At 60.2% G+C, this 115,343-nt stretch carries 92 protein-coding genes, 3 tRNA genes, 1 other RNA gene and 1 pseudogene (1 of these 97 running past the window's edge); 34 read left to right on the top strand and 63 right to left on the bottom strand.

The window, feature by feature from the left end:
- The 3 genes in view from KW840_RS07900 to KW840_RS07890 are tightly spaced (at most 10 nt apart) and all read left to right on the top strand, a layout consistent with a single transcriptional unit that may run on beyond the window.
- Positions 1–223, top strand: the 3' end of a protein-coding gene (locus KW840_RS07900) for an ABC transporter permease subunit (RefSeq protein WP_057716449.1). 689 nt of this gene lie to the left of the window's left edge; the window shows 223 of its 912 coding nt (coding positions 690–912); its start codon lies off the left edge, out of view; its stop codon occupies positions 221–223.
- A 10-nt stretch (positions 224–233) separates the two neighbouring features.
- Positions 234–1,202, top strand: coding sequence for an ABC transporter ATP-binding protein (locus KW840_RS07895; RefSeq protein WP_057716450.1), 969 nt, complete (start codon positions 234–236; stop codon positions 1,200–1,202).
- Positions 1,202–2,182 (top strand): peptide ABC transporter ATP-binding protein, encoded by a 981-nt coding sequence (locus KW840_RS07890; protein WP_218494903.1) that lies wholly within the window; start codon positions 1,202–1,204, stop codon positions 2,180–2,182. Before KW840_RS07895 ends, KW840_RS07890 begins: the two co-directional genes overlap by 1 nt.
- A 197-nt stretch (positions 2,183–2,379) precedes the next feature.
- On the opposite strand, the gene KW840_RS07885 is transcribed toward KW840_RS07890, so the two are convergent.
- Together KW840_RS07885 and KW840_RS07880 are read right to left on the bottom strand one after the other, a co-directional pair.
- A complete protein-coding gene (locus KW840_RS07885) occupies positions 2,380–2,634 on the bottom strand; it encodes a hypothetical protein (protein ID WP_057716452.1) in 255 nt (84 codons plus the stop codon).
- Between the two features lie 338 nt (positions 2,635–2,972).
- Positions 2,973–4,556: a peptide chain release factor 3 gene (locus KW840_RS07880; protein WP_057716453.1), complete on the bottom strand. Its 1,584-nt coding sequence runs from the start codon at positions 4,554–4,556 to the stop codon at positions 2,973–2,975.
- 438 nt (positions 4,557–4,994) lie between these two features.
- On the opposite strand from KW840_RS07880, the gene KW840_RS07875 reads away from it, so the two are divergent.
- From KW840_RS07875 to KW840_RS07855, 5 genes are all read left to right on the top strand, one after another.
- Positions 4,995–5,711 carry an ABC transporter permease gene (locus KW840_RS07875; protein ID WP_057716454.1) on the top strand — a complete coding sequence of 239 codons (717 nt, stop codon included), beginning with the start codon at positions 4,995–4,997 and terminating at the stop codon, positions 5,709–5,711.
- A 20-nt stretch (positions 5,712–5,731) separates the two neighbouring features.
- Complete coding sequence (locus tag KW840_RS07870; RefSeq protein WP_218494902.1) at positions 5,732–6,625, top strand: glycine betaine ABC transporter substrate-binding protein; 894 nt, start codon at positions 5,732–5,734, stop codon at positions 6,623–6,625.
- 12 nt (positions 6,626–6,637) lie between these two features.
- Positions 6,638–7,291, top strand: a complete 654-nt coding sequence (locus KW840_RS07865) for an ABC transporter permease (protein ID WP_057716456.1) — start codon at positions 6,638–6,640, stop codon at positions 7,289–7,291.
- Complete coding sequence (locus KW840_RS07860) at positions 7,288–8,445, top strand: betaine/proline/choline family ABC transporter ATP-binding protein (protein WP_057716457.1); 1,158 nt, start codon at positions 7,288–7,290, stop codon at positions 8,443–8,445. Before KW840_RS07865 ends, KW840_RS07860 begins: the two co-directional genes overlap by 4 nt.
- 660 nt (positions 8,446–9,105) lie before the next feature.
- Positions 9,106–10,269, top strand: coding sequence for a type III PLP-dependent enzyme (locus tag KW840_RS07855; RefSeq protein WP_056728269.1), 1,164 nt, complete (start codon positions 9,106–9,108; stop codon positions 10,267–10,269).
- A 157-nt stretch (positions 10,270–10,426) separates the two neighbouring features.
- Here KW840_RS07855 and KW840_RS07850 read toward each other — a convergent pair whose 3' ends face one another.
- Positions 10,427–11,185 carry a tetratricopeptide repeat protein gene (locus KW840_RS07850; protein ID WP_218494901.1) on the bottom strand — a complete coding sequence of 253 codons (759 nt, stop codon included), beginning with the start codon at positions 11,183–11,185 and terminating at the stop codon, positions 10,427–10,429.
- Positions 11,182–11,862 (bottom strand): Fe2+-dependent dioxygenase, encoded by a 681-nt coding sequence (locus KW840_RS07845; protein ID WP_057716459.1) that lies wholly within the window; start codon positions 11,860–11,862, stop codon positions 11,182–11,184. The genes KW840_RS07850 and KW840_RS07845 overlap by 4 nt, the downstream gene beginning before the upstream one ends.
- Positions 11,863–12,069: 207 nt before the next feature.
- Between KW840_RS07845 and KW840_RS07840 the strand changes: the two genes are divergently transcribed.
- Positions 12,070–14,394, top strand: coding sequence for a TonB-dependent siderophore receptor (locus KW840_RS07840; protein WP_057716460.1), 2,325 nt, complete (start codon positions 12,070–12,072; stop codon positions 14,392–14,394).
- A gap of 255 nt (positions 14,395–14,649) precedes the next feature.
- The gene (locus tag KW840_RS07835) at positions 14,650–17,178 is read left to right on the top strand and encodes a sulfite reductase flavoprotein subunit alpha (RefSeq protein ID WP_218494899.1); all 2,529 of its coding nucleotides are present in this window, start codon (positions 14,650–14,652) and stop codon (positions 17,176–17,178) included.
- 128 nt (positions 17,179–17,306) lie between these two features.
- Here KW840_RS07835 and KW840_RS07830 read toward each other — a convergent pair whose 3' ends face one another.
- The 4 genes from KW840_RS07830 to ptsP form a co-directional block, all read right to left on the bottom strand.
- The gene (locus KW840_RS07830; protein ID WP_218494897.1) at positions 17,307–18,848 is read right to left on the bottom strand and encodes an alkaline phosphatase; all 1,542 of its coding nucleotides are present in this window, start codon (positions 18,846–18,848) and stop codon (positions 17,307–17,309) included.
- A 183-nt stretch (positions 18,849–19,031) separates the two neighbouring features.
- Positions 19,032–20,771 carry a PTS fructose-like transporter subunit IIB gene (locus tag KW840_RS07825; RefSeq protein WP_218494896.1) on the bottom strand — a complete coding sequence of 580 codons (1,740 nt, stop codon included), beginning with the start codon at positions 20,769–20,771 and terminating at the stop codon, positions 19,032–19,034.
- Positions 20,772–20,782: 11 nt separating this feature from the next.
- A complete protein-coding gene (gene pfkB, locus KW840_RS07820) occupies positions 20,783–21,724 on the bottom strand; it encodes a 1-phosphofructokinase (RefSeq protein ID WP_218494895.1) in 942 nt (313 codons plus the stop codon).
- A complete protein-coding gene (ptsP, locus tag KW840_RS07815; RefSeq protein ID WP_218494894.1) occupies positions 21,724–24,585 on the bottom strand; it encodes a phosphoenolpyruvate--protein phosphotransferase in 2,862 nt (953 codons plus the stop codon). The genes pfkB and ptsP overlap by 1 nt, the downstream gene beginning before the upstream one ends.
- A gap of 290 nt (positions 24,586–24,875) precedes the next feature.
- Between ptsP and cra the strand changes: the two genes are divergently transcribed.
- A complete protein-coding gene (cra, locus tag KW840_RS07810; protein WP_218494893.1) occupies positions 24,876–25,871 on the top strand; it encodes a catabolite repressor/activator in 996 nt (331 codons plus the stop codon).
- 3 nt (positions 25,872–25,874) lie between these two features.
- The gene (locus KW840_RS07805) at positions 25,875–26,651 is read left to right on the top strand and encodes a TatD family hydrolase (RefSeq protein ID WP_218494892.1); all 777 of its coding nucleotides are present in this window, start codon (positions 25,875–25,877) and stop codon (positions 26,649–26,651) included.
- A 27-nt stretch (positions 26,652–26,678) separates the two neighbouring features.
- On the opposite strand, the gene KW840_RS28945 is transcribed toward KW840_RS07805, so the two are convergent.
- The 3 genes from KW840_RS28945 to ampD all read right to left on the bottom strand — a co-directional run bounded on the left by KW840_RS28945 (position 26,679) and on the right by ampD (position 30,311).
- Entirely contained in the window at positions 26,679–27,383 is a 705-nt protein-coding gene (locus KW840_RS28945; protein WP_371318452.1) for a methyl-accepting chemotaxis protein, read from the bottom strand.
- Positions 27,384–28,917: 1,534 nt separating this feature from the next.
- Complete coding sequence (gene ampE, locus KW840_RS07795; RefSeq protein WP_218494889.1) at positions 28,918–29,754, bottom strand: regulatory signaling modulator protein AmpE; 837 nt, start codon at positions 29,752–29,754, stop codon at positions 28,918–28,920.
- The gene (gene ampD, locus KW840_RS07790) at positions 29,751–30,311 is read right to left on the bottom strand and encodes a 1,6-anhydro-N-acetylmuramyl-L-alanine amidase AmpD (protein ID WP_218495116.1); all 561 of its coding nucleotides are present in this window, start codon (positions 30,309–30,311) and stop codon (positions 29,751–29,753) included. Before ampD ends, ampE begins: the two co-directional genes overlap by 4 nt.
- 243 nt (positions 30,312–30,554) lie before the next feature.
- On the opposite strand from ampD, the gene nadC reads away from it, so the two are divergent.
- Positions 30,555–31,403 (top strand): carboxylating nicotinate-nucleotide diphosphorylase, encoded by an 849-nt coding sequence (gene nadC / locus KW840_RS07785; protein WP_057716471.1) that lies wholly within the window; start codon positions 30,555–30,557, stop codon positions 31,401–31,403.
- A 131-nt stretch (positions 31,404–31,534) separates the two neighbouring features.
- On the opposite strand, the gene KW840_RS07780 is transcribed toward nadC, so the two are convergent.
- From KW840_RS07780 to rlmE, 17 genes are all read right to left on the bottom strand, one after another.
- Complete coding sequence (locus tag KW840_RS07780; protein WP_090453044.1) at positions 31,535–31,840, bottom strand: DUF6388 family protein; 306 nt, start codon at positions 31,838–31,840, stop codon at positions 31,535–31,537.
- 310 nt (positions 31,841–32,150) lie between these two features.
- Positions 32,151–32,226, bottom strand: a tRNA-Thr gene (locus KW840_RS07775).
- Between the two features lie 139 nt (positions 32,227–32,365).
- Positions 32,366–34,471: a polyribonucleotide nucleotidyltransferase gene (gene pnp, locus KW840_RS07770; RefSeq protein WP_007915263.1), complete on the bottom strand. Its 2,106-nt coding sequence runs from the start codon at positions 34,469–34,471 to the stop codon at positions 32,366–32,368.
- Between the two features lie 206 nt (positions 34,472–34,677).
- Positions 34,678–34,947, bottom strand: a complete 270-nt coding sequence (rpsO, locus tag KW840_RS07765; protein ID WP_015093441.1) for a 30S ribosomal protein S15 — start codon at positions 34,945–34,947, stop codon at positions 34,678–34,680.
- Between the two features lie 117 nt (positions 34,948–35,064).
- Complete coding sequence (gene truB / locus KW840_RS07760; protein ID WP_057716473.1) at positions 35,065–35,982, bottom strand: tRNA pseudouridine(55) synthase TruB; 918 nt, start codon at positions 35,980–35,982, stop codon at positions 35,065–35,067.
- A gap of 3 nt (positions 35,983–35,985) precedes the next feature.
- A complete protein-coding gene (gene rbfA, locus KW840_RS07755; protein ID WP_007973108.1) occupies positions 35,986–36,387 on the bottom strand; it encodes a 30S ribosome-binding factor RbfA in 402 nt (133 codons plus the stop codon).
- A 159-nt stretch (positions 36,388–36,546) separates the two neighbouring features.
- The gene (infB, locus tag KW840_RS07750) at positions 36,547–39,072 is read right to left on the bottom strand and encodes a translation initiation factor IF-2 (RefSeq protein ID WP_057716474.1); all 2,526 of its coding nucleotides are present in this window, start codon (positions 39,070–39,072) and stop codon (positions 36,547–36,549) included.
- A gap of 27 nt (positions 39,073–39,099) precedes the next feature.
- Positions 39,100–40,581, bottom strand: a complete 1,482-nt coding sequence (gene nusA, locus KW840_RS07745; RefSeq protein WP_007988680.1) for a transcription termination factor NusA — start codon at positions 40,579–40,581, stop codon at positions 39,100–39,102.
- A 59-nt stretch (positions 40,582–40,640) separates the two neighbouring features.
- Positions 40,641–41,099 (bottom strand): ribosome maturation factor RimP, encoded by a 459-nt coding sequence (rimP, locus tag KW840_RS07740; protein ID WP_007915250.1) that lies wholly within the window; start codon positions 41,097–41,099, stop codon positions 40,641–40,643.
- A gap of 138 nt (positions 41,100–41,237) precedes the next feature.
- A tRNA-Met gene (locus tag KW840_RS07735) sits at positions 41,238–41,314 on the bottom strand.
- Between the two features lie 97 nt (positions 41,315–41,411).
- Positions 41,412–41,497 (bottom strand) — tRNA-Leu (locus KW840_RS07730).
- Positions 41,498–41,519: 22 nt separating this feature from the next.
- Positions 41,520–41,903, bottom strand: a complete 384-nt coding sequence (secG, locus tag KW840_RS07725; RefSeq protein ID WP_017336473.1) for a preprotein translocase subunit SecG — start codon at positions 41,901–41,903, stop codon at positions 41,520–41,522.
- Between the two features lie 4 nt (positions 41,904–41,907).
- Positions 41,908–42,663: a triose-phosphate isomerase gene (tpiA, locus tag KW840_RS07720; RefSeq protein ID WP_218494887.1), complete on the bottom strand. Its 756-nt coding sequence runs from the start codon at positions 42,661–42,663 to the stop codon at positions 41,908–41,910.
- 66 nt (positions 42,664–42,729) lie between these two features.
- Positions 42,730–44,067 carry a phosphoglucosamine mutase gene (glmM, locus tag KW840_RS07715; protein WP_057716476.1) on the bottom strand — a complete coding sequence of 446 codons (1,338 nt, stop codon included), beginning with the start codon at positions 44,065–44,067 and terminating at the stop codon, positions 42,730–42,732.
- Positions 44,068–44,083: 16 nt separating this feature from the next.
- Positions 44,084–44,935 carry a dihydropteroate synthase gene (gene folP, locus KW840_RS07710; RefSeq protein ID WP_218494886.1) on the bottom strand — a complete coding sequence of 284 codons (852 nt, stop codon included), beginning with the start codon at positions 44,933–44,935 and terminating at the stop codon, positions 44,084–44,086.
- Positions 44,936–44,943: 8 nt separating this feature from the next.
- The gene (gene ftsH, locus KW840_RS07705) at positions 44,944–46,854 is read right to left on the bottom strand and encodes an ATP-dependent zinc metalloprotease FtsH (RefSeq protein ID WP_057716478.1); all 1,911 of its coding nucleotides are present in this window, start codon (positions 46,852–46,854) and stop codon (positions 44,944–44,946) included.
- Positions 46,855–47,053: 199 nt separating this feature from the next.
- Complete coding sequence (gene rlmE / locus KW840_RS07700) at positions 47,054–47,686, bottom strand: 23S rRNA (uridine(2552)-2'-O)-methyltransferase RlmE (RefSeq protein ID WP_057716479.1); 633 nt, start codon at positions 47,684–47,686, stop codon at positions 47,054–47,056.
- A gap of 105 nt (positions 47,687–47,791) precedes the next feature.
- Here rlmE and KW840_RS07695 point away from each other — a divergent pair, with 105 nt between their 5' ends.
- Positions 47,792–48,100, top strand: coding sequence for a YhbY family RNA-binding protein (locus KW840_RS07695; protein WP_007942889.1), 309 nt, complete (start codon positions 47,792–47,794; stop codon positions 48,098–48,100).
- 9 nt (positions 48,101–48,109) lie between these two features.
- Here the strand turns inward: KW840_RS07695 and KW840_RS07690 are convergent, their stop codons facing one another.
- The 8 genes from KW840_RS07690 to grpE form a co-directional block, all read right to left on the bottom strand.
- Entirely contained in the window at positions 48,110–48,514 is a 405-nt protein-coding gene (locus KW840_RS07690; protein WP_090457736.1) for an MFS transporter, read from the bottom strand.
- 28 nt (positions 48,515–48,542) lie between these two features.
- Positions 48,543–49,019: a transcription elongation factor GreA gene (greA, locus tag KW840_RS07685; protein ID WP_057716674.1), complete on the bottom strand. Its 477-nt coding sequence runs from the start codon at positions 49,017–49,019 to the stop codon at positions 48,543–48,545.
- 2 nt (positions 49,020–49,021) lie between these two features.
- On the bottom strand, positions 49,022–52,243 hold the full coding sequence (gene carB / locus KW840_RS07680; protein ID WP_007988688.1) for a carbamoyl-phosphate synthase large subunit: 3,222 nt from the start codon (positions 52,241–52,243) through the stop codon (positions 49,022–49,024).
- A gap of 116 nt (positions 52,244–52,359) precedes the next feature.
- A complete protein-coding gene (gene carA, locus KW840_RS07675) occupies positions 52,360–53,496 on the bottom strand; it encodes a glutamine-hydrolyzing carbamoyl-phosphate synthase small subunit (RefSeq protein ID WP_218494885.1) in 1,137 nt (378 codons plus the stop codon).
- Positions 53,497–53,755: 259 nt separating this feature from the next.
- Entirely contained in the window at positions 53,756–54,559 is an 804-nt protein-coding gene (gene dapB, locus KW840_RS07670; RefSeq protein ID WP_057716481.1) for a 4-hydroxy-tetrahydrodipicolinate reductase, read from the bottom strand.
- 10 nt (positions 54,560–54,569) lie between these two features.
- On the bottom strand, positions 54,570–55,694 hold the full coding sequence (dnaJ, locus tag KW840_RS07665) for a molecular chaperone DnaJ (RefSeq protein WP_057716482.1): 1,125 nt from the start codon (positions 55,692–55,694) through the stop codon (positions 54,570–54,572).
- 295 nt (positions 55,695–55,989) lie between these two features.
- Positions 55,990–57,942, bottom strand: coding sequence for a molecular chaperone DnaK (dnaK, locus tag KW840_RS07660; RefSeq protein ID WP_224795452.1), 1,953 nt, complete (start codon positions 57,940–57,942; stop codon positions 55,990–55,992).
- A 65-nt stretch (positions 57,943–58,007) separates the two neighbouring features.
- The gene (gene grpE / locus KW840_RS07655) at positions 58,008–58,574 is read right to left on the bottom strand and encodes a nucleotide exchange factor GrpE (protein ID WP_015093431.1); all 567 of its coding nucleotides are present in this window, start codon (positions 58,572–58,574) and stop codon (positions 58,008–58,010) included.
- Between the two features lie 240 nt (positions 58,575–58,814).
- On the opposite strand from grpE, the gene recN reads away from it, so the two are divergent.
- Positions 58,815–60,488 carry a DNA repair protein RecN gene (recN, locus tag KW840_RS07650; protein WP_218494882.1) on the top strand — a complete coding sequence of 558 codons (1,674 nt, stop codon included), beginning with the start codon at positions 58,815–58,817 and terminating at the stop codon, positions 60,486–60,488.
- Positions 60,489–60,564: 76 nt separating this feature from the next.
- Here the strand turns inward: recN and fur are convergent, their stop codons facing one another.
- Entirely contained in the window at positions 60,565–60,969 is a 405-nt protein-coding gene (fur, locus tag KW840_RS07645; protein ID WP_003197684.1) for a ferric iron uptake transcriptional regulator, read from the bottom strand.
- A 97-nt stretch (positions 60,970–61,066) separates the two neighbouring features.
- On the opposite strand from fur, the gene KW840_RS07640 reads away from it, so the two are divergent.
- Complete coding sequence (locus tag KW840_RS07640) at positions 61,067–61,594, top strand: outer membrane protein assembly factor BamE (protein ID WP_218494881.1); 528 nt, start codon at positions 61,067–61,069, stop codon at positions 61,592–61,594.
- Between the two features lie 62 nt (positions 61,595–61,656).
- Here the strand turns inward: KW840_RS07640 and KW840_RS07635 are convergent, their stop codons facing one another.
- The 3 genes from KW840_RS07635 to KW840_RS07625 are packed head-to-tail and all read right to left on the bottom strand — an operon-like array spanning position 61,657 to position 63,809.
- Entirely contained in the window at positions 61,657–61,971 is a 315-nt protein-coding gene (locus KW840_RS07635; protein ID WP_057716486.1) for an RnfH family protein, read from the bottom strand.
- Positions 61,964–62,398, bottom strand: a complete 435-nt coding sequence (locus tag KW840_RS07630; RefSeq protein WP_057716487.1) for a type II toxin-antitoxin system RatA family toxin — start codon at positions 62,396–62,398, stop codon at positions 61,964–61,966. Before KW840_RS07630 ends, KW840_RS07635 begins: the two co-directional genes overlap by 8 nt.
- A 7-nt stretch (positions 62,399–62,405) precedes the next feature.
- Positions 62,406–63,809 carry a sodium-dependent transporter gene (locus tag KW840_RS07625; protein WP_218494880.1) on the bottom strand — a complete coding sequence of 468 codons (1,404 nt, stop codon included), beginning with the start codon at positions 63,807–63,809 and terminating at the stop codon, positions 62,406–62,408.
- A 118-nt stretch (positions 63,810–63,927) separates the two neighbouring features.
- Here KW840_RS07625 and smpB point away from each other — a divergent pair, with 118 nt between their 5' ends.
- Positions 63,928–64,410 (top strand): SsrA-binding protein SmpB, encoded by a 483-nt coding sequence (gene smpB, locus KW840_RS07620; protein ID WP_008057382.1) that lies wholly within the window; start codon positions 63,928–63,930, stop codon positions 64,408–64,410.
- A gap of 115 nt (positions 64,411–64,525) precedes the next feature.
- Here smpB and KW840_RS07615 read toward each other — a convergent pair whose 3' ends face one another.
- Complete coding sequence (locus tag KW840_RS07615; RefSeq protein WP_218494878.1) at positions 64,526–65,293, bottom strand: GntR family transcriptional regulator; 768 nt, start codon at positions 65,291–65,293, stop codon at positions 64,526–64,528.
- 261 nt (positions 65,294–65,554) lie between these two features.
- On the opposite strand from KW840_RS07615, the gene KW840_RS07610 reads away from it, so the two are divergent.
- From KW840_RS07610 to ssrA, 8 genes are all read left to right on the top strand, one after another.
- Positions 65,555–67,249 carry a lactate permease LctP family transporter gene (locus tag KW840_RS07610; RefSeq protein ID WP_057716490.1) on the top strand — a complete coding sequence of 565 codons (1,695 nt, stop codon included), beginning with the start codon at positions 65,555–65,557 and terminating at the stop codon, positions 67,247–67,249.
- Between the two features lie 150 nt (positions 67,250–67,399).
- Positions 67,400–68,224: a (Fe-S)-binding protein gene (locus KW840_RS07605; RefSeq protein ID WP_057716491.1), complete on the top strand. Its 825-nt coding sequence runs from the start codon at positions 67,400–67,402 to the stop codon at positions 68,222–68,224.
- The gene (locus KW840_RS07600) at positions 68,221–69,678 is read left to right on the top strand and encodes a LutB/LldF family L-lactate oxidation iron-sulfur protein (protein ID WP_090453019.1); all 1,458 of its coding nucleotides are present in this window, start codon (positions 68,221–68,223) and stop codon (positions 69,676–69,678) included. The genes KW840_RS07605 and KW840_RS07600 overlap by 4 nt, the downstream gene beginning before the upstream one ends.
- Positions 69,675–70,346 (top strand): lactate utilization protein, encoded by a 672-nt coding sequence (locus KW840_RS07595; RefSeq protein WP_102669031.1) that lies wholly within the window; start codon positions 69,675–69,677, stop codon positions 70,344–70,346. Before KW840_RS07600 ends, KW840_RS07595 begins: the two co-directional genes overlap by 4 nt.
- Positions 70,343–73,153 carry an FAD-binding and (Fe-S)-binding domain-containing protein gene (locus KW840_RS07590; protein ID WP_218494876.1) on the top strand — a complete coding sequence of 937 codons (2,811 nt, stop codon included), beginning with the start codon at positions 70,343–70,345 and terminating at the stop codon, positions 73,151–73,153. Before KW840_RS07595 ends, KW840_RS07590 begins: the two co-directional genes overlap by 4 nt.
- Before the next feature lie 192 nt (positions 73,154–73,345).
- Entirely contained in the window at positions 73,346–73,618 is a 273-nt protein-coding gene (locus tag KW840_RS07585; protein ID WP_218494874.1) for a hypothetical protein, read from the top strand.
- Between the two features lie 333 nt (positions 73,619–73,951).
- Complete coding sequence (locus tag KW840_RS07580; protein ID WP_218494871.1) at positions 73,952–74,230, top strand: hypothetical protein; 279 nt, start codon at positions 73,952–73,954, stop codon at positions 74,228–74,230.
- Positions 74,231–74,324: 94 nt separating this feature from the next.
- Positions 74,325–74,721, top strand: a transfer-messenger RNA (tmRNA) gene (ssrA, locus tag KW840_RS07575).
- 96 nt (positions 74,722–74,817) lie between these two features.
- Here ssrA and KW840_RS07570 read toward each other — a convergent pair.
- The 3 genes from KW840_RS07570 to KW840_RS07560 form a co-directional block, all read right to left on the bottom strand.
- Positions 74,818–75,081 (bottom strand): hypothetical protein, encoded by a 264-nt coding sequence (locus tag KW840_RS07570; protein ID WP_008047515.1) that lies wholly within the window; start codon positions 75,079–75,081, stop codon positions 74,818–74,820.
- A gap of 513 nt (positions 75,082–75,594) precedes the next feature.
- On the bottom strand, positions 75,595–76,422 hold the full coding sequence (locus KW840_RS07565) for a phosphatase PAP2 family protein (RefSeq protein WP_218494869.1): 828 nt from the start codon (positions 76,420–76,422) through the stop codon (positions 75,595–75,597).
- A 31-nt stretch (positions 76,423–76,453) separates the two neighbouring features.
- Complete coding sequence (locus KW840_RS07560) at positions 76,454–77,125, bottom strand: histidine phosphatase family protein (protein WP_218494867.1); 672 nt, start codon at positions 77,123–77,125, stop codon at positions 76,454–76,456.
- Positions 77,126–77,382: 257 nt separating this feature from the next.
- Here KW840_RS07560 and KW840_RS28940 point away from each other — a divergent pair.
- A pseudogene (locus KW840_RS28940) lies at positions 77,383–78,396 on the top strand (methyl-accepting chemotaxis protein); the annotation flags it as partial.
- Positions 78,397–78,438: 42 nt separating this feature from the next.
- A complete protein-coding gene (locus KW840_RS28935; RefSeq protein ID WP_371318451.1) occupies positions 78,439–79,302 on the top strand; it encodes a methyl-accepting chemotaxis protein in 864 nt (287 codons plus the stop codon).
- A 161-nt stretch (positions 79,303–79,463) separates the two neighbouring features.
- On the opposite strand, the gene KW840_RS07550 is transcribed toward KW840_RS28935, so the two are convergent.
- From KW840_RS07550 to KW840_RS07525, 6 genes are all read right to left on the bottom strand, one after another.
- The gene (locus KW840_RS07550) at positions 79,464–80,837 is read right to left on the bottom strand and encodes a DUF1329 domain-containing protein (RefSeq protein ID WP_218494863.1); all 1,374 of its coding nucleotides are present in this window, start codon (positions 80,835–80,837) and stop codon (positions 79,464–79,466) included.
- Between the two features lie 134 nt (positions 80,838–80,971).
- Positions 80,972–82,927, bottom strand: a complete 1,956-nt coding sequence (locus tag KW840_RS07545) for a DUF1302 domain-containing protein (RefSeq protein WP_218494862.1) — start codon at positions 82,925–82,927, stop codon at positions 80,972–80,974.
- Positions 82,928–82,987: 60 nt separating this feature from the next.
- Positions 82,988–84,277, bottom strand: coding sequence for a phospholipase (locus tag KW840_RS07540; RefSeq protein ID WP_218494860.1), 1,290 nt, complete (start codon positions 84,275–84,277; stop codon positions 82,988–82,990).
- Positions 84,278–84,516: 239 nt separating this feature from the next.
- On the bottom strand, positions 84,517–86,085 hold the full coding sequence (locus tag KW840_RS07535; protein WP_218494858.1) for an FGGY-family carbohydrate kinase: 1,569 nt from the start codon (positions 86,083–86,085) through the stop codon (positions 84,517–84,519).
- Between the two features lie 20 nt (positions 86,086–86,105).
- Positions 86,106–87,701, bottom strand: a complete 1,596-nt coding sequence (locus KW840_RS07530; protein WP_218494857.1) for a glycerol-3-phosphate dehydrogenase/oxidase — start codon at positions 87,699–87,701, stop codon at positions 86,106–86,108.
- Positions 87,702–87,706: 5 nt separating this feature from the next.
- Positions 87,707–89,302 carry an FAD-binding oxidoreductase gene (locus tag KW840_RS07525; protein ID WP_218494856.1) on the bottom strand — a complete coding sequence of 532 codons (1,596 nt, stop codon included), beginning with the start codon at positions 89,300–89,302 and terminating at the stop codon, positions 87,707–87,709.
- A 210-nt stretch (positions 89,303–89,512) separates the two neighbouring features.
- On the opposite strand from KW840_RS07525, the gene KW840_RS07520 reads away from it, so the two are divergent.
- Positions 89,513–90,541 (top strand): AraC family transcriptional regulator, encoded by a 1,029-nt coding sequence (locus KW840_RS07520; RefSeq protein WP_090452994.1) that lies wholly within the window; start codon positions 89,513–89,515, stop codon positions 90,539–90,541.
- 26 nt (positions 90,542–90,567) lie between these two features.
- Here the strand turns inward: KW840_RS07520 and KW840_RS07515 are convergent, their stop codons facing one another.
- The 7 genes from KW840_RS07515 to KW840_RS07485 form a co-directional block, all read right to left on the bottom strand.
- Positions 90,568–90,936 (bottom strand): glyoxalase superfamily protein, encoded by a 369-nt coding sequence (locus KW840_RS07515; RefSeq protein WP_154910464.1) that lies wholly within the window; start codon positions 90,934–90,936, stop codon positions 90,568–90,570.
- A 236-nt stretch (positions 90,937–91,172) separates the two neighbouring features.
- Positions 91,173–92,630: a D-aminoacylase gene (locus KW840_RS07510; protein ID WP_218494851.1), complete on the bottom strand. Its 1,458-nt coding sequence runs from the start codon at positions 92,628–92,630 to the stop codon at positions 91,173–91,175.
- A gap of 1 nt (position 92,631) precedes the next feature.
- The gene (locus tag KW840_RS07505) at positions 92,632–93,492 is read right to left on the bottom strand and encodes a MurR/RpiR family transcriptional regulator (protein ID WP_218494849.1); all 861 of its coding nucleotides are present in this window, start codon (positions 93,490–93,492) and stop codon (positions 92,632–92,634) included.
- Between the two features lie 14 nt (positions 93,493–93,506).
- Positions 93,507–94,856, bottom strand: coding sequence for a gluconate:H+ symporter (locus tag KW840_RS07500; protein WP_008047545.1), 1,350 nt, complete (start codon positions 94,854–94,856; stop codon positions 93,507–93,509).
- 185 nt (positions 94,857–95,041) lie between these two features.
- Positions 95,042–96,487 carry a SulP family inorganic anion transporter gene (locus tag KW840_RS07495; RefSeq protein WP_057716510.1) on the bottom strand — a complete coding sequence of 482 codons (1,446 nt, stop codon included), beginning with the start codon at positions 96,485–96,487 and terminating at the stop codon, positions 95,042–95,044.
- Between the two features lie 242 nt (positions 96,488–96,729).
- The gene (locus KW840_RS07490) at positions 96,730–97,641 is read right to left on the bottom strand and encodes a LysR family transcriptional regulator (RefSeq protein WP_218494847.1); all 912 of its coding nucleotides are present in this window, start codon (positions 97,639–97,641) and stop codon (positions 96,730–96,732) included.
- A 66-nt stretch (positions 97,642–97,707) separates the two neighbouring features.
- Positions 97,708–98,298, bottom strand: coding sequence for an NAD(P)H-dependent oxidoreductase (locus tag KW840_RS07485; RefSeq protein ID WP_102669005.1), 591 nt, complete (start codon positions 98,296–98,298; stop codon positions 97,708–97,710).
- Between the two features lie 162 nt (positions 98,299–98,460).
- Between KW840_RS07485 and KW840_RS07480 the strand changes: the two genes are divergently transcribed.
- A complete protein-coding gene (locus KW840_RS07480) occupies positions 98,461–98,775 on the top strand; it encodes a putative quinol monooxygenase (RefSeq protein WP_218494846.1) in 315 nt (104 codons plus the stop codon).
- On the opposite strand, the gene KW840_RS07475 is transcribed toward KW840_RS07480, so the two are convergent.
- A complete protein-coding gene (locus tag KW840_RS07475; RefSeq protein WP_218494843.1) occupies positions 98,765–99,529 on the bottom strand; it encodes a sulfite exporter TauE/SafE family protein in 765 nt (254 codons plus the stop codon). The two genes, KW840_RS07480 and KW840_RS07475, sit on opposite strands and share 11 nt — an antisense overlap.
- Before the next feature lie 217 nt (positions 99,530–99,746).
- Between KW840_RS07475 and KW840_RS07470 the strand changes: the two genes are divergently transcribed.
- The 4 genes from KW840_RS07470 (at position 99,747) to KW840_RS07455 (ending at position 102,124) form a co-directional block, all read left to right on the top strand.
- Positions 99,747–100,631, top strand: a complete 885-nt coding sequence (locus tag KW840_RS07470; RefSeq protein WP_218494842.1) for a LysR family transcriptional regulator — start codon at positions 99,747–99,749, stop codon at positions 100,629–100,631.
- Between the two features lie 42 nt (positions 100,632–100,673).
- Positions 100,674–101,252, top strand: a complete 579-nt coding sequence (locus KW840_RS07465) for an NAD(P)H-dependent oxidoreductase (RefSeq protein WP_218494841.1) — start codon at positions 100,674–100,676, stop codon at positions 101,250–101,252.
- Positions 101,253–101,301: 49 nt separating this feature from the next.
- Positions 101,302–101,673: a MerR family transcriptional regulator gene (locus KW840_RS07460; RefSeq protein ID WP_218494840.1), complete on the top strand. Its 372-nt coding sequence runs from the start codon at positions 101,302–101,304 to the stop codon at positions 101,671–101,673.
- Between the two features lie 106 nt (positions 101,674–101,779).
- Entirely contained in the window at positions 101,780–102,124 is a 345-nt protein-coding gene (locus KW840_RS07455; RefSeq protein WP_007988984.1) for a cupin domain-containing protein, read from the top strand.
- Between the two features lie 173 nt (positions 102,125–102,297).
- Here KW840_RS07455 and mmsB read toward each other — a convergent pair whose 3' ends face one another.
- Entirely contained in the window at positions 102,298–103,185 is an 888-nt protein-coding gene (gene mmsB, locus KW840_RS07450) for a 3-hydroxyisobutyrate dehydrogenase (RefSeq protein ID WP_008047570.1), read from the bottom strand.
- A 10-nt stretch (positions 103,186–103,195) separates the two neighbouring features.
- A complete protein-coding gene (locus KW840_RS07445; protein ID WP_057716519.1) occupies positions 103,196–104,722 on the bottom strand; it encodes a CoA-acylating methylmalonate-semialdehyde dehydrogenase in 1,527 nt (508 codons plus the stop codon).
- A gap of 150 nt (positions 104,723–104,872) precedes the next feature.
- Here KW840_RS07445 and KW840_RS07440 point away from each other — a divergent pair, with 150 nt between their 5' ends.
- Entirely contained in the window at positions 104,873–105,820 is a 948-nt protein-coding gene (locus KW840_RS07440) for a LysR family transcriptional regulator (RefSeq protein ID WP_218495115.1), read from the top strand.
- On the opposite strand, the gene recD is transcribed toward KW840_RS07440, so the two are convergent.
- The 3 genes from recD to recC are packed head-to-tail and all read right to left on the bottom strand — an operon-like array spanning position 105,817 to position 115,045.
- Complete coding sequence (gene recD, locus KW840_RS07435; RefSeq protein WP_218494835.1) at positions 105,817–107,910, bottom strand: exodeoxyribonuclease V subunit alpha; 2,094 nt, start codon at positions 107,908–107,910, stop codon at positions 105,817–105,819. The two genes, KW840_RS07440 and recD, sit on opposite strands and share 4 nt — an antisense overlap.
- Positions 107,907–111,596 (bottom strand): exodeoxyribonuclease V subunit beta, encoded by a 3,690-nt coding sequence (gene recB / locus KW840_RS07430; RefSeq protein ID WP_218494833.1) that lies wholly within the window; start codon positions 111,594–111,596, stop codon positions 107,907–107,909. The genes recD and recB overlap by 4 nt, the downstream gene beginning before the upstream one ends.
- Complete coding sequence (recC, locus tag KW840_RS07425) at positions 111,596–115,045, bottom strand: exodeoxyribonuclease V subunit gamma (protein WP_218494826.1); 3,450 nt, start codon at positions 115,043–115,045, stop codon at positions 111,596–111,598. The genes recB and recC overlap by 1 nt, the downstream gene beginning before the upstream one ends.
- Positions 115,046–115,343: the final 298 nt, after the last annotated feature.

Below are 115,343 nucleotides of genomic sequence, written 5' to 3'. Positions count from 1 at the left end.
GGCGATCCTCGATGCCGCCGCACTGGGCTTCCTCGGCCTTGGCGTACAACCGCCAACCCCTGAGTGGGGCACCATGCTGGCTTCGGCCCGCGACTACATCGAACGCGCCTGGTGGGTAGTGAGCCTGCCTGGTCTGACCATTTTGCTCAGCGTGCTGGCAATCAACCTGATGGGCGACGGCCTGCGCGATGCGCTGGACCCGAAACTCAAGAACGCCGCCTGAGGAGATTCCCATGTCACTGCTAGAAATCAAGAATCTCAACGTTCGCTTCGGCGACAAAAACGCCACGCCAGTCGTCGATGGTCTCGACCTGCAAGTGGACAAGGGCGAAGTGCTGGCCATCGTTGGCGAGTCCGGTTCCGGCAAGTCCGTGACCATGATGGCGCTGATGGGCCTGATCGAGCATCCGGGGATCGTCACCGCTGACGCCCTGAATTTCGACGGCAAGAACATGCTCAAGCTCAACAATCGCCAGCGTCGCCAGATCGTGGGTAAAGACCTGTCCATGGTCTTCCAGGATCCGATGACTGCCCTGAACCCGAGCTACACCGTCGGTTTCCAGATTGAAGAAGTGCTGCGCCTGCACCTGAAAATGTCCGGCAAGGCTGCGCGCAAGCGCGCCATCGAACTGCTGGAAAAAGTTGAAATCCCGGGTGCCGCCAGCCGTATGGACGCCTACCCGCATCAACTGTCCGGGGGCATGAGCCAGCGTGTCGCGATTGCCATGGCGATTGCCGGCGAACCGAAACTGCTGATCGCCGACGAACCGACCACGGCGCTGGACGTAACCATCCAGGCGCAAATCATGGACCTGCTGCTGGCGTTGCAGAAAGAGCAGAACATGGGCCTGGTGCTGATCACCCACGACCTCGCCGTCGTGGCCGAAACCGCCCAGCGCGTGTGCGTGATGTACGCCGGCCAGGCGGTCGAAGTCGGCCAGGTGCCGCAACTGTTCGACATTCCGGCACATCCGTACAGCGAAGCGTTGCTCAAGGCAATTCCGGAACACAGCCTGGGTGCCTCGCGCCTGTCGACCCTGCCGGGCATCGTTCCCGGTCGCTACGACCGCCCGCAAGGTTGCCTGCTGTCGCCACGCTGCCCGTACGTGAAAGACAACTGCCGTCAACAACGTCCGGCCCTTGACCAGAAAAGCAACAGCCTCGCTCGCTGCTTCTACCCGCTGAACCAGGAGGTGGCGTAATGGCCGTCGTTCTTACCGCCCGCGACCTGACCCGTCACTACGAGGTGTCCCGAGGCCTGTTCAAGGGTCACGCCACCGTGCGCGCCCTCAACGGCGTGTCGTTCGAACTGGAAGCCGGCAAGACCCTCGCTGTCGTAGGCGAGTCGGGTTGCGGCAAATCCACCCTGGCCCGTGCCCTGACCCTGATCGAAGAGCCGTCCTCCGGCTCCTTGAAAATTGCCGGGCAGGAAGTCGCCGGTGCCGACAAGGCCCAGCGCAAACAACTGCGCAAAGACGTGCAGATGGTGTTCCAGAGCCCGTACGCCTCGTTGAACCCTCGGCAGAAAGTCGGTGATCAGCTTGCAGAGCCGTTATTGATCAACACCAACCTGAGCGCCGCGGAGCGTCGCGAGAAAGTCCAGGCGATGATGAAGCAGGTGGGTTTGCGTCCCGAGCACTATCAACGTTATCCGCACATGTTTTCTGGTGGCCAGCGCCAGCGGATCGCCCTGGCCCGCGCGATGATGCTGCAACCGAAAGTGCTGGTGGCGGACGAACCGACCTCGGCACTGGACGTGTCGATTCAGGCACAGGTGCTCAACCTGTTCATGGATTTGCAGCAAGAGTTCAACACCGCCTATGTGTTCATCTCCCACAACCTGGCAGTGGTACGCCACGTTGCCGACCATGTGATGGTGATGTACCTCGGTCGTCCGGTGGAAATGGGCACGAAAGAGGACATTTACTCCCGACCTCTGCACCCCTACACCCAGGCACTGCTGTCGGCGACGCCGGCCATCCACCCGGATCCGGACAAGCCGAAAATCAAGATCGTAGGCGAATTGCCCAACCCGCTGAACCCGCCGTCCGGCTGCGCCTTCCACAAGCGCTGCCCGTACGCCACCGAGCGTTGCAGTACTGAAGAGCCGGCCCTGCGCCTGCTCGCCGGCCGCCAGGTGGCTTGCCACTACGCCGAGCAATTCCTCGACGGCGCGGCATAAAAAACTGTAGGAGCTAGCCTGCTGGCGATAGCGGTATACCAGTCAACATTTCTGCTCACTGGCACACCGCAATCGCTAGCAGGCTAGCTCCCACAGGGATTGAGTAGCTCAAGTAATTACGCGTTAACCAAACCCCTTCCGCCTCGAATGCGCATCACTCAGGCAGAAGGGGTTTTCTTTTGCCTGCAATAGAGCGACTACGTCTGGCTGTCGCCCTCTTCCTCATCGGAGTCCGGTTCGTCGGTGGTCGAGTCATCGTCGTTGTCCGCACCGCCCTGCCCCTGATCTCCCGGTTCCGATTCGGACTTGGCGATCATCAACCCCGCATAACCCGCCTGCCCGCTCGAAGCCTGCTCCCCGTGATCGATACACTCGGCCCACGCCGTCGAAGCTCCGAGCGAGAGCATCACCATCACCTTCAACAGCAGTAAAACGCGAAACAACCTGTTCATAGCCGATTCCTTCCTTTCGTTGAGTGCCTGTCTGGTGCTGAGTCAAATCTAGTTCCGATCAGCCGGGTTCTCCAGATTGGACGCTATCTGGCGGGGGAAAATGCAGCGGGTTTGGAGACTGGTTTGGAATAGGGGTTATTCACAACTCAACTAACACCGAAGCCCCCTGTTGGAGCGAGCCTGCTCGCGATGGAGGCTAACGATGACGCGCTCTGTCTGGATAAACGCAGCGCGGCTGGATTCATCGCGAACAGGCTCGCTCCTACAGGGAATTGCGCCAGGCAATAAAAAACCCCGCAGCTTTCGCAACGGGGTTTTGGGATTTTGCAGCTCAGCGCTTAATGATGCTCACGGGTCGCACGGAATTTCACGTCCGGCCAGCGCTCTTCCATCAGGGCCAGGTTGACCCGCGTCGGTGCGAGGTAGGTCAGGTGACCACCGCCGTCCAGCGCCAGGTTTTCCACAGCCTTGTTGGAGAATTCCTCAAGCTTCTTCTTGTCGCTGCATTCGATCCAGCGCGCAGAGTAAACAGTGATCGGCTCGTAGGAGCACTCGACCTTGTATTCCTCTTTCAAACGGCTGGCGACCACATCGAACTGCAGCACACCGACGGCGCCGAGGATGATGTCGTTGCTGCGTTCCGGGAAGAACACCTGGGTCGCGCCTTCTTCGGCCAGTTGCTGCAGGCCCTGGCGCAGTTGCTTGGATTTCAGCGGATCTTTCAGGCGTACGCGACGGAACAGTTCCGGGGCGAAGTGTGGAATGCCGGTGAAACCCAGGACTTCGCCTTCGCTGAAGGTGTCGCCGATCTGGATGGTGCCGTGGTTGTGCAGGCCGATGATGTCGCCGGCAAACGCCTCTTCCAGTTGCTCACGCTCGGAGGAGAAGAAGGTCAGCGCGTCGCCGATCCGCACGTCCTTACCGGTGCGCACGTGGCGCATCTTCATGCCTTTTTCGTACTTGCCCGAGCAGATACGCATGAAGGCGATGCGGTCGCGGTGCTTCGGGTCCATGTTCGCCTGGATCTTGAAGATGAAACCCGAGAACTTCTCTTCCACCGGCTCCACGGTGCGCTCGTTGGCCACGCGTGCCAGTGGGCGCGGCGCCCAATCAACGACGGCGTCGAGGACGTGGTCGACACCGAAGTTGCCCAGTGCCGTACCGAAGAACACCGGAGTCAGTTGACCGTCGAGGAACTCCTGCTGGTTGAACTCGTGGCAGGCGCCCTGCACCAGTTCCAGCTGCTCGATGAAACGCTCGTACTCGTCACCCAGGTGGGCGCGGGCTTCATCGGAGTCGAGCTTTTCGATGATCCTGGTTTCGGTGCGTTCGTGGCCGTGACCGGCGGTGTACACGATGATGTAGTCATCGGCGAGGTGATACACGCCTTTGAAGTCACGGTAGCAACCAATCGGCCAGGTGATCGGCGCAGCCTTGATCTTGAGGACGGCTTCGATTTCGTCGAGCAGTTCGATCGGGTCGCGGATGTCACGGTCGAGTTTGTTGATGAAGCTGACGATCGGCGTGTCACGCAGACGGCAGACGTCCATCAGGGCGATGGTCCGAGGCTCTACACCTTTACCGCCGTCGAGAACCATCAACGCCGAGTCCACCGCCGTCAGGGTGCGATAGGTATCTTCGGAGAAGTCTTCGTGGCCCGGGGTGTCGAGCAGGTTGATCATGTGTTCGCGATACGGGAACTGCATGACCGACGTGGTAATGGAGATACCCCGCTGCTTTTCCATTTCCATCCAGTCGGAGGTGGCATGGCGATCGGATTTACGAGATTTCACCGTACCGGCTACCGCAATCGCCTTGCCCATCAGCAGGAGCTTCTCGGTGATGGTGGTCTTACCGGCATCGGGGTGGGAAATAATGGCGAAAGTGCGGCGTTTCGCGACTTCGGCGGCCTGTTTGGTCATGGGAAATCGCCTGGCAGGTGATTCAAAAAAGGGCGCAGATTATAGCCCAAGTTGATCCAAGAACCGAACCGTTGAGCACATTTGGGGTGGCCAAATGCTTGCGCAGATGGGAACCTTTTAAAGCACGGAGACGTCCACTCCCCCGTTACGACCACTCGTCGGGGGCCTGAAACACCTGCAATTCGGCCTGACGAGGCTGTGCTCATGGCTCGATTGCCGTGCGTTTCCCCCTGTAGGAGCGAGCCTGCTCGCGATGGACGTCAACGATAATGCTGGGTACCTGAAGGTACGCATTGTCTTGAAGTTTTTCGCGAGCAAGCTCGCTCCTACAGTGAAACGCGCTCGGCATGAGCTGCTTATCGCGATCATTTTTTCGGCAGCCAGGAATGGCGTTGCCACACGAGAAAGTGTTCGCCGACTGAAAAAAGGAGTCCGCCTGTGGCTATCCACTATGGCAAAGGGCTGATAGGAGGCGCGCTGGTATTCGCCCTTCTGGCCCTGCTGATCCAATGGATCGGCATCAACACGATCGAACACTACCGCGACGATTTGTTGTTTTACCTGCAAGCTCATCTGGTTCTCGTCCTCGCTTCCATGCTGGCCGCCCTTGTCGTGGGCATTCCTGCCGGCATCCTCCTCAGCCGCCCGTCCATGATCGGCCGTGCCGAACGCTTCATGCAGTTCTTCAACATTGGCAACACCATTCCGCCCCTGGCCGTCCTGGCCATCGCCTTGGGCATCCTCGGCATCGGCAGCGGTCCTGCCATCTTCGCCCTGTTCCTCGCCTCTTTGCTGCCCATCGTGCGCAACACCTACGAAGGCCTGAAAAACGTTCAGGGTTCGCTCAAGGAAGCCGCCGTCGGCATCGGCATGACCCCGCGCCAGGTGCTGTGGAAAGTCGAATTGCCCAACGCGGTGCCGATCATCATCGGTGGTGTGCGTGTGGCATTGGCGATCAATGTCGGGACGGCGCCGCTGGCGTTCCTGATCGGCGCCAACAGTCTCGGCAGCCTGATCTTCCCCGGCATCGCCCTGAACAATCAGCCGCAATTGCTGCTCGGCGCGGCCTGCACCGCCCTGCTGGCCTTGTTGCTCGACGGCCTGGTGACACTCGCCAGCCGTCTCTGGCTCGAACGCGGCTTGCGCCCGTCTTAAGCCTCGGCAAAGGAATCGTCATGAAGACTTCAAGCTTTTTACTAGGCTGCGTCCTGCTGTTCGCAGGATTTGCCCAAGCCACGGAAAAACCGTTGATCCGCATCGGCGCCCGGGTGTTCACCGAACAGACCCTGCTGGCGGAAATCACCTCGCAGTACCTGCGCACCAAGGGTTACGAGGTGCAGGTGACCGGCGGCCTGGGCAGCAATCTGGCCCGCAGCGCCCATGAAAGTGGCCAACTGGACATGCTCTGGGAATACACCGGCGTTTCGCTGGTGGCCTACAACCATGTCACTGAAAAACTCGACAGCGAACAGTCCTACTTACGAGTAAAAGAACTCGACGCGAAAAAAGGCCTGGTCTGGCTGACACCGTCGAAATTCAGCAACACCTATGCCTTGGCACTGCCGAAAAACGTTGCCGACCAATACCCGCAGATCAATACCATCAGCGAGCTGAACTCGGTGCTGCGCAAGGAAGCCGAGACCAACAATCTGGTGGCGCTGGATACCGAGTTCGCCAACCGCTCGGACGGCCTTGATGGCATGGTCAAGCTCTACGACATGAACCTGAGCCGCAAGAACATCCGCCAGATGGATGCCGGTCTGGTTTATACCGCCCTGCGCAACGGCCAGGTGTTTGCCGGTCTGGTCTACACCACCGACGGTCGCCTCAACGCCTTCAAGCTGAAACTGCTGGAAGACGACAAGCATTACTTCCCCGACTACACCGCCGCACCGGTGGTGCGTCAGGCCTACCTCGATGCTCATCCGCAATTGGCCGAACAACTCAAGCCTCTGGCTGAGCTGTTCGACGACAACACCATGCGCGAGCTCAATGCGCGGGTCGATGTCGATCACCAAAGCCCTTCGTCCGTTGCCGCAGATTTCCTGCGCCAGCATCCAATCAAATAAGGAGGAAAAGCCATGGAATTTCTCAACGCCTTTTCCCACCTCGACTGGCAGCAGGTGATACAGCTGACCGGCCAACACATCACCCTGGTCGGCATCGCCGTGACCCTGGCGATTGTGGTTGGCGTGCCGCTGGGCATCCTGATGACACGCTTCCCGAGCCTCGCCGGGCCTTTGCAAGCCAGCGCCACGGTACTGCTGACCGTGCCATCGATTGCCCTGTTTGGCCTGCTGCTGCCGTTCTACTCCAAGTTCGGCCAGGGCCTGGGCCCGATGCCGGCAATCACCGCGGTGTTTCTGTATTCGCTGCTGCCGATCATGCGTAACACCTACCTGGCCCTGACCAACGTCGAACCGGGCATCCGTGAAGCCGCGCGCGGCATCGGCATGACCTTCGGCCAGCGCCTGCGCATGGTCGAATTACCCATCGCCGTGCCGGTGATCCTCGCTGGTGTGCGCACTGCCGTGGTCATGAACATCGGCGTCATGACCATCGCCGCGACCATCGGCGCCGGTGGCCTGGGCGTACTCATCCTCGCTGCCATCAGCCGCAGCGACATGTCGATGCTGATTGTCGGCGCTGTACTGGTCAGTGTTCTGGCGATCATCGCCGACCTGATCCTGCAAGTGCTGCAACGTTCGCTGACTCCAAAAGGACTCCTGAAATGATCGAACTTCAAAACCTCAGCAAGACCTTCCAAAGCAACGGCAAAGATGTGAAAGCCGTGGACTCGGTGAGCCTGACCGTCAATGAAGGCGAAATCTGCGTGTTCCTCGGGCCATCGGGTTGCGGCAAAAGCACCACGCTGAAAATGATCAACCGCCTGATCAAACCGACCTCGGGCAAGATCCTGATCAACGGTGAAGACACCACGGGCCTCGACGAAGTGACGCTGCGCCGCAACATCGGCTACGTCATCCAGCAAATCGGTTTGTTCCCGAACATGACCATCGAGGAGAACATCGTCGTGGTGCCGAAACTGCTCGGCTGGGACAAGCAGAAATGCCACGACCGCGCCCGCGAGTTGATGAGCATGATCAAGCTCGAACCCAAGCAATATCTGCATCGCTATCCACGAGAACTGTCCGGTGGCCAGCAACAGCGGATCGGCGTGATTCGCGCACTGGCCGCCGATGCACCACTGCTATTAATGGACGAGCCGTTCGGGGCAGTCGACCCGATCAACCGCGAGATGATCCAGAACGAGTTCTTCGAAATGCAGCGGGCGCTGAACAAGACCGTGATCATGGTCAGCCACGACATCGACGAGGCGATCAAGCTCGGCGACAAGATCGCGATTTTCCGCGCCGGCAAGCTGCTGCAGATCGATCACCCGGACACTTTGCTCGCGCATCCGGCGGATGAGTTTGTCAGCAACTTCGTCGGCCAGGACAGCACACTGAAACGCCTGCTGCTGGTGAAAGCCGAAGATGCGGCGGACAACGCGCCTTCCGTCAGCCCGCATACCCCGGTGGCCGAAGCGCTGGAGTTGATGGACGAGCATGACCGACGCTATGTGGTGGTCACTTGTGCCGAGAATAAAGCCCTGGGTTATGTACGACGTCGCGACTTGCACCGTCAGGCCGGCACCTGCGCGCAGTACCAACGCGAGTTCAACGCCACGGCGGCGTACGACGAACATTTGCGCATCCTGCTGTCGCGCATGTACGAGTTCAATCGGGCGTGGTTGCCGGTGATGGATGCCGAGCGGGTGTTTTTGGGCGAGGTGACGCAGGAGTCGATAGCGGCTTATTTGAGCTCCGGTCGCTCCCGTGGAATGAAGACCAATATCGTCTCGCCAGCCGAGGCGGTGGTCGCCTGACAGCTCACATAACCAGGTAAAAACACAAAACCTGTGGGAGCGAGCTTGCTCGCGATGGCGTCATTTCAGGCAACTACGATGCTGGCTGTGAAAATGTCATCGCGAGCAAGCTCGCTCCCACAGGTTCGATGCGATTTTCCAGTGATTCGCAGGCCGGAAAAAAATATCAACAGTAGCGTCTGTAAAAACCATCCGAAAACACGCTCCTGAATAGTAAAACCCCCTCTCAGCCCACCTTTTCGCAGCCAACTTCGCCGATGTTGACGCTATCGTAGTTACTAGCGACTTTGCACACAAAAGCGTCGAACGTGCAGGTATTTTTAACACTCCATAAATCCTCGGGAACATCCGACTGTCATCTGTGTCGGTTACAAAGAGTGATGCCTGCAACGCGCGTCAGAAGAGTGCAAAAACGCGACATTTTTTGTTGATCTCAAGCCCCTCACGCCCTAAAGTTCGCGCCGAACGTCCATGCTGGAAACGATCCATCCGGCTCAAGTACTGACGACGAGACAGCAAGGCCAAGGGAAAGCTGCACTTCCCATGGCCTTTTTGCTTTCGGCGACATGCCTTGGGAAGTAGGCGAACCAAAGTGGGGATACGGAGGACGTTCATTTGCACCCATTGATTAACAACGTTTGCCTTTAGGAGCTCCCAGGTATGTCGATCCAGGTCGAAGACTATTTCGCGCGTGAAACCTTTCAGAAAATGAAGGCGTTCGCCGACAAACAGGAAACCCCGTTCGTGGTGATCGACACCGCGATGATCAGCCAGGCCTATGACGACCTGCGCGCCGGTTTCGAATTCGCCAAGGTCTACTACGCGGTCAAGGCCAACCCGGCCGTCGAGATCATCGACCTGCTCAAAGAGAAAGGCTCGAGCTTCGACATCGCCTCGATCTACGAGCTGGACAAAGTGCTTGGTCGCGGCGTCAGCGCCGACCAGATCAGCTACGGCAACACCATCAAGAAATCCAAGGACATCCGCTACTTCTACGAGAAGGGCGTGCGCCTGTTCGCCACCGACTCCGAAGCCGACCTGCGCAACATCGCCAAGGCCGCACCGGGCTCGAAAGTCTACGTGCGTATCCTGACCGAAGGCTCGACCACCGCCGACTGGCCGTTGTCGCGCAAATTCGGCTGCCAGACCGACATGGCCATGGACCTGCTGATCCTCGCTCGCGACCTGGGCCTGGTGCCTTACGGCATCTCGTTCCACGTCGGCTCGCAGCAGCGCGACATCAGCGTCTGGGACGCGGCGATCGCCAAGGTCAAAGTGATCTTCGAACGCCTGAAGGAAGAAGACGGCATCCACCTGAAGCTGATCAACATGGGTGGCGGCTTCCCGGCCAACTACATCACCCGCACCAATAGCCTGGAAACCTACGCCGAGGAAATCATCCGCTTCCTGAAGGAAGACTTCGGTGATGACTTGCCGGAAATCATCCTGGAGCCAGGCCGCTCGCTGATCGCCAACGCCGGCATCCTGGTTAGCGAAGTGGTACTGGTTGCACGTAAATCCCGTACCGCGGTAGAGCGTTGGGTGTACACGGATGTGGGCAAGTTCTCCGGCCTGATCGAAACCATGGACGAAGCCATCAAGTTCCCGATCTGGACCGAGAAGAAAGGCGAAATGGAAGAAGTGGTCATCGCCGGTCCAACCTGCGACAGCGCCGACATCATGTACGAAAACTACAAGTACGGCCTGCCACTGAACCTGGCCATCGGTGATCGCCTGTACTGGCTGTCGACCGGTGCGTACACCACCAGTTACAGCGCCGTCGAGTTCAATGGCTTCCCGCCGCTGAAGTCGTTCTACGTGTAAATACTGCGTAGAAAACAAAAAGCCCATGACCTGTCATGGGCTTTTTCATTTACGCCCCCCTCTGTGGGAGCGAGCTTGCTCGCGATGGCGATAGCTCAATCAACATTGATGCTGAATGTCATGACGTCATCGCGAGCAAGCTCGCTCCCACAAAGGCTCAAGAGACTGGGGTTAATTCTTCGGCACGATGATGGAATTCGTGGGCCAGTGCCTGGATCCTCGGATCGTCCGCGCCCATCAGCGCCTGACTCGCCACTCGCAGAAAATTCAGGTTGCCACCGGCCAACGCCTTGCGCAGCCAGACCAACGCATCCTCGATATTCCCTTCGTCGGTCAAGACCGCAGCAAAGCTGAACTGCCCGCGAAAATCCCCGCCTTCGGCCGAACGTCGATACCAGTTACGAGCCGCTGCCGGATTCACAGGACAGAACCGCCCTTCTTCCAGATACCGCCCTAACAGATTCATCGATTTTGCATGGCCCAACTCAGCCGCACGGCGATAGAGACTCAGTGCCTGAAGCTGATCCTCAACCACCCCGCGACCGGTCGCCAGCAGATTGGCGTAGTTGTACATCGCCCAATCCAGCCCTGCAGTGGCCGCAAGTCGGTAATGCCTGGCCGCTAGCGATGCATTGGCAGCGCAGCCCCAACCATGCTCATGGCAACGACCGAGCATGTTGCGCGCCATGAGGTGCCCCTGGCGCGCTGCGATGCCGAACCAGCTCAGCGCCAGCGGTTGGTCCTGCGCGATCCCCTGGCCGTCGAGCAGAATCTGCCCGAGCAAGGCCTGGGCTTCGACCTCTCCTTCTCGTGCGGCAATCAGGATGGCCTGGGCCGCACGGGCCGGACTTTCGTCGAGCATGGCTTTGAGCCGGTCACCGTCGAGTACTTCTTCGCGGCGCAGTTGATAACTCATACCTCGACCCAGCGACGCAACAGGTTGTGATAGGTGCCGGTGAGGCGAATCAGCGAAGGGTGGTCGGGCATGTCCTGGGTCAGTTGCTGGATTGCCCCGTCCATCTCGAACAACAGGGCGCGCTGGCTGTCTTCACGCACCAGGCTTTGCGTCCAGAAAAACGAGGCGAGTCGCGCTCCGCGTGTCACCGCATTGACCTTGTGCAGACTGGTGCCGGGATACAGCACCATGTCGCCGGCAGGCAGCTTCACCCGTTGGGTGCCGAAGGTGTCCTGGATCTCCAGCTCGCCGCCGTCGTAATCCTCCGGCTCGCTGAAGAACAGCGTGGCGGACAAATCCGTACGCACCCGCTCGATGCTGCCTTTTGGCTGACGTACCGCGTTGTCGATATGGAAGTCGAAACTGCCACCGGCGGTGTAACAGTTCACTAACGGAGGGAAGACTTTGTGCGGTAACGCTGCTGACATGAACAGCGGATTTTTCCACAGCCGCTCCAGCATCGCCGCGCCGATCTCCTTGGCCAGCGGGTGACCTTCCGGCAACTGCAAATTGTGTTTGGCCTTCGCCGACTGGTAGCCGGCGGTGATCTTGCCATCGGCCCAATCGGCTTGCTCCAGAGCCTCGCGAATGCGCTGCACCTCGTCTTTTTCAAACAGGCCGGGAATGTGCAGCAGCATGACAAAGGCACCTGAAACCAAAGGGATGCCAATGGTATTGATTCTTATTGACTGTGTAAAACACATCTGACGAATGAGTCAGCAGAAACCGTAAGGGTAAATTGTAAAGAATGTAAATTCAGTGCGAATAGTAATGTTTCGCAATTGATACGAATACGTGTTTACCCTATATTCCGCGGCCTCAAATCCTTGGGGAGGGGAACTCAAATGTCGCGTCAACAACCACAAGTACCGGTCAGTTCACCACGTCTGCTCGCATCGGCCATCGGCATGGCGATTACTGCCGGCTCTGCGGGCCACATGGTTTTCGCGGCGGAAAAAGCCGACGAAAAAGCACCGGGCAATGTGATTTCGCTGGGCGCCACCGCCATCACCGGCGAAGCTCAGGACGAGACGACCTACAACGTAGAGAAAGCCTCCTCGCCCAAGTACACCGCGCCGCTGGTGGACACACCGCGCTCGATCACCGTCATTCCGCAACAAGTGTTGAAAGACACGGGCGCCATGAACATGCAGGACGCCCTGCGCACCATTCCAGGCATCACCTTCGGTGCCGGTGAAGGCGGCAACCCACAGGGCGACCGTCCGTTCATTCGCGGCTTTGACGCCCAGGGCGATACCTACCTGGACGGCGTTCGCGATACCGGTTCCCAGAGCCGCGAGATCTTCGCCGTGGAATCGATCGAAGTCAGCAAAGGCCCGAACTCTGCCATCGGCGGTCGTGGCGCTGCAGGCGGCAGCATCAACCTGGTCAGCAAGAAAGCTCACCTGGGCAATTCGTTCGATGGTGGTTTCACCTGGGGCTCCGACCAGACCCAGCGCTACACCATGGACGGCAACTATCAGTTCACCGACACTGCCGCTGGCCGTCTGAACCTGATGAGCCATGAGAGCAACGTCGCCGGACGTGACAGCGTCGACTACGACCGCTGGGGTGTCGCACCGTCCCTGGCTTTCGGCCTGGGTACAGACACTCGCGTCAACCTCGACTACTACCACCTCGAAAGCAACGACACGCCGGATTCGGGCATTCCGTACTCGATCCCGACCACTCTCGCGGCTGGACGCACCAAGTCCAACCCGGACAAGCCGAATGACGGCGGCGACAGCAGCAATTTCTATGGTCTGACCGACCGCGACTTCCGCAAGACCCGCACCGACACCGCGACCTTCGCCATCGAGCACGACCTGAGCGACTCGCTGACCATCAAGAACACCCTGCGTCACGGCACCAGCATGCAGGATTACATCCTGACCCAGCCGGACGACAGTAAAGGCAACGTCAACAACGGCAGCGTCTGGCGCCGGGCGAACACCCGCGTGAGCAACACCGAGACCACCACCAACCAGACCGACCTGTTTGGTGATATCTACATCGCCGGGTTCAAGAACAGCTTCTCCACCGGTGTCGAATACACCCACGAGGAAAGTGAAAAATCCTCGTACAACGTCAACACGGACACTACCCCGGGAACGGCAGCGGTAACCAACAACTGCTCGCCGGCACTGATCGGCGCGCCAAGCGGTTACAACTGCACCTCGCTGTCCAACCCGACGCCGAATGATCCGTGGAGCGGTGCCATCTCCCGCAACTACGCGGGCACCGATACCAAGGCCAACACCTACGCACTGTATGTATTCGACACCCTGACGTTGTCCGAGCAGTGGCTGGTGAACATGGGCCTGCGCTACGACCATTTCGACACCGACTACAAAACCTTCAACGGTTCCAGCGTGACCACGTCCAAGGGCGATGACACCAGCGAGTTCGTTACCGGTCAGTTCGGTGTGGTGTACAAACCAGCCGAAAACGGCAGCATCTATGCGTCCTACGCGACATCTGCCACTCCACCGGGCAACACCCTCGGCGATGGCGCGGAAGGCAACCCGCTGGGCGGCACGCCGGATCGCAACGGCAACCTGCTCAAAAGCGACATGGAGCCGGAAACCACCAAGAACTACGAAATCGGTACCAAGTGGGATCTGCTGAACGATCGTTTGTCCCTGACTGCCGACATCTTCCGCACCGAGAAAGAAAACGCTCGTGTGCAAACCAACACCACTACGTTTGAAAACGTCGGCAAAACCCGCGTTCAAGGTATCGAACTGTCGGCCACCGGCAAGCTCACCGACAAATGGCAGGTCTTCGCCGGTTACGCCTACATGGACAGCGAGCAAGTCGATGGCGGCGACCTGCCGGCAAACAAAGCCAACAACGGCAACGAACTGCCTAACACGCCGAAAAACAGCGCCAGCCTGTGGACGACCTATCAGGTCACGCCAAGGCTGACCATCGGTGGCGGTGCGTTCTATGTCGATGACGTGTTCGGCAGTGCCGCCAACACCACCATGGTCGATTCCTACGTTCGTTACGACGCAATGGCGGCGTACAAGCTGACCAAGAACGTCGACCTGCAACTGAACGTACAGAACCTGACCGACGAAACCTACTACGACAAGGCGTTCTCGACTCACTTCGCCAACCAGGCGGCCGGTCGTACCGCTTTGCTGAGCACCAACTTCCACTTCTGATTGCCACTCACACTGCAATCCCTGTGGGAGCGAGCTTGCTCGCGATGACGTCGCCACATTCAACATTTATGTTGGCCGACACACCGCTATCGCGAGCAAGCTCGCTCCCACAGGAGAGGGTGAATGCTGAAATCAGACCCGGCCCCGTTCATCCACATGAACGGGGCCTTTGTGCGTAAAAAAGAATGCTTCTCGACAACCCCACGGCATAATGCGCGCCGTGATGAATCAACTTGAACGAACAAGGCGAGCGACGTGTTGAAGAAAACCCTGTTCCAGTTGCACTGGTTTTTCGGCATCAGCGCCGGGCTGGTCCTGGCCCTGATGGGCATCACCGGGGCGGCGGTGTCGTTTCAGGATGAAATCCTGAGCACACTCAATCCTTCTGTGTTGCAGGTCGAGAAACAGGTCGCCGGTGTGCTGCCGCCCGTCGAACTGGTGGAGCGAATCGAAGCCGCATCGGGCAAAAAAGTCTCGATGCTCACGGTGGAAACCGACAGCGGCAGCGCCGCCAAAGTGTGGTTCACCCCGCCGCCGGGTGAACGCCGTGGCGAGATGCGCTACTTCGACCCGTACACCGCCGAGTTCCTCGGCGACGCCAACGGCCAGGGCTTTTTCGGCCTGATGCTGCAACTGCACCGTTTCCTCGCCATGGGCGACACGGGTCGGCAGATCACCGGCGCGTGCACGCTGATCCTGGTGTTCTTCTGCCTGTCCGGCCTGTACCTGCGCTGGCCTCGCCAGTGGAAAAGCTGGCGGACCTGGCTGACCCTGGACTGGAAGAAAAAGGGCCGCAGCTTCAACTGGGACCTGCACTCGGTGGCCGGCACCTGGTGCCTGGTGTTTTACCTCCTGGCGGCGCTGACCGGGTTGTCCTGGTCCTACGAGTGGTACAACAAAGGCCTGACCCGGTTGCTCTCCGACTCACCACAGAGCGAACGCGTGCGCGGCGGACGCGGCCCTGCGCCAAGCGGTCCGGCACCGACGGCCGATTACGCGGCGATGTGGAGCAGCATCTACAGTGCGGCCGGCCCGCAACTCAGCTCCTATAACGTGCGCATGCCGCCCGTGGCCGGCCAACCGGCGACCGTTTACTTCCTGCTGAAAACTTCGCCTCACGACCGCGCCCTGAACCAGATCACCCTCGACCCGGCCACCGGCGTGGTCAAACGGGTTGATCGCTACAGCGACAAGAGCCTCAAGGCGCAACTGCTGACCAGCATCTATGCGCTGCACGTCGGTAGTTACTTCGGCATCGTCGGGCGCATTATCCTGACCATCGCCTCGCTGACCATGCCGCTGTTCTTCATCACCGGCTGGATGCTGTACCTGGATCGTCGGCGCAAAAAACGCCAGATCAAGGATGCGCGCAAAGATCTCGTGCAAACCGCCAGCGACGCGCCGACGTGGCTGATCGGCTTCGCCAGCCAAAGTGGTTTTGCCGAACAGCTGGCATGGCAAACCGCCGGACAATTGCAGGCCGCAGGCTTGCCGGTCAAAGTGCAGCCATTGGCGGACGTCAGCGAGCAGGACTTGCATGAATCGAACAATGCCTTGTTCGTCGTCAGCACCTTCGGCGACGGCGAAGCACCGGACAGCGCCCGCAGTTTCGAGCGCAAGGTACTGGGCCGGACACCGAGCCTGGAACGCCTGAATTACGCCGTCCTGGGGTTGGGCGACCGGCAGTATCAACACTTCTGCGGTTTCGCCAAACGCCTGCACGCCTGGTTGGGCGAACATGGCGCAAAGACCCTGTTCGCCCCGGTGGAGGTCGACAGCGGTGACCCTTACGCCTTGCGCCACTGGCAACAGCAACTGGGCCTGTTGACCGGCCAGGCCCCCGTGGATACCTGGCAAGCGCCCAGCTACGACAACTGGACCCTGCTGCATCGTGAACTGCTCAATCCGGACAGCAGTGGCTCGCCGGTGTACTTGTTGGGCCTCAAGCCTCCTTCCACCAGCAGCTGGCTGGCGGGCGACCTGGTGGAAGTGATGCCGCGCAACTGCCCGTGGGCCATCGAGCACTTCCTCGATGGCATGGGGATTCACGGTGAAACCAAGGTGCAACTCAACGGCCTGGAAGAAACCCTCGAACAGGCCCTGGCCAGCCGCCAGTTGCCGGAGAACCGCGCCCACCTGGTCGGCCTGCACGCCCAAGCGTTGGCAGAGGCCCTCGTGCCGCTGGCGATGCGCGAGTATTCCATTGCGTCGATCCCGGCCGATGGCGTGCTGGAATTGATCGTGCGTCAGGAAGTGCATGCCGACGGCAACCTCGGTGTCGGTTCCGGCTGGCTGACCGAACACGCGCCGGTGGGCAGTTCCATCAGCCTGCGCGTGCGGCGCAACAGTGGTTTCCATCTGCCGGCCCAACCGGTGCCGATGATCCTGCTGGGCAATGGCACGGGCCTGGCCGGGTTGCGCAGCCTGCTCAAGGCCCGGATTGCCGATGGTCAGCAACGCCAGTGGCTGCTGTTTGGCGAGCGCCACCGCGAGCACGATTACCTGTGCCGAAAGGAGCTGGAGGAGTGGCTGATCAATGGTGATCTGGCGCGCCTCGACCTGGCATTTTCCCGCGACCAGGCCGAAAAGATTTACGTACAGGATCGCCTGCGTGAATCGGCGGCCGAGCTCAAGAAGTGGCTGGCGGACGATGCGGTGATCTACATCTGCGGCAGCCTTCAAGGCATGGCTTCGGGCGTGGATCAGGTGCTCAACGAAGTGTTGGGTAGCGCCGAAGTGGAGCGTCTGATCGAACAGGGCCGCTACCGCCGCGACGTGTACTGATTCACTGAGTTCCCTGTGGGAGCGAGCTTGCTCGCGATTACGGTCTATCAGTCAACCAATGTGTTGAATGTAATACCGCCATCGCGAGCAAGCTCGCTCCCACAAGGGTTCATGCATCCATCTCCATCTCAAACCGGCTGCAACTTGCGCTCGAATACAGACACCCCGTCCAGATCCCGCAACACCACGCTCAACTCCCCGCTCTGCCCATCAATGTTCACCTCGCCAAAAAACTGAAACCCGGCAAACGGCGAGACGTTCTGCGCGGGTGGCGCCTTCTCGAACACCACTTCAGGACCAAAGGTTTTATCCAGCGAGTTCGGTCCAAAGCTACCGGCATTCAGCGGTCCGGCGACGAACTCCCAGAACGGTTCGAAATCCTGAAACGCCGCCCGATCCGGATGGTAATGATGGGCCGCGCAGTAATGCACATCCGCGGTCAGGAACAGGAAATTGCGCACCTGTTGCGCCCGCAGAAAGCCGAGCAGTTCTGCGATCTCCAGTTCACGCCCCTGTGCCGGGCCGGGTTCACCGTTGGCCACGGCCTCCCAGCGCGCGACACCAGGGCTGACCTCGCCGTCGGGCACGCCGAGGCCAATGGGCATGTCGGCGGCGATCACTTTCCATTGCGCGCTCGAGGCCTGCATTTCGCGCTTGAGCCAGTCCAGTTGCTCACGCCCGAGGAAAGGTTTTTCAGCGCCCTGATTGTCATCGTTGGGCCCGCGATAACTGCGCATGTCCAGTACAAAAACATCGAGCAGCGGCCCGTAACCAAGCTTGCGATAGATCCGCCCGCCGCCATTGGCACTCTGCAAACGCATCGGCGCATATTCAAGCCAGGCCTGGCGTGCGCGGCCCACCAGACTGTGGATATCTTTGTCCTGGTAACGCGCATCCAGCTGTTTGCCCGGCGACCAGTTGTTCACCACTTCGTGGTCGTCCCACTGCCAGATCTGCGGGACCTCGGCATTGAAACGACGGATGTTTTCGTCCATCAGGTTATAGCGGTAATTGCCGCGGTACTCATCAAGGGTCTCGGCGACTTTGCTCTTGGCCTCGGTGGTGATGTTGCGCCACACACGGCCACCTTCTGTGATGAGCTGTTCCGGGATCGGACCATCGGCGTAAATGGTGTCGCCGCTGTGGATAAAAAAGTCTGGCAGACGCAGGCGCATTGCTTCGTAGATGCGCATGCCGCCAATGTCGGGGTTGATGCCGAAGCCCTGGCCGACGGTGTCGCCGCTCCAGACAAAACGGATGTCACGGCGGGCCTGCGGCGCGCTGCGCAAGTGACCGAACCAGGGCTCGCTGGCGATACCGCTCTGGGCGTCTTCAAACTGCACGCGATAGAAAATCGCCTGACCGGCGGGCAACCCGGTGAGTTCGACCCGGGCGGTGAAATCGGTGCGCGCATCGACCAGGGGCGAGACGAAACGCCGTGGGTTGGGAAACAGACTGCGGGTGTCCCACTCCACCACCATCCGCGCGGGGCGGTCGCAGCGGCTCCAGATGATCGCCCGGTCGCCCAGCAGGTCGCCGGACTGTACGCCGTCGGTGAGTTGCGGCCGATCCTTGACCGAAGCGATCACCGCCGGCGCCAGCCCCGGCAACAACAGCCCGGCGCCGACCGCTTGCATGACACGACGGCGCCCGAGGTTGAAATCGCTCATGGTGTTCTCCCTGGAAAAGGAAAAACTAAAGCATGACCCTATGACCCTGGCATGACACAAATCTTCCCAGCGCTGAAGATCCCTGTGGGAGCGAGCTTGCTCGCGATAGCGGACGTTCAGCCAACATACTTGTTGAGTGTGAATCCGTCATCGCGAGCAAGCTCGCTCCCACAGGGTCAGGTGTCAGGCGGTGACGGGTTCTACCGCCAACTCCACCACCTCCGGCCGTTTCACCAGCGCATACGCCACCGCCGTCAACAGACTCCCCGCCACAATCGCCAACAGGTAGAGCAGCGCATGGTTGATTGCATTCGGGATCGCCAGGACGAACAACCCACCATGGGGCGCCATCAATTTGCAGCCGAAATACATCGACAACGCACCCGTCAGCGCACCGCCGGCGATGCTCGCCGGAATCACCCGTAGCGGATCTTTCGCCGCAAAAGGAATCGCCCCTTCAGAGATAAAGCACAGCCCCAGCACCAGCGCTGCTTTACCGGCCTCGCGCTCGGTCTGGGCGAACTTGCGTCGGGCAATGAACGTGGCGATGCCCAGGCCGATCGGCGGCACCATGCCGGCCGCCATGGTCGCCGCCATCGGCGCGTAGCTCTGCGACGCCAGCAACCCCACCGAAAACGCATAGGCCGCCTTGTTGATCGGCCCGCCGAGGTCGACGCACATCATGCCGCCCAGCAACACACCGAGCAGAATCGCGTTGGTGGTGCCCATGCTGTCGAGAAAGTTCGTGAGCCCGGCAAGCATCCCGGCGACCGGTTTGCCGACCACGTAGATCATCACCAGACCGGTGAACAGACTCGCCAGCAGCGGGATGATCAGGATCGGCTTGAGCGCCTCAAGACTTTGCGGCAATCGCGCATAACGGTTGATCGCCCTGGCCGCATAACCGGCAAGAAAGCCGGCAATGATCCCGCCGATGAAACCGGCGCCCAAGGTGCTCGCCAGCAGTCCGCCGATCATCCCCGGCGCGAGGCCCGGACGGTCGGCGATGGAATAGGCGATATAGCCTGCCAGCAGCGGCACCATCAGCTTGAACGCGCTGTCGCCACCGATCTGCATCAACGCCGCCGCCAGCGTGCCCTCCTCCTTGAACGCGGTGATGCCGAACACGAACGACAAGGCGATCATCAAGCCGCCGGCCACCACCATCGGCAACATGAAGGACACGCCGGTCAGCAAGTGTTTATAGACGCCCGTCTTCTCCTGTTTGGCCGTTGTTTTGGCAGCGCTCGATGCGCTTTCCTGTTGACCTTCGGCCAAGGCCTTTTTCAACGTCGCTTCGGCTTGCTTGAGGGCTATGCCGGTGCCGCAGCGATAGATTTTCTTGCCGGCGAAACGCTCGGTGGCGACTTCGATATCGGCCGCCAGCAGCACCACATCGGCCTCGGCAATCGCTTGCGCACTCAATGGATTGCGCGCGCCGACCGAGCCCTGGGTTTCCACCTGCAGCTCATAGCCCAGGCGCTTGGCCGCTTGCTGCAAGGCTTCGGCGGCCATGAACGTGTGAGCGACACCCGTCGGGCACGCGGTAACGGCCACCAGTCGCGGCGCGTTCTGGACAACCGCCACAGGTTCGACGACGGCCTCTTCGGCGGCGTAAACCTGAGCGTCCTGCGCTCCACGGCGCAGCACGGCTTCCACGTCTTGCAGGGCCTGGGCCGGGGTGCTCTGGAACACCCGCTTGCCGACAAAGCGCGACATTTCCACCGGCGCGCTGGTCACCAGCAGCACCCACTCAGCCGCGTCGAGGGTGGCCGCCGACAGTTGCTTTTCAGGATGCGCGGCATCGGTGACTTCGACACTGGTGCTCCAGCCCTGGCGCTGGGCCGCGGCATCGAGCAGCCGGGCACACAGCACACTGGTGACCATGCCGTTCGGGCAGGCCGTAACGATGGCTAACTTCATGACAATCCCTCTTATTGTTCTGTCAGGGGACGCACGCGCACACCCTGTTCGAGCTGCGCCAGTTGCGCTGCATCGCCAATGCCGAATCCGATCTGGGTCACTGCCATCGCGGCAATCGCCGTGGCGGTGCGCAAGGTCTGCTCCGGCGTATCGGCACTGAGCAAACCGTGGAGCATCCCCGCCAGCAACGAATCACCCGCACCCACCGTGCTGGCGACGTTGACCCTGGGTGGTGTGGCATGCAGCGCCGAGCCGACGCTGAACCAGTTCACGCCATCGACGCCATGGGAAATCACCACATGCTCGATACCCTGGGCATGCAAACGCTCCGCCGCCAAGGCCTGGGCACTGACCGACACGACCTCGCAGCCCAGCACCTCGGCCAGCTCTTCAGTGTTGGGTTTGATCAGCCACGGCCCCGCTTTCAGCGCTGCGCGCAATGCCTCGCCGCTGGTGTCGAGGGCGACATTCAGCCCCAGGTTCTTCAAGCGCAAGATCAACGCCTGCAACCATTGCGCACTGACGCCCAACGGCAAGCTTCCGGCGACAACCACCGCATCGTGCCCCGGAGCAATCTGCTCCAGCCGATCCATCAAGGCCTGCTGCTCCGCCTCGCTGACCTGCGGCCCCGGCCCGTTGATGTCGGTGATGCGGCCGTCGCTTTCCGCCAGTTTGATATTGCTGCGGGTTTCGCCCGGAACGCGGATGAAGGCATCGACAAAACCGCGTTTGGCGAACAATGTTTCGAACGCTTGCGGGTTGTCTTCGCCAAGAAAGCCACTAACGGTCAGCTGATGCCCGAGGTCCGCCAGCACTTGCGCCACGTTCACGCCTTTGCCGGCGGCGTGGGTGTGCATCACATCGCTGCGGTTGACCTGGCCGGCTTCAAGGCGCGGCAACTGGACGGTCAGGTCCAGCGCCGGGTTAAGGGTTAGGGTAAGTATCCGGGCCATTACAGGGCCTCCACTAATGCGCGCACTTCATTGGCGCTGCCCACGGCCAGGGCCTGTCGGGCAAGGGTTTGAGTCTGAGTGAAGCCCAGTTCGCGAATCCGCGCCTTGACCTCGGCAATGCTGCGCGCCCCGACGCTGAGCTCATCCACTCCGAGGCCGACCAGCACCGGCACCGCCAGCGGGTCGGCCGCCAGCTCGCCGCACACACCGACCCATTTACCGTGAGCATGGGCCGCGCGCACGGTGATGTCGATCAGTTGCAGCACCGCCGGATGCAAGCCATCGGCCTGGGCCGACAGCGTCGGATGGCCACGGTCGATGGCCAGGGTGTACTGGGTCAGGTCGTTGGTGCCGACGCTGAAGAAATCGACTTCCTTGGCCAGGACCGGTGCCAGCAATGCCGCCGACGGCACTTCGATCATGATCCCCAGTTGCAGGTCGGCGACCGGGATTTCCTGGCGCAGGCGTTCGGTCATGTCACGGGCCTGGCGCCACTCGTCGACGCTGCCCACCATCGGGAACATGATCCGCAGCGGCCGGTTGTCGGCAGCCCGCAACAAGGCGCGCAGTTGCGCTTCCATGATCTGCGGACGCTGCAAGGTCAGGCGAATGCCGCGCACGCCGAGGAACGGGTTCTCTTCCTTCGCAATCGGCCAGTACGGCAGCGGTTTGTCGCCACCGACATCGAGGGTGCGCACCACCAGCGGCCGCCCGGCCAGACCGTCGAGAACGCGGCGGTACTCGATTTCCTGGGTCGCCTCGTCGGGCGCTTGCGGGTGGGCCATGAAAATCAGTTCGGTGCGCAACAGGCCAATGCCTTCGGCGCCCTGCTCCACCGCACTGGTGACGCCGGCGCTTTCACCAATGTTGGCGAACACTTCGACGGCGTGGCCATCGATGGTCAATGCCGGTTGATGACGCAGTTCAGCAGCCGCCTTCAAGCGTTGCTCGCGGGTATCGCGTTCGGCCGTGGCGCGCTGCAAGGTCGCCGCGTCAGCGTCCACATGCAGACGACCACGCTGGCCATCGAGCAGCAAAGCCGTACCCGGTGCCAGCAGCAACACGCCGGGACCGGCGCCGACCAAGGCCGGAATACCCAGCGCCCGGGCAACAATCGCACTGTGCGCCGTAGCACCACCCCGAGCGGTGAGAATCCCCGCCACGCGAGCCGGGTCGAGACGCGCGACGTCGGACGGGCCGACCTCGTCCATCACCAGAATGTACGGTTGATCCGGTTCGCTCGGGGTTTCGATGCCGCTGAGCTGCATCAACACCCGACGCCCGATGTCGCGCAAGTCGGCCGCACGCTCGGCGAGCAAGGCATCCTGCAACGCTTCCTGTTGCCGAGCCGCCGCTTCAATCACGGCCATCCACGCCGCCTCGGCGCTTTCGCCCTGTTTGAGGCGCGTATCGACCTCATCGGTCAGTTCCGGGTCGTCGAGCATCTCTTGGTGGGTAATGAAGATTTCGCGAATGGCTTTGCTCTTGCTGCGCTCGATCAGGCCCTGGATGTCACGGCGTACCTGCGCCAGGGCGTGCTGGAGGCGCTCGCGCTCGATGCCGGCGGACTCGCCGCGCAACGGGTAATCGATGGTTTGCAGCACCTGAATATGCGCCGGGCCGATGGCGATCCCCGGAGCGGCGGCAATCGCCTGAACCACACTGCCAGATAACGGGGCGAGGACCACTTCGGTCATATCGGCAACGACTTCACGCGTCTGACTTACCGGCGGCAGCGGTTCGACTTCCTCACCGAGGCCTTCTTCGATGGCGGCCAACAAGGCCGGCAACGCATCCGCCGCGATGCCCGGTTCGGCGATGATTTCCAGGACCTGCCCCCGACGGGCGCCGAGGCTGAGCAACTTGCTCAAGCTCTTTACCGACACCGCACTGTCATGGCCATCGACGATGCGTACGCGGATGTCACCTTCAAAACTCTTTGCCAGTTGCGCGAGGATTTTCGCCGGGCGCGCATGCAAGCCGTGGGCGTTGGCCAATGCAATTCGCGCGCTGGGCCAGTCGGCGGGCACTTCACCACCGAGCACTTCGAGGACCTTGCGGCTGCTGGTGGCGCGCCCCAACTCATGGCCACGCCCTTCGATCAACAACGCGCACAGGCGTTCGAGCAGGGCTTGATGGGCCTCACCGAGGCTGGCCAGGCAGAACAGTCCAGTGAGTGGCTGGCCGAGATAACGCAGCGGTCTGTCCGGGGTGACGAAGGCCAGGCCCGGACGCTTCACCGTCTGTTCGCTGTGCAGCCACCACAGGCCATCGCCCAAGGGCAGCGCTTCAACCTGCTGCAGCACGGCGGAGAAACCGTTGCTCACGCAGTCGGCCTGCCGCAGCAAACGTGCGCCGCGCCAGACCAGCTCTTCGAAATCTTCGGCCGCCACACCGAGACCGATCATCTGTGCATCCAGCGCCAGCTCCTGCGGCGCGCCTTGCAGCAACTTCAGCAAGGCTTCGGCGGAACCGGCGCGACGCAGGGCCTGGCCCAGGTCAGTCTCGCCGAGGGCGCGGGTGAGCAATTGCAACAGGCGCAGATGTTCATCGGATTTGGCGGCGATACCGATCGCCAGGTAAACGATATGACCATCGCCCCAGTCCACGCCATCGGGGAACTGCATCAGGCGCACACCGGTGGTGAACACCAGGTCGCGGGTTTCGGGCGTACCGTGGGGGATGGCAATACCTTGACCGAGAAAGGTCGAGCCCTGAGCCTCCCGCGCCTGCAAGCCGGCGAGATAACCCTCGGCAACCAGGCCGTCGGCGACCAGATGCCCGGCCAGCAATTGCAGGGCTGCGGACTTATCCACAGCCGACTGGCCCATCGAAATCTGCTCTACAGTGAGCTCGAGCATGCTTTCTCCTTTTTGGCGCCTTGGGGCACCAGGTATTGTTTTGAATGAGTCAGCTTAGGCGCTTGGTCATCGCTTTTGGCGGTTTCACGGCAGAACCGGCCAAAGGCGCCTAAAACGTAGAAAATACGCTTGCTGAAACGTTTAATCCATATCGATTGGCACGTTACTCGAAATTGGCCCATCCTTGAAGTCCAACTTGTCGGATGCGTTGCGACAATGGTCGCCTGCCTTAATCGGTTAGGATTGACGAAAATGTCGAGGCAATCTCGAAAAAACAAGGAAACAGCGGGTTGAAACTCAGTGATATCGCCCAGTTGGCCGGTGTGTCCGTCACCACCGCCAGCTATGTCATCAATGGCAAGGCCGAACAACAGCGCATCAGCAGCGCTACCGTCGAACGCGTGCGCGCGGTCGTCGAACAACATGGCTTCACGCCTAACCCACAGGCCGCCGGATTGCGCAGCCGACACACCCGCACATTGGGGTTCATTCTGCCGGATCTGGAAAACCCCAGTTACGCGCGAATCGCCAAATTGCTGGAACAAGGTGCGCGGGCCCGGGGTTATCAGTTGCTGATCGCCAGTTCCGACGATGCGCCGGACAGCGAACGGCAATTGCTGCAGTTGTTCCGCGCCCGGCGCTGCGACGCACTGATCGTTGCCAGCTGCCTGCCGCCCGGCGACGACAGCTATCGCCAATTGCAGGCCAAGGGCATTCCGATCATCGCCATCGACCGGGTCATGGAACCCGAGCATTTCTGCTCGGTGATCAGTGACGACCGCGAGGCCAGCCTGCAACTGACCCGCAGCCTGCTCGACCCCTTGCCCAAACAGATCGCGCTGATCGGCGCCCGCCCGGAGCTGAGCATCAGCCAGGAACGTTGCGCCGGCTTCAAAGAGGCGCTCGCCGGGTTCAACGGTGAGGTGCTGATTGAAGAAGGCGAATCCTTCAGCCGCGAGTGCGGCAAACAATTGATGGAAGAATTGCTGCAGCGCCTGGGCCATTTGCCCGATGCCCTGGTGACCACATCCTACGTGCTGCTTCAAGGCGTGTTCGATGCGCTGCACGACTTCCCGCTGAAAAACCGCCCGCTGCGCCTCGGCACGTTCGGCGACACTCAGTTGCTGGACTTCCTGCCGCTGCCGGTCAACGCCATGGCCCAGCAGCACCAGTTGATCGCCGACAAGGCCCTCGCGCTGGCCCTGGCAGCCATCGAGCAGTCGGATTACCGGCCCGGTGTGCAAGCCATTGCGCGCACGTTCAAGCAGCGTATTCGCCAGGACTGAACCGTGGAGCTGATCGACACCCACACTCATCTGGATTTTCCGGACTTCGACGCCGACCGTCAGGCGCTGCTGGCCGAAAGCCGCGCCCTCGGGGTGCGGCGGATCGTGGTGCTGGGGGTTTATCAGGCCAATTGGCAGCGGGTCTGGGAGCTGGTGCAAAACGATCCCGACCTGCATGCGGCGTTCGGATTGCATCCGGTGTATCTGGACGATCATCGCCCTGAAGACTTGAGCGAACTCGGCGATTGGCTGACCCGCCTGGCTGGCCATCGGCAACTGTGTGCCGTCGGCGAGATCGGCCTGGACTACTTCATCGAAACCCTGGACCGTGAGCGCCAGCAGGCATTGTTCGACGCACAACTGCAACTGGCGGCGGACTTCAATCTTCCAGCACTGATCCATGTGCGGCGTAGCCATGCGGCGGTGATTGCCACGCTCAAACGGTTTCGCCTGAAACGGGCCGGCATCATCCACGCCTTTGCCGGCAGCCAGGAAGAAGCCCGGGAATACATCAAGCTGGGTTTCAAACTCGGCCTGGGCGGCGCCGCGACCTGGCCTCAAGCACTGCGCATGCACCGAGTGCTCGCCGAGCTACCGCTGGATTCTGTGGTGCTGGAAACCGACTCCCCGGACATGGCGCCCGCCATGTTCCCCGGCCAACGCAACAGCCCCGCGCATCTGCCCGCGATCTGCGCGGCACTGGCCGACATCATGGCGATCAGCCCCGAGCAATTGGCTGCGGCCAGTACGGCCAATGCCTGCGAGTTGTTCAACTGGTGAATCAAATCCTGTGGTATCAGGCGACCGCTACACCCGAAATGCGCTGATCAACTGTTTCAACTCCACGACCTGGGCCGACAACGCCCGGCTGGCATCTTCGGTCTGATGCGCACCTTCAGCGGTGCGCTCACCAGCGCGATTGATCTCGACGATGTTCTGGTCGATGTCGTGAGCCACGGCGGTTTGTTGCTCCACTGCGGCGGCAATCTGCTGGTTCTGGTCGACGATCATGCCGACCGCTCCCAAGATGTTTTCCAGCGCCCGCTGGACCTTTTCCGACTGCCCGACCGTGCCATTGGCCATTTCATGGCTGGTGCCCATGGCCTTGACCGCCGCGCCGACACCGTCATGGAGCCTGGTGATCATCTGCTCGATTTCTTCGGTCGATTGCTGGGTTCGTTTGGCCAGGGTCCGGACTTCGTCGGCTACCACGGCGAAACCACGGCCCTGCTCACCGGCCCGTGCCGCCTCGATGGCAGCATTGAGCGCCAGCAGGTTGGTCTGCTCGGCGATACTCTTGATCACTTCGAGCACACGGCTGATGGACTGGCTGTCGCTGGCCAGTTGGTTGATCACCAGTACCGATTGATCGATCTCGCTGGCCAGCGCGGCAATGCTGCCTTGCTGTGACTCCACCAGGCCACGACCACTGATGGTCTCATCGTTGACACTGTGGGCACTGCTCACCGCCGCGGCGGCACTGCGCGCCACTTCCTGGGAAGTGGCCGACATCTGGTTCATCGCCGTGGCCACTTGTTCGATCTGCGTGCGCTGCCCGGCGACGGCCTGGTTGCTTTGCGCGGAAACGCTTTCCACCTGGCCGGCCTGACGCTCGACTTCGCTGACGGTCTGCCCCACCCGCTCGATCAGGTCATGGATCTTTTTCACCGTGCCGTTGAACACTTCGCCCAGCTCCCCCAGCTCATCGCGGCTGTGGGCGCTGAAGGTCACTGTCATGTCGCCGGCCGCCACCTTGTCCATCACCGCCCCCAGGCGCTTGAGCGTGGTGCGGGTCGAGGCATAGAAAGCGCCGTAGAGATAAAAGATCAACACAAAGACGACTGACAGCGCCACGGCCTGCAAGACCATGTGCGTGCGATTCTGCTCAAGTCGCTGCTGCAATTGCGGGCCGAGATACTTCAGGACCGCCTCGTTGAGTTGGTAAGTCTGGTCCATCAGGGCGCTGACCTGATCGTAAAAGCCCTGCCACGGCGCGTCGAGGGTATCCGCCATGACCACTTGTTCTTCGAACAGCTCGCTGGCTTTCTTCAGGGATGCCCGGCTGCTGTCGGCCTGAGCGGCCAGGGTATCGCGCGCAGCCTTGCTGGAACCCAAGGCATCCTGCAACTTCAGGCCATACTCGGCCTGGAGCTTTTCAATCTGCGCCAGCAATTCATCGAAACGGGTACTCGAAGCCGAGTTGATGAATCCCTGCCCCAACGAGTAAGACCCCATTGCCCGACCTTCGCCCAGTATCTGGGTGACCCGTGGCGTGACGAGGGTGACCAGCTCGCTCAACTGGCGCATGTCGCTCTGGTTGTCGCGACTGAGGCCGGACTGGCTGGTGATGAGCTGGCTGAAAATCTGCGCGCTGCCCACCAGCTTGCCGATCAAGGCACTTTTGCTTTGCAGGGAATTTTCCGTTTGCTGGGCCTTGAACGCGGCGATCATTTCATCGCGTTTGCCATCAAACACCGCAACCTGCTCCGGGTCGCTGGTCATCGCCGTCAGCCCTTGCAGGCGAGTCAGAATATTCTGCTCAAGGGCGCTGATTTTCGATTCGACATTGCCGGCCTTGCCGGATTGGCCGAGGCTGACATTGATCTGCACCAGGTTGTTCAGGGTTTCCAGATCGCGCCGCAACGTCAGGCTGCTGCCCAACAGGTCGAGACTTTGCAGCTCGATGCGCGTGCCCTGGAATTCGCGGTAGGAGTCACGCACCAGATAGAAGTTGGTCACCAGCATCGGCACCAGGAACAGTACGCTGATCAGGCTGAACTTCATACCGAAGCTCAGACGGTTCATCAGTGCGACAGCGGGATAGAGCAAGCTCTTCACTGGATGTCTCCCTTCAGTTTCTTATTTTTTTTATTGGCAGGCGCAGACAGAAAGCAGATAGCCACTATTCGACGCTATCTCTGTATAACTTAAATCGGCAGGAGGTTTTGTAACTTAAGGTTAACGACAGAAGTCCGCGAGCGATACGAAGCGAACTCAATGTGGCGAGGGGGCAAGCCCCCTCGCCACAATGGCTCAGACAGCCGGGCTAATGCAGGACCGTCCACAACGCAAAGCCGGCATACCAGAGCACCGCCGCACGCAGCAGCAGCGCCCAGATGCGGTCCAGATTGTTGATACCTTCCGCGCCGGTCACCGGCGCCGGAATTTCACCGGCCACCAGCCCGACTTTCACGATCAATTGCGCGGCGCTGATGTTCCAGTTCAGCAGCTCATGCAGCATCACCCGACTGACCGCGACAAAATTGCCGACCAACGCCAGGCTCGCGGCCAGCAGACGCACCGGCAACCAGTCGAAGGCGTGACGCAGTTGCCCGGCGCGCTCGACCACTGCAGGGGTTTTCCCGTGTTCTTCGGCCAGCGCCAGCAACCGATAACTCAGCGCCGCAACCGGACCCAACAGGAAGTACCAGAAAATCACCGCGAAAAAGCTCTGGTAGGCCTCCCACAGCAAATGCCCTTCGACCTGCTCCAGCAGCTGCTCGCCATTGTCTGCGCAGATATCCAGATCGCGCTGGGCGACATGGGCCGCCGCTTGCAGGTCCTCCCGACGCCAGGCATCGCGGAACGGCCCGAGATCGCCCAGTAGATCACCGCGCCCCAGGCTGTAGATGACTACCAGCATATGGATCGGCAACGCCAGCAAGCCATAGGCCACCGGCTCGATGACGACCAGCAGCAACCCCAGCAACGCCACCGGCAACAAGACCAGTATCGACAGCACCAGCCATGGTCGGTTTGAAAATCGCGGGCTGGCCTCAAGCTTGTTCAGCTCGTGTGTCCAGCCATTGTCACGCTGAACCCGATGGCGCAGGGCCGAGAACTTCTCGATCCACACCGCCAACAGCAACACCAGAAAACTCATCGTCCTTCCTCTTGTGCCAGGGCGGCACGATAGCGTGCCCAGTCGAACGCCGGCCCTGGATCGGTTTTGCGCCCCGGTGCAATGTCGCTGTGCCCGCAGATACGCTCTGTGGTGATTGCCGTGAACGCCTGTTGCAACTGGCGCGTCAGGGCTGTCAACGCGCGGTATTGCGCGTCGGTGAACGGCAGATCATCCGTGCCTTCGAGCTCGATGCCCACGGAAAAATCGTTACAGGTTTCCCGCCCCTCGAAGCTCGAGACGCCCGCATGCCACGCACGCTCAAGGCACGAAACAAACTGGGTAACGGTACCGTCACGTTCGATCAGAAAGTGCGCCGACACCCGCAAGTCCACAATCCCTTCAAAATAGGGATGTTCGGTGACATCCAGACGATTCTGGAAAAACTCCTGCACCTTGCCGGTGGCGAACTGCGCCGGCGGCAGGCTGATGTTGTGGATCACCAGCAGGGAAATTTCGCCTGTGGGGCGCGCATTGAAGTTGGGAGAGGGGCAGACATGCACACCCTGAATCCAACCGCTCGCGGGGTCCAACTGCATACCGATTCCTTCAACGTCGACTGTATTGGCACAGTATGCCGCGATAATCCCCCAGGACGCGATCACTTGCCGCGTTTGAGGTTGTCGATCTAAAACAGGCGTATGTTCGGAATCGACAACCAACGCCGGCAACGTCAGGGATTCGACCAAATACAGGTGCCAGCGCAAACGTAACGCTCTGATGCCTTGGGTTGGTCGGTGGCATGGCCCTATAATCGAGCCACTTTGTTTGTGGAGTCTGTTATGCCGAATCTACGTCTCGCCGATCTGACCGCCGAAATCGAAGCCAACGTGCGCCGTGCGCTGCATGAAGACATCGGCAGCGGCGATATCACCGCGCAGCTGATCCCGGCCGAACGCCTGGCCAAAGCCACCATCATTACCCGCGACGCGGCCGTCATCAGCGGCACCGCCTGGGTCGATAACGTGTTTCGGCAACTGGACCCGCGGGTGGCGGTGCACTGGCAGGTTGCCGACGGTGAACGGGTGACGCCCAATCAGGTGCTGTTCCACCTCGAAGGCCCTGCGCGCTCACTGCTGACCGGCGAACGCAGCGCCCTGAACTTCCTGCAACTGCTCTCCGGCGTGGCGACCCGCGCGCAATACCTGGCGGACTTCGTGGCCGAGACTCAGGTCAAGCTGCTCGACACCCGCAAAACACTGCCAGGGCTGCGCCTGGCGCAAAAGTACGCCGTGACCTGCGGCGGTTGCCATAACCACCGCATCGGCCTGTATGACGCCTTCCTGATCAAGGAAAACCACATCGCCGCCAGCGGCGGCATCGCGCAGGCCATTGCCGCCGCGCACAAGATCGCCCCGGGCAAACCGGTCGAGATTGAAGTGGAAAGCCTGGATGAACTCAAGGAAGCGCTGGCGGCCGGTGCCGACATCATCATGCTCGACGAACTGAGCCTGGACGACATGCGTGAAGCCGTGCGCCTGAATGCCGGCAAGGCCAAGCTGGAGGCCAGCGGCGGGATCAACGAAAGTACGTTGCTGCCAATTGCACAGACTGGGGTGGATTACATTTCGATCGGTGCGATGACCAAGGATGTGAAGGCGGTCGATCTGTCGATGCGCCTGAGTCTCTGATCACACGTATGTGAGTTGCCAAAACTGTAGGAGCGAGCTTGCTCGCGATGTACCTGAGAGCGCCACGTTTAACCAGTAAACACGCGTTATCGTTAACGAACATCGCGAGCAAGCTCGCTCCTACATGAGTGTCAGACCACCAGATTGTTCATCTCGCAGTACTCTTCCCACTCGACGCCCAACACCTCGGCAGCTTCCTTGTGCAGTTTCAGGCGTTCGGTCTCGTATTCTTCCGGGGTTGATGTGTACTTGAGCGTCAGTTCCCACGGTTGCAAGCCCTGGGCTTCGGCTTCATCCTCGAACGCCCACTGGATCTGGTCTTTCTGATCGTCGGCGGACAAGTCCTTGATCTCGTCCATCAACTCGGGGGCATCCAGCACATACTTCTTCAGCGCTTCTTCGTGTCGGGCTTCCTGGGTCATCTCTTTAACAGTCATGGCGTTCTCGCTGATCTGGGAATGGAAGATGGATCTGGATCTTCAAGGATCTCTCTGACACAAAAAACCGGATCAAGCCCGGTTTATCTGGCCTTCAGAACCATTCTGGATCATCTGAAAACTGCTGGGCGTTGCTCAGGCAGACTCCGAATATAGGACGTTTGGCTGAGGATTTACACGTCTCTTTACATCTCCCCACAAAAAGTTGTGCACACGATGTTTTGATGGCGGCGGGAACATAAATTCAAACAGCGATCAGGACGGCGAACTCGAGAACCTGAGCGGAAAGGTGAAACAAGCGAGGGAGATATGGTGCCCGAGACAGGAATCGAACCTGCGACCTTCGCGTTACGAGTGCGCTGCTCTACCGGCTGAGCTACACGGGCGGTGGGCTAAACCTAGCACCGAGTTTCAGCAACGGCAACGTCGTCAATCAACTCTGTGATCTACAGACAAAAAAATGCCCCACCGTTTTCACGGTGGGGCATTTTTTATAACGTTGAAGCGGTCAGGCGTGAGGCGTGATTAAACGCCCGAAGCCTTGGCTGCCGCCACGTCTTTGATGGACAGCTTGATACGGCCGCGGTTGTCCACGTCCAGTACCAGCACTTCCACTTCCTGGCCTTCTTTCAGGATGTCGGTCACTTTCTCAACGCGAGCATCGCTCAGCATGGAGATGTGAACCAGACCGTCCTTGCCCGGCAGGATGTTGACGAATGCGCCGAAGTCGACGATGCGCTCAACCTTGCCGACGTAGATCTTGCCGATCTCGGCTTCAGCGGTGATGCCCAGAACGCGCTGACGTGCTGCTTCAGCCGCTTCCTTGGTTTCGCCGAAGATCTTGATCGAACCGTCGTCTTCGATGTCGATCGAAGCCTTGGTTTCTTCACAGATCGCACGAATGGTCGCGCCGCCTTTACCGATGACATCACGGATTTTGTCGGTGTCGATCTTCATCGCAATCATGGTCGGAGCGTTGGCCGACAGTTCGGTACGCGACTGGCCAATGATCTGGTTCATCTGGCCGAGGATGTTCAGGCGCGCTTCCAGGGCTTGGCCCAGAGCGATTTCCATGATCTCTTCGGTGATGCCCTTGATCTTGATGTCCATCTGCAGCGCGGTGACGCCTTTGGCGGTACCGGCTACCTTGAAGTCCATGTCGCCCAGGTGGTCTTCGTCACCCAGGATGTCGGTCAGGACGGCGAATTTCTCGCCTTCTTTAACCAGACCCATGGCGATACCGGCAACCGGCGCCTTCATCGGCACACCAGCGTCCATCAGGGCCAGGGAAGCGCCGCAAACGGAAGCCATCGAGCTCGAACCGTTGGATTCGGTGATTTCCGATACAACACGGATGGTGTACGGGAACACGTCAGCGGCAGGCAGCATGGCCGAAACCGAACGACGGGCCAGACGGCCGTGACCGATTTCGCGACGACCAGCGCCACCCATGCGACCACACTCGCCTACCGAGAACGGAGGGAAGTTGTAGTGCAGCATGAACGGGTCTTTCTTCTCGCCTTCCAGGGTGTCCAGCAGCTGTGCATCACGGGCAGTACCCAGAGTTGCAACGACCAGAGCCTGGGTTTCGCCACGGGTGAACAGAGCCGAACCGTGGGTTTTTGGCAGAACGCCGACTTCGATGTTCAACGGACGTACGGTCTTGGTGTCGCGACCGTCGATACGTGGCTTGCCGTTAACGATGTTTTCGCGAACGGTGCGGTATTCGATTTCGCCGAAAGCTGCTTTGACTTCGCTGGAAGAAGGCTGGCCTTCTTCACCGGACAGCTTGGCAACGACCTGATCCTTCAACTCGCCCAGGCGAGCGTAACGGTCAGCCTTGACGGTGATGGTGTAGGCCTGGGAGATCGCTTCGCCGAACTCGGCACGGATAGCGCCCAGCAGTTCGGTGGCTTCTGGCGCAGGCGCCCAGGTCCAGGTTGGCTTGGCAGCTTCAGCGGCCAGTTCTTTGACGGCGTTGATCACAACCTGGAACTCGTCGTGAGCAAACAGTACCGCGCCCAGCATCTGGTCTTCGGTCAGCTCTTTGGCTTCCGATTCAACCATCAGCACAGCGTCCGAAGTACCGGCAACGACCATGTCCAGGCTCGAAGCAGCCTGTTGCTCGTAAGTCGGGTTCAGCAGGTAACCGGTGCTTTCGTGGAACGCAACGCGGGCAGCGCCGATCGGGCCATCGAAAGGAATGCCGGAGATCGCCAGCGCAGCCGAGGTACCGATCATCGCAGCGATGTCCGGATCGGTCTTCTTGCTGGTGGAAACGACGGTGCAGACAACCTGCACTTCGTTCATGAAGCCTTCCGGGAACAGCGGACGGATCGGACGGTCGATCAGTCGGGAAGTCAGGGTTTCTTTCTCGGAAGGACGGCCTTCGCGCTTGAAGAAACCGCCAGGGATCTTACCGGCAGCGTAAGTCTTTTCCTGGTAGTGAACAGACAGAGGGAAGAAGCCCTTGCCTGGATCGGCTTGTTTTGCACCGACTACGGTCACCAATACGCTGACGTCGTCGTCAACGGTGACCAATACTGCGCCGGAGGCCTGACGGGCGATACGGCCAGTCTCGAGGGTAACGGTCGACTGACCGAACTGGAATTTTTTGATTACCGGGTTCACGGTGTCCTACCTTCTTTGTGGCTCTTGGGGGAACTGGTTTCTTACGAAATTCTTGGGCAACGCCGGGAATCGGCCCGACTGGTTTGTCCAGGTGTTACTCAGGCAAAGCAGGTATCCAGATAAAACTTGAGGCTGGGAGCCTGCCATGCGCCGGCGGGAAACCCGCTGGTGCACGACAGACAACCAACCTCTAGCGCAATCGCTTATTAGCGACGCAGACCCAGGCGACCGATCAGAGTCTGATAACGACCCAGATCCTTGCCTTTCAGGTAGTCCAGCAGCTTACGACGCTGGTTAACCATGCGGATCAGACCACGACGGGAGTGGTGGTCTTTACCGTTGGCCTTGAAGTGACCTTGCAGTTTGTTGATGTTGGCGGTCAGCAGTGCAACTTGCACTTCTGGCGAACCGGTGTCACCAACAGCTTGCTGGTAGTCAGCTACGATTTGAGCTTTTTCTTGAACGTCGAGAGCCATGAGGCAATCCTTTTATCAGGAAACTGTTTCAGAAAAACAGTTTCAACAGGCCAGGGACAAATCCCTGTATCTAAAAATGAGTAGTGACCGTGCCTGTTGACAGCCACCCTCGTCCGGTCATTCTGACCGAATCAGTCGACGCGGCGCGATGCGCCCGTCTTCGCTCACTTCACCGATACCGATGAAGCGACCATTGTGATCCTGTACCCGCACCATGCCGAACTTCGGAGCATCCGGGGCACGTACCGGCTGGCCGTTGAGCCAGTAGAACGCACTCGCTTCCGAGAACTGCAACAGTGGCCAATCCAGCAAGCCGCTGTCCGATGGCATCAGGAAACGATCGACCGCTTCGTTGCCGCCTTCGGCATGTACCGCTTCCAGCTCTTCGAGGGTAACCGTCTGCGCCAGGGTGAATGGCCCGGCCTGGGTACGTCGCAGTTCTGCAACGTAAGCGCCACAACCGAGTTGCTCACCGATATCCTCCACCAGGGTACGGATATAGGTGCCTTTGCTGCAATCCACCGCCAGCCGCGCAGTATCTCCTTCGAAGGCCAGCAATTCCAAGCGCGTAATAGTAACAGAACGCGGTTCGCGCTCCACTACTTCACCTGCACGAGCCAGCTTGTACAGCGGCTGGCCGTCACGCTTGAGCGCCGAGTACATCGGCGGTATCTGACTGATTTGCCCACGAAATTTCGGCAGTACAGCCTCGATATCGGTGCGACCAACGGTCACCGGGCGCTCCTGCAAAACTTCACCTTCGGCATCCGCCGTGGTGGTGGTCTTGCCCAGTTGCGCCAGGGTTTCATAACCCTTGTCGGAATCGAGCAGGTATTGCGAGAACTTGGTCGCCTCGCCGAAGCACAGCGGCAACACGCCGGTGGCCAAGGGATCGAGACTGCCGGTATGACCTGCCTTTTCGGCGTTCAGCAACCAGCGAACCTTCTGCAAGGCCGCGTTGGAGGTAAACCCCAGCGGCTTGTCGAGAAGGATAATGCCGCTGACGTTACGACGGATACGTTTGACCTGAGCCACCGATTACTCCTTGGTGTCTTCGGCTTCTGCCGCAACCGGATGCTGATTGTCTTCAGCCACTGCGCGCTCGATCAATGCCGACAGATGCGCACCACGCACGACGCTTTCGTCGTAGTGGAAGTGCAGCTGTGGAACGCTGCGCAGTTTCATCTCGCGAGCCAACTGCATGCGCAGGAAACCGGCGGCGGAGTTGAGCACCTTGATGCTTTGTGCAATTTCTTCGGCGCTGTCCTGCCCCATCACGGTGATGAAGATCTTGGCGTGACCGACGTCACGGCTGACTTCCACTGCGGTAATGGTGACCAGGCCGACGCGCGGGTCTTTGACTTCACGACGGATCAGTTGTGCCAGCTCACGCTGCATCTGATCGCCGATGCGTTGGGTACGGCTATATTCTTTTGCCATGTCTTGTTACCTGTTACTGCCCCACGGTGAAACCCGTGAGGTCTGAAAGCGGCAAACGCCCGGCCTGACAAAAGCCAGACCGGGCGTTGCGTTTAGAGTCCTGGTGACGAATTGCGCATTTGCATGCGACGCCCCGTCACGGCTCCTGAAGTGCGCGAGTTAGAGGCTGCGAGCAACCTGCACCTTCTCGAAGACTTCGATCTTGTCACCGACTTTAACGTCGTTGTAGCTCTTCACGCCGATACCGCATTCCATGCCGGCACGTACTTCGGAAGCGTCATCCTTGAAGCGGCGCAGGGATTCCAGCTCGCCTTCGAAGATAACGATGTCTTCACGCAGTACACGGATTGGACGGTTACGGTGAACAACACCTTCGATAACCATGCAACCGGCGATCGCGCCAAACTTCGGCGAACGGAACACGTCACGCACTTCGGCGATACCCAGGATGTTCTCGCGAACATCGCTGCCGAGCATACCGGTCAGGGCTTTCTTGACGTCTTCGATGATGTCGTAGATCACGTTGTAGTAACGCATATCCAGACCTTCCTGCTCGACGATCTTGCGCGCGCCGGCATCGGCACGCACGTTGAAGCCGAACAGTACAGCGTTGGAGGCCAGTGCCAGGTTGGCATCGGATTCGGTGATACCACCGACGCCGCCACCGACCACGCGCACTTGCACTTCGTCGTTACCCAGGCCGTTCAAGGCACCGTTCAACGCTTCCAGCGAACCACGGACGTCGGATTTGAGGACGATGTTGAGCGTCTTCTTCTCTTCCTGACCCATGTTTTCGAAGATGTTTTCCAGCTTGCCGGCGTGAGCGCGAGCCAGTTTGACTTCGCGGAACTTGCCTTGACGGAACAAAGCCACTTCACGGGCTTTCTTCTCGTCGGCAACCACGCTCATTTCGTCGCCAGCGTCCGGGGTACCGTCCAGGCCGAGAATCTCGACAGGGATGGCCGGACCGGCTTCCTTGATTGGCTTGCCGTTCTCGTCGAGCATGGCACGTACACGGCCATAGTTCGAACCGACCAGGACCATGTCGCCTTGGCGCAGGGTACCGTCTTGAACCAGAACGGTAGCCACCGGGCCACGGCCCTTGTCCAGACGCGATTCAACCACGACGCCACGACCAGGAGCCGACGGAGTTGCAGTCAGTTCCAGGACTTCGGCTTGCAGCAATACGGCTTCGAGCAGTTCGTCGACGCCAGTACCCATCTTCGCCGAGACCGGTACGAACGGAGTGTCACCACCCCACTCTTCCGAAGTCACGCCGTGAACCGACAGTTCGCTACGGATGCGATCGAGGTCAGCACCTGGCTTGTCGATCTTGTTCACTGCAACAACCAGTGGCACACCAGCCGCTACCGCGTGCTGGACGGCTTCAATGGTCTGCGGCATCACGCCGTCGTCCGCTGCAACCACCAGGATCACGATGTCGGTCGCCTTGGCACCACGGGCACGCATTGCGGTAAACGCGGCGTGACCAGGGGTGTCGAGGAACGTCACCATGCCACGGTCGGTTTCAACGTGGTATGCGCCGATGTGCTGGGTGATACCACCGGCTTCGCCAGCAGCAACCTTGGCCCGACGGATGTAGTCGAGCAGGGAAGTCTTACCGTGGTCAACGTGGCCCATTACGGTCACGACTGGTGCGCGGGAAACTGCCTCGCCTTCAAACTTCAGGGACTCGGCCAGGGAATCTTCCAGGGCGGTGTCGCTGACCAGGGTCACTTTGTGGCCCAGCTCCTCGGCAACCAACTGGGCAGTTTCCTGATCCAGTACCTGGTTGATGGTCGCTGGAGTACCCAGTTTGAACATGAACTTGATGATTTCAGCAGCCTTCACCGACATCTGCTGGGCGAGATCGCCAACAGTGATGGTTTCGCCGATCTTCACTTCGCGCACGACAGGGCCGGTCGGGCTCTGGAAACCGTGGGCGTTGCGCTTCTTCAGCTTGGCCTTGCCGCGACCACCACGACGGAAGCCATCGCTTTCTTCGTCGGTAGTACGTGGGGCAACACGTGGAGCCGGAGCCTTTTCCTTGACCGAAGCACGATGCGGAGCGTTTTTGCGCTCGCCATCGCCGCTACCGCGACGATTGTTGTCGTCGGCACGTGGCTTGTCCGGACGGCGCTGTTCGTCGCGCTTGCGGGTATCGGCCGCAGGAGCTGGAGCAGCCGCCACAACCGGTGCGCTTTCGCGAACTGGCTCGGCCACCGCAGCAGGCGCTGCAACAGGTTCGGCTTGAGCGGTCGGCGCAGCAGCAGGCTGGCGACGCGCTTCTTCTTCGGCGCGACGCTTGGCTTCTTCTTCAGCCTTCTGACGAGCAGCATTTTCTACTGCGCGACGTTCATCCAGTTCACGCTTGCGCTCGGCTTCGATTTCTTCCGGGCTGCGCTGTACGAAGACTTTCTTCTTGCGTACTTCAACGCTGATGCTCTTGCTGCCAGCAACACGCAGGGTGCTGGTGGTTTTACGCTGCAGCGTAATCTTGCGTGGTTCTTCCACTTTCGCCTTGTGGCTGCTTTTCAAGTGAGTCAGCAACGATTGCTTCTCACTGTCAGTCACACTTTCTTCGGCGGCGGTGTGCGGCAGACCTGCCTCACGCATCTGCTGCAACAGGCGCTCTACCGGTGTTTTGACCTCATCGGCCAGTTGTTTCACCGTGACTTGCGTCATGCACTTCTCTCCTCAGGCCGCGCCTAATTACTCGAACCAGTGGGCTCGGGCGGCCATGATCAACTTGCCGGCACGATCATCGTCAATGCCGTCGATGTCGAGCAGGTCGTCAATAGACTGCTCGGCCAGGTCTTCGCGGGTAATTACGCCGCGCACCGCCAGTTCCATCGCCAAATCCTTGTCCATACCCTCAAGCGAGAGCAGGTCTTCGGCCGGATGGGCGTCTGCCAGCTTTTCCTCAGTAGCGATGGCTTTGGTCAACAAGCGATCCTTGGCACGAGCGCGAAGCTCGTTGACGATTTCCTCGTCAAAGCCGTCGATGTTGAGCATTTCTTCCAACGGTACGTAGGCAATCTCTTCCAGGCTGGTGAAGCCTTCATCAACCAGCACCTGAGCCAGTTCTTCGTCGACTTCCAGCTCGTCGATGAAGTTGCGCAGGATGTCGCCGGTTTCTGCTTGCTGTTTAGCCTGGATGTCCGATTCGGTCATCACGTTCAGGGTCCAGCCAGTCAACTGGCTGGCCAGACGCACGTTCTGACCACCGCGACCGATGGCCTGAGCCAGATTGTCTGCGCCAACGGCGATGTCCATTGCGTGGGCATCTTCGTCAACGATAATTGCCGCAACCTCGGCCGGGGACATGGCGTTGATCACGAACTGAGCCGGGTTGTCGTCCCACAGGACGATGTCAACACGCTCACCGCCCAACTCACCCGACACTGCCTGGACGCGCGAACCGCGCATACCGATGCAAGCGCCCTGCGGGTCGATGCGTTTGTCCTTGGAGCGAACGGCGATCTTGGCGCGCGAACCCGGATCACGGGACGCAGCCATCACTTCGATCAGGCCTTCGGCAATTTCCGGCACTTCGATGCGGAACAACTCGATCAGCATTTCCGGCGCGGTACGCGACAGGATCAACTGCGGGCCGCGGTTCTCGGTGCGGATTTCCTTGAGCAGCGCACGCAGACGCACGCCAACCCGGAAAGTTTCGCGAGAAATGATGTCTTCACGGGCCAGCAACGCTTCAGCGTTGTTGCCCAGATCAACGATCACGTTGTCGCGGGTAACTTTTTTCACGGTGCCGGAGATGATTTCACCCAGGCGCTCGCGGTAAGCGTCAACAACCTGAGCGCGCTCGGCTTCGCGAACTTTCTGCACAATGACTTGCTTGGCAGTCTGTGCGGCAATGCGGCCGAACTCGATGGACTCGATCTTCTCTTCTACGACGTCACCGACCTTGGCGCCAGGATGCGTTTCAGCAACCTTGCTCGGCCAGGTTTCGATGGCCGGATCGTCCAGGTCTGCTTCTTCGACGACCGTCCAGCGACGGAATGTCTCGTATGCACCCGTGTGGCGGTTGATTTCCACACGCAGATCAACTTCGTCTTCAAAACGCTTTTTGGTAGCAGTGGCCAAGGCCAGCTCCAGCGCTTCAAAAATCACGTTTGCCGGTACGCCCTTTTCATTGGATACCGACTCAACAACCAGCAGTACTTCTTTGCTCATCGTACGCCTCGCCTTTCGCAAGCCATTGGATCCGCGGGATCCGCAGTATCTGGCACGCCTCAGTCAAAACTGGGAATAATGTTGGCCTTGTCGATCATATCGATCGGCAACAGGAACTCATGGTCATCTACCTGCACCACGACATCCTGCTCTTCTACGCCGCGCAGAAGGCCCTGAAAGTTGCGTCGTCCTTCAAAAGGCGAGCGCAGCTTGATCTTCACTTGTTCACCGGCAAATTTTGCAAACTGCTCAAGAGTGAACAGAGGGCGTTCCATGCCAGGCGAGGAAACTTCAAGGGTGTACTCAACGGAGATTGGATCTTCAACATCCAGCACACCGCTGATCTGACGGCTGACGATGGCGCAATCGTCCACCAGCACGCCGCCTTCTTTATCGATATAAACGCGCAACATCGAGTGACGACCCTGAGCCGAAAACTCGATACCCCAGCATTCATAGCCTAGGGCCACGACCACCGGGGCCAGCAAGGCCTGCAACTCTTCTAGCTTGCTCGACACCTGAACCCCCTAGTGCATGTATGTGCATGCTATGCAAAATAAAAAAATGGGCGAAACGCCCATCCTTGAAACGCCGTCGAACAGCGGCGTTGAAAGTGTCCAGCTAACAAAAAGCCCCTTAAAAGGGGCTCCTTAAACTGGTTGCGGGGGCCGGATTTGAACCGACGACCTTCGGGTTATGAGCCCGACGAGCTACCAGACTGCTCCACCCCGCGACAAAGCTGGGGCGGAAGTATACGACCGATCCCCTACAGGGTCAATGTAACCTTCCACCTGCAAGAAAGCCCGCAACAGCGGGCTCTCCTGACTAATTGGTACCGAGAAGGGGACTCGAACCCCTACACCCTATGGGCACAACCACCTCAAGGTTGCGTGTCTACCAATTCCACCACCTCGGCAATACTACGTTTGAAACCCTTCTTACTTCTGCTCTTGAGCTGGAGGCACGTCAGTCGCTGGAGTAGCCGACTTTTGCTCTTGAAGCACCGGGACATCATCAGAAGCCGGTTGTTGCTTTGGAACTTCCAGTACCGCTGGGTTTGGGAGACCTACTTGAGTCAGCTGGTGAGCCTTCTCTTTAGCAAAGTAACCTAACCCCAAGCTGGTTATGAAAAAACCTGCGGCAAGTATAGCAGTAAACTTACTAAGAAAGGTAGAGGAACCTTGGCTTCCGAACACAGTATTTGAAGCACCTGCTCCGAAAGACGCGCCAGCATCCGCACCTTTACCCTGCTGCAGCAAAACCAGAGCTACTACGCCCAATGCACCCAGCAGATGAAAAACGACTACGACTGTTTCCAGCATTTTTTCAGTTTCCCGCGGCGCGACAGATCGCACCGAACTCATCTGCATTCAGGGAAGCCCCACCAATGAGACCCCCATCGATATCCGGCATGCCGAACAGTTCGACCGCATTGGCCGCCTTCACGCTGCCGCCGTATAGAAGCCGCACACCTTGTGCGACTTCAGAATTCTCTGCCGCCAACTGGGCGCGAATGGCTGCGTGCACATCCTGCGCCTGTTGCGGCGTTGCAGTCAGCCCCGTGCCAATGGCCCAGACCGGCTCGTAAGCGATCACTGCCTTGGCAAAGGCACCGACACCCAGCTCCTCAATGATACTGCCAAGCTGACGCGAGACAACCTCAAGAGTTTTTCCGGCTTCACGTTGCTCCAGGGTCTCCCCTATGCACAACACCGGAGTCAAGCCACATGCCTGTGCCGCTGCGAACTTGCGGATCAGCATTGCGTCCTGCTCCCCCAGAATCTGGCGGCGCTCGGAATGCCCGACAAGCACCAGGGAACAACCTGCATCCACCAACTGACTCGGTGCAACTTCACCGGTCAACGCACCTTGTCCGGATTCCACCGCAGAATTCTGCGCGCCGACCGAAATCGACTTTCCTTCCAGGCCTTCAATCACTTGATTGATATGCAGGAAAGGCGGGAATACCGCAACATCAACACTGCTCGGCAAGGCCAAGTCACGAAGGCCGTTGATCAGCTCTGCGACGCTGGCGCGGGTACCGTGCATCTTCCAGTTACCAGCTACCATAGGGCGACGCATGCTGTACCTCGTCGGTCAAAGTGGGCGCAGATGTTACCCAACACAATCATGGCTGGCAAGCCGAATTCAGGCAGAAACTTCAGTAACCAGTTTTGCCAGCTCTTCGGCATACCCACGAACCTGCGTTTCGTCTTCGCCTTCGACCATCACACGCACCAGCGGTTCGGTTCCGGACTTGCGCAACAGCACACGCCCGCGACCTGCCATGGCCTTGGTCACACGCTCGCTGGCCTCCTTGACCGACGGATGCTCGAGAGGGCTTGCGCCGCCGCCGAATCGCACATTGATCAGCACCTGAGGACACTTGCGCAGCGCCTGCCGCGATTGCGCCAGACCTTCGTCACGCCTGCCCAGAGCCATCAACACCTGCAGCGCCGCAATAATTGCATCGCCCGTGGTGGTGTGGCTGAAGCACACGATGTGCCCGGAGTTTTCACCACCCACGATCCAGTTGCGCTCCAGCAGCTCGGCAATGACATAGCGGTCACCGACATTGGCGCGCACCAATGGAATACCCAGATCCGCCAAGGCCAGCTCCAGCCCCAGGTTACTCATCAGGGTTCCGACCACGCCGCCCTGCAGCTTACCGCGCTCATGCAGGTCACGGGCAATGATGAACAGCAATTCGTCGCCGTCCACCACCGCTCCCGTGTGATCGACCATCTGAACGCGATCACCATCACCATCGAAGGCAATGCCCAGATCAGCCTTCTCGGCCACAACGGCAGCCTGCAGCGACCCCATATGGGTCGAACCGCAATTGTCGTTGATGTTCAATCCATTCGGCTGCGCCGACAATACGACGACTTCAGCGCCCAACTCGCGGAACACGCTCGGCGCCACTTTGTAGGTCGCACCATGGGCGCAGTCGATCACAATCTTGAGGCCGGTAAAGCTGGTACCGGTCGGCACACTGCTCTTGCAGAATTCGATATACCGACCCGACGCGTCATTGATTCGCGACACCTTGCCGATCTTGCTCGACTCAACCACAGTCATTGGGGTATCGAGCAGCTCTTCGATCATGTGCTCGACTTCATCCGGAAGCTTGGTGCCCTGGCCGGAGAAGAACTTGATGCCATTGTCATCATGCGGATTATGTGACGCACTGATGACGATGCCTGCCTCGGCATGGAAAGTGCGCGTCAGGTAGGCGATTGCCGGAGTCGGCATCGGCCCCAGCAGCATCACATCGGCACCTGCCGACGTCAGCCCCGCTTCAAGCGCCGACTCAAACATGTAGCCGGAGATTCGGGTGTCCTTGCCTACCAATACCTTGCAGGCGCCCATCTTGCGGAAAGCCATGCCTGCAGCCCAGCCGAGCTTGAGCATGAAATCAGGAGTAATCGGGTACTCACCGACACGCCCACGAATACCATCGGTGCCAAAATATTTTTTGCTCATAAGTGCTCCTTCATTCTTATTCGGCTGATTCCACTGCGGCGATCATCCGCACCACATCCACTGTTTCGGCTACATCATGGACGCGCAATATACGCGCACCTTTCGCCAAAGCCAGCGCCGCGAGCGCCAAACCACCATACAGCCGGTCTCCCACCGGACGATTCAATGCCTGACCAATCATGCTCTTACGCGAAACCCCGACCAACAGGGGCCGCCCCAAGACATGCAGGGCTTCCATATGTTTGAACAAACTCAGATTGTGCTGCAAGGTTTTGGCGAAGCCAAAGCCGGGATCAAGAATGATCCGCTCAGCTGGAATACCCGCCAATGAACACTGATGCATGCGCTCGGCGAGAAACTCGCCGACCTCCCGGGTGACATCCTGATACTGCGGATTGTCCTGCATATCGCCCGGCTCGCCCAGCATGTGCATCAGACAAACCGGCAGCCCGGTGGCAGCAGCAGCATCCAGGGCACCATCGCGTCGCAACGAACGCACATCGTTGATCAGGCCCGCACCCAGGCGCGCTGCTTCTCGCATGACGGCAGGCGTTGAGGTGTCGACCGAGATGATCACATCCAGCTCGCGATTGATGCGCTCGACGATGGGGGCTACGCGCTCCAGCTCTTCGAGTGGCGACACAACCCTGGCACCAGGGCGGGTGGACTCGCCACCGACGTCGATCAGCGTCGCGCCGGCAGCCACCATGGCTTCGGCGTGGCGCATGGCCGCGTCAAGCTGGCTGTATTGGCCACCATCGGAGAAAGAATCAGGGGTGACATTGAGAATACCCATGACATGCGTCTGGGCCAAATCAAGAACCCGGTTGCCGCAAGGCAACCGGGTCGAGGACTGAACAGAAGTCATTTAAAACCTTATACGTCAGCAGCAGGACCGCCGATCGGTGTTTCCGGACGCTCATCCTGCACCACCGGAGGGGTGCCGGAAGTACCCGTACCACCCGACCAGTCGCGCGGCTCGCGAGGCGTACGACCCGCCATGATGTCGTCGATCTGCTCGGCATCGATCGTTTCGTACTTCATCAAGGCATCGGCCATCGCATCGAGCTTGTCACGGTTGTCCGTGAGAATCTGCTTCGCCGTGCCATAGCACTGATCGATGATGCTGCGCACTTCGGAATCGATCAGCTTGGCTGTCTCACCAGAGAAGCTTGCACTCTGACCGCCACCGCCGCGACCGAGGAACACTTCACCCTCTTCTTCGGCGTACATCAACGGACCGAGCTTTTCCGAAAGACCCCACTTGGTCACCATGTTCCGCGCAATCTGGCTGGCGCGCATGATGTCGTTGGAGGCACCGGTGGTCACGCCATCGAAGCCCAGGGTCATTTCTTCAGCGATACGACCGCCGTACAGCGAGCAGATCTGGCTGATCAACGCACGCTTGGACAGGCTGTAACGATCTTCTTCCGGCAGGAACATGGTCACACCCAGCGCACGACCGCGCGGGATGATCGACACCTTGTACACCGGATCATGCTCAGGCACGACACGACCTACAATGGCGTGACCCGCTTCGTGATAAGCCGTGTTCTGCTTTTCTTTCTCGGACATGACCATGGATTTGCGCTCGGCGCCCATCATGATCTTGTCTTTCGCCAGTTCGAATTCTTTCATCTCGACGATGCGCTTGCCGGCACGGGCAGCGAACAACGATGCCTCGTTCACCAGGTTCGCCAGGTCAGCACCGGAGAAGCCTGGAGTACCACGAGCGATCACGGCCGGGGCAACGTCGTCGCCCATCGGCACTTTACGCATGTGAACCTTGAGAATCTGTTCGCGACCACGGATGTCCGGCAGACCAACTACAACCTGACGGTCGAAACGGCCCGGACGCAGCAGTGCAGGGTCCAGAACATCGGGACGGTTGGTCGCGGCAATCACGATGATGCCGTCATTCATCTCAAAGCCGTCCATCTCAACCAGCAATTGGTTGAGCGTCTGCTCGCGCTCGTCGTGACCACCACCCATGCCAGCACCACGATGGCGACCGACCGCATCGATTTCGTCGATGAAGATGATGCATGGAGCGTGTTTCTTGGCCTGCTCGAACATGTCGCGAACACGGCTGGCACCCACGCCGACGAACATTTCGACGAAGTCGGAGCCGGAAATGGTGAAGAACGGTACCTTGGCTTCGCCGGCGATGGCCTTGGCGATCAAGGTTTTACCGGTACCCGGAGGCCCCACCATCAGCACACCACGAGGAATGCGGCCACCGAGGCGCTGGAATTTGCCCGGATCGCGCAGGAACTCGACCAGTTCACCGACTTCTTCCTTGGCTTCGTCGCAACCGGCAACGTCAGCCAGGGTCGTCTTCACCTGATCTTCGGAGAGCAGGCGCGCCTTGCTTTTGCCGAAGCTCATCGGCCCGCCCTTGCCACCGGCACCGCCCTGCATCTGCCGCATGAAGAACATGAACACGGCGATGATCACCAGGATCGGGAAGCTGGCAACCAGAAGCTGAGTCCAGATGCTTTGCTGTTCAGGCTGCTTGCCTTCGACCACGACGTGGTTATCCACCAGGTCGCCGATCAGGCCATTGTCCTGGATCGCCGGGCGAATGGTCTTGAAGCTGTCGCCATCGTTGCGCTTGCCGGTAATCACGTAGCCATCAACCGCTACGCGCTCGACCTTGCCATCCTTGACCTGCTGGATGAAGTCGGAATAGTTGAGGGTCTGCGGCTCGTTAGGGCTGGAGAAGTTGTTCATCACCGTCACCAGGACAGCCGCGATGATCAACCACAGGATCAGATTCTTTGCCATATCGTTCAATTAACTACCCTCTGAAGCAAGCTCCGCTACTGGCGCGCGCTTCGCATGATATTCACCGGCCTAACTTACTACATTACCTACAACTTGGCAGGCGCCGTCTGTAACCCTTTGTGAAACACTTCCTACACAATATTCGCTAATTCTGACAAGGCGTAATACAAAAATCCTATCGCCTTGATCGAAAATTCACTCAACTCTCACTGCGTCCGCGGAAACCACGGCCCAGCAGGTACTGCTCGCGAGAACGGTCGCGCGACGAAGTCGGCTTGCGCATCTGCACCTTCTCGAACTGCTGGCGAACGCTCTTGTGGAACTCGTCGAAACCTTCGCCCTGGAAGATCTTGATCAAAAAATCACCACCGGGCTTGAGCACCCGAGTCGAGAGATCCAGTGCCAACTCGCACAGGAACATCGCTCGCGGCATGTCCACGGCTGGTAGTCCACTCATATTGGGGGCCATATCGGAAATCACAAGGTCTACTTCCTTATTTCCGACGGCATCGAGGATCTGGGCCAGCACGGCATCCTCGGTAAAGTCGCCCTGAATGAAGGTCACGTCCGGGATGCTGTCCATTTCCAGAATGTCAGAAGCGATCAATGTCCCCTGCCCACCAATCAGACGACTGGTCACCTGGGACCAGCCACCAGGGGCCGCTCCAAGGTCGATTACGCTCATGCCCGGGCGGATCAGACGGTCCTTTTCCTGGATCTCCAGCAGTTTGTAGCTGGCGCGGGAACGATACCCGTCTTTTTGTGCCATTTTGACGAATGGGTCGTTGAAATGTTCTTTCAGCCAGTTAAGGCTTGTCTTGGAACGGGCCACGGGCCACCTCGAAAATAAAACGGGTCGTGATTAACTGGGCGGTCCCGGACTCGCTCGGGTAAACTGGCCGCCGCTTTTTACAAGATCAGACGCAGGGGTCAGATTATGCCGCTCACTCAAGAGCAGAAGAAACAGTACAAATCCATTGGCCACCATCTGAAACCGGTTCTGATTGTGGCAGACAATGGTTTGACTGAAGGTGTGTTAGCCGAACTCGAACGCGCATTGGCGGATCACGAGCTGATCAAGATCAAGCTCAACATCCTCGATCGCGAATCGCGCCTGGCGTCCATTGCAGAGCTCTGCAAGGTCGGCAAAGCGGATCTGGTCCAGGTCATCGGCAAGATGGCACTGATCTACCGCAAGAACTTCAGCGTCAACAAGCAGCTGTCGAACGTCCATCGCTTCAAGTGATGGCAAGGGTCAAGGGTGTGCTTCGCGCACCCTGCCACTCCATCCCGGCATCGGCTGCAACACCAGCACCAGCCCGGTAAAGCCCAGAACAAGATAGCTGAACGCCTGCCAACGCACGGCATCCGGCCAGCCGAAACGCACCACGAAGTACATCGCGCACGCATACAGCGCCATCAACAGCAGTTGCCCGCGAATATCGCGCCATAGACTGACAAGGCCCTCGGCCTTAACCAGCACCAAAGCCTGCAATATCACACACGCCGTAGCGAATCCCACTACCAGCGTATTGAGCATGCCTGCGATTTCATCGATCAGCAGCGGTGCCAGGCCAATTCGTCCCAGCACCGGCAAAAGACCGACGTGCAACAACCACAAGCCGCCGACCCACAACATCTGGGTCAGCTGCCAAAGCATGACGCCCGCACGAAACGGGCGCCGGCCTTCAGACGTGGCGAACTTCGACAATCTCGTACTCGATAACGCCACCAGGCGTTTTGACTGCAACCACATCACCCTCTTCCTTGGCAATCAAGGCGCGGGCAATCGGCGAGCCGACAGAGATCTTGCCGAGCTTGATGTCAGCCTCATCCTCACCAACGATCTGGTAAGTCACGCTTTCATCGGTTTCGACGTTGGCGATTTCGACGGTTGTGCCGAAAATCACCTTGCCGCTGTGAGGAATGGTCGTCACATCGATGATCACCGCATTCTGCATGCGACCTTCGATATCACGGATCCGCGCCTCGACCATACCTTGCTGCTCACGGGCAGCGTGGTATTCGGCGTTTTCCTTCAAGTCACCCAACTCGCGGGCCGTACCGATGTCCTGGCTAAGCTTCGGACGAACGACCTTGGTCAGGTGAGTGTGCTCTTCTTCCAGGGCGCGAGCGCCCTGAACGGTCATTGGGTACTTCGTTATGCTCATGCCTTCAATCCTGCGTGTAGATCCTGCAAGCGGCGCACGGTCTTCTCGGGACCGAACTTCAGCGCTTCACAGATGGCTTCGCCAGCAGCAATGGTGGTGGTGCAGTAAATCTTGTGCTGCAGGGCATTACGACGAATGGAGTACGAATCAGCGATCGACTGACGACCTTCGGTGGTGTTGATGATCAGCGTGACTTCGTCATTCTTGATCATGTCGACCACGTGCGGACGACCCTCGGTCACCTTGTTCACACGGCGCACTTTCAGACCTGCAGCCTCGATCAGCTTGGCAGTACCGGCAGTGGCGACCACTTCGAAGCCCAAGTTGATCAGATCACGGGCCACGCCCGCAACCAGTGGCTTGTCGTCGTCACGTACGCTGATGAACGCAGTACCGCCGGTCGGCAACACTTCGCTGGCACCCATCTGGGCCTTGGCGAACGCTTCACCGAAGGTGTCGCCCACGCCCATCACTTCACCAGTCGACTTCATCTCCGGGCCGAGGATCGGGTCAACACCAGGGAATTTGGCGAACGGGAACACCGCCTCTTTCACGCTGTAGAAGTTCGGGATGATTTCCTTGGTGAAACCCAGCTCTTTCAGGGTTTTGCCGGCCATCACGCGCGCCGCGATCATCGCCAGGGAAACACCGATGCACTTGGACACGAACGGTACGGTACGGGAGGCGCGCGGGTTGACTTCGATGACGTAGATGTCCTCGCCTTGCAGCGCCAACTGTACGTTCATCAGGCCGACTACACCCAGCTCTAGGGCCATTTTCTTGACCTGTTCACGCATTTCGTCCTGGATGTGCGCCGGCAGCGAGTACGGCGGCAGCGAGCATGCGGAGTCACCGGAGTGAACACCAGCCTGCTCGATGTGCTGCATGATCGCGCCGATTACCACGTCCTTGCCGTCGCAGACCGCATCCACGTCCATTTCGATCGCGCAATTGAGGAAGTGGTCCAGCAGCACCGGGCTGTCGTTGGACACTTGAACCGCTTCACGCAGGTAGCGCTTGAGTTCTTCTTCTTCGTAAACGATTTCCATCGCACGACCGCCCAGTACATAGGACGGACGCACCACCAGCGGGTAACCGATCTTGGCGGCGGCACGAATCGCTTCGTCTTCGCTGCGCACGGTGGCGTTTGGCGGCTGACGCAGGTTCAGGCGCTGAACCATCTGCTGGAAGCGCTCACGGTCTTCCGCGCGGTCGATGGCGTCAGGGCTGGTACCGATGATCGGCACGCCGGCGGCTTCCAGGGCACGCGCCAGTTTCAGCGGGGTCTGGCCGCCGTACTGGACGATCACGCCTTTCGGCTTCTCGACGCGGACGATTTCCAGCACGTCTTCCAGGGTCACTGGTTCGAAGTACAGGCGATCGGAGGTGTCGTAGTCGGTGGATACGGTTTCCGGGTTGCAGTTGACCATGATGGTCTCGTACCCGTCATCGCGCAGGGCCAGTGCCGCGTGTACGCAGCAGTAGTCGAACTCGATGCCCTGGCCGATACGGTTCGGACCGCCACCCAGGATCATGATCTTGTCGCGACCCGATGGCGCCGCTTCACACTCTTCTTCGTACGTCGAGTACAGGTAAGCGGTGTCGGTGGCGAACTCAGCGGCGCAGGTGTCGACGCGCTTGTAGACCGGGAAGATTTCCAGCTTGTGACGATGAGCACGCAGGCTCTTCTCGGTCACGCCCAGCAGTTTGGCCAGGCGCATATCGGAGAAGCCTTTGCGCTTGAGGCGGAACATCAGATCGCGGTCGATGCTGGTCAGACCCAGGGTCTTGACCTTCTCTTCGTCCTTGATCAGGTCTTCCATCTGTACCAGGAACCAAGGATCGATCATGGTCATGCCGAAGATGTCTTCAACACTCATGCCGGCGCGCATGGCGTCCGCCACGTACCAGATACGCTCGGCGCCCGGCACGGTCAGCTCGCGCTTGAGCACGCTCATGCTTTCCGGGTTGGCCAGATCAACCTTCTCGTCCAGACCGCAAACACCGACTTCCAGGCCGCGCAGGGCTTTCTGCAGGGACTCCTGGAAGGTCCGGCCGATGGCCATGACTTCACCGACCGACTTCATCTGAGTGGTCAGGCGCGCGTCAGCCTTGGAGAACTTCTCGAAGGCAAAGCGTGGCAGCTTGGTGACGACGTAGTCGATGGACGGCTCGAAGGACGCCGGGGTCTTGCCGCCGGTGATGTCGTTCGACAGCTCGTCGAGGGTGTAACCCACGGCCAGCTTGGCCGCAACCTTGGCGATCGGGAAGCCGGTGGCTTTCGAAGCCAGGGCCGACGAACGGGATACACGCGGGTTCATCTCGATCACGACCATGCGGCCAGTGTTCGGGCAGATACCGAACTGAACGTTGGAGCCGCCGGTTTCCACGCCGATCTCGCGCAGTACCGCCAGGGAGGCGTTACGCAGGATCTGGTATTCCTTGTCAGTCAGGGTCTGTGCAGGTGCCACGGTGATCGAGTCACCGGTGTGCACGCCCATCGGGTCGAAGTTTTCGATGGAGCAGACGATGATGCAGTTGTCCTTCTTATCGCGGACAACCTCCATCTCGTACTCTTTCCAACCGATCAGCGATTCGTCGATCAGCAGCTCCTTGGTCGGCGACAGGTCCAGACCACGGGCGCAGATTTCTTCGAACTCTTCACGGTTGTAAGCGATACCGCCACCGGTGCCGCCCATGGTGAAGGACGGACGGATGATGCACGGGAAGCCGAGCTTCTCGAGGACCGCATTGGCCTCTTCCATGCTGTGGGCGATACCGGAACGCGGGCACGCCAGGCCGATGGACTTCATCGCCTTGTCGAAACGCGAACGGTCTTCAGCCTTGTCGATGGTGTCGGCGTTGGCACCGATCATCTCTACGCCGAACTTCTCCAGAACGCCTTCGCGCTCCAGGTCCAGGGCGCAGTTCAGAGCAGTCTGGCCGCCCATGGTCGGCAGCAGCGCGTCCGGACGCTCTTTTTCGATGATCTTGGCAACGGTCTGCCACTTGATCGGCTCGATGTAGGTGGCGTCGGCCATGGCCGGGTCGGTCATGATGGTGGCCGGGTTGGAGTTCACCAGGATGACGCGGTAGCCCTCCTCGCGCAGGGCTTTACAGGCCTGGGCGCCGGAGTAGTCGAATTCGCAGGCCTGGCCGATCACGATCGGGCCAGCGCCGAGAATCAGGATGCTTTTAATGTCTGTACGTTTTGGCATGGGTTTGTCACTCAAATCCGCAGGTCAGTCGGCAAGCCGTCTTGTTCAATCTGAAGCCTTGAGGGGGCCGCCGGTATCGGGACCACCCTCAAGCCTTGCTACATCAGGGCGAGCGATCAGCGTCGCTTGGCCATCTCGGTGATGAAGCGATCGAACAATGGCGCTACGTCGTTCGGGCCAGGGCTGGCTTCCGGGTGACCCTGGAAGCTGAAGGCGCTCTTGTCGGTACGCTCGATACCTTGCAGGGTGCCGTCGAACAGCGATTTGTGGATCGCGCGAACGTTGGCCGGCAGGGTCGCTTCGTCTACGGCAAAACCGTGGTTCTGGCTGGTGATCATCACCACACCGCTGTCCAGGTCCTGGACGGGGTGGTTGGCACCGTGGTGGCCATGACCCATTTTCAGGGTCTTGGCGCCGGAGGCCAGGGCCAGCAGTTGGTGGCCGAGGCAGATACCGAAGACCGGAATTTCGGTTTCCAGCACGTCCTTGATCGCCTGGATCGCGTAGTCGCAAGGCTCCGGGTCACCTGGGCCGTTGGACAGGAATACGCCGTCCGGCTTCAGCGCCAGCACATCGGCAGCAGGCGTTTGCGCAGGCACGACGGTCACGCGGCAACCGCGCTCGACCAGCATGCGCAGGATGTTCACCTTGACGCCGTAGTCGTAGGCAACCACGTGGTACGGCAACTCGGAAGCTTCGATGGTCGCGTGGCTGTCGGTTTTCAGATCCCAGACAGTCGAGCGCCACTCGTAGCTTTCCTTGGTACTGACGACTTTCGCCAGGTCCATGCCCTTGAGGCCAGGGAAAGCCTGGGCGGCGGCAATGGCGGCGGCTTCGGAAATGTTGTCACCGGCCATGATGCAGCCGTTCTGCGCGCCTTTTTCACGCAGGATGCGCGTCAGGCGGCGGGTGTCGATACCGGCGATGGCCACAACATTGTTGGCCTTCAGGTAGTCGGACAGGGACATCGTGTTACGCCAGTTGCTCGCCACCAGTGGCAGGTCACGGATGACCAGGCCGGCAGACCAGACGCGGTTGGATTCGGCGTCTTCCGGCGTGGTGCCGGTGTTGCCGATGTGCGGGTAAGTCAGGGTAACAATCTGTTGGGCGTAGGAAGGATCGGTAAGGATTTCCTGATAGCCGGTCATTGCGGTGTTGAACACCACCTCACCAACGGTTTGACCGTCGGCTCCAATGGCTTCGCCGCGAAAAATGCTGCCATCAGCAAGGGCGAGTATGGCTGGCTTAGTCAAGAAGACCTCCCGTAAATAAAGCCTGAAAGGGCGATCGCAGGTTGTAAAAAAGCGGAGTGACGTATGGACACGTCACCCCGCTTCTTCACTGAATTATTCTGCGCGCTTTTAGTGGACACACTAAAGCTGTAGCTTACAGAAAAAGGCCTTTTTGGTCTACCGCCAATGAGCCTTAAAGGCTGGAGAATGCGACAGGACGTCGCTTGGCGGAACAAAACCGGGCTCAAACGCTGTGCGCGAGCCCGATTTCGGGTGCATCTTAACGCAGATCGAGCACGTCTTGCATGTCGTAAAGGCCAGGCTCGCGCCCGTCCAGCCACAATGCAGCACGCACCGCACCCTTGGCGAACGTCATGCGACTGGATGCCTTGTGGGTGATCTCGACACGCTCGCCGTCGGCGGCGAACAGCACGGTGTGATCACCGACGATGTCGCCAGCGCGCACAGTGGCGAAACCAATGGTCTCGCGATCACGAGCGCCGGTCTGGCCCTCACGACCATACACCGCCACCTTTTTCAGATCGCGACCCAACGCATCGGCAATCACCTCTCCCATGCGCACGGCAGTGCCGGACGGCGCATCGACTTTATGCCGATGGTGAGCTTCGGTGATTTCGATATCGACATCGTCGCCCAATACGCGAGCGGCCGTGTCGAGCAACTTCAGGCACAGGTTGACCCCGACACTGAAGTTGGCCGCGAAGACAATCGGAATGTCCTTGCCCGCTTCCGCCAGCAGCTGCTTTTCTTCAACGCTGAAACCGGTGGTACCGATGATCATGGCCTTGCCGTGTTTACGGCAGAAAGCCAGGTTCTTCAGGGTCACCGTCGGGTGCGTGAAGTCGATCAGCACGTCGAACTCGTCGACCACCCGATCCAGATCACCGGACAGAGGCACGCCGATACGACCCAGCGCAGCCAACTCACCGGCATCCGCGCCGACCAACGTGCTGTCGGGACGATCCACCGCCGCCGTCAGACCGGCGCCCGGGGTTTGCTGCACGGCTTCAATCAGGGTCTTGCCCATGCGCCCGGCGGCGCCCATCACTGCAATACGTCGCATGCCTGTCTCCTTACAAATCGCCGAAGAAGCGCTTCACGCCTTCGAACCAACCGGTAGTTTTTGGTGAATGGCTGTTGTCATCCGCCAGCGAACTACGGAATTCCTCGAGCATTTCACGCTGGCGACGGCTCAGGTTGACCGGAGTCTCGACCGCCACGCGGCACATCAAGTCGCCAGCACCACCGCCACGCACTGGCGCGACACCCTTGCCACGCACTCGGAACTGCTTGCCGGTCTGGGTCCCCTCAGGGATCTTCAGCTTGACCCGGCCATCAAGGGTCGGAATCTCCAGTTCGCCACCCAGCGCCGCATCGACGAAGCTGATCGGCACTTCGCAGAACAGGTGCTTGCCATCGCGCTGGAAAATCGAGTGCTCGCGCACATTGATCACCACGTACAGGTCGCCAGTCGGGCCACCCTGGGCACCCGCCTCGCCTTCGCCGGACAGACGAATGCGATCACCGGTATCGACACCGGCCGGCACCTTCACCGACAGGGTCTTGTACTCTTCGACACGACCTTCGCCGTGGCAGGAATCGCACGGATCGGAAATGATCTTGCCTTGGCCATGGCAGCGCGGGCAGGTCTGCTGCACCGAGAAGAAACCTTGCTGCATGCGCACCTGGCCGATACCGCCGCAAGTCGGGCAGGTCACCGGCGCAGAACCTTTCTTGGCGCCGGAGCCGTCGCAAGGCTTGCAGTTGACCAGCGTCGGAACGCGGATATTCACGGTCGTACCGCGCACCGCCTCTTCGAGATCCAGCTCCAGGGTGTAGCGCAAGTCACTGCCGCGCTGAGCACCGCCACGGGAACCGCCGCGACCGCCACCGAAGAAGTCACTGAAGACATCACCAAAGATGTCGGAGAAGTTCTGACCGCCGAAACCGGCACCGCCGCCACCCATGCTCGGGTCGACACCGGCATGGCCGTACTGGTCGTACGCCGCGCGCTTGCTGGAATCGGACAGCACTTCGTAGGCCTCGTTGGCCTCCTTGAACATCTCTTCCGACGCCTTGTCATCGGGATTACGGTCCGGGTGGTGCTTCATCGCCAGGCGACGGTAAGCCTTCTTCAGGTCCGCTTCGCTTGAGCCACGCTCAACACCCAACACTTCGTAATAGTCACGCTTTGCCATAAGTCTTTGCACTCTTGAGGACGTCCGACAAAACCCTCCTGAGTTTGCCGAACTCGTTGAGCCCCAATACAGGCCCGGACCCAACTCACGTCAATTCAACGATCCTGGTCTTTGATTCTTGCGGTACTTGCGGCACGAAAAGCAGGAGCATTTCCGGCCATACCACCAGCACGTGAACGCTGTCGCATGCTGTAAAAATTCGCGTATTCCAGATACGCCAACGCGGGAGCAAGCTCCCGCGCGGCGACATCCTACCAGTCACCGCCTAAAGGCAGTCAACCGGCCGACCAACAACTTACTTGTGGTCTTTGACTTCTTCGAACTCGGCGTCGACAACGTCGTCAGCCTTTTCCGCCTTGTCGTCGTGCGGTGCCGCGCCTTCAGCAGGCTGAGCCTGTTCGGCGTACATCTTCTGCGCCACTGGAGCGGAGACTTTCGACAGCTCTTCAACCTTGGCGTCGATAGCAGCCTTGTCGTCGCCTTTAACGGCGGCTTCCAGGGCAACTACGGCAGCTTCGATTGCAGTCTTCTCTTCAGCGGTCACTTTATCGCCGGCGTCGGAGACCATTTTGCGAGTCGAGTGAACCAGTGCATCACCCTGGTTACGGGCAGCGGCCAGCTCTTCGAACTTGCGATCTTCCTCGGCGTTAGCCTCGGCATCACGCACCATGCGCTCGATTTCTTCGTCGGACAGACCGGAGTTGGCCTTGATCACGATCGACTGAGTCTTGCCGGTAGCCTTGTCCTTCGCACCTACGTGCAGGATGCCGTTGGCGTCGATGTCGAAGGTCACTTCGATCTGCGGCACGCCACGTGGAGCTGGTGGAATGTCGGCCAGGTCGAACTTGCCCAGGGACTTGTTCTGTGCGGCTTGCTTACGCTCGCCTTGCAGCACGTGAATGGTCACGGCGCCCTGGTTGTCGTCGGCAGTCGAGAACACTTGCGATTTCTTGGTAGGAATCGTGGTGTTTTTCTCGATCAGCGCGGTCATCACGCCACCCATGGTTTCGATACCCAGGGTCAGCGGGCTGACGTCGAGCAGCAGAACGTCCTTCACGTCACCGGCCAGTACCGCACCCTGGATGGCAGCACCCATGGCAACCGCTTCGTCCGGGTTGACGTCTTTACGAGCTTCTTTACCGAAGAACTCGGTTACCAGCTTCTGAACCAGTGGCATACGGGTCTGACCGCCCACCAGGATCACGTCGTTGATCGCGCCAACGTCGATACCGGCATCTTTCATTGCGATGCGGCAAGGTTCGATGGTGCGCTGAACCAGGTCTTCCACCAGCGCTTCGAGCTTGGCGCGGGAGATCTTCACGTTCAGGTGCTTAGGACCGGTGGCGTCTGCAGTGATGTACGGCAGGTTCACGTCGGTCGACTGGCTCGAGGACAGTTCGATCTTGGCTTTTTCAGCAGCTTCTTTCAGGCGCTGCATGGCCAGCGGGTCGCCCTTGAGGTTCATGCCGCTTTCTTTCTTGAATTCGTCGACGAGGTAGTCGATCAGACGAATGTCAAAGTCTTCACCGCCCAGGAACGTGTCACCGTTGGTGGCCAGTACTTCGAACTGGTGCTCGCCATCGACTTCAGCGATCTCGATCACGGAAACGTCGAAAGTACCGCCGCCCAGGTCGTAAACGATCACGGTGTGATCGCCCTTGGCCTTGTCCATGCCGTAAGCCAGAGCAGCTGCGGTTGGTTCGTTGATGATACGTTTTACGTCCAGACCAGCGATGCGGCCGGCGTCTTTGGTCGCCTGGCGCTGGCTGTCGTTGAAGTAGGCCGGAACGGTGATCACCGCTTCAGTCACGGTCTCGCCGAGATAGTCTTCGGCAGTCTTCTTCATCTTCTTCAGGATTTCAGCCGAGATTTGTGGCGGCGCCATTTTCTGGCCGTTCACTTCAACCCAGGCGTCGCTGTTGTCAGCCTTGACGATCTTGTAAGGGACCATCTGAATGTCTTTCTGCACGACTTCTTCGTCGAAACGACGACCAATCAGACGCTTCACCGCATACAGGGTGTTGTGCGGATTGGTCACGGCCTGACGCTTGGCCGACTGGCCAACCAGGATTTCGCCATCGTTGGCGTAAGCGATGATCGACGGCGTGGTACGCGCGCCTTCAGCGTTTTCAATAACTTTTGCCTTGCCGTTTTCCAGCACGGAGACGCAGGAGTTGGTAGTCCCCAGGTCGATACCGATAATTTTGCCCATGTTCACTCTCCCGAAACTTTGATTTGGTTGCCGCAGCAGTGGTGGCTAACTGCGGTAGCACTTAAACGCTTGACTTATAAATGGGGGCCTTGCGGCGGATTTCAAGCCTGCTCGTCAATCGAAGGCGAAACCGGCGCAGGCGCCTTGCTGACCACGACCATCGCCGGGCGCAACAGGCGACCATTGAGCTGATAGCCCTTCTGGAACACCTTCAGAACGCTGTTCGGCTCGACATCTGCGCTTTCCTGCATGGCCATTGCCTGATGCTGAACGGCGTTGAACGGTTCGCCATGCGGATCGATCGCTTCAAGCTGATAACGCTTGAGAGTGTCGTGGAACATTTTCAGGGTCAGCTCGATGCCTTCGCGCATCGGACGGATGCTTTCGTCGTCCGGGCTGGACAGTTCCAGGCCACGCTCCAGGCTGTCGACGATCGGCAGCAGGTCGCCGGCGAATTTTTCCAGTGCGAACTTGTGAGCCTTCTCCACATCCTGCTCGGCGCGACGGCGGACGTTCTGCAGATCGGCGGCTACACGCAAAGCCTGATCCTGAGCGCCTGCCAGTTGCTCTTCGAGCACTTGTACACGAGCCGCCAGGTCATCACCCGAAGCCTCGGGCGCCTGGTTGGCGTCTGGGTTTTGCGTATCCACTGTCTGTTCGTCAGCCATAGATTTCTCCTTTCAATTTCGTCCGCGAGCTCAACTCGCGCGTCTGCCCAGCTATATGGGGCCGCAAAATCCGGCTTCAAGGGGGGCCGACGATTAACCCTACAAAAAACAACTGCTTTGTCATTCCCGGTCGCGATAAGGCTTTCGTCGGTCCGAGCGAATCGAGCTAACGAGGGGCATTGTCAGCCCGAAACAAAACACTGTATAAATAACCAGACCTAACACCTGGGAGCGGCCCATATGCTGGTGCACCTGTCCGTACACAACTACGCCATCGTTGAACATCTCGATCTCGAACTCGATCGCGGGATGAGCGTGATCACCGGAGAAACCGGCGCGGGCAAGTCGATCATGCTCGACGCGCTGGGCCTTACCCTGGGTGATCGCGCCGACAGCGGCGTGGTCCGCCCCGGCGCCGACAAGGCCGATATCCTGGCCACCTTCGATCTGGTCGACATTCCGGAAGCCAGCGCCTGGCTGGCCGAACGCGACCTCGAAAACGACGGCCCGTGCATCCTGCGCCGGGTCATCACATCCGAAGGACGCTCGCGTGGCTACATCAACGGCACGCCCTGCCCGCTTGGCGACCTCAAGGCGCTGGGCGAGCTGTTGATCGACATTCACAGCCAGCACGAACACCAATCGCTGCTCAAGACCGATACCCACCGTCGCCTGCTCGATGAATATGCCGGCGCGACGGATCTTGCCCGCCAGGTTCAACTCGCCGCCCAACGCTGGCGCCAGACCCGCCAGGAACTGGAGCGACTCTCCAACTCCGGCGACGAGCAACGCGCCCGCCACCAGTTGCTCAGCTATCAACTCGAAGAGCTGGAAAACCTCGGCCTTGGCGACAACGAGCTGGAGCAGTTGGAACAGGAACACAAGAACCTGACCAACGCCGAAACACTGCTGGGAATCTGCCGGCAAGTCGTCGAGCAATGCAGTGAAAGTGATTCCGGAAATGTCCTCAACGCCCTCACCGCCAGTCTCAACCGCCTGTCGAGCGTGAACAGCTCGATCGGGGCTCTGGGCGAAGCCAGCAGCTTGTTGACCAGTGCACAGATTCAGGTTGAAGAGGCCGTAGGTGAACTGAACCGCTTCCTCGACAATTTCGACGCCGACCCGTCGCGCCTTCAATACCTAGAAGAGCGCCTCGACGCGATCTACACCCTGGCACGCAAACACCGCATCCAGCCAACCGAAGTTGCCGAGATGCAACAGAAACTGCTGGATGAAATCGAAACCCTGAACGCCAACGACGAATCCATCGAGCGACTGAGCGATGAGCTGTCGTCCTATGCTCGGCACTATCAGGAAAGGGCCCGGGAACTGAGCGACCTGAGGCACCAGGCGTCGAATAGCCTGGCCAGCGCCGTGGAGCAGGAAATCCAGCGACTGGGCATGCCTGGCGGGCGCTTTACCATTGAATTGCGCCCCAACAGCAGCGATGAGCTTCTGCCCAATGGCCTGGAACAGGTAGAACTGCTGGTCAGCGCCAACCCTGGCCAGCCGCTGAAGGCCCTGGCAAAAGTGGCATCCGGCGGCGAGCTGTCGCGGATCAGCCTGGCGATCCAGGTAATCACCGCACAGACTTCCCGCGTTCCGACCCTGGTATTCGACGAAGTCGACGTCGGCATTGGCGGCCCGACCGCAGAAATCGTCGGCCAGTTGCTACGCAGGCTTGGCGAGCGCGGGCAGGTACTGACCGTGACCCACTTGCCGCAAGTGGCAGCGCAAGGTCATCAGCATCTATTCGTGCACAAGGTGCGCGGCGAGGATGCCACCCGTACAGCCGTTTCCAGATTGAGCAAAAACGACCGCGTCGAAGAAGTCGCACGGATGCTGGGCGGCATCGACCTCACCAAGGAATCCCTGGCGCATGCCAAAAAAATGGTGGTGGCCGCAAAAGCCTGAATAAAGGCAGAAAGCACGAAGGCGACCCTGGGGTCGCCTTCGTTCGTTTCGCAAACTGAATGTTCGCGCGACATGCTTACTTTTTCTTGCGCACGTACAGCACCAGATTGTGATCAACCATCTCGAAGCCATACTTGTCGACGATTGCTTTCTGAAGCCGCTCGATTTCTTCGTCGAAGAATTCGATCACTTCGCTGGTTTCGACGTTGACCATATGGTCGTGATGCTTTCCGTCGTCCAGTTCGAAGACCGCATGGCCTCCGTCGAAGTTGTGCCGCACCACAAGGCCAGCTGCCTCGAACTGGGTCAGAACACGGTAAACCGTGGCCAGACCGACGTCCTCACCAGCCTCCATAAGGGCCTTGTAGACATCCTCGGCACTCATGTGGCGCTGCTCGGCGGAATCGAGCATTTGCAGAATTTTGACCCGTGGCAGGGTCACTTTGAGGCCGGCTTTGCGTAGTTCGCTATTTTCAACCATGGTCAGCTTTCTCGCGATGCTGCTTCGCAGCTTCTCTTAATGCGGGTATGATCGGCGTTTACGTTGTCCCAGCCAAGATAGTGGAAGTCGCCCACCGATGCAAAACACCAAGCTCTTGCTAACCAGTTTCACCTTTGTGGGACTGCTCGCACTCGCCGGTTGTTCATTCCCCGGGGTTTACAAAATCGACATCCAGCAGGGCAATGTCGTCACGCAGGACATGATAGACCAGTTACGCCCGGGAATGACCCGTAAGCAAGTACGGTTTATCATGGGCAACCCTCTGCTGACTGACACGTTCCATGCCGATCGCTGGGATTATCTGTACAGCCTGCAACCGGGTGGCGGTGAACGCCAACAGGAACGCATTAGCGTTATCTTCAACCCAAATGATCAGCTTGTCAGCCTCTCCGGCGATTTCATGCCAGGCGTGAGCCGTGACGAAGCCATTCTCAGCAAGGACAGCGGCACTACAGTGGCTGCCCCGGCAGAAAACGTCGAGAAGCCAAAACCGGAAAAACCGGTCAAGCCAGGTTCGTTGCTGGATCAGATCCAGAAGGACGTCGACGGCGTAGAAACCGTTCCGGTCCCGACGCCGGAACCACTGGACACCTCGCCGCAATAATTTGCAACGCAATAAAAAGCCCGGCATGCCCGGGCTTTTTTATTGTCTGGCGTTCAAGCCACTCACTGATTCCGCGCTTTGGCCTCGGCAGCTTTCGCCGCGCGCAGTCGGCGCACCTCTTTCGGATCGGCCAGCAACGGGCGGTAAATCTCGATTCGATCCCCGGCCTGGACTACCCGACTCCCCGGGTCAGCGACCACCTTGCCGAAGATCCCCACAGGGCAATGGGTCAGATCCAGCTCCGGAAACTCTTCAGCCACGGCCGACCTGAGCAAGGCCGCCCGCACGGTCGTTCCGACAGGTACGGCCACTGTCAGCAGCACCTGACGGTCTACGGCCGCGTAGACCACCTCGACTTCAATCATGACCTCAACCATGTATCTGCTTGGCGCGCTGGCAGAACGCATCCACCAAAGTGTTGGCCGCCTGATTGAACAGCGGCCCCAAGGTGGCGCGAACCAGCGGCCCGGCATAATCGAACGACAGATCGAGGCTGATCTTGCAGGCTTTGTCGGTCAGCGCCTTGAATACCCAGATGCCATGCAATTGGGTGAAAGGGCCCTCTTCGAGATTCATTTCGATCGACTGCCCCGGAATCAACGTGTTGCGCGTCACGAAATGCTGACTGAGGCCACCCTTCGCCACGCCGACACTCGCCCGCATATGCTCAGGTGAGCTCTCCAGGACTTCGGCGGACGAGCACCACGGCAGAAACTCCGGATAGCGCGCCACGTCGTTGACCAGGTCATACAGCGCTTGCGCCGGGTACGGCAGCAAGGCCGAACGTGAAATGTGTGTCGTCATGTCAGCGTCACTTCCACAGCTGGGCGGCAAACACTACGAGAATGCCGATGGGCGCCACATAGCGCATCAAGAACAAGGACAGGCCAAACAGCGCAGGGTTACGGATCGACAACTCGTCGCGCACCGCCTCACGCCCCATGATCCAACCCGCAAACACCACGAAACACAAACCGCCAAGCGGCAGCATGAGTCGCGAGGTGAAGAAATCGATCACGCCAAAGAAGTCGAGGCCACCGGTCGCTCCCCATTGGTAGAGGTGGAACATCCCGCCTTCGTTCACGAAGAACTTGGCCTCCTTCCAGATATTGAAGGAGAACACCGTACCCAGGCCGACAAACCAGCAGCTGAACGCCAGCCAGAAGGTGACCCAGGCACGACTCACTTTAGTGCGCTCGACCAGGTAGGCCACCATCGGTTCCAGCAGGGAAATCGCCGAACTCCAGGCAGCGACCGCCACCAGCACGAAGAACACAACACCCATCAATTGCCCGAACGCTACGTTACCGAAGGCAAACGGCAGGCTGACGAACATCAGCCCCGGCCCTTCGCTCGGATTCAGGCCCGCCGCGAAAACAATCGGAAACAACGCCAGGCCGGCCACCAGGGAAACGAAGGTGTCGAGCAGCGCCACGCCGACAACCGTCCCTGAAATCGATGAGTTCTTCGGCATGTACGCACCGTAGATCATGATCGAGCCAACGCCCACGCTAAGGGAAAAGAACGCATGCCCCATCGCGGGCAACAAGCCGTCCATGACCTTTTCCGGGTGGAAGTCGAACATGAAATGCACGCCCTCCATGAAATGCCCGGTGGTCATGCTGTAGCCCAGCAGTACGAGGATCATCACGAACAACAACGGCATCATGATGCGCAAACTGCGCTCAAGCCCGGCAACCACGCCCTTGGCGATCACCACCGCTGACAACAGCATGAAAATCGTGTGCCACAGTGTCAGGCGCCAGGGATCGGCGATCACATTGCCGAAGTAAGCTCCCACCTGATCAGGCGTCGCACCCTGGAAGTCGCCACGCCCCATGTCGAGGATGTAGTCCAGCGACCAGCCGCCAACCACACTGTAGAACGACAGGATCAGCAACGCAGTGATCATCCCGGCAAACGCGCCCCAGGACCATTTGGCCGAGTGCCCCGCCTCGACCGCCAGCATCTTCAAGGCATTGGCCGGACTCTGTCGGGCACGCCGGCCGATGAGGGTTTCCGCCAGCATGACCGGCACGCCGATCAATGCGATACAGGCCAGGAACATCAGCACGAAGGCGCCGCCGCCATAGACGCCGACCATGTACGGGAATTTCCAGATACTACCCAGCCCCACGGCCGAACCGGTCGCGGCGAGTATGAAGACCCAGCGGCTAGCCCAACTGCCGTGGACAGAAACCTTGTCTGTCGACATCGTTATCACGCCCAAGCGTTCAAAAAAGAGGCCGCATTGTCCGGGATTCAATCAACCTGCTCAAGCACGTAGCAACACCGTAGCCGACTCGCGTGCAACTCCCTATAATGCCGCCCCTATGGCTAAACAGAAGAAACACCCAACAGGGACCATCGCGCAAAACAAAAAGGCGCGACACGATTACTTCATCGAACATCGTTTCGAGGCTGGTCTGGTCCTGGCCGGCTGGGAAGTAAAAAGTCTGCGGGCAAGCAAACTGCAGCTGGTTGACAGCTACGTACTGCTCAAGGATGGCGAAGCCTGGCTGCTCGGCAGCCACATTACGCCCCTGACGACCGCCAGTACCCACGTCATTGCCGATCCGGTGCGCACCCGTAAATTGCTGCTCAACCGGCGCGAGCTGGAAAAGCTGGCCGCGGCCGTGCAGCAAAAGGGTTACGCCTGCGTATGCCTGTCCTGGTACTGGAGCAAGCACATGGTCAAGTGCGAGATCGCTCTGGGCAAGGGCAAGAAGGAATACGACAAGCGCGATACCGAGCGCGAACGCGACGCCGGTCGTGAGTTGCAGCGTGCGGTGCGCAACAAGGGCAAGGAAGACTGACTCTTTTGCCTTGAGGTCCCTTCGCGGGCAAGCCCGCTCCCACAGGGTTTCGGTGTACCTGTGGGAACGGGCTTGCCCGCGAAAGCAATCTCACAAACGATATGGAACCGACTGGCTACATCCCCTTGCGCCGTTCCGCCCGGGCCACGCGCTGCACTTCCTGACGCACCTCCTCCAGTACCTCCTGCACATACAGAATGTGCCGACTGGAAACTTCCCGTGCCTGCTCCGCACGCCCTTCGATAATCGCCTGATACAACTCCCGATGCTGCGTGATCAGCATGTCGCGGGTTTCAGTGCGCTGCTTGTACATGCCACCAATGTTGGTCACCACGTTGCGCTTGAGCAGGTCGAACAGCCCGCGAATGGTGTGTAGCAACACAGCATTGTGGCTGGCCTCGGCGATCGCCAGGTGAAACCTTGCGTCCGCCGCCCCCTCTTCGGCACGACTCACCTCTTCGTGACGCGAATAGCAGTCCTGTAATTCGTTGAATGCCGCGGTCAGTCGCTCGCGATCCACATCGGTGGCACGCAACGCGGCGTAGTAGGCGCAAGACGCTTCCAGCGTATGCCGAAACTCCAGCAGATCGCGCTGTGCCTCGGGGTTGCTTTCCAGCAGCTGCAACAAGGGATCACTGAAGGTGCTACCCAGCGACTCCACCACATAGTTGCCGCCGCCCTGGCGACTGACCAGCAGGCCTTTGGCGGTCAGCTTCTGAATGGCTTCGCGCAACGAAGGGCGTGACACGCCAAATTGTTCGGCCAACGCACGTTCGGCCGGCAAGCGCTCACCCGCTTTCAGCGTGCCCTCGAGGATCATGCCCTCAAGCTGCTCGACAATATCGTCAGACAAACGGCGCTGACGAATCTGATCAAACCCCATAACTCGATTACTCCACGATCCGACGGCTCGCCGGGGCTCTATTCTGGCCTATCGGCGCTGCGCCAGCACCTGCCACAACGCATTTGGTCTTACCAGGCAGGCGACCTGCGGACTTTGCATTCGACAAAAGTTTTAGGGCGGCAAATTGACACACCGCCTACAAGGCTTTTACCCTAGCCAACAGCGATTGTAAATTGGTCTTACCAATTATCCAAGAACGCTGATCAGTGCCTGACCAACAACAATTAGGGGCCACCCCATATGCAAACCTGGCAACAGCTCTATACCCCGCTTGGCAGCCTCGGCTTGTCCGCACTCGCCGCCGTCATCCCCATCGTATTTTTCTTCCTGGCTTTGGCCGTGTTCCGCCTCAAAGGACATGTGGCCGGCAGCATCACCCTGGCCTTGTCGATCCTGGTGGCGATCTTCGCCTTCCAGATGCCGGTCGATATGGCGTTCGCCGCCGCCGGGTATGGCTTCGCCTATGGCCTGTGGCCGATCGCCTGGATCATCGTGGCAGCGGTGTTCCTCTACAAACTGACGGTCAAGAGCGGGCAGTTTGAAGTCATCCGCAGTTCGGTTCTGTCGATCACCGATGACCAGCGCCTGCAGGTTCTGCTGATCGGTTTCTGCTTCGGCGCCTTCCTCGAAGGTGCAGCCGGTTTTGGCGCACCCGTGGCGATTACCGCTGCGCTGCTGGTAGGTCTTGGCTTCAACCCGCTGTACGCCGCCGGCCTGTGCCTGATCGCCAACACCGCGCCGGTGGCCTTCGGCGCCCTGGGCATTCCGATCATCGTTGCCGGGCAAGTGACCGGTATCGACGCGTTCAAGATCGGCGCCATGACCGGCCGCCAACTGCCGCTGCTGTCGCTGTTCGTGCCGTTCTGGCTGGTGTTCATGATGGACGGCCTGCGCGGCGTACGGGAAACGTGGCCGGCAGCGCTGGTGGCCGGCTTGAGCTTTGCCGTCACCCAGTACTTCACCTCGAACTTCATCGGCCCGGAACTGCCGGACATCACCTCGGCCCTGGCCAGCCTGATTTCCCTGACCCTGTTCCTGAAAGTCTGGCAACCAAAACGCGCCGCCGGCCAACACATCGTCGGCGCTGTCTCGGCCTCCGTGGTGAGCGCCAGCGTCGGTGGTTTCGGCCAGAAGCGCACCACCGTGGCTTCGCCCTACAGCCTTGGGGAAATCTTCAAGGCATGGTCGCCGTTCCTGATCCTGACCGTACTGGTCACCATCTGGACCCTGAAGCCGTTCAAGGCGATGTTCGCCGCCGGCGGTTCGATGTACAGCTTCGTATTCAACTTCGCCATCCCGCACCTGGACCAGATGGTGATCAAGGTCGCACCGATCGTAGTCGCGCCAACCGCCCTTCCGGCAGTGTTCAAACTGGACCCGATTTCCGCCACCGGCACGGCGATTTTCTTCTCGGCGCTGATCTCCATGCTGGTGCTGAAGATCAATATCAAAACTGGTCTGACCACTTTTAAAGAGACCTTCTACGAACTGCGCTGGCCGATCCTGTCCATCGGCATGGTGCTGGCGTTTGCCTTCGTCACCAACTACTCGGGCATGTCTTCGACCATGGCCCTGGTGTTGGCAGGCACCGGTGCAGCGTTCCCGTTCTTCTCGCCGTTCCTCGGCTGGCTGGGCGTGTTCCTCACCGGTTCCGATACCTCGTCCAACGCGCTGTTCAGTTCGCTGCAAGCGACCACTGCGCATCAGATCGGTGTCAACGACACCTTGCTGGTGGCGGCGAACACCAGTGGTGGCGTGACCGGCAAGATGATCTCGCCCCAATCGATCGCCGTGGCTTGTGCCGCGACCGGCCTGGTGGGCAAAGAATCGGATCTGTTCCGCTTCACCCTCAAGCACAGCCTATTCTTTGCAACGATTGTCGGCTTGATCACGTTGGCCCAGGCCTACTGGTTCACCGGCATGCTGGTGCACTAAGGGCTACAAGCAACACGATAAAAACCGACGCCGGGCCACGCCCCCGGCGTCCGCTATTCACACCCCGGTCTGTAAGGCTGCTGAAAGCTACCCGCTCTATATTCAGCAGCCTCAACAGACGAATAACCGGGACCACCCGGAGACCGCCTGATGAGCGAGCTTTTTTACAACGCCGTGCCGAATGCGACCCGTGTCGCCCCGCCACTGCCCGAGCCTCGGCAGTACCCCAGCGAGAAACCGTCACGGGTCTACCTGTTCGGGACCTGCGTGGTCGATTTGTTCTACCCGGAAGCCGGGATGGATGCGATCCACCTGCTGGAGCGCGAAGGCATTCGTGTCGAGTACCCGCAAGGGCAAAGCTGCTGCGGCCAACCAGCCTACACCTCGGGTTACACCGAGCAGGCACGGACCGTGGCGCGCTCGCAACTGGCGCTGTTTGCCGGCGACTATCCGGTGGTGGTGCCATCAGGTTCTTGCGCGGGCATGCTGCGCGAACATTACGCCGACTTGTTCAAGGACGAGCCGGACACGTTGAAACAGGTCCAGGCCCTGGCGGCCAGAACCTACGAGCTGGCCGAGTTCCTGTTGTTTGTCTGCAAGGTGCAGCTCAAGGACGGCGGCGAGCCCGTGAAAGTGGCGCTGCACACCTCGTGCTCGGCACGCCGTGAAATGAACACCCACCTGCACGGCCGCGAGTTGTTGGCGCAGTTGAGCAATGTGGAGCGGGTCAACCACGATCACGAAAGTGAATGCTGTGGCTTTGGTGGGACATTCAGCGTCCGTATGCCAGACATTTCCGGCGCGATGGTGGCTGACAAGACCCGGGCGCTGAAGGAGTCCGGCGCGCACAAGGTATTGAGTGCCGACTGCGGCTGTTTGATGAACATCAACGGCTCGCTGGAAAAACAGCAGGAAGCGTTGCGCGGTCAGCATCTGGCCAGCTTCCTCTGGCAGCGAACCGGAGGTGTGAAATGAGCACCTCGACGATTATTCCTACGGTTGCCGTAGAAGAAGATTTCCGCACCCGCGCTCACAACGCACTGGGTGACCCGCAATTGCGAAGCAACTTTCGCAAGGCGATGGATTCACTGATGACCAAACGGGCAGCCGCTTTCAGCGATGCCCATGAAAGAGAACACTTGCGCGCACTGGGCAATGCAATCCGTGCCCGCGCGCTCTCCAAGTTGCCCGACCTGCTCGAGCAACTGGAACAGAACCTGACCCGCAACGGTGTGACAGTGCACTGGGCGGAAACGGTGGACGAGGCCAATGGCATCGTCCTCTCGATCATCCGCGCTCACGAGGGGCGGCAAGTGATCAAGGGCAAATCGATGGTCAGCGAAGAGATGGAGATGAACCATGTCCTCGCTGAACAGGGCATTGAATGCCTGGAATCGGACATGGGCGAGTACATCGTCCAGCTCGACCACGAGAAGCCTTCACACATAATCATGCCGGCAATCCACAAGAACGCCGGTCAGGTCGCGTCCTTGTTCCACGACAAACTTGGCGTGGAATACACCAAGGACGTAGACCAACTCATTCAGATCGGTCGCAGAGTCCTGCGGCAGAAATTCTTCGAAGCGGACATCGGCGTCTCCGGTGTCAACTTCGCCGTGGCCGAAACCGGCACCCTGCTGCTGGTGGAAAACGAAGGCAACGGTCGCATGACCACCACGGTGCCACCCGTGCACATCGCCGTCACCGGTATCGAAAAAGTCGTGGAAAACCTGCGTGATGTGGTGCCGTTGCTGTCGCTGCTGACCCGTTCAGCCTTGGGCATTCCGATCACCACCTACGTCAACATGATCTCCGGTCCGCGCAAGGAACATGAACTCGACGGCCCACAGGAAGTGCACCTCGTACTGCTCGATAACGGCCGCAGCCAGGCCTTTGCCGACAGCGAATTGCGCCAGACCCTGAACTGCATTCGCTGCGGCGCCTGTATGAATCATTGCCCGGTGTACACCCGAATCGGCGGTCATGCCTATGGGGAGGTTTATCCCGGGCCTATCGGAAAAATCATCACCCCGCACATGGTCGGCCTGGCGAAAGTCCCGGATCACCCGAGCGCCTCGTCGCTGTGCGGCGCCTGCGGTGAAGTGTGTCCGGTGAAAATCCCGATCCCTGCTTTGCTGCGGCGCCTGCGGGAAGAAAACGTCAAGGCCCCGGACAGCCCCCATCAAGTGATGCGCGGCCAGGGCAGCAAGTATTCGCGCAAGGAGCGGTTCATCTGGAACGCCTGGGCCAAGCTCAACAGTTCGCCGACGCTCTATCGCCTGTTCGGTTTCTTTGCCACCCGTTTGCGCGCCCTTACGCCGAGCAATGTCGGCCCGTGGACGCAAAACCACAGCGCACCAAAACCCGCTGCCCGCTCATTGCATGACATGGCCCGCGAGCACTTGGCCAAACAGGGAGACCGCCGATGAGCGCCAAACAAAATATCCTCGCCAAACTGCGTAAAAGCCTGACAGGTACCACGCCGGTGGCCGACAACTTTGATGTCGATCTGGTGACCCAGCCTTACACCTACGCGCCAGAGCAGCGCATTGCGCAGCTGCGCAAATTGATGGAAGCGGTGCACACGGAAATTCATCTGACGTCCGGCCAAGAGTGGCCGACGCTACTCGCGCAGTTGCTGCAGGACCGCCAGTTGCCAAGCCTGCTGATCGCACCGACAACGCCCCACGGTCAACGGATCACGCAGCACTGGGCGAATAATCCCGGCCTGCCAATGCTGAAAGCCTACGACCGCCCGGTTGAAGAATGGAAAGCCGAGCTGTTCAACGACACCCCGGCGAGCATCACTGGAACCCTCGGCGCCATCGCTGCCACGGGTAGCCTTATTCTCTGGCCGACCCGGGAAGAACCGCGCCTGATGAGCCTGGCGCCACCGGTGCATTTCGCCCTGCTCAAGGCCAGTGAAATTCGCGACAACTTCTATCAGGTGCAACAGGAATTCGAATGGGCCCAGGGCATGCCGACTAACGCACTGCTGGTGTCCGGCCCGTCGAAGACCGCCGACATCGAGCAAGTGCTGGCGTACGGCGCCCACGGTCCGAAAGACCTGGTGGTGCTGATCCTGGAGGACCAATGAGTCTACCGGCCGCTTTCCTGCGTGATGCACAGCAACTGATTCCCCAAGAGCGACGTTTCGACGACCCGCTGTCGACCCTGGCCTTCGGCACCGACGCCAGCTTCTATCGTTTGATTCCGCAACTGGTGATCCGCGTCGAGTCCGAAGACGAAGTGGTGGCACTGCTGCAACTGGCGCAACGGGATCAGGTGCCGGTGACTTTCCGCGCCGCCGGCACCAGTCTGTCCGGACAAGCCATCAGCGACTCGGTGCTGATCGTGCTGGGGGATAACTGGAACGGTCGCGAGATCCGCGGCCAAGGCACGCAAATCCGCCTGCAACCGGGGGTGATCGGCGCACAGGCCAACGCCTGGCTGGCACCGTTCGGACGCAAGATCGGTCCGGACCCGGCCTCGATCAATGCCTGCAAGATCGGCGGGATCGTCGCCAACAATGCCAGCGGCATGTGCTGCGGCACCGCGCAAAACACCTATCACACCCTGGCCGGCATTCGTCTGGTGCTGGCCGATGGCAGTCGTCTCGACACCGAGGATGCCGCCAGCGTCACGGCGTTTCGCCAAAGCCACGCCGCGCTGCTGGAGCGCTTGGCGATCCTGGGCCGCGAGACCCGGGCAAACGCCGAGCTGGCTGCGAAAATTCGCCACAAATACCGTCTGAAAAATACCACCGGCCTGTCGCTCAATGCCCTGGTGGATTTCGACGAGCCTGTGGATATCTTGAGCCACTTGCTAGTGGGCTCCGAAGGCACGCTCGGGTTCATCAGTGCCGTGACCTACGACACGGTGATCGACCATCCGAATAAAGCCTCGGCCCTGATTGTGTTCCCGGATGTCGAGACCTGCTGCAATGCGGTCACCGTGTTGAAAAGCCAACCAGTGTCGGCCGTGGAACTGCTGGACCGGCGCAGCCTGCGCTCGGTACAGAACAAACCCGGCATGCCCGTTTTCGTACAGCATCTGTCGAACAATGCCTGCGCCTTGCTGATCGAATCCCGCGCCGCGTCGTCCACTTTGCTGCACGAGCAACTGGCGCAGATCATGGCGTCGCTCAAGGCGTTCCCGGTAGAAAAGCAGGTCGACTTCACCGAAGACCCGCAAGAAAACGCCCGGCTCTGGGCCATCCGCAAGGACACCTTCCCCGCCGTCGGCGCCGTGCGCAAGACCGGCACCACGGTGATCATCGAAGACGTCACCTTCCCGGTCGAACAACTGGCCATCGGCGTCAACCGCCTGATCGAGCTGTTCGACAAACATCACTACGACGAAGCGATCCTTTTCGGACACGCCCTGGAAGGCAATCTGCACTTCGTCTTCACCCAAGGCTTCAACAGCCCGGAAGAAGTCGCACGCTATCAGGCGTTCATGGACGACGTGGCGCAACTGGTGGCGGTGGAGTTCGGCGGTTCGCTGAAAGCTGAACACGGCACCGGACGCAACATGGCGCCGTTCGTTGAACTGGAATGGGGCAGCGATGCCTACCAGTTGATGTGGCAGCTCAAACGACTGCTCGACCCCAAAGGCATTCTCAACCCGGACGTGGTGCTCAGCGAAGATCCACAGATCCACCTCAAGCACCTCAAGCCCTTGCCCGCTGCTGACGAGATTGTGGACAAGTGCATCGAATGCGGCTTCTGCGAACCGGTCTGCCCGTCAAAAGGCCTGACCCTGAGCCCGCGTCAGCGCATCGTGATCTGGCGCGACATTCAGGCGAAGAAACGCGCGGGCATCGATACGTCCGAACTCGAAGCCGCCTACGACTATCAAGGCATCGATACCTGCGCCGCCACCGGCCTGTGCGCACAACGTTGCCCTGTAGGCATCAATACCGGCGAGCTGGTGAAAAAGCTGCGCAGCCGGAAGGCGACGCATACGAAAACCGCTAACTGGCTTGAAGGACATTTCGCCACGGCACTGCAAGGTGCACGCTTCACCCTGCACGTGGCCAATGGTGCGCGGATGTTGCTGGGGGCACCGAGATTGGCGAAGTTGTCGGCGACGTTGACGCGCTTGTCCAAGGGTCAGGTCCCGCAATGGACCAACGCCATGCCCCAGCCTGAACGGCCGATTCGCTTCAGCCCGACGGTGACGGACGCGCGCCCGCGCGTGGTCTATCTGGCGGCCTGCGTATCCCGCGCCATGGGCCCGGCAGCGGGCGATACGGAGCAAATGTCGCTGCACGACAAGACCCGAGGCCTGCTGGAAAAGGCCGGCTACCAGGTGGTGTTCCCGGACAACCTCGACAACCTGTGCTGCGGTCAGCCATTCGCCTCCAAAGGCTACGCCGAGCAAGCCGAGCACAAACGACAGGAACTGATCGGCGCCCTGCTCCACGCCAGCCGTGGCGGGCTCGACCCGATCTACTGCGACACCAGCCCCTGCACCTTGCGCCTGGTTCAAGACCTCGGGGAAGTCCGTCTGGACCTGTACGACCCGGTGCGCTTCATCCGCACACACCTGATGGATCGCCTGGACTTCACGCCTCAGGAGGCGCCAATCGCCGTGCACGTAACCTGCAGCACCCAACACCTCGGGGAAAGCCAGGCGTTGATCGACCTGGCGCGCAAGTGCAGCAAAAACGTGGTCATTCCCGAAGGTATTCACTGCTGCGGCTTTGCCGGCGACAAGGGCTTCACCACGCCGGAGCTGAACGCCCATTCGCTGCGCACGCTCAAGGATGCGGTGCAGCAGTGCAGCGAGGGGATTTCCACCAGCCGTACCTGCGAGATTGGCCTGACACAACACGGCGGAATCGACTACCACGGACTAGTCTATCTGGTGGACCGCGTTACCCAGGCCAGGGTGACCTGATGACGAGGCCTCAAGAAAGGCGCATTCAGGCGCCTGTCTAGTCGTTTCTTGTGGGCATCAACACAGAAAAACAGAACCCTGACGTGTCGCCGCAGTCCACTGATCAAGTCCCGCCAATGCGGGACTTTCCCAACACTCGGTAGACCGATTTGATGGCCAACAATGCCTGGCCATCAGTTCAAGGAGAAACACATGAATCGTTCTGTGCTGTTAGGTCTGTTCGTTACTGCTTCCATGCTGGCTTCCACTTCATTTGCCGCTGAAGACCTTTGCGCGGTCAACCTGAAAACCATCGAAAACGGCAAGGCACAGATTCCTCCGGAAATGACTGACCAGGTAAAAGCCTCCGTCGAGCAAGCCAAAGCCAACCAGGCAAAAGGCACCAAGGAAGGCATTGATGATTGCATCGCCGAGACCAACGACATTATCAAGGCCGTCACCGACTCGAAAAAAGGCGCCAAGTAACTCGGCTCAAGGCCAACCTTCGGGTTGGCCTCCCGGGCCGCGTTGGCGTACATCAACAACGGAGTACTGGCAGCCGGGAGCTCAAAGCCCGGCCGTGCCCGATACGAAGCAAACCAAAACCCGCCAGTTGCGGGTTTTGTTGCATCTGGGGGCTGGATACGTGTAACCGCCCGCATCGCTGCAGAAGCTCGACACATTTTCTGAGAAAACCGAATTCTTGCGTTGAATCGTAGTCTTTGAGGTAGGTCCCATCAGATCGGGCAGACTTTTCGGGCTCGGCTTGGCCGTCTACTCATACGACAGCACCGAGACCATCAGCTCAAGGAGATACCCATGAAACGCACCACACTCGCTGGCCTGTTCATTGCTGCTACCATGCTGGCCTCTCCTGTATTTGCTGCGGACAACAACCTCTGTACGAGCAAGCTGCAAGAGCTCAAAGGCAAAGTGAATGCGCTGCCGGCGAACTCCGCAAACACTACGATGGAGATCAAAAGACTGATGTCCAGCGCCGAAGCCTCACAAGCCTCCGGAGACGACAAAAAATGCGTCACCGAGGCCACCCAGGCATTGGCGCTCGCTGACAGACAGAGCACCCAACCAAACCCATGATCTGTGGTGGCCAACCTTCAGGTTGGCCTTCCGGGGCGTGATGACGTACACTGTATATGCCTGCTGCTCACTTGATTCACAGAGCATCAGGCTCGGGGCCGTTTAGGATTCGACGCCGGTTGCGAAACTTTAGGTGCATGCCGAGTTGGTAACAGAACTCGTAAATCCACTGTTGCAACTACTTATAGTTGCCAATGACGATAACTACGGCCAGGAATTCGCTCTCGCTGCGTAAGCAGCCTTAGCCCTGAGCTTCTGGTACCTTCGGGTCCAGCAATCACCAGGGGATGTCTGTAAACCCAAAGTGATTGTCATATAGAACAGAATCGCCGTGCAGTACGTTGTGGACGAAGCGGCTAAAACTTACACAACTCGCCCAAAGCACCCTGCCCGTCGGGTCGCTGAGGGTTAACTTAATAGACACGGCTACGCATGTAGTACCGACAGCGGAGTACTGGCGGACGGGGGTTCAAATCCCCCCGGCTCCACCAATTGAGACACCAACGAAGCCCGCCCAGTGCGGGCTTTGTTGTTTCTGGCTGTATCGCTAGCCCTGCAACCGTCTGAAACAGGACCCACACCAACGATCAGTACTTGATATCCCGAGCTGTGCGACGGGTATCCTGCTTGGTGCTGCGCTTGTCCTGGCGACATTCCACGTTGCTCTTGTCATTGCCCTTTCTGCATTCATCCTTGGTTTGCCGGGCAGTGGATCGCCCTTCCTGCCTGGTATCGCGAGCTTCACGCCGCTGTTCACCCTGCTCGGTCGCGTAGACGGGTAGCGTCACCCACTGCACGCCAGCGGCGATGAGCAGCGTCGCCAGGGCTTTCAAGTAGTGCTTGCGAATCATGACTTTTCTCCAATTCAACATCGCTCGGTCGCTTCGTTCGCTCCCCCAGGATTTCAGCGAAAACGTGAGTTACATCGTACGCCCACAACTCACAAAAGCACTTTGTGGCAGGTAAAATCTGACGATAGGGTCACATGGACAGTCGCGCAATGCCGCTATGTGCATGGTTGCAATATGGGCACCGGCCCGAACCTCCTTGTTTCCAGGTAGTGGCGTCGAGTCGATGCCTGACAGACAAACCGGTCGGAAGCAGACTTTGCCGCGGATCATTTGCCGTAGCTATGCCGCATGCTCTGGTACAAGGCTTTGATCCAGATGAATTTTTCTTCACCCCACGGTTGCGTTACTGCCTGTACATTGCACTCGCTCATTCAAGAAACTACGGTTTGCCCGCCCTCCCGCGGGCTTTTTTTTGTCTGCGAATTCGCAATTCGAGACTCACTGAAGGTTTCCTCGAGCAACATAAAAACCGCCCCCCCTTTCGAGATGCGGGTTTTGCGGTTCAACACCAATTCAATTCGCAGCCTGGATCTGAGTCGCCGCCACCGGTTGTTGCGCTTTGGAGTGCACGGGCTGTTCCAGCCTCGCTCGCCCGTAGAACGCCAGCGCCGTCAGTAAACACGCCAGCCATACGAAGATCCCGGCCCAGAAGGTGTGGGACATGTAGTGCCACCCTTGCAATACCCGTGTGGTGCCATAGATGAAACCGAGGGTCAGCGAGCCGTACATGATCGCTTTCGAATAGCGCCAGCGATAACGGCGAGCCACAAAGTACAACGCCAGCATGGTGAAACCGCCCGATGCATGTCCTCCCGGCCAGCAGCGCCCCTCACCGGCGACTTTCAACAGGTCGAAATTTTCATACCACTCAACGTGCTCCATTTTGCCGCCGTACAGGGTCGTCTCGATCGGGCAATACACGCTGGTGTGGCCCTTGAGGTAGTGAATGACCCCGGTGCTGATGGCGAACGCGAACACCACGTAGAGAAAGTCGCATCGATGGCGATTGGCAAAGCGCAGCACCGGTGCGACTTTGATTTTTTCCAGGAAGGCGATGATTTTCGAGTGCTTTTCAGCCTTCAGGTGCGGCCAGAGAAACGACAGCAAGGCACCGATAATCGCTATTTCTCCGGTCCAGTTCGGAATGATCCGCGCCCATTTGTGGGTGATTTTTTCGAACAGATGAACCTGGTCCAACGGGTACGTCTGCGTCACCGGATCAAAAAAGTAATTGTTGAAGGCGATGTCGATGCCGGTCATGTCGAACATCAGGAACACCGCGACCGCGCAGGCCAGCGGAATACCAAAATTCACCCAGTAAAAGCGGGAAGCGGTCAGCATGCTCAGTCCTGATTCGAAGGGATGGTGAAATTCAACGGGGCGTCACCGTCGGCCAATCCGATGCTTCGATAAAGCCAAGCATGCGCGGAGTCTGCGGCGTTTCGGCGGAGATAAACAAAGAAGCCCCGTAACCCAGGGTCGACGTCGGCAAATGGAGGTCTTTTTCCAGTTGGTCCATGCATTCGCTGTGGGTCACCAGAATCAGGTTACGTCCGGCCACCTTGTGCGCCAATGCGTCGCGCAGCATGGTGCCCCTGCAACCGATCAGCCAGTCTTCGCCCGTGCCGACCTTGTTGAACATGAAACCGGCGGTCTGCGCCGTACGCAGGATCGGGCTGTTGTAGATATCGGCCTTGTCCAGTCCCAGGCTCTGGAAGTGTGCACCGACACCCATGGCGACACTGCGCGAGCGCTCGGTAATGCCATCGTTGCCAACCAGGCAAGGCGCCGTGGAGTGATCGCAGCGCTCGACGTGGCGCACCAGAACGATCAGGTCGCCCTTGGCCCACCCGGTCATCAACGCCTGTGCACCGGTCACATTGCCGTGAGCCAGGTCCGCAACGGCGGCAGGTCGCAGCAAGAACAGCACCAACGGGATCACCAGCAACGCCGAGACCAACACCACCGCAGCGTTGCGATAACGGGCGAAGCGGTTCAGATCGATCGAGCGTTTTACCCCAAAAAAACTCAGTCTTAATTCCACATCACCGCCTCGCCAGCAAGCACTACCTCATCAGATACGGGCAGGTTAAGGAAACCCGCGTCGGTGGCTGGTGAAACCCATGTGAAAAAAAGCTTAAAGGCGCTGTAAAAGTCTTGTTACAGAACCGTGTGGAAAAAACCTTTCAGCTCCCGGGATTGCTGCCGATACATCCTGCTTACACCGCTTGGCGGCTTCCAAAAAAAACAATCTTCCAGCCAACCGACGATAAAGAAGTACCAAGTTCCTGGAGGAATGAGATGAACAGCTGGTTCGGCAACATCAGCGTGAACCTGAAACTGGGCCTGGGGTTTGGCCTGGTCCTGGCACTGACCTGCGTCCTGGCCCTGACCGGCTGGACCAGCCTGGGCGGGTTGATCGACCGCAGCAACTGGATGAGCGACATCACCCAGCTCAACGCCGGCCTGACCAAGCTGCGCGTGGTTCGCCTGCAATACATGCTGACCAACGGCGACGAAACCGCCGCGCAGAATGTGCAGACCACCCTCGACGCCTTCTCGGCCCAGCAGCAAGCCCTGCTGGCGAAGTTCAAGAGCCCGGAAAACCTCAAGCTGCTGCGAGAGCAAGGCGCCGTCATCGACGCCTACAGGACGTCCCTGGGCAAGATGCGCAGCGCCTATCGCGCCGGCAACAGCGCCCGTGATGCCATGAGCGCCAGCGCCGAAACCGCCAACACGCTGATCAATGACATCAATACCCGCGTGCAGCAAATGCCGTTGAGCGACCAGCGCTTCGAACAGTTCCAGGCCATCACCGCGGCCAAGGAAGCGTTCCTGCTAGCCCGCTACGAAGTGCGCGGCTACACCGCCAGTACCAATGCCGAGACCGAGCAAAAAGCCGTCGGCCAACTGGACGCCGCCATCGCCAGCCTGAAACCGCTGAACGTGCATTTCGCCGACTCCCAACAAGACGCCTTGCGTCAGCTGGAAACCGCGCTGGGCAACTACCGCAGCGCCTTGCAGACCTACAAGGCCGCCAGCAATGACGCGGTGCAGGCGCGCAAGGAAATGACCGAACAGGGCGCCGCCATCGTGTCCCAGAGCGATCAGCTGTACCAGATCCAGCTTGACCGCCGTGATGCCGAAAGTGCCCAGGCCCGTACCCTGCAACTGATCAGCACGTTGCTGGCTCTGCTGGTGGGCGTCATTGCCGCCGTGATCATCACTCGCCAGATCACTCGCCCATTGCGCGACACCCTGGCGGTGGTCGATCGCATCGCCAGCGGTGACCTGTCCCACAATGTGCTGGTCACCCGTCGCGACGAACTTGGCGTCTTGCAACAAGGCATCGCTCGTATGGGCGTAACCCTGCGCGACTTGATCAGCGGCATCCGCGACGGCGTGACCCAGATCGCCAGCGCCGCCGAAGAGCTGTCGGCCGTGACCGAGCAGACCAGTGCCGGGGTCAACAGCCAGAAAGTCGAGACCGATCAGGTCGCTACCGCCATGCACGAGATGACCGCCACCGTGCAGGAAGTCGCGCGCAACGCCGAAGAAGCCTCGCAAGCTGCTGCAGCGGCGGACGGCGAAGCCCGTGAAGGCGACAAAGTGGTCAACGAAGCCATCGCCCAGATCGAGCGTCTGGCCAGCGAAGTGGTGCGCTCCACCGAAGCCATGAGTGTGCTGCAACAGGAAAGCGACAAGATCGGCAGCGTCATGGACGTGATCAAGGCCGTCGCCGAACAGACCAACCTGCTGGCACTCAATGCCGCCATCGAAGCGGCCCGTGCCGGTGAAGCCGGTCGTGGTTTTGCGGTGGTGGCCGACGAGGTCCGCGGCCTGGCCCAGCGCACGCAGAAATCCACCGAGGAAATCGAAGGCCTGGTGGCCGGCCTGCAGAACGGCACGCAGCAAGTGTCCGCCGTGATGAACAACAGCCGCGTCCTCACCGACAGCAGCGTGGCCCTCACCCGCAAGGCCGGCGAGTCACTGGAGAACATCACCCGCACGGTGTCCAACATCCAGTCGATGAACCAGCAGATCGCCGCCGCTGCCGAACAGCAAAGTGCCGTGGCCGAAGAGATCAGCCGCAGCATCATCAACGTGCGCGATGTGTCCGAGCAGACCGCTGCGGCGAGCGATGAGACCGCCAAGTCCAGCGTTGAGCTGGCGCGGCTGGGTGGTCAATTGCAGCAGATGGTGAGCCACTTCCGCGTCTGACCGTACACCGTCGGTGATTGAAAGGCCCATTCGCGGGCAAGCCCGCTCCCACAGGTAGAGAGTCGAACACAGACTCTGTGAACGACCCAACACCCTGTGGGAGCGAGCTTGCTCGCGATTGCGTTCTCACAGACCGCATCTGAAAGGGTGTGCTGCGCGGCTTACCGCGTACCGCGCTGGCGCAATGCCGACGGCATGAAGTACGCGTCTTCGGGCACCGGTTGGGCAAAGTCCACTGTGCCCGGCTCTTCGTTATCCAGGTTCTGCACGTAGTAACGACGCGCCTGCAAGTCATGGAATACGTCCAGCGCACTCCAGGTGGTGGGCAGGTCGTAGAAGTTTTTCAGGTAGGCCATCGACACCCGCCACAACTCCCCACGCCCGTCATATTGATCCACCAATGCGGCGCCCCAACTGTCCTCGTCCAGAAACAGCACGCGCTTGGAATAGATATGCCGCGCGCCCGGCTTGAGCGTGCCTTCGACCACCCAGACCCGATGCAGCTCATAACGGGTGAATTGCGGGTTGAGGTGGCCCGGCGTGAGCAACTGCTCGTACTTCACCTCAGGGCTGCCGACTTTGTAATTGTTATAGGGAATGTAGACCTCTTGCTTGCCCTTGAGCTTCCAGTCGTAGCGGTCTGGCGAGCCGTTGAACAGGTCCGTATCGTCCGCCGTGCGCAGGCCGTCGGATGAGGCGATCGGGGTGTCATACGCGAGGTTCGGCGCCCGGCGCACACGGCGCTGGCCCGCGTCGTAGACCCAGGCCTGACGTGGGTCCTTGAGCTGGTCCAGGGTCTCGTGAACCAATGCCGCACCGCCCGCCAGACGGGCCGGGCTCTTCACGAACGCCAGGTAGTAAAACAGCATGTTTTTCAGGTCGGCAAACTGCCCGCCCGAGCGGTAATAGTTGAAGAGCCCCTCCTGCTGCGAGGTCACAAGCGCGAAGCTGCCGTTGCGTTGTACCGGCGCTTCGGAGGCACGACGGACCACATAGATGCCGCGATAACGGGTGATGTGGTTCCACAGCACCTCGATGCCATCCTTGGGCACCGGGAACGGCACACCGCCATAGGCATCGTCAAAACCGGTGCCGCCATCGAGCAGCTTGGCCGAGGTCGCGTTTTTCAAGGTGTTGTCATACAGCCACTGCGGCGCCGCGCCCGAGCGGCGAGAGGGATAGACCGGCATCTGGAAGGTGTCGGGGTAGCTGTTGAACAGTGCGATCTGACCTGGGCTGAGGTGGGCCTTGTACTGTTCAAGGTTGGCCTTGGTGATGGTGAACAGGGGCTTGTCCGCCGCATACGGGTCCAGGTGATGCTGGCCCGGCTTGTAGCCCGCCGGTGCCTGGGTGATGCCGCCGTTCCAGGCCGGAATGGTCCCGGCCGCATTGCCGGCACGCTCGGCCCCCAGCGGCGTCAGCGTGGTCTTCAATTGCTCGGCCTGCTGGGGCGAGATCGCGGCCAGCGCGTTGCCGGCGGCCAGGCTCAGGAGCAGCGCCAGCGTGGTCTTGGTCAGTTGTGAAGTGTGAAACATGATCGTTCTCCGAAGTACAAAAACCTGTGGGAGCGAGCTTGCTCGCGAATGCGGTTTTTCAGGCGACATCTGCGTTGAATGTGCCGCCCATTTCGCGAGCAAGCCCGCTCCCACAATGGGTCTGCGTGTAGCAATCAAAGGAAGTACTTGAGGTTGAAGCCGACGTTGTCGCGGTCACGCAGGCCGTTGTCCTGCCCACCGCCGTAGAACTCGGTGTATTGCAGCTCAGCCTCCAGCTTGTTCTGGTAGTTGGCCTTGATCCCCAGGGTGTAGGCCTTGCGGCCCTCGATGATGTTGCCCGCCTGGTAACTGTTGCCCTTGAAGTCATCCTTGTAGACGACATAAGGCGAGACGTTGACCCCGGCATACACGTCGTTCCAGGTGCCGTTGAGCATCGCGGTGTAGCTGTAGGAGTTGCGGTTGACCTGATCGCTGCGTTCGCCGCCGGACACATAGGAAAAGTTACCGGTGCCAGCGTAGTAACGGGTACTGCCGTCATACGCGGTGTATTGCAGGCTGCTGCCGCGCAGGTGCTCGGACGCCAGCTCGAACACGCCGAACATCGAGTCGAATGACAGGCTCGGGCCAAAGTTGTAGATGGTGCCCACGGATGTGTTGAACGCTTCCACCCGCTCGGCGTTATTGATCTGGCTGTCGAGCGTGACTTGCTGCCCGCCGATGTTGATGGTCTGGCCGCCTGCCGCTGCGGCGGCGCCGTTGGCCAGGTCGCCGATCAGGTCGTTGGTGGCGGCGACCCCGATGGGCAGGTTCGGCCGATAGGCCACTTCGCCGAAAACCGACGCCTGGCCCAGGGTGGTGTTGAAACTGAAGCCGTACATGCGGATGTCTTCGGCGTAGCGCCGATGCGCCTGAATATTGCCCAGCACATCCATGGTCGCCAGGCCGTTGGCCAGTTGCCCCGCCTGGCTGCCGGCAACACCGGCCAACAGGTTGGTCAGGGCGTTCATGTCGATGCCCTTGTACCCACCCAGATCGGCGGAAATGGTCGGTTCCTTGGCGTGGTAGTTGACCATGTACAACCCGAACTCGGTGCTGTTGAGCTCTTCTACGATGTAGCGAAAAGCGAAACCGAACTGGCCGTCGTTGCGCGCGTTGTAATCCTTGCCGACCGAGGCCACTTTGACGGTGTTGCCAAAGGCCGGGGTGACCCCGTTGGCGTACAGGCCGGTGGTGCTCAGGGCCTGGCTGAGCAGCGGGTTGTTGCCCAGCGCGCTGTACAGATCGATCACGTTGCCGAAGCCAGGCACCGGGGTGTCCAGGGCAGTACCGGTAAAGTTGTTGTAGGCGGTGTTGCCGCCGTCGGCGAACAGGTCCGTCTGCGAGTAGAACGTGCCGACCGGGTCGATGCGGGTTTCCTTCCAGTTCGTCTGGTAAAAGCTTTCCATGGTCAGGCTGTCGGTCAGGCCGATGTTGAAGCTCAGCGCTTCCACCGGCACCAGCACTTCCTTGACTTCAGCCCCGGGCAAACGGTATTTGGCCGCGTCCACCGGGTTGGTGGTGTTGACCCCACCACGGTAGAAAATCCCCTCACCCCAGTTGAACACCTGGCGCCCGACACGGGCCGTGACTGGCATCTGCGCAACGTCCCAGTTGCCATAGAGGTAGGCATCGAGCATCTCCACCCGGCTGCCGGCGATATCGCGGGTCTGGTCAGTAAAGTGGTCGTCCTGCGGGAAACTCTGACTGGGTTGCGACGGGTTGTTGTTACGGTAGTAATCGTTGCGCTTGTCCATCAATTGGGTGTCATAGAACGCGGTGCCGCGCACGAACATCCCGTAGTTCTGATAGTTGGCCTCGAGCTCCGAGGTGATCTTGTACACCTCGGAAACCAGCCCGGTGTCGAAGTTGCGATTGCCGTCGTTGGTGTTGACGTCGTCGTTGTTTTTGTCCCGGCCCTGGACCCGCCACAAGCGGCCATAAGACAAGGTACTGTCGAATGAACCGGTGATCTGATTGTCCAGCACGCTGAACTCCTTGGCCTGCACGCCGTCGACCGCGCACAGTTGCAGCAGCCCTGCCAGGCCCACGCCGGGAAGCGCCGCGCCAGACAGGCGAAATCGAGTGCTCATGATCCGTTCCTCTTTCCCTGGTTTTATTGTTTTTGTGTTCTGAAAATGTGGCTGCGATGGCTATGGCGCCAATCCCGCACGGGCGTAAATCCGGCTGTGGGCGCCGAATTGCCCCAGCAGTTTGAACAGCTGCCGGTTGAGGGCCGGATGGTCGAAGTCTTCGCGCTGCAGCTGATTACCGCTGCTGAAATCGCTGGTGATCGGTGCCGTGTCCAACCACTGGCCGATGGCTTCATCAAACGCCGCGGATTCGTCGACGGACTCGGCACTCACCACTTCACGCAGGTAGTCCACCGAATACGGTGGGTAATGGGCGTCCTGTGCAGAGTCGGTATAAGCGTCGAGCATCGGGTGTGCATGGCCGGCGCGCAGCAGGCGACGAAGCCAGGTCGACTGATGCTTCTCCACTTCCATGTGTCGGGTGGCGACCCGTTCGATGGCGGCATGTTTGTCCGCATCGAAGCCGGCCAGAGCCTTGCCTTCCAGCACCAGCAGGCTCGCCAGTTCGACACCGGGCAACGGCTTGGCGTGATAAGGCTGGGTCAGGTCCTGAACGTGGTGCAGGCCCCAACCGAGAAATCGATAGCCCCAATAAGGATGGCCAGTGGCAAACGCCAGTCGCGCCAAGCCCATGTACTGGTAGGCGCGCCAGTCCGGCCAACTGCGCTGAAGAAACCCGGCAGCGGCGTACACCACCGGGCTTTCATGGAAGAAGCCCATATGGAACGGCGCCTGGGAGCTGTACTGAAACCGGGCGTCGCCGAAAGGCTGCGGGCCGAAGCCGTACAACGCGCCGACTTCGCTGGGGTTGTCACTGAACAGGTTGATGTCGTGGCCGTAATCCGGCTCATCGGCAGCGCTGGCCAACACGGCCAGGGGCGCGACTTGTTCGTGGTCAGCGACAACGATGAAGCGCTGGCGATTCCACGGTGAAAGCGTCTGTTGCACCATGACTTGTTCGGCCTTGAGGTGTTCACGCTCGGGCAGATCCTTGCCCGGCATCGGCTGGATGACCATCGCCAGATGAATCCCGGGGTTGATGCGCAGTGCGCTGAGGAAGTCGTGGCGCAGATTGTCCCCAGGCACGACGGGCAATCGCAGGTTGTCGGGGCGCGGCGGGTATTGGGCGAAGTGCTCGCGGGCGAAGCGCTCCTGCTCATCGAGCAGCGCACTCACGGCTTGGTATTGCTGCGAAAGAAACTGTTCCAGCGGCTCGACTTCGACCTGCGGTGCATCACGCAAGGCCGGCAAATCCTGCAATGCCAGGTAGCTGCCCACCGTATGGTTCGACCAGCCCCAGGCTGTGGGGGCCGTTGCACAAAGCAGCAACAGGAGGAATGTCAGCTTCATTGCTTGGTTCTTATTGGATGTGCTGTGGGGGTTGAGCCTAACAACCGACCCTGCCCCTGACACTGTCCAATCTCACCAGAAAAGGTCTCCGATAGCGCCACATGAGGTGACATGAAATCACCCCCGGACATTGTAGGAGTGAGCCTGCTCGCGATAGCGGTGGGTCAGCCAACAGTTACTTTGACTGACACACCGCTATCGCGAGCAAGCTCGCTCCCACAGGGTTCCCGGGTGTTTTCCTAAGCGGGGTAACCGGTAATTTTGCGGATGCTCTGGTACAGCGGCTTGAGCTGTCGATACATGCGCAGGTAAACCTCTTTGTACAGTCGCTCATAGATCTGCTGCGCTTCGGGTTGCGGCATGAATACCGCACCGACCCGGGTCATGGCGGCCATCGCCGTGGGGAAATCCGCGTGCAGTCCCAGCCCCACCGCGCAGCAAATAGCCGCGCCCAGGCCGGACGCTTCGTAGACATGCGGACGCTCGGCTGGCAGGCCGAAAATGTTCGCCGTGAGTTGCATCGCGGCATCACTCTGGGAGCCACCTCCGGCGACGCGCAAGCGCGTGATGGAAACCCTCGAACGCTTCTCGATTTTCTCCATGCCCTGACGCAAGGCATACGCCAGACCTTCGAGGATCGCCCGGTAAATGTGTGCGCGGGTATGCACGTCGCCGAAGCCGATCATCGCGCCCTTGGCTTCGACACCCGGCTCGCGGATACCGGGCGACCAGTAGGGTTGCAGCATCAACCCCATGGAGCCCGGCGGCACGGCGTCGACCAGCGCATCGAAGAGTTGCTCGGGCTCCACGCCCTGGGCTTTGGCCTGCTGCATTTCCCGCAGACCAAACTCGTTCTTGAACCAGCTGACCATCCAGTAGCCGCGATAAATCATCACCTCACAGTTGTATTGATCCGGCACCGCGGACGGGTAAGGCGGAATCAACGGGACGATTTCCAGGTAGCGCGACCGGGTGCCGGTGATCGTCGCCGTGGTGCCGTAGGAAAGGCACACGGTGCCTGGGTCAACGACGCCGGAACCCACGACTTCGCAGGCCTTGTCGGCACCCGCGGCAATCAGCGGCAGCCCCTCGGGAATACCGGTGTGGCGGCTGGCCTCGGCGCTGATGTAGCCGAGGGTTTCACCGGGCTTGTGCAGGCTCGGAAGTTGTTCGGGACGCACCGCCAACGCCTGCCATTTCCAGTCGGCGGGTGCGGCCCAGCGCAAGCGCTTGAAGTCGAACGGCAGGTAACCGACGCAACAGCCCACGGAATCGACAAAGCGCCCACACAGGCGATGGGTGAGAAACCCCGAGAGCAGCAAAAACTTGTCGGTCGCCGCCCAGACCTCAGGCTGATTGCGGGCGATCCAGTTGGCCTCGGCCTGGGCGCGAAAGTAGTCCACTGTGGCTTGCGCGCCGACCAGTTTGAACAGCCAGCCCCACGGCCCCTTGATGCCACCCTTGACTTCGGCCTGGCGTTGATCGAGCCACAGGATCGCCGGGCGCAACGCCTTGCCCTGGGCATCGACGTTGATCACCGTGCCGCGCTGGGTGGTCAGGGATACACCGGCAATCTGTGAACGATCGATGCCGGTTTGCTGCCACAACTGCTGGCAGGCCTCACCCAGTTTTGCCCAGTAATACTCCGGGTCCTGTTCGGCCCAGCCGGGTTGAGTCGAGTAATAGGCCTGCAACTCGACCTTGCCTTTGCCCAGCAGATTGCCCTGCAGGTCGAAGAGCAGCGCGCGCACGCTCTGGGTGCCATTGTCGATGGCCAACAGGTAACGCTTGTTCGGGTGGTTATCCATGGAGCTCTCTTCAATGGGCATCAATGCGCGGCATCCGGCAAACCATGATGGCGTTGCCACAACGCCCGATAACGCTGTAATTCCTGCTGCCAATGCTCATCGTCCCAACCCAGTCGCGGTTGGCAGAGTTGGCGAATGGCAGCGAAATAATCCTCGCCACCGCGCGGCAGCAACAGGCCCAGGCGGGTTCGGCGCAGCAGCAGGTCATCCAGGTGCAGGACCATTTCCCCATCGCAGGCAACGGCCAGCTCCGCCCACAAGGTGTCAGTGCCGCCGACGGTGTCATGGCCGAGTTCCGCGATCAGTTGCGCCAGCCTCGGCAGGTCACGGCCATGCCGCCCGGCCAGGCGCCGCCACCGGTTGGCGCTGAGCCCCGGTATCGCCAGCGGCGGCACGGCGGCGAACACTGGCGCGGCGTCATCAACGAACGGACGATCGAGCATGGTTGCGCAGGCCTTGAGCACTTCAATCGCCTGCGGGCGAAAGGTGGTCAGCTTGCCGCCGGCCAGGGTCACGCAACCAGGCTCCTGCCACAGCACATGCTCACGGGTTTCATTCGACGGCTTGTCTTGATGCTCCCCCGCCGCACTGCCCACCACCGGGCGCACGCCCGACCAGGTCGACAGCACATCGGCGGCGACCACCTCGGCCTGGGGGAACTGTTGGCTGCAGGCCGCCAGCAGATAGTCGAGCTCATCAAAGCTGATGCTCGCGCTCTGGTCCAGATCGCCGTGATGATCGAGGTCCGTGGTGCCGACCACCGTGGCACCCTCCCAAGGGAAGACGAACACCGGTCGACGGTCGTGCTCGTGCAGAAAGGTGAAGGCTTGCGCCACTGGCAGGCGCCAGCCCGGCAACAGCAAATGACTGCCACGCAACGGGCGCAACTGGCGAGGGGCATCGGGCAGGCGCAAGCGCTCGGCCCACGCGCCGGTGGCCACGGCCAGCGCACCACAACGCAATGTCAGTAACCCGCCCCCTTCGCAGTCTTCGACCTGAACCCCGCAAACGCGCCCCGCTTCACGCAGCAATTGCTGCACGCGCACGCCGTTGAGCACCACGGCGCCGTCGGCCCGGGCCTCGCCCAATACGCGCATCACCAGACGGGCATCATCGGTCAGCGCATCGACAAAACAGGTGCCGCCCAGCAGGTCATCTTCCTTCACTCCGGGCGCCAGATAACGCAGTTGTTGCGCGTCATGGAAGTGATGGCTGCGCCGCCCGGCCAATGCGTCATAGATAGACAGCAAACCACCCAGCACCCGCGGTCCGGGAAAACCGCCACGGTAATGCGGCATCATGAAACTCATCGGCTCCACCAGCCCCGGCGCCTCGTCGAGCAGGCGCTGGCGTTCGCGGACTGAGTCGCGGGTCAGGCGCCACTGGCCCTTGGCGATGTAACGCAAGCCGCCATGGACCATTTTCGAGGAGCGGCTGGAGGTGCCCCAGGCGAAGTCGCGCTGCTCCAACAGCAGGCAACGCCACCCTCGGCGCGCGGCTTCGCGCAGGATACCGGCGCCACTGATGCCGCCACCGATGACGATCAGGTCCCAGGTTTCATCCGCCAGCGTCGGCAGCACCCGTTGTCGCCACGCCGCGTTCCAGTCCAGGCTCATGGCCGTCACTCCTGCAACAGCGTGCCAGGGTTCAGTCGCCCGGCCGGATCAAAGTGCCGACTCAGTGCCTGCAGGGTGTCCATCGCCAGCGCGCCCTTCTCCCGCCGCAGATACGGCGCGTGGTCCTTGCCCACGCCATGCTGGTGACTGATGGTGCCATGGTTGTCGACGATGGTCTGGCTGGCCGCCTGCTTGAGCGCCTGCCAGCGCGCCAGGGTGGCGGGGTAGTCGGCCGCCGGGCGAAACACATAGGTGGTGTAGATGCTCGATCCTTCGCCATAGACATGGGAAAGATGGGTGAAGACATGCACCCGCTCGCCTTCGGCAGCCAAGGCGTCGCGCAGGCTGTTTTCGATCAGCGTGAGCAGGTTATCGACGTTGCTCCAGTCAGTGGCCGTTTCCAGGGTGTCCACCACGTAACCGGCGTTCCACAGGTTTTCCCGCAGGTAGGGAAAACGAAAACGGTTCTGCGCCCACTTCTTGCCGAGCAAGGTGCCGGTAAACACCCCGCCGAACGCCTTGAGGTGCTGCCGGGCCTGGCGCAGGGACAGCGCATTTTGTCGTCGATTGCCGGTCACGCCGAACGTCAGCAGGCATTTGCCCTCACCGGCGCCGCGCAGGGCCAGGTACTTTTCCAGCCAGGCGATCTGCTGCGGGTGACCGGCCAGCGCCAGCTGGGTTTCGGTTTCCACCGCGTTGGACAGGCGCAGCATCGACAGCGGTACCCGCGCCTGGGCCAACTGGCGGATGGCTTGCAGCGCCTTGGGCCAATCGGGCAGAAACACACCATAGAAACGCTCATCGGCGGGCAGAACGCTGACCCGTACCTTCACCTCGGAAATGATCCCGAAGCGGCCCTCACAGCCCAACACCACCTCGCGCAGATCGGGCCCGGCCGCCGAGGCCGGAAAGGAGGGAATGTCCAAAGGTCCGGCAAAGGTTTCCAGGGTCCCGCCGGCGAACAGTTGCTCGATCCGCCCATAGCGCAGCGACTGCTGGCCACTGGAGCGGCTGGCGACCCAACCACCCAGGGTCGACAGCTCCCACGACTGCGGGAAGTGCCCCAGGGTGTAACCATGGGCGCGCAACTGACTTTCCACCTGCGGTCCGCTGGTGCCAGGGCCGAAGGTGGCCATCAGGCTCTGTTCGTCGAGGTCCAGCAGGCGATTCATGCGGGCCAGGGAAACTGTCACCACCGGCCGCGCGGAACTCGGCGGGTTGATGTGACCGGCCACCGAGGTGCCGCCGCCATAAGGAATCAGGCACAGGTCCTGTTCATGGGCGAGCAACAGTAACCGGCGAATCTGTTCAGCGTTCACGGGATAGGCCACGGCGTCGGGATAATTCCCCAGCGCGCCTTCACGCAACGCCAGCCAGTCCGGCAGGCTCTGCCCTCGCGCATGCAGCAAACGATCTTGGGCATCCACGCTGTACAGGAAGTGTTGCTGCAACCGCGACGGGGGCACGCGGGCCAATGCTGTCTCAAGCGTCGCATCGGGCAGCGCTCGACCGTCTCCCACCCGCAAGGCGAGAAAACTCGCGCCCTGGGACGGCAGTTCGACCACCGTGGTTGCATCTCCCCAGCCGTTCCAGCGTCGCATGCGTGTGTCCTTTTGCGGTTCTGATCAGTGATATTTCAGGCCCCCATACTAGTCAGCCGCCGAAAAGTGTCACGGTCGCATCCGGCCAGTTCGAGTAGCCAATTGAGTCAAACGTCGCGCAGGCGTCAGCCATTTACTTTAGCCGTGGTTTCAAATTACCTTTCAGGGCATTCATCCGCGCACGCGGGCCTTGATCAAAGGAATACGATCATGCAATCCCTGGGCTTCACTTCAGTTCCGCCGCTGCTCAAATACCTGCGTCATGCCGAACAACTGGGCATGGCCATCGAGCCTGCGTTGGCGGCTGCCGGGTTGCAGGCACAGCAGTTGAGTGACAACAGCCTGCGGTTGCCGGGTGAAGCCCATGAACGGCTGCTCGATTATTTCTGCGAACACTCGGGCGATGCGTTGTTCGGTCTCAACGCCGCACGTTTTGTGTTGCCCAACTCCTGGAGCGTGCTGGGTTACATCACCATGAACTGCGCGACACTGGGCGACGCCATGAGCCGCATCATGCCGTTCGAGAAGCTGGTGGGAGACATGGGCGTCAGCCGCGCCGAGGTGCAAGGCAGCGAGGTGCACCTGATCTGGACATGCCGCCATCAGCGCCCGCGAATTCGCCGACACCTGGTGGAAAACGTGCTCGGCTCCTGGCTGCAATACGCACGCTGGATCGCCGACACGCAAATGTCACCGGCTGCCGTCTGGCTGGAACATGCCTGTCCGGCCGACACGACGCTGGCACAGTACGAGCAGTTCTTCGACTGTCCGGTACTGTTCGACCAACCATATTCGGCGCTGATTGTCCCTTTGCCGTATTTGCAGTTGCCATTGCGCCAGGCCGATGCGCAATTGCTGCGCACCCTGGAAGAACATGCCCAGGGGTTGATGGCCACACTGGAGGACGCATCGCTGGAACAGCGGGTCAAAAGCATCCTGCGAAAGTTGCTCAAGGAAGGTCTGCCGCGCAAGGAGCAGGTGGCCGAGCATCTCGCGGTGTCAGTGCGCACGCTGCAACGCCAGCTGCATCAGGCCGGTACGTCGTACCAGCAGATCCTCGATGACCTGCGCCAGGAGCTGGCCGAGCATTACCTGCTCAACAGCACCCTGCCGATCCAGGACATCGCCCAGTACCTGGGTTTCACCGAACCCCGCTCGTTTCACCGCACGTTCAAAAGCCGGCGCGGGATGCCGCCCGGCGAGTTTCGCCAAACCCACCGGGTGCCGAACGAAGGCTGAAGGCTTAAACCTGAGGGGCTGAAGGCTCAGAGGCTGATCGCGTTGGTGAACACCAACCGATTGCCGAACGGGTCGGCGATGGTCATGTCCTGGCTGCCCCAGGGCATGGCCTGAATCTGTGGATGGGAAAACCTGTATTGCTTGGCCAACAGTTGCTGCTGAAACTTCTCCAGCTCATCCGTCTCGATCCGCAGCGCAGACCCCGGTGTGCTATCGCCATGGTGTTCGGACAAGTGCAGCACACATTCGCCACGGGAGATTTGCAGGTACAGCGGGTAATTCGCTTCGAATCGATGTTGCCAGTCGATCTTGAACCCCAGGAAATCGACGTAGAACTCCACTGCCTTGGCTTCGTCGAAAATACGCAGGATCGGAGTTGTTTTGCCGAAGCTCATCGGGTTGCTCCCAGACAATGAAAGACCTGCAGGAGCGAGCTTGCTCGCGATGGTCGTTAACGATGACGCGTGTCTACTGGGTAAACGCTGCGCCCTATCGTCCATCGCGAGCAAGCTTGCTCCTACAAAATACGTAACCGAACCGCAATGATAGCCGGGCCTGATGTCAGCAATTCGGCGCGGAAATGCCATTCTTTAGTTTCAAAGTGCCATCACTGTGACACAGTCCTCGAAACTCACTGAAAACCCGTGCGCAAATCCCCTTCCCGGGCCAGAAACCGTCCTTCCCTGCGCCCGTTGGCCTGGCCATCACGGTAACTCAACACACCGTTGATCCATACCCCTTCAATGCCCTCCGCCGCCCGCTGTGGGTCGTTGAAGTCGGCGACATCACGAATTGTCGCCGGGTCGAACAACACCAGGTCCGCCCAATGGCCTTCGCGTATTTCACCGCGCGCCTTCAAGCCGAAGCGCGCCGCCGACAGCCCGGTCATTTTGTGCACGGCGGTGTGCAGCGGGAACAGTCCCACGTCGCGGCTGAAATGTCCGAGCACCCGAGGGAATGCGCCCCACAAGCGTGGGTGCGGAAACGGATCTTCCGGCAAGCCGTCGGAGCCGACCATCGACAGCGGATGCGCGAGGATCCGACGGACATCCGCCTCATCCATTCCGTAGTACACCGCACCGGCCGGTTGCAGTTGGCGAGCGGCCTCCAGCAACGGCAGATTCCATTCGGCGGCGATGTCCATCAGGTCGCGGCCGCCCATCTGCGGATGCGGGGTCGACCAGGTGATGGTGATGCGGTGGGCATCGGTCACCTGCTTGAGGTCCAGGGTCGAAGAGCTCGCGGCGTAGGGATAACAGTCGCACCCCACCGGGTGGGTCTTCGCTGCCTCTTCGAGGGACGCCAGCAGCTGTGGGCTACGCCCCCAGTTACCGGCGCCGGCGCATTTGAGGTGAGAGATGATCACCGGGCTTTGCGCATGGCGACCGATCCGGTACGCCTCGTCCATGGCCTCCAGCACCGGTTCGAATTCGCTGCGCAAATGGGTGGTATAGACCGCCCCGAACGCGGTCAATTCTTCGGTCAGTTGCATCACTTCATCGGTCGATGCCGAGAAGGCGCTGGCATAGGCAAGGCCGGTGGACAGGCCCAGGGCGCCGGCCTCGAGGCTTTCGCGCAGTTGCTCGCGCATGGCGCTGATTTCATCGGCCGTGGCGGTGCGTAACAGGTCGTCCAGATGATTGCTGCGCAACGCCGTATGACCGACCAGCGCGGCAACGTTCAACGTGGTGTTCGCCGCTTCGACGGCCACGCGGTAGTCGCGGAAGGTCGGATAAACGAACGCAGCGGCAGTGCCCAGCAGGTTCATCGGGTCCGGCGGATCGCCGCGCAAGCTCACTGGCGAGGCACTGATCCCGCAGTTGCCGACGATGACCGTGGTCACGCCCTGGCTGAGCTTGGGCAGCATCTGCGGCTGACGAATCACCACGGTGTCGTCATGGGTGTGCACGTCGATGAAACCCGGCGCCAGCACATGGCCTTGCGCGTCGATTTCCTCGCTGGCACGGGCATCGCGTAAGTCGCCAATACGCTCGATGCGCCCGTTGAAAATGGCCACGTCGGCGGAGTAACCGGGGCTGTTGCTGCCGTCGATGATCAGGGCGTTGCGAATCAGCGTGTCGTACTGCATGTCAGTCTCCCAGCGGCAAGTGATCGTCGCCGCCGCGGTATTCGTCCAGGGCGAGTTTGATCCGCCGCAGACGTTCTTGATTGTCTTCAGGATTGGCCAGGGCCAGCTCGGTGGCGAGCACATCGATGGCCAGCAACATGCCGTAGCGCGCTGCCGTGGGTTTGTAGATGAACGAGGTTTCGGCGCTTTGCAGGGGCAGGACGATATCGGCCAGTTGCGCCAGGGGCGAATCTGCCCGGGTGATGGCCAGAATGCCTGCGCCATAGTTGCGCGCCAGCTCCACCGTTTCAATCAGCTCCGGGGTGATCCCGGTCAGCGAGCAGACAATCACCACGTGTTCAGCGCTGAGGCTGGCGGCGGTGACGCGCATCATCACCGCATCGTGGCACACCGCAATCGGATAGCCGAGGCGTACCAGGCGCACTTGCAGTTCATCGCTGCACAGGGTCGAGCAGCCGCCCATGCCGAAAGCGTGGATCATGCGCGCCTTGCCCAGCAGTTTCACCGCATCGGCGAAACGCGACTCATCGAACGCGGCCAGGTGCTGGCGCAAGGTCGACTCGATGTCGCCCACGATCTGCCCGTAGAACGCCGACTGCTCGGGCGTGCCCGCCGGGTCGAGAAACCGGCTGCCGACGCCGCTGGCCTGGGCCAGTTGCAAGCGCAAGTCACGCAGGTCCTTGCAGCCGACCGTACGGGCGAACCGCGACAGCGTGGCGCTGCTGACCTCCGCCCGCAGCGCCAGCTCATCGAGGCTGGCGGAGGCGGCAAATCCTACGTCGTCAAGCATCAGGCGGGCGATACGCCCTTCACCGGCGCTGAAGGAGTCCTGACGGGCGCGGATCTGGTAGAGGATGTCCATGCAAGTGGCTCCGGCTAAATCAGGTAAGAAAGGCCAACGGTCAGGCCGAAGGCGACGACCGAGATCAACGTCTCGAGCACGGTCCAGGTCTTGAAGGTTTGGGTAACGGTCATGTTGAAGTATTCCTTGATCAACCAGAAACCACCGTCGTTGACGTGGGAAAAGATAACCGACCCGGCGCCAGTCGCCAGCACCAGCAACTCCGGATGGGGATAACCCAGACCAATGGCCACTGGCGCGACCACGCCTGAAGCGGTGGTCATGGCCACAGTGGCAGAACCGGTGGCGATGCGCATCAGCGCGGCAAACAGCCAGCCCATCAACAGCGGCGACAAATGAAATTCGTGGGCCAGGCCGACGATCTGGTCGGTGACGCCGGCGTCCACCAGAATCCGGTTCAAACCACCGCCGGCGCCTACCAGCAAGGTGATGCTCGCAGTCGGTGCCAGGCATTCATTGGTGAACTTGAGGATCGATTCACGGTTGAAGCCCTGGGCCAGGCCGAGGGTCCAGAAACTCAACAATGTGGCCAGCAACAGCGCGATCACCGAGTTGCCGATGAACAGCAGGAACTGATTGAAACCACTGCCCGGCGTAGAAATCAGATTGGCCCAGCCACCGATCAGCATCAGCACCACCGGCAACAGGATGGTCGCCATGGTGATGCCGAAACCCGGCAGGCTGTCGCGCGGCTCACGCTCCAGGAACTGGCGTTCCAGCGGGTTTTCCGCCGGCAACTGAATGCGCGGCACGATGAATTTGGCGTACAGGGGACCTGCGATGATCGCCGTCGGAATGCCGATCAGGATCGCGTACATCAAGGTCTGCCCCACCGACGCCTGATACACCTGCACCGCCAACATCGCCGCCGGGTGCGGCGGCACCAGCGCATGCACCACCGAAAGCCCGGCGACCATCGGCAAGCCGACCATCAGGATCGAGACGCCAACCCGCCGCGCCACGGTAAAGGCAATCGGCACCAGCAAGACGAAACCGACTTCGAAGAACAGCGGCAACCCCACCAGAAACGCGATGGTCACCATCGCCCAATGCGCGTTCTTCTCGCCAAAGCGGTCGATCAAGGTCCGCGCCACCTGCTCGGCGCCACCGGACTCGGCCATCATCTTGCCGAGCATGGTGCCCAGCGCCACTACCAGCGCGATGTGCCCCAAGGTCTTGCCGACCCCGGCCTCGTACGCCCCCACCACACCCGACGGCGGCATCCCGGCGACCAGCGCCAGGCCAATGGAAATCAGGGTGATGACAATGAACGGGTTGAGCCGGTAACGGGCGATCAGAACGATCAGTGCAATGATGGCGATGGCGGCATACACCAGCAGCCAATAGCCGAAGGACAGGGTCATGCGGTACTCCTCGAGAGGGTCACGTCGAAATATTTGTGAAACTCTTAAAACATTTCGGAAGGTGATTTTCAAACGAGGTGAAAGTAATTTTCGTACAGAGGTAAGACGTGTCGCGCAGAGGTATGAGTTGTCGCAAATAATGAAAATCAGGCAGGCGGATTTTCATCGCGCCTGCCTGTTTGATTTCAGTCGTGCTGCATCCGGGCACGCTTGAGCAATTTCTTGCAACGCTCGGACAAATGCAGCACCCGCAGGTGCTTGCCGGCCTTGGTGTAGCGCTCGCGCAAGGTGCCCAGTGCAGCGATGGCCGAGTAGTCGACAAAGCTCAGGTGCTGGCAATCCAGGGTCACTTGCGCCGGGTCATTGGCCGGATCGAACTGATTGAGGAAGGGTGTGGTCGAGGCGAAGAACAGCGTGCCATGCACCCGGTACAGCTTGCTGCCGTCGGTTTCCAGATGACTGTCGGCGTACAGCTGCCGGGCCTGCTGCCAGGCGAAATTGAGCGCCGCAATGATGATCCCGCACAGCACCGCCATTGCCAGATCGGTGAAAACGGTAATCACCGTCACCGCGATGATCACCAGCACGTCGTTCAACGGCACCTTGTTCAGCACCCGCAACGAAGCCCAGGCGAAGGTCTGTTGCGACACCACGAACATCACCCCCACCAGCGCGGCCAGCGGAATGCGCTCGATCAGCGGCGACAGAAACAGGATGAACAACAGGATCGACACCCCCGCCACCACCCCGGACAAACGCCCGCGACCGCCGGAACTGAGGTTGATCACGGTCTGGCCGATCATGGCGCACCCGCCCATGCCGCCGAACGCACCGGACACCAGATTCGCCGCCCCCAGCGCCACGCACTCGCGATCCGGGTAACCACGGCTCTCGGTGAATTCGTCGGTGAGGTTCAGGGTCAACAGGGTTTCCAGCAACCCGACCAGCGCCATCACGATCGCGTAGGGCGCGATGATGCGCAGGGTGTCCAGGTTCCACGCAATGTCCGGCAGCGCCAGCGTCGGCAAGCCACCGGCAATGTGTGCCATGTCGCCCAGGGTGCGGGTCGGCAGGCCAAGCAGATACACCGCCAGGCCCACGCCGAGAATCGCCACCAGCGCCGGTGGCACCGTACGGGTCAGGCGCGGCATCACATAGACAACGGCCATGGTCACCGCGACCAGCCCGAGCATCATGTACAGCGGCGTACCGCTCAACCAGGCCTCACCGTTCTTGAAGTGCTCCAGTTGCGCCAGGGCAATGACAATCGCCAGGCCGTTGACGAAACCGAGCATCACCGGGTACGGCACCATGCGCACCAGCTTGCCGAGCTTGAGCAGCCCGAACGCGATCATGATCAACCCGCCCAGCAACACCGTGGCCAGCAGATACTGCACACCGTGTTGCACCACCAGCGCGACGATCACCACGGCCATCGAGCCTGCCGCGCCAGACACCATGCCCGGTCGCCCACCGAACAGCGCGGTCAGGGTGCAGATGATGAACGCGCCATAGAGCCCCATCAACGGATTGAGATGGGCCACCAGCGCGAAAGCGATGCACTCGGGCAACAGGGCGAAGGAAGTGGTAAGTCCGGCCAGGACATCGGCACGTAGACGTTTTGCTTTCATTGGGAACCGCACACAGGGAGAGACTAAAAAGAGTGTGCGGATGTTACGGAAATGCAGTCAGACCGACCAGTTGTTGTGCCTGCGCAAACGCCATCGCGAGCAAGCTCGCTCCCACAGGTTTTGCGTCATTCACGAAAAGGGCGAACAACACAGTACCTGTGGGAGCGTGGCTTGCCCGCGAAGAACGATGACGCAGTCTAAAGCGAGCTCACACCCTCTCGTCATTGCCCAGCAATCACGAATCAACCCTTGAAGTCAGCGCTCGCATAATCGGCCAACTTGCCCTGGATAAAGTCCAGGAAGCACTGAATGCGCAGGGCCAGTTGCGAGTTGCGGTAGTACACCGCGTTGATCGGCTGGCGATAACCGCTGTTGAACTCGGCCAGCAACACCTTCAAGCGTCCGGCACGAATGTCTTCGATGGTCATGAAATGCGACAGGCTGGCGATGCCTTGCCCGTCCAGTGCGAGATGGCGGATGGTTTCGCCGCTGGAAGCACTGATCGACGCCTGGATCGGCCAGCGATCGCCATGCACATAACGCAGCGGCCATTGGTTGAGGCCTTCGTTCTGGGTGAACCCCAGCAGCGTATGGTGGGCCAGGTCAGCCACGGCTTGCGGTGTGCCGTATTTTTCCAGGTACGCCGGGCTGGCGACGATGTGCAGCGGGCTGCAACCCAGGGAGCGGGCATGCAGCGTCGAGTCGGTCAGGGTGCCAATGCGAATGGCGATGTCGGTACTCTGCTCCAGCAGATCGATGATCAAATCGTTGCTGTTGAGTTCGAGCTGGATGTCGGGGTAAAGCCTGCGGAATTCATCGATGTAGGGCACGATGGCGTGCAGCATGAAAGGTGATGCCGCGTTGATCCGCAGCCGCCCGGACGGTGTTTGCTGGCGTGAAGACAGACGCTCTTCGAGCTCATCCATCTGATCGAGAATCCGCTTGGCGTGTTCGAAGAAGTACTTGCCCTCTTCGGTCAGGTCCATGCGCCGCGTGGTGCGGTTGATCAACGTGGTGTCGAGCTTGGCCTCCAGCCGCGACAGCGTACGACTGACCGCCGAAGGCGTTTGCCCGACCTGCTCGGCCGCCGCAGAAATCGACCCGCATTCAATCACGCAGACGAAAACCTGCAACTCATCGGATCTGGCTTTCACGTGTGTCCTCTTTTGCGAGTCGGCGCGGCGATCTTCCTGGCCGTTGCATCGGATAGTAGCCGAGCACTACGCCTTGAGGCCAAACACCTCTGCCAAATGCTGCTCATAGCGCGCCACGTCGCCTTCGATGTTTGGGCGCTTCATCACGTCCACACACAGGAACGTCGGCAAACCGGTCATGCCCAGGAACTCGTTGGCCTTGTGGAACGGGAAGTACACCGCGTCCACGCCTTTGGCCTCGAAGAAATCGGTCGGGTCGTCGAAGGCCTGCTGCGGGGCGTTCCAGGTCAGCGACAACATGTATTGCTTGCCGTGAATCAGGCCGCCGCTGCCGTACTTCTGCGACGCGTCCGAACGGGTGCGACCGTCGCTGGCATAGAGGCTGCCATGGCCTTCGGTGAAGACTTCATCAATGTACTTTTTCACGGTCCACGGCGCGCCCATCCACCAGCCGGGCATCTGGTAAATGATCACGTCGGCCCAGAGGAACTTGGCCACTTCTTCGGCGACGTCGTAGCCCTCGTCGATGAAAGTGGTTTTGACATCCATACCGCCGCGATCCAGCACGCTCAACGCGGCTTCATGCAGGGTGGCGTTGTAGCGGCCGTCGGAGTGTGCAAATTTTTTGCCGCCATTGAGCAACAGGACTTTTTTCATGGGAGGTCTCGGGAAGGTCGGGAATCGGATGGCGGCAGAGTACCGATCGACCTCCCGCGGAGTAAGCGTCGATTTGGCAAAATTCATTTGACCTACAAGCACGAATCAACAAGCGATTGTTGCCTTAAACTGGCGCCAGTTCTGACTTGAGGAGAGATGTAGATGAGTGAAATCCAGGGATTCATCCTGCACGCCAAGACCCGTCCGGAAAAATCCGACGCCTTTGAAGCGTTTTTCAGCGGCTACGTGCAAGCGAGCCGAGCCGAACCCGGTTGCATCGAATACCACATGCTGCGCGACAAACAGGACCCGACCCTGTTCATCTTCTACGAAATCTGGCAATCCCAGGCCCACCTCGATGTGCACTCGAACCTGCCGCACATGAAGCAGTTTCTCGCGCAGCGTGATGAATACCTGGAACGGGATTTCGAGATCCGCGCCATCGACATGATCAGTCCGTCGTCCGCTAGCCGCTGATCAGCAAATGGCCGCCGAGCACCCCCAGGCCAACGAAGAACACGCGCTTGAACCACAGGGCACTGATCCGCTGGCGCAGCGATTGCCCCAGCCACATGCCGAGCATGGCCGGGATCAGCGCCAACAGCGATGCGCTCAATTCGCCCCCGCCGAGCGCGCCGCGCCATAGCAAACCACCGGCCAGGGCCAGGGTCGAGACGGTGAACGACAGGCCCAGCGCCTGCACCAGCTGGTCCCTGCTCAAACCCAGCGCTTGCAGATAGGGCACCGCCGGAATCACGAACACGCCGGTGGCCGACGTGATGACGCCGGTCAGCACGCCGCACAGTGGACCGAGCCAGCGTTCGCTGCGCCGCCCCACACGCACAGTCGGCAGGAACAAACCGCTGAGCGCATACAGCAACAATGCCGCGCCCAACCCCCGCACCACCCAATGGCCACCGCTCATGCCGACCCACAGCGTGCCTGCCCCGGTGCCGATGAAAATCGCCAGCAACATCGGCCACAACCGCTTGGCCAGCCCCGACAGATGCCCGCCGAATGCCAGTTGCCAAATGTTGGTCAGGGTCGCCGGAATGATCAGCAGCGCCGCAGCCTGCGTCGGCGCCATAGCCAGACCGAGCAGGCCCATGGCAACGGTCGGCAGGCCGAGGCCGATCACGCCCTTGATCATGCCGGCCAGCACAAAGGTGCCGATAACCAGCAGCGAAAGGGCCAAGCCGAGATGCTGATAAAACGCCGAGAGTGTATTCATGGGGCCATGGTGAGCCCGCGGGGGTTGATTGAAAATCTGCCATATACTGAGGCTGCCTCTCTTCAGACAAGAGGCTGAATAATCGGGTGCGGTATCTGACGCCATCGCGAGCAAGCTCGTTCCCACAGTGGTTATCTGTTGTTCACAAATCTCCTGTGGGAGCGAGCTTGCTCGCGATGGCGGCCTCCCAGACAACACACATCCAGAGGTTGCCGTAATGCACTTCGACCTGACCGACCTGCGCCTGTACCTGAACATCCTCGACATCGGCAACATCACCGCCGGTGCCGCGCGCAGTCATTTGTCCCTGGCAGCGGCCAGCGCGCGAATTCGCGCCATGGAGGCGTCGCTGGGCGTCGAATTTCTCCAGCGCAATCGTCGTGGGGTCAGCCCGACGCCGGCCGGCAATGCCCTGGCCCGACACGCCCGGGTTCTGCTGCAACAGGCCGAACGCCTGCAACAGGAACTGGCCGAATACGCCCAGGGCGTCAAAGGCCAGGTGCGGCTGCTGTGCAACACCACGGCGATCACCGAATACCTGCCAGAGCTGCTCGCGGATTTCCTGCATAGCCATCCCAACCTCGACATCGACTTGCAGGAACTGCCCAGCGCCCGCATTACCCACGCCTTGCGCCAGGGTGCGGCGGACCTGGGCATCGTTTCCGACGCGGTGGACACCGATGACCTGCAGACCCGAGCGTTTCGCGATGATCCGCTGGTGCTGATCATGCCCCGGGAACATCCCTTGTCTCATGCGACCTCAGTGAGCTTCACCGACACGTTGCATCACGACTACGTTGGCCTGAATGCCAACAGCGCGCTGGCGGTGTACCTGGAAGAGCAGGCACTGCACGCCGGCCTGCGCATGCAGATTCGTATCCGCGCCGACGGTTTCGATGGCGTGATGCGCATGGTCGCCCGAGGGGCGGGACTGGCAATCGTGCCGCTGGCCGCGGTCGAACGCGAGTCCGCCGGACTACCCTTCAAAAGCCTCGCCCTGCAAGAACCCTGGGGCCAACGCAAACTGTTGCTCTGTGCCCGGGACTTCGCCGCATTACCCGGTTATGCCAAGGCCCTGCTGCACGCCTTGACTCTCCCCTGAGGGGCAGACTTTATCCTTGAGGTATGATCTTCAAGGACAGCGATGATGGGTAAACGAATACTGGTGATACTCGGGCATCCGTCCGGCAACAGCTTCTGCGCCGCCCTTGCGGAGCGCTACACACTGTCGGCAGTGCGCGCCGGGCATGAAGTGCGTCAATTGTTTCTGGGCAGCATGGATTTTGACCCGGTGCTGCGCGAAGGCTATCAACAGGTCCAGTCGCTGGAGGCCGACTTGAGTAATGCCCAGGCCGATATCCTGTGGGCCGAACAGCTGACGCTGGTTTATCCGATCTGGTGGGGTGGCGTACCGGCCTTGCTCAAGGGCTTTTTCAACCGGGTGTTCTTGCCGGGTTTTGCCTTCAAGTATCGCCAGGGCAAAGCCTTCCCCGACAAACTCCTGCGCGGCCGAACCGCCCACCTGCTGGTGACCATGGACACACCGCCCTGGTACTACCGATGGATCTACCGCATGCCCGGTTTGCATCAGGTCCGTAAAACCACGCTGGAATTCTGTGGTATCAAGCCAACCCGAACCCTCACCTTCGGGCCAATTCTCGGCGCCAGCGCAGACCGGCATGCGGCCTGGTTGCGGCAAGCCGAAGCTATCGCCAGCGCTTGAGTCGGTCGATAATGCGCCGAGCTTTACCCTCGGAGAAAAGGACCTTCCCATGTACATCGGCCAAGCCGCGCAACGTTCCGGAACCACGGTCAAAAGCATCCGTCATTACGAGTCGATTGGCCTGCTGCCTGCCGCTAGCCGCCAGGGCAAGTACCGCATCTATGACCAGCACAGCGTCGACCTGCTGATGTTCATCAAATGTGCCCAGCAGTTGGGTTTCAGGCTCAAGGAATTGCAGTCGGTCTTCGCCGGACATCAGGGTCCGCAGTTGCCATGGGAACGGGCACACCAGATCATCGCCAGCAAAAAACAGGAAATCGCCGAGCGGATAGCGGCGCTGTCGCAACAGCACTCGCAATTGGTCGAGTTCGAGAACAGCCTCGAACAATCCAGGCTCGACTGCCCGCTGACCCGTCCTTGAGGGTTGTGCGTTTCTGGACAGCTCAGTGTCGAGCACAGACAACTGAACGATGGGCAGGCGCTATAGGGTGCGACTTCAGTTCTTGAGCCCACTGCCCGGAGTCATCATGACCGCACCGATTACCGTACTTCGCGATACCCACCCGCTGCCCGTGCTCGACGCCTGCAAATGGGAAAAACTCGAAGGCGACCCGCACACCGTCAACCTCAACGCCTACACGAGTGAAGACGGCAGCAAGATCATGGGCACCTGGATCTGCACGCCGGGCAAGTGGTACGTCGAATATGTGAAGTGGGAGTACTGCCATTTCCAGGAAGGCTACTGCGTCATCACCCCGGAAGGCATGGCACCGATCCACTTGCGCGCCGGCGACATTTTCGTCATCGAACCGGGAATGAAAGGCACCTGGGAAGTGGTGGAAACCGTGCGCAAATATTTCGTGTTTGCCTGATACAAAAAAACCGGGGGATCACCCGACGTGATCTCCCGGTAAATATCTTTGGGTACATACAGTCCCTGTGGGAGCGAGCTTGCTCGCGATTGCGGTGGGTCAATCACCATCAATGTCGACTGTAACGACCTCATCGCGAGCAAGCTCGCTCCCACAGTTTTTTCACCGCCCTTCTATTGCGGTTTGCGATAGCCATTGATGATCGCCGAGAAGTCCTGACCACCCTCCCCACGCAAACTCATCGCCTGATACAACTGCTGGGCCACCGCGCCGAGTACCACCGGCTGGTGCGCCTGACGCGCCGCTTCAGTGGCCAGCCCCAGATCCTTGAGCATCAGTTCGGCACCGAAACCACCGGTGTAACCGCGCGACGCCGGTGCTGTTTCAACGATGCCCGGCCACGGGTTGTACATCTCCGAACTCCAGCAACGCCCGGTGGAACTGTTGATGATGCCCGCCAGCACCTTGGTGTCGATGCCCAGGGCATCGCCCAGTGCCATGGCTTCGCTGACGCCGACCATGGAAATCCCCAGCAGCAGGTTGTTGCAGATTTTAGCGATTTGCCCGGTACCGACCTCACCACAATGGACGATGTTGCGGCCCATTTGCGCCAGTACCGGTTGCAGGGTGGCGAACAGTTCGGGGGTGGCGCCGACCATAAAAGTCAGTGTCCCGGCGGCTGCGCCACCGGTGCCGCCAGAGACCGGTGCATCGGCCATGGCCACGCCCTGTTTGGCAGCGGCGGTGGCCACGTCCCGCGCGGTCTGCGGATCGATGGTGCTGCAATCCACGGCCGGCACACCTTTGCCGATACCGGCGAGCACGCCGTCTTCACCCAGCCACACACTGCGCACATGCACCGCGGCAGGCAGCATGGTGATGACCAGTTCGGCGCCCTCTGCCGCTTCACGGGCCGATGCACTGATACTGCCGCCCAGTTGTTCCAGTTCCGCCAGCACGGCCTTGTTCAGGTCCACCAGGCGCAGTGCATGGCCAGCCTTGATCAGGTTGCGCGCCATCGGCGCGCCCATGTTGCCCAGACCGATAAAAGCGATTTTCATGTCCGGCTCCTTAACGCAGGTTGATGGTGGTGTTCACACCGTCGTTGACGCTGTCGTCATCGAACCAGCGACTGGTGACGGTCTTGGTCTGAGTGTAGAACTGCACCACTTGCTTGCCGTACGGGCCGAGGTCGCCGAGCTTGGAACCGCGCGAACCGGTGAAGCTGAAGAACGGGACCGGCACCGGAATCGGGATGTTGATGCCGACCTGGCCGACGTCGATTTCGTTCTGGAATTTACGCGCCGCCGCACCGCTCTGGGTGAACAGGCCCGTGCCGTTACCGAACGGGTTGGCGTTGACCAGGGCGATGGCCTCATCGAGCGTATTAACCTCCAGCACCACCAGCACCGGGCCGAAGATTTCCTGGGTGTAGATCTGCATGTCGGTGGTCACGCCGGAGAACAGGGTCGGACCGACAAAGTTGCCCTTCTCGTAACCCGGAACCGAGATCTCGCGACCGTCCAGCTCCAGTTTCGCGCCTTCCTTGATGCCGCTCTCGATCAGGTCGAGAATCCGCGCCTTGGCCTTTTTCGAAATGACAGGGCCAACATCAGTGCCCGGCTCGCTGCCGGCATTGACCTTGAGTTTTTGCGCCAGCGCCTTGAGATCCGGCAGCCATTGCTTGGCCGCGCCCACCAGCACCACCACCGAAGTGGCCATGCAGCGTTGACCGGCGGCACCGAAACCGGCACCCACCAGCGCATTCAGCGCTTGTTCGCGATTGGCATCCGGCAGCACCACGGCGTGGTTCTTCGCACCCATCATCGATTGCACGCGCTTGCCGTGTTTACCGGCCAGGTCGTAGACATGCGTACCGACGGCGGTTGAACCGACGAAGGAAACCGCCTTGATATCTTTATGGGTGCAGAGCCCGTCGACCACATCCTTGCCGCCATGCACGACGTTGAGTACACCGGCCGGAATACCCGCCTCGATCGCCAGCTCCACCAGGAGCATGGTCGACATCGGGTCCTGTTCGGACGGCTTGAGCACGAAGGTGTTGCCGCAGGCGATGGCCATCGGGAACATCCACAGCGGAATCATCGCCGGGAAGTTGAACGGGGTAATGCCGGCGCACACACCGATCGGCTGGCGCAGGGTGTAGGTGTCGACGCCACCGGCGACGTTTTCAGCGAACTCACCCATTTGCAGGCTGCCGATGGAACAGGCGTGCTCGACCACTTCCAGGCCACGGAAAATATCGCCTTCGGCGTCGGCAATGGTCTTGCCCTGCTCGGCGCTGAGGACGGCGGCGATGCGCTTGGAGTGTTCGCGGATCAGCGCCTGGAGCTTGAGCATGATGCGCATGCGCGCGCCGATGGGTGTCAGTTTCCAGGTCTGGAATGCACGATGAGCGGCGCTGATGGCAGCATCGACTTCTTCAGCGGTGGCAAACGGCACCTTGGCCAGCACTTGCTGGGTCGCCGGGTTGATGATGTCGTGCCATTCGGTGGTCTTGGATTCGACCCACTGGCCGTCGATCAACAGTTTGACCTTCTGCACGGTGGTGTCATTGGGCGTGAGCGATACGTTCATGTGGGTCTCCAGATCTTTGTTGTTATCTTGGGAGCCAAGGCGAAACAGTCGCCTTGAGAATAGGCATGCGCCGCGAATTGGTTAACGGGCTGTTTTTGGAGTATAGATGTGCAAACTTCTGATAAGAACGCACATAAAAACCGGTCCAACATGCAAAAAAACATCACCTCCCTCGGCTCGTTGAACTGGGACGACCTCAAGTTTTTCCTTGAAGTCGCCCGCACCCGCAAGGCCAGCACCGCAGCCAAGCGCCTGGCGGTGGACTACACCACGGTGTCGCGGCGCATCAGCTCCCTGGAAACCGCACTGGGCACTTTGCTGTTCGAAAAATCCCGGACCAGCGGCTTTGTCCTGACCGCCGAAGGCCAGCGGTTGATGGGGTATGCCGAGTCGATCGAAAGTACCTTGCACATGGCGTGCGAGCAGGTTTCCGGGTCCGGCGTGGCGCTGTCCGGTCATGTGCGCATGGGCTGCACCGAAGGCTTCGGCAGCTTTTTCATCACGCCGCAGCTGAGCCACTTCGTCGACACCTACCCGGCGATCTCGGTGGATATCCTGCCGCTGCCGCATTTCATCAGCCTGTCCAAGCGCGAGGCCGACATCGTCATCGCCCTGGAGCGTCCGGAGCATGGACCGTACGTCTGCTGCAAACTGTGCGACTACCGATTGCAGCTGTACGCGACCCAGGACTATCTGGACAACCACCCGCCGATCCGCCGACCGGCAGACTTGGCCAAACATTCGTTTATCAGTTACGTCGACGACCTGGCGTTCAGCTCAGAGTTGCTGTACCTGGCCAACGTATTGCCCGGCGCCAGCGCCAACCTGCGCAGCACCAGCGTGATCGCGCAATTTGTGGCCGCGCAGCAAGGACGCTCACTGGCGATCCTGCCATGCTTCCTCGCCACTCAGGACCCTCGCCTGCTGCCGGTGTTGCCGCAGGAAATCAACATCACCCGACAGTTCTGGATGTACTGCCGGGAGGATTTGAGGAAGCTCAAGCGGATCACCCTGTTGTGGGATTACATCCGCGAGGTGACCGAGCGCAATCAGGGACTGCTGATGGGTGAAAGCCGGGAGATGCTGTTCGCCGACTAGTCGGCGCCGAGCCCCAGCATCAACCCGCTCAAGCGCTTGACCTTGCGCCTCACCGCCTCTTCGAACACCCCTGTGCGGGGCTCGATCAAGGTGAACCAGTTCTTGGCCCGGGTGATCCCGGTGTAGATCAGTTCCTTGGTCAGCACGGGGTTCAAGGCGTCAGGCAAAATCAACGCGGTGTGGGCAAATTCCGAGCCCTGGGATTTATGCACGGTCATGGCGTACACGGTTTCGACATCATTGAGCCGGCTCGGCAGGACAAAGCGCACGCCACCCTGGCCGTCATTGCGCGGAAAGGCGACACGCAGAACCTGCTTGCCGGCCTCGGGGCCCTCACGCTCCGGAAGCTTGAGGGCGATGCCGATATCGCCGTTCATCAAACCCAGGCCGTAGTCATTGCGGGTCATCAGAACCGGACGGCCTTCGTACCACTGCTGGTCACTGTCGATCAGGCGTGCCCTTAGCAAGGCGTCCGTGACTCGCTGGTTCAAGCCCTCCACACCCCACGGCCCCTTGCGCACGGCACATAACAACTGGAACGCGTCGAAGGCTTGCAACACCTCCCGGGCCCAGTCGGTCCAGCGTGAATCTTCCAACGGACAATCGAGCGCCGGGCGCTGATTGCGCAGCAGGCTCAGGTAGTGCCGATAACCCTGCGGTTCCTCACCATGACCGTCGAGAAGCAGTCGCTCCAGAGCGCGGTCCTGCTCTCCCTTGAGAGACAAGGAGTACACATCGTCATGGCTTCGCGCAGACAACAACCTGCGTGCTTCTTCGGGTTGCTGCTGGTTGACCCAACGAGCCAGTTGACCAATACCACTGCCCTCACCGAATCGCCGGGAATGGCGCAACATCACAACCTGTTGGGCCAATGGATGAGCGCCCTGCGTGTCTTCCTGCAATCCACTGGCCTGCAAACTCTCGCCGCTGACGGCTTCCAGCCACTGGCGCGTCTGCGGGCTGTACCAGCCAGCCTCCGCATCGCGACACAGATCCCCCAGTACCGCACCGGCTTCTACCGAAGCCAGTTGATCCTTGTCCCCCAACAGCACCAGGCGCGCATGGGCGGGCAAGGCGTCGAGCAGGTTGGCCATCATTTCCAGGTCGATCATCGAAGCCTCGTCCACCACCAACACATCCAGCGGCAGGCGATTGCCCGCGTGGTGCCGGAAATGACGAGTCCCGGGCCGGCTGCCGAGCAGGCGGTGAACCGTGGTGACGTCGGACGGAATCTTTTCCCGAACGTCCTCCGTGACCTTCAAGGTCCGGACTTGCTGGCTGATGGATTCTGTCAGACGCGCTGCGGCCTTGCCGGTCGGTGCGGCGAGACGAATGCGCAGGGGCATGCCGGCCTCGACCGCCGGCGCCTGGAGCAACGCCAGCAAGCGCACGACGGTGGTGGTCTTGCCGGTTCCCGGCCCCCCCGTCACGATGCTGAAGGCGCTGCGCGTCGCCAGGGCGCAGGCCAGCTTCTGCCAGTCGATCACGTCACCAGGTCGGGCAGGACCAAACAACCCGGTGAGACGCTGGAGCAAGTCGATCGGCGTGGATTCGTGTTCCGTCAGACGCTCGCGCAACGAATGGTCGATCCGCCGCTCGTAGGCCCAATAGCGGCGCAGGTACAAGCGTTTGCCCGATAACACCAAAGGCCGGTCACGCACGTTGTCACGACTGTCAGCAGCCAGTGCGACCAGGTTGCTGGCGGCCAGCACCTTGCACCAATGAGCACCGTCCAGCGATCCCAGCAATTGCGAGGGCAACAACATCGCGCCGCCTTGCACGTCACCTTCGGGTGGCAGCGACAGGGCGAAGTCCGGTTCTTTCAGTGTCTCGAACAGGTCGAGGCAGACATGCCCGTGACCCAACTGGTGGCTGGTCAGCGCGGCTGCCAGCAACACCAACGGATCATCCTCAGGTGCCAGTTCATGTAGAAACGCCACAAAGGCTTTGTCCAGCGCGCGCAACCAGCCACGCTCGACCCAACGCGTAAGCAACAACAGCAAGTCGTCGGCACGACTCAGCGGCGCCAGATCGACCAGGCTTTCGGCTGCCAGCGATGTGGGCAACAAATCGGCGAATGTGCGACTCATAACAGTACTCCCTGTTCCCAAGCGGGTTCGGCCTTGGGCTCTGGCTTGCCCTGGAACAACCTGTCCAGACGCTCGATCAGCTCTCTTGGCGGGCGGGCGAAAAACACACCCTGGCTGGCCGCACGGGTACCGCGCAAAAACAGGTACAACGCACCGCCGACATGCCGGTCGTAGTCGTAATCGGCGAGCCGCGCCTTGAGCTGGCGGTGCAGGGCCAACAGGTACAACACGTATTGCAGGTCATAACGGTTGTCGAGAATCGATTGTTCCATGGCCTGCGCGGTATAGGCCGCATCATCGACGCCGAGCCAGTTGGATTTGTAGTCGGCAACGTAATAGCGGCCGTCATGTTCGAACGTCAGGTCGATGAAGCCCTTGAACATACCGTTGAGCAACACCGGTTCCGCGGCCACCCGGGCCACGCCGTTATGGGTGTATTGGCACACCAGCGCATCGAGCTTGAGCACATCGACCTTATGGCTGGCGAACCAGAACTCCATCTCGACCTGATACTGCGTCAACTGGCCGAATACCACCGGTGCCTGACCGGCGCCCAGTTGCAACGGCGACTTGAGCAGATGCTGCAGCCAGTCACTCAAGGTGCTGATCCAACCCTCCCAGCCTCGACGGTTGCAGCGACGGGCAATGGCGTCGATCACCTCGTGTGGTGCCGCATCAAAACCCTCGCCCCCTGCCCATTCGAGCAAGCCATGGAGGAAGGTGCCGGGATTCGGGCCGCGCGGGAAGCGATGGATATCGCCACCACCGGCAACCACCTCTCTGGGGGCCTGCGGATCGAGGCGTTCGTCATCGAACAGTTTTTGCGCCTGCGGGCTCTCCGGCGCCTCGTCCGTGCCGACACTCAGGGTGTCGCCAATACGTAACGCGCTGTAGGAAGCGATCCACCAGTTTTCACTGGCCTTGCGTTTCGGAACCCGCGGAACCAGCAGCGCCGCATCGTTTTGTGGTGGCTGATAATGCTCTGCTGTTGCTTCAGGCATCTCGGCATACGCCAGCGCCGGGCAGTCCTGTTGCAGATCCTGCAGCCAACGCTGCAACGCCGAGGACTCGGCCAACGGCGCACCGCCGCCCAATAGATAACCCAATGCCGACAGATGCAGCACCGAGCCATTGTTGTTACCGCGCTTGAGGTCGGCCACCCCCAGCCAGCAGGCGTGTTGCGCCCGGGTCAGGGCGACATAGAGCAAGCGCAGATCCTCGGCCAGACGCTCATCGTCAGCCAGGGCAATCAATTCTGCCGTCGGCTTCAAGGTGACTTGGGCGTTGCCGGATTCATCGTGGTAGTGCAGCGGCAGGCGACTGCCATCCACTGGTTTCGCCGAGCAAATGAACGGCAGGAACACCAAGGGGTATTCAAGGCCTTTGGACTTGTGGATGGTCACGACCTTGACCAATTGCTCATCACTTTCCAGACGCAGGATCTGCTCTTCGCCAGCCTGCCCGGACAACGCCAGATGCTCGGACAAATGCCGGATCAAGGCTTGCTCGCCATCGAGTTCAGCGGCGGCTTGTTGCAGCAGTTCGAAAAGGTGCAGAAGGTTGGTCAAAACGCGTTCGCCGTCACTGCGGGCGATCAAAGCCTGGGGCAAACGGAAGTCGTGCAGCAAGCGTCGCAGCATCGGCAGTACGCCCTGCTTGCGCCAGACTTCGCGATAGCCACGGAACTGCATGACCCGGGACTCCCAGGCCAACTCGTCCTGATTCAGACGCTCCAGTTCCGTCAACGACAGGTTCAACGTGATGCTGGCCAACGCAGCCCGCAGCGGTCGCTCGACATCCGGCTCGGCGCAGGCCTTGAGCCAGGTCAGCACGTCATGCGCCTCCTGGGCGGCGAACACCGAGTCCTTGTCCGACAGGTAAACACTGCGCACACCACGGGCGGCCAATTGCGCACGAACCGCCTGCGCCTCCTTGCCATCGCGCACCAGGATGGCGATGTCCGCCGGTAGCAGGCCCCTGAAGGCTTTGCCGTCCTGGGTGAATCCCGCTTGCCCCTGCTGCCCGCCATTGAGCAATGCCGTGATTTCACTGGCGCAGGCAGCCGCCAGATGTTGCCGGTACACCGCACCGGACAACGGTTGTTCGGCCGACAAGTGCCAGATGTTCAAGGCAGGGATTGCCTGGTCATTGATGCGCAAGACTTCTTTGCGGCCCTGGGAGGCAACCGGCGTGAACGGAACCGGGTTGTCGCCATTCTTCTCCCGAAAGAGGAACGCGCCGCGTCCTGACTCACGGGCTTCGGCGCGCGCGAACACATGGTTCACCGCGTTGACCATGCCATGGCTTGAGCGGAAGTTGGTGCCCAGGGTGTGCAGGCGGCCAGTGGTGGCCTGGCGGGCGCGCAAGTAGGTATGGATGTCGGCGCCGCGAAAAGCGTAGATCGCCTGTTTCGGGTCGCCGATCAGGAACAGGCCGCACTCGGGGCTGTTCTCTTCAATGCGGTAGATGCTCTCGAAGATCCGGTATTGCACCGGGTCGGTGTCCTGGAACTCATCGATCAGTGCCACCGGAAACTGCTCGCGAATCAGGGTTGCCAGTCGCTCGCCGCCATCGGACTGCAAGGCCGCATCGAGGCGCAGCAACATGTCGTCGAAACCCATTTCCGCGCGGCGGCGTTTCTCCTCCTCGAATCGTGCCCCGACCCAGCGGGCCGCATGTTGCAGTACGGCGGCATCAGGCGTTGGCAGCCCATCGAGACAGGCCTTGAGCCCGGCCATCGCATCGAGCCCCGGATGTCGAGGCGCTTCGCCCTTCCAGGCTTCGGCCATGCCATCAGGAGTCAGGCGCGTGAAACCGGTGCCGATATCCAGTTGCTCGAGGGATTCGTCTTCGGCCCAGGCTTTGATCTTTTCAAACCAGGGCTCGAAATAGCGTGCCTGCATCTTGCGACCGTCGACAGCCTTGCTGGCAACGCCTTGCTGACAGATCGCAAGCAACTCGTCCGCCCACTGCAGCCAGGGCTTCTTGAGTTCGATCAGGGCCGCCCTTCGCTCTTGCAAGCATTGCGAAATCACTTCGGCGGGTTCTTTCCCTTCAAGGGTATCCCGCTCGCTGGCGAACAGTGCACGAATCCGCGGCAGCAGCGCCGCCGGTCCGCCCCAATTGCTGCGCACCCAATTCAAGGCGTCACCTTGCATCGGGTAGCAGAACAGCCGCCAGTAATCGCGCAGGACTTCCCCCAGCAAGTCGCTGTGGTCGGTTTCCAGGGTCTGGGTAAACAGGCTGCCGCTGTCGAATGCGTGCTCGCGCAACATGCGCTGGCACCAGCTGTGGATGGTCGACACCGCCGCCTCGTCCATCCACTGAGCGGCGATATCCAGGCGGTTTGCGCATCCGGGCCATTGCTCGGGCAAGTACTGATCACGCAACTCGGCAATCAGGCTGTCGGGGGCTGGTGTTTCATCGCGAAAAAAGCGTGCAGCCTCGGCGAGCCGCGTGCGAATGCGTTCGCGCAGCTCTTTGGTAGCGGCGTCGGTGAACGTCACGACGAGGATCTGCGGCGGCAACAGCTCACGCCCGAAACCACTGTCCTCCCCGCCGTTGCCAAGCACCAGACGCAGGTACAACGCGGAAATGGTGAACGTCTTGCCGGTCCCGGCACTGGCTTCGATCAACTGGCTGCCACGGAGCGGGAATGCCAGGGCCAAAGGTGTCTTCGTGCTCATCAACGCGACTCCTCGCTGGACAGGGAACACCAGGGCGCTTCAAGAAGCGGGCGATAGAGCGCGTCACACCATTGGGGGAACGTCTCGTCGGCGACCAAGGCATCGTAATCGGCGAATTGGCGCGCCAGTGCCGGGCTTTCACGCCGCTCTCCGTCCGTCGTCTGCCCATCCCCTTCATAGGCCTTGCGCGCAGCGGCTTCGGCTTTGACCGGGTCGGTTTGCCCCAGCCACGCGAAGGCGGTCTTGACCGCGATCGGCAGAGGCTGGCGCATCCCCGACTGCCAGGCCATCAACAGATCACCGAGAATTTTCCGCGCCGTGGACTGGTCCAGCGGACCGAGCAACAGGCTGTCGTCGCTGGCCACCAATGCGGTGGTCAACGCCATACCACTGGCACAAGCCATCAGATGATTGACCCAAGGGCGTGTCAGTCGATGCCATTTGCGCGACTTGATCGAGCCGATGCTGTTGGGGATTGTTGTGACAGATAACAAACCACCATCAGCACGCTGATGCAGGCCGCCGAGCCAGCCCTCGATGTGCAGTCCTTGCAGCTCAAGACTGACAGGCAACGCGCTGCTGAGCGGTGTTGGCCACAACGCCAGGAGCTGTTGGTGGCGTTGCAGCAAGTCAGGCAATGGCTCGATCAACTCACGTTGCAGGCACTCACCGAATCCGGCCATCGGCAACAGCCCGCTGTTCTGCAAACGCTTCGCCTGATCCTCCAGTGCCTGCCCGGTATTTCCAGGATCTGCCAGCGCCGCTTCGAGCAAACGGTCGCTGAGGCTGTAACGCTGCAACGCATCCAGGACAAAGGGTTCTTCATCGGCCAACGGCACTTCTGCCGCCTCGAAGAAGACCTTCAGTCGCTGGCTGAAAAAGTGCCGTACCGGATTGCGCAGGAAATCCTGCAGTTGACCGAGACTCAGTGGTTCGTCCTGAACGTGGGGCCCGAGCACTTCGGCGCTTGGCTGCTGCTCTGCCGCTTGATGAAGGACCTGCCATTCGATGGCGTAGCTGAACGAGTCATCGCCTTCGTGAAAGTAGCGAGCACTGAAGGGTTGCAACGGGTGTTCCCGGGTCATGGCTTCCAGCAGATCCTCGTCGCTTTGCAGCATTCGCCAACCGCTGGCCAAGTGGTCACGCAACTGGCCGATCAGCACCGAGGCAGGCCGCTCGCTGTTATCGCGGATGCTGCGACCCACCCAACTGATGTAGAGCTGGTCCCGTGCCGACAACAAGGCTTCCAGTAACAGGTAACGGTCATCTTCGCGCCGGGAGCGGTCACCCGGACGGTAATCACTGCCCATCAGATCGAAATCCAGCGGCGGTTGCGCGCGCGGATAGTCGCCGTCATTCATGCCCAGCAGGCACACCAGTTTGAACGGGATAGCGCGCATGGGCATCAAGGTGCAGAAGTTGACCGCACCGGCCAGAAAACGTTGGGACAAACGCCCCTGATCCAGACCTGCAAGCCAGGCTTCACGGACGACGGTCAGCGGCAACTCATCCTGCAACCCGACGGATTCGCAGGTCTCGAGCCAGGTCTCACGCAGCTCTTCAAGCTGGGCCAGCAAGTAGTCATCGTGTTCGTTAGCGGCAAGGAAGAACAACTGCACCAACGCCTGCAAGCGCAAGCCCCATTGCCCTGGCGATGCCGATTGAGAGAGCTCGTGGTGAGCAACTTCCAGCGCGTCCAGCAACGCAACCAGCGGACCGATGAGCGCAGCGTCCAGCCCACCGATCTCGTCGTAGGGCTCGATCCCCTCATAAGCATCGGCGCTGCCAACGGCATAACCGAGCAACATTCGTCGCAATCCGAAGCGCCAGCTGTTTTGCTCCAGTTCGTTGGGTAGCCCGAGCCCGGCACGTTGCTCGGCATTCATGCCCCAGCGAATGCCGGCACCTTCGATCCAGCGGTGCAGCGTCGGCAGGTCACGCTCCTCGACACCAAAGCGAGCGCGCAGTGCCGGGACGTCCAGCAGATCGAGAATCTCACTGACGGGGAATCGGCTGTCAGGCAGCTTGAGCAGGTGTTCGACAGCAATCAGCAATGGATCGCGACCACGCTGGCCCTGGTCAGCCAGGGTAAACGGAATGAAGCGAGGATCCTGGCGGTCAAGCTGTCCAAACACGGCACGAATATGCGGTGCGTAGCTGTCGATGTCCGGGACCATCACGATGACGTCTCGGGGCCGCAATGTCGGGTCGGCGCTGAAGCGCGCGAGCAGTTGATCGTGGAGGATCTCGACTTCTCGCTGGGCGCTATGGGCGATGTGAAAACGGATCGATTCGTCCTGCTGCAGATCGATAGCCGGCCAACGCTCCCGAGTCTCGTTGAGGGGGCGCAACTCGAGGATGTCATCCTGCAACTGGTTGAGCATATTCAGCGGCTGACCGTCACTGAACAGGTCGATGCGCCCGTCGCGGAATGCCGAACGATAGGTGTTGGGATCGTCATAACTGTCGAGCAGGTTGATATAGTCCCGCCCCTGCTTGCCCCATGCGGCCAGCAACGGGTGCGCATGCTGATGCAGGGTTTGCGGATCGATCACTACCGGCATGCCGCTTTTGCGGGCCTGACGCTTGTATTGATGCCGCAACAGGTCTTTATCGGCGACGATGTCCGCCCAATGGTGACGACACGGGTTATGTACGCACAGCAAAACCTGACTGAACCGTGCCAGTCCCGCTAGTGCTTCCAGGGCTTGAGCAGGTAGCGAAGAAATCCCGAAAACGATCACTCGCGAGGGTAAACCCTTGGGGGCTGTTTCGAGATGGTTGATACGCTCGACAAATCGCTGATGGACACCGGCACGGCTTTGCGCCATGCCTTCTTCTCCCACATCCAGCAAGAGTGCGCGCCATAGCTCTGCCTGCCAGCAATTGGCCGGGGTCAGGGGTTTGGCTTCCCCCCTGGCGTTTCTTGTTTGATGGCGACCTTCCGCCCAGTCTTCGAGCCAATCGGCTCGGTACACCTGGTATTGGTCAAACAGATCCGCCAGACGCTCAGCCAATTGATAGCGCTTGCGCAGATCGGTGTCATGGGTCAGGAAACGCTGCAGCGGCTCGAAGTGCGGCTGATTGATCAACTGCGGCAGCAGGCGCATCAGACGCCAGGTCAGTGGGGCTTTATCGAGCAGGGACTTGACCGGAATTTCGTCGCGGCCGAGGACCATGCGATAGAGCTGCCACATGAAGCTGCCGGGCAACTGCACGTCGATGGCGGCAGCGATGCCGCAGCCTCCCATGTCGTCCTCTTCAGAGTCTTCCGCCAGTGCCAGCTTCAGCCATTGGGCAATGCCATTGCTTTGCACCAACGCGATTTCGTTCTCCAGAGGAGCCAGCGGGTAGCGTCGCATCCAGCTGACCACCAGGCTGCGCAACTCGTCCAGGCGGTTGCCGTGAACCACCATAAAACCAGCACTGAGGGACGTCGCGTCCGGCATAAAGGCTTCCTTGGATAATACAAATTCGAGGGACGACTTTAGCATTGAAGGCGATTGGCTTCATTGTAGGAGCGAGCCTGCTCGCGATGGACGCTAACGATGACGCGGGAAATCTGGTACCCCGCGGTGCGCTCGGGTTCATCGCGAGCGGGCTCGCTCCTACAGGGGAGCCAAAAACAAAACCCCTACCTGCATACGCAGATAGGGGTTTCGGAATTTAATCTTGACGATGACCTACTCTCACATGGGGAAACCCCACACTACCATCGGCGATGCATCGTTTCACTGCTGAGTTCGG

Source organism: Pseudomonas sp. PDM30 (assembly GCF_019218985.1).
GTDB classification, from domain to species: Bacteria; Pseudomonadota; Gammaproteobacteria; order Pseudomonadales; family Pseudomonadaceae; genus Aquipseudomonas; species Aquipseudomonas jessenii.
Note: the sequence above shows the minus strand (reverse complement) of the source record. Positions and strands in the feature narration are given on the sequence as shown.

Coding starts and splice junctions, on each gene's coding strand:
- KW840_RS07895 (WP_057716450.1), top strand. CDS start 234: ATGTCACTGCTAGAAATCAAGAATCTCAACGTTCGCTTCGGCGACAAA.
- KW840_RS07890 (WP_218494903.1), top strand. CDS start 1,202: ATGGCCGTCGTTCTTACCGCCCGCGACCTGACCCGTCACTACGAGGTG.
- KW840_RS07885 (WP_057716452.1), bottom strand. CDS start 2,634: ATGAACAGGTTGTTTCGCGTTTTACTGCTGTTGAAGGTGATGGTGATG.
- KW840_RS07880 (WP_057716453.1), bottom strand. CDS start 4,556: ATGACCAAACAGGCCGCCGAAGTCGCGAAACGCCGCACTTTCGCCATT.
- KW840_RS07870 (WP_218494902.1), top strand. CDS start 5,732: ATGAAGACTTCAAGCTTTTTACTAGGCTGCGTCCTGCTGTTCGCAGGA.
- KW840_RS07865 (WP_057716456.1), top strand. CDS start 6,638: ATGGAATTTCTCAACGCCTTTTCCCACCTCGACTGGCAGCAGGTGATA.
- KW840_RS07860 (WP_057716457.1), top strand. CDS start 7,288: ATGATCGAACTTCAAAACCTCAGCAAGACCTTCCAAAGCAACGGCAAA.
- KW840_RS07855 (WP_056728269.1), top strand. CDS start 9,106: ATGTCGATCCAGGTCGAAGACTATTTCGCGCGTGAAACCTTTCAGAAA.
- KW840_RS07850 (WP_218494901.1), bottom strand. CDS start 11,185: ATGAGTTATCAACTGCGCCGCGAAGAAGTACTCGACGGTGACCGGCTC.
- KW840_RS07845 (WP_057716459.1), bottom strand. CDS start 11,862: ATGCTGCTGCACATTCCCGGCCTGTTTGAAAAAGACGAGGTGCAGCGC.
- KW840_RS07840 (WP_057716460.1), top strand. CDS start 12,070: ATGTCGCGTCAACAACCACAAGTACCGGTCAGTTCACCACGTCTGCTC.
- KW840_RS07830 (WP_218494897.1), bottom strand. CDS start 18,848: ATGAGCGATTTCAACCTCGGGCGCCGTCGTGTCATGCAAGCGGTCGGC.
- KW840_RS07825 (WP_218494896.1), bottom strand. CDS start 20,771: ATGAAGTTAGCCATCGTTACGGCCTGCCCGAACGGCATGGTCACCAGT.
- pfkB (WP_218494895.1), bottom strand. CDS start 21,724: ATGGCCCGGATACTTACCCTAACCCTTAACCCGGCGCTGGACCTGACC.
- ptsP (WP_218494894.1), bottom strand. CDS start 24,585: ATGCTCGAGCTCACTGTAGAGCAGATTTCGATGGGCCAGTCGGCTGTG.
- KW840_RS28945 (WP_371318452.1), bottom strand. CDS start 27,383: ATGTCGGCCACTTCCCAGGAAGTGGCGCGCAGTGCCGCCGCGGCGGTG.
- ampE (WP_218494889.1), bottom strand. CDS start 29,754: ATGAGTTTTCTGGTGTTGCTGTTGGCGGTGTGGATCGAGAAGTTCTCG.
- ampD (WP_218495116.1), bottom strand. CDS start 30,311: ATGCAGTTGGACCCCGCGAGCGGTTGGATTCAGGGTGTGCATGTCTGC.
- nadC (WP_057716471.1), top strand. CDS start 30,555: ATGCCGAATCTACGTCTCGCCGATCTGACCGCCGAAATCGAAGCCAAC.
- KW840_RS07780 (WP_090453044.1), bottom strand. CDS start 31,840: ATGACTGTTAAAGAGATGACCCAGGAAGCCCGACACGAAGAAGCGCTG.
- rpsO (WP_015093441.1), bottom strand. CDS start 34,947: ATGGCTCTCGACGTTCAAGAAAAAGCTCAAATCGTAGCTGACTACCAG.
- rbfA (WP_007973108.1), bottom strand. CDS start 36,387: ATGGCAAAAGAATATAGCCGTACCCAACGCATCGGCGATCAGATGCAG.
- infB (WP_057716474.1), bottom strand. CDS start 39,072: ATGACGCAAGTCACGGTGAAACAACTGGCCGATGAGGTCAAAACACCG.
- nusA (WP_007988680.1), bottom strand. CDS start 40,581: ATGAGCAAAGAAGTACTGCTGGTTGTTGAGTCGGTATCCAATGAAAAG.
- secG (WP_017336473.1), bottom strand. CDS start 41,903: ATGCTGGAAACAGTCGTAGTCGTTTTTCATCTGCTGGGTGCATTGGGC.
- tpiA (WP_218494887.1), bottom strand. CDS start 42,663: ATGCGTCGCCCTATGGTAGCTGGTAACTGGAAGATGCACGGTACCCGC.
- glmM (WP_057716476.1), bottom strand. CDS start 44,067: ATGAGCAAAAAATATTTTGGCACCGATGGTATTCGTGGGCGTGTCGGT.
- folP (WP_218494886.1), bottom strand. CDS start 44,935: ATGACTTCTGTTCAGTCCTCGACCCGGTTGCCTTGCGGCAACCGGGTT.
- ftsH (WP_057716478.1), bottom strand. CDS start 46,854: ATGGCAAAGAATCTGATCCTGTGGTTGATCATCGCGGCTGTCCTGGTG.
- KW840_RS07695 (WP_007942889.1), top strand. CDS start 47,792: ATGCCGCTCACTCAAGAGCAGAAGAAACAGTACAAATCCATTGGCCAC.
- KW840_RS07690 (WP_090457736.1), bottom strand. CDS start 48,514: ATGCTTTGGCAGCTGACCCAGATGTTGTGGGTCGGCGGCTTGTGGTTG.
- carB (WP_007988688.1), bottom strand. CDS start 52,243: ATGCCAAAACGTACAGACATTAAAAGCATCCTGATTCTCGGCGCTGGC.
- dapB (WP_057716481.1), bottom strand. CDS start 54,559: ATGCGACGTATTGCAGTGATGGGCGCCGCCGGGCGCATGGGCAAGACC.
- dnaJ (WP_057716482.1), bottom strand. CDS start 55,694: ATGGCAAAGCGTGACTATTACGAAGTGTTGGGTGTTGAGCGTGGCTCA.
- grpE (WP_015093431.1), bottom strand. CDS start 58,574: ATGGCTGACGAACAGACAGTGGATACGCAAAACCCAGACGCCAACCAG.
- recN (WP_218494882.1), top strand. CDS start 58,815: ATGCTGGTGCACCTGTCCGTACACAACTACGCCATCGTTGAACATCTC.
- fur (WP_003197684.1), bottom strand. CDS start 60,969: ATGGTTGAAAATAGCGAACTACGCAAAGCCGGCCTCAAAGTGACCCTG.
- KW840_RS07640 (WP_218494881.1), top strand. CDS start 61,067: ATGCAAAACACCAAGCTCTTGCTAACCAGTTTCACCTTTGTGGGACTG.
- KW840_RS07635 (WP_057716486.1), bottom strand. CDS start 61,971: ATGGTTGAGGTCATGATTGAAGTCGAGGTGGTCTACGCGGCCGTAGAC.
- KW840_RS07630 (WP_057716487.1), bottom strand. CDS start 62,398: ATGACGACACACATTTCACGTTCGGCCTTGCTGCCGTACCCGGCGCAA.
- KW840_RS07625 (WP_218494880.1), bottom strand. CDS start 63,809: ATGTCGACAGACAAGGTTTCTGTCCACGGCAGTTGGGCTAGCCGCTGG.
- smpB (WP_008057382.1), top strand. CDS start 63,928: ATGGCTAAACAGAAGAAACACCCAACAGGGACCATCGCGCAAAACAAA.
- KW840_RS07615 (WP_218494878.1), bottom strand. CDS start 65,293: ATGGGGTTTGATCAGATTCGTCAGCGCCGTTTGTCTGACGATATTGTC.
- KW840_RS07610 (WP_057716490.1), top strand. CDS start 65,555: ATGCAAACCTGGCAACAGCTCTATACCCCGCTTGGCAGCCTCGGCTTG.
- KW840_RS07605 (WP_057716491.1), top strand. CDS start 67,400: ATGAGCGAGCTTTTTTACAACGCCGTGCCGAATGCGACCCGTGTCGCC.
- KW840_RS07600 (WP_090453019.1), top strand. CDS start 68,221: ATGAGCACCTCGACGATTATTCCTACGGTTGCCGTAGAAGAAGATTTC.
- KW840_RS07595 (WP_102669031.1), top strand. CDS start 69,675: ATGAGCGCCAAACAAAATATCCTCGCCAAACTGCGTAAAAGCCTGACA.
- KW840_RS07590 (WP_218494876.1), top strand. CDS start 70,343: ATGAGTCTACCGGCCGCTTTCCTGCGTGATGCACAGCAACTGATTCCC.
- KW840_RS07585 (WP_218494874.1), top strand. CDS start 73,346: ATGAATCGTTCTGTGCTGTTAGGTCTGTTCGTTACTGCTTCCATGCTG.
- KW840_RS07580 (WP_218494871.1), top strand. CDS start 73,952: ATGAAACGCACCACACTCGCTGGCCTGTTCATTGCTGCTACCATGCTG.
- KW840_RS07570 (WP_008047515.1), bottom strand. CDS start 75,081: ATGATTCGCAAGCACTACTTGAAAGCCCTGGCGACGCTGCTCATCGCC.
- KW840_RS07565 (WP_218494869.1), bottom strand. CDS start 76,422: ATGCTGACCGCTTCCCGCTTTTACTGGGTGAATTTTGGTATTCCGCTG.
- KW840_RS28935 (WP_371318451.1), top strand. CDS start 78,439: ATGGGCGTAACCCTGCGCGACTTGATCAGCGGCATCCGCGACGGCGTG.
- KW840_RS07550 (WP_218494863.1), bottom strand. CDS start 80,837: ATGTTTCACACTTCACAACTGACCAAGACCACGCTGGCGCTGCTCCTG.
- KW840_RS07545 (WP_218494862.1), bottom strand. CDS start 82,927: ATGAGCACTCGATTTCGCCTGTCTGGCGCGGCGCTTCCCGGCGTGGGC.
- KW840_RS07540 (WP_218494860.1), bottom strand. CDS start 84,277: ATGAAGCTGACATTCCTCCTGTTGCTGCTTTGTGCAACGGCCCCCACA.
- KW840_RS07535 (WP_218494858.1), bottom strand. CDS start 86,085: ATGGATAACCACCCGAACAAGCGTTACCTGTTGGCCATCGACAATGGC.
- KW840_RS07530 (WP_218494857.1), bottom strand. CDS start 87,701: ATGAGCCTGGACTGGAACGCGGCGTGGCGACAACGGGTGCTGCCGACG.
- KW840_RS07525 (WP_218494856.1), bottom strand. CDS start 89,302: ATGCGACGCTGGAACGGCTGGGGAGATGCAACCACGGTGGTCGAACTG.
- KW840_RS07520 (WP_090452994.1), top strand. CDS start 89,513: ATGCAATCCCTGGGCTTCACTTCAGTTCCGCCGCTGCTCAAATACCTG.
- KW840_RS07515 (WP_154910464.1), bottom strand. CDS start 90,936: ATGAGCTTCGGCAAAACAACTCCGATCCTGCGTATTTTCGACGAAGCC.
- KW840_RS07510 (WP_218494851.1), bottom strand. CDS start 92,630: ATGCAGTACGACACGCTGATTCGCAACGCCCTGATCATCGACGGCAGC.
- KW840_RS07505 (WP_218494849.1), bottom strand. CDS start 93,492: ATGGACATCCTCTACCAGATCCGCGCCCGTCAGGACTCCTTCAGCGCC.
- KW840_RS07500 (WP_008047545.1), bottom strand. CDS start 94,856: ATGACCCTGTCCTTCGGCTATTGGCTGCTGGTGTATGCCGCCATCGCC.
- KW840_RS07495 (WP_057716510.1), bottom strand. CDS start 96,487: ATGAAAGCAAAACGTCTACGTGCCGATGTCCTGGCCGGACTTACCACT.
- KW840_RS07485 (WP_102669005.1), bottom strand. CDS start 98,298: ATGAAAAAAGTCCTGTTGCTCAATGGCGGCAAAAAATTTGCACACTCC.
- KW840_RS07480 (WP_218494846.1), top strand. CDS start 98,461: ATGAGTGAAATCCAGGGATTCATCCTGCACGCCAAGACCCGTCCGGAA.
- KW840_RS07475 (WP_218494843.1), bottom strand. CDS start 99,529: ATGAATACACTCTCGGCGTTTTATCAGCATCTCGGCTTGGCCCTTTCG.
- KW840_RS07470 (WP_218494842.1), top strand. CDS start 99,747: ATGCACTTCGACCTGACCGACCTGCGCCTGTACCTGAACATCCTCGAC.
- KW840_RS07465 (WP_218494841.1), top strand. CDS start 100,674: ATGATGGGTAAACGAATACTGGTGATACTCGGGCATCCGTCCGGCAAC.
- KW840_RS07460 (WP_218494840.1), top strand. CDS start 101,302: ATGTACATCGGCCAAGCCGCGCAACGTTCCGGAACCACGGTCAAAAGC.
- KW840_RS07455 (WP_007988984.1), top strand. CDS start 101,780: ATGACCGCACCGATTACCGTACTTCGCGATACCCACCCGCTGCCCGTG.
- mmsB (WP_008047570.1), bottom strand. CDS start 103,185: ATGAAAATCGCTTTTATCGGTCTGGGCAACATGGGCGCGCCGATGGCG.
- KW840_RS07445 (WP_057716519.1), bottom strand. CDS start 104,722: ATGAACGTATCGCTCACGCCCAATGACACCACCGTGCAGAAGGTCAAA.
- KW840_RS07440 (WP_218495115.1), top strand. CDS start 104,873: ATGCAAAAAAACATCACCTCCCTCGGCTCGTTGAACTGGGACGACCTC.
- recD (WP_218494835.1), bottom strand. CDS start 107,910: ATGAGTCGCACATTCGCCGATTTGTTGCCCACATCGCTGGCAGCCGAA.
- recB (WP_218494833.1), bottom strand. CDS start 111,596: ATGAGCACGAAGACACCTTTGGCCCTGGCATTCCCGCTCCGTGGCAGC.
- recC (WP_218494826.1), bottom strand. CDS start 115,045: ATGCCGGACGCGACGTCCCTCAGTGCTGGTTTTATGGTGGTTCACGGC.